This is a genomic window from Aliiroseovarius crassostreae, assembly GCF_049803815.1.
Lineage (GTDB): Bacteria > Pseudomonadota > Alphaproteobacteria > Rhodobacterales > Rhodobacteraceae > Aliiroseovarius > Aliiroseovarius crassostreae_A.
Genome location: NZ_JBNAGI010000006.1, coordinates 110292 through 195065, shown reverse-complemented (window position 1 = coordinate 195065; position 84774 = coordinate 110292). Strand labels below are relative to the sequence as shown.

General features: G+C 57.4%; 70 protein-coding genes, 1 tRNA gene and 1 pseudogene (1 of these 72 cut by a window edge). 31 read left to right on the top strand and 41 right to left on the bottom strand.

Features of this window, described 5'->3' with window-relative positions; translation table 11 throughout:
- The coding region (locus ACP15V_RS15250) for a LysR family transcriptional regulator (protein ID WP_424944575.1) at positions 1–419 on the bottom strand (419 nt) is incomplete at its 3' end.
- Positions 420–540: 121 nt separating this feature from the next.
- Here ACP15V_RS15250 and ACP15V_RS15245 point away from each other — a divergent pair.
- From ACP15V_RS15245 to ACP15V_RS15235, 3 genes are all read left to right on the top strand, one after another.
- Positions 541–1557, top strand: a complete 1017-nt coding sequence (locus ACP15V_RS15245) for a D-cysteine desulfhydrase (protein ID WP_424943835.1) — start codon at positions 541–543, stop codon at positions 1555–1557.
- A 79-nt stretch (positions 1558–1636) separates the two neighbouring features.
- Entirely contained in the window at positions 1637–2623 is a 987-nt protein-coding gene (locus ACP15V_RS15240) for a YeiH family protein (protein ID WP_424943836.1), read from the top strand.
- Between the two features lie 24 nt (positions 2624–2647).
- Positions 2648–2998 (top strand): RidA family protein, encoded by a 351-nt coding sequence (locus ACP15V_RS15235; protein WP_424944574.1) that lies wholly within the window; start codon positions 2648–2650, stop codon positions 2996–2998.
- A 472-nt stretch (positions 2999–3470) separates the two neighbouring features.
- Here ACP15V_RS15235 and ACP15V_RS15230 read toward each other — a convergent pair whose 3' ends face one another.
- From ACP15V_RS15230 to ACP15V_RS15200, 7 genes are read right to left on the bottom strand one after another with little or no spacing between them, the layout of a single operon-like run.
- Complete coding sequence (locus ACP15V_RS15230) at positions 3471–4886, bottom strand: AMP-binding protein (protein WP_424944573.1); 1416 nt, start codon at positions 4884–4886, stop codon at positions 3471–3473.
- A gap of 4 nt (positions 4887–4890) precedes the next feature.
- Positions 4891–5736 carry a hypothetical protein gene (locus ACP15V_RS15225; RefSeq protein WP_424944572.1) on the bottom strand — a complete coding sequence of 282 codons (846 nt, stop codon included), beginning with the start codon at positions 5734–5736 and terminating at the stop codon, positions 4891–4893.
- Positions 5733–7052 carry a diacylglycerol/polyprenol kinase family protein gene (locus tag ACP15V_RS15220; RefSeq protein ID WP_424944571.1) on the bottom strand — a complete coding sequence of 440 codons (1320 nt, stop codon included), beginning with the start codon at positions 7050–7052 and terminating at the stop codon, positions 5733–5735. The genes ACP15V_RS15225 and ACP15V_RS15220 overlap by 4 nt, the downstream gene beginning before the upstream one ends.
- The gene (locus tag ACP15V_RS15215) at positions 7049–8149 is read right to left on the bottom strand and encodes a DUF3419 family protein (protein WP_424944570.1); all 1101 of its coding nucleotides are present in this window, start codon (positions 8147–8149) and stop codon (positions 7049–7051) included. Before ACP15V_RS15215 ends, ACP15V_RS15220 begins: the two co-directional genes overlap by 4 nt.
- Positions 8136–10559 carry a PEP/pyruvate-binding domain-containing protein gene (locus ACP15V_RS15210; RefSeq protein ID WP_424944569.1) on the bottom strand — a complete coding sequence of 808 codons (2424 nt, stop codon included), beginning with the start codon at positions 10557–10559 and terminating at the stop codon, positions 8136–8138. The genes ACP15V_RS15215 and ACP15V_RS15210 overlap by 14 nt, the downstream gene beginning before the upstream one ends.
- On the bottom strand, positions 10559–11464 hold the full coding sequence (locus ACP15V_RS15205) for a UbiA family prenyltransferase (RefSeq protein ID WP_424944568.1): 906 nt from the start codon (positions 11462–11464) through the stop codon (positions 10559–10561). The genes ACP15V_RS15210 and ACP15V_RS15205 overlap by 1 nt, the downstream gene beginning before the upstream one ends.
- On the bottom strand, positions 11461–12726 hold the full coding sequence (locus ACP15V_RS15200; RefSeq protein ID WP_424944567.1) for a hydroxymethylglutaryl-CoA reductase: 1266 nt from the start codon (positions 12724–12726) through the stop codon (positions 11461–11463). Before ACP15V_RS15200 ends, ACP15V_RS15205 begins: the two co-directional genes overlap by 4 nt.
- A 77-nt stretch (positions 12727–12803) precedes the next feature.
- On the opposite strand from ACP15V_RS15200, the gene ACP15V_RS15195 reads away from it, so the two are divergent.
- Positions 12804–13922, top strand: coding sequence for a sulfotransferase family protein (locus ACP15V_RS15195; protein ID WP_424944566.1), 1119 nt, complete (start codon positions 12804–12806; stop codon positions 13920–13922).
- A complete protein-coding gene (locus ACP15V_RS15190) occupies positions 13919–15187 on the top strand; it encodes a cytochrome P450 (protein ID WP_424944565.1) in 1269 nt (422 codons plus the stop codon). Before ACP15V_RS15195 ends, ACP15V_RS15190 begins: the two co-directional genes overlap by 4 nt.
- A 251-nt stretch (positions 15188–15438) precedes the next feature.
- Here the strand turns inward: ACP15V_RS15190 and ACP15V_RS15185 are convergent, their stop codons facing one another.
- Both ACP15V_RS15185 and ACP15V_RS15180 read right to left on the bottom strand, forming a co-directional pair.
- Positions 15439–16143: an amidohydrolase family protein gene (locus ACP15V_RS15185; protein ID WP_424944582.1), complete on the bottom strand. Its 705-nt coding sequence runs from the start codon at positions 16141–16143 to the stop codon at positions 15439–15441.
- 136 nt (positions 16144–16279) lie between these two features.
- Positions 16280–16356: transfer RNA gene (locus ACP15V_RS15180), tRNA-Arg, on the bottom strand.
- Between the two features lie 316 nt (positions 16357–16672).
- Between ACP15V_RS15180 and ACP15V_RS15175 the strand changes: the two genes are divergently transcribed.
- The 4 genes from ACP15V_RS15175 (at position 16673) to ACP15V_RS15160 (ending at position 24394) form a co-directional block, all read left to right on the top strand.
- On the top strand, positions 16673–19372 hold the full coding sequence (locus ACP15V_RS15175) for an Ig-like domain-containing protein (protein WP_424944564.1): 2700 nt from the start codon (positions 16673–16675) through the stop codon (positions 19370–19372).
- Positions 19373–19521: 149 nt separating this feature from the next.
- Positions 19522–20775, top strand: coding sequence for a TolC family protein (locus ACP15V_RS15170; RefSeq protein ID WP_424944563.1), 1254 nt, complete (start codon positions 19522–19524; stop codon positions 20773–20775).
- The gene (locus ACP15V_RS15165) at positions 20772–23225 is read left to right on the top strand and encodes an ATP-binding cassette domain-containing protein (protein WP_424944562.1); all 2454 of its coding nucleotides are present in this window, start codon (positions 20772–20774) and stop codon (positions 23223–23225) included. Before ACP15V_RS15170 ends, ACP15V_RS15165 begins: the two co-directional genes overlap by 4 nt.
- Entirely contained in the window at positions 23225–24394 is a 1170-nt protein-coding gene (locus ACP15V_RS15160; RefSeq protein WP_424944561.1) for an HlyD family efflux transporter periplasmic adaptor subunit, read from the top strand. The genes ACP15V_RS15165 and ACP15V_RS15160 overlap by 1 nt, the downstream gene beginning before the upstream one ends.
- Positions 24395–24509: 115 nt before the next feature.
- Here the strand turns inward: ACP15V_RS15160 and ACP15V_RS15155 are convergent, their stop codons facing one another.
- Positions 24510–25598 (bottom strand): CaiB/BaiF CoA transferase family protein, encoded by a 1089-nt coding sequence (locus ACP15V_RS15155; RefSeq protein WP_424944560.1) that lies wholly within the window; start codon positions 25596–25598, stop codon positions 24510–24512.
- A gap of 351 nt (positions 25599–25949) precedes the next feature.
- Complete coding sequence (locus tag ACP15V_RS15150) at positions 25950–27107, bottom strand: acyl-CoA dehydrogenase family protein (RefSeq protein WP_424944559.1); 1158 nt, start codon at positions 27105–27107, stop codon at positions 25950–25952.
- A gap of 285 nt (positions 27108–27392) precedes the next feature.
- Between ACP15V_RS15150 and ACP15V_RS15145 the strand changes: the two genes are divergently transcribed.
- Entirely contained in the window at positions 27393–29447 is a 2055-nt protein-coding gene (locus ACP15V_RS15145; RefSeq protein ID WP_424944581.1) for a YjbH domain-containing protein, read from the top strand.
- Complete coding sequence (locus ACP15V_RS15140) at positions 29444–30184, top strand: YjbF family lipoprotein (protein WP_424944558.1); 741 nt, start codon at positions 29444–29446, stop codon at positions 30182–30184. The genes ACP15V_RS15145 and ACP15V_RS15140 overlap by 4 nt, the downstream gene beginning before the upstream one ends.
- Positions 30185–30376: 192 nt before the next feature.
- Here ACP15V_RS15140 and ACP15V_RS15135 read toward each other — a convergent pair whose 3' ends face one another.
- Together ACP15V_RS15135 and ACP15V_RS15130 are read right to left on the bottom strand one after the other, a co-directional pair.
- On the bottom strand, positions 30377–30595 hold the full coding sequence (locus ACP15V_RS15135; protein ID WP_424944557.1) for a hypothetical protein: 219 nt from the start codon (positions 30593–30595) through the stop codon (positions 30377–30379).
- Positions 30596–30768: 173 nt separating this feature from the next.
- Positions 30769–31380 (bottom strand): CAP domain-containing protein, encoded by a 612-nt coding sequence (locus ACP15V_RS15130; RefSeq protein WP_424944556.1) that lies wholly within the window; start codon positions 31378–31380, stop codon positions 30769–30771.
- Positions 31381–31542: 162 nt separating this feature from the next.
- Here ACP15V_RS15130 and ACP15V_RS15125 point away from each other — a divergent pair, with 162 nt between their 5' ends.
- Positions 31543–32871, top strand: coding sequence for a UDP-glucose dehydrogenase family protein (locus ACP15V_RS15125; protein ID WP_424944555.1), 1329 nt, complete (start codon positions 31543–31545; stop codon positions 32869–32871).
- Positions 32868–33572: a sugar transferase gene (locus ACP15V_RS15120; RefSeq protein ID WP_424944580.1), complete on the top strand. Its 705-nt coding sequence runs from the start codon at positions 32868–32870 to the stop codon at positions 33570–33572. Before ACP15V_RS15125 ends, ACP15V_RS15120 begins: the two co-directional genes overlap by 4 nt.
- A gap of 18 nt (positions 33573–33590) precedes the next feature.
- Here the strand turns inward: ACP15V_RS15120 and ACP15V_RS15115 are convergent, their stop codons facing one another.
- Positions 33591–37478 (bottom strand): hypothetical protein, encoded by a 3888-nt coding sequence (locus ACP15V_RS15115; RefSeq protein WP_424944554.1) that lies wholly within the window; start codon positions 37476–37478, stop codon positions 33591–33593.
- 232 nt (positions 37479–37710) lie between these two features.
- Between ACP15V_RS15115 and ACP15V_RS15110 the strand changes: the two genes are divergently transcribed.
- On the top strand, positions 37711–38772 hold the full coding sequence (locus tag ACP15V_RS15110) for a hypothetical protein (RefSeq protein ID WP_424944553.1): 1062 nt from the start codon (positions 37711–37713) through the stop codon (positions 38770–38772).
- 54 nt (positions 38773–38826) lie between these two features.
- On the opposite strand, the gene ACP15V_RS15105 is transcribed toward ACP15V_RS15110, so the two are convergent.
- Positions 38827–41835: a glycosyltransferase family 4 protein gene (locus tag ACP15V_RS15105; RefSeq protein ID WP_424944552.1), complete on the bottom strand. Its 3009-nt coding sequence runs from the start codon at positions 41833–41835 to the stop codon at positions 38827–38829.
- An 842-nt stretch (positions 41836–42677) separates the two neighbouring features.
- Positions 42678–43242: pseudogene (locus tag ACP15V_RS15100) on the bottom strand (IS30 family transposase); the annotation flags it as partial.
- 153 nt (positions 43243–43395) lie between these two features.
- Between ACP15V_RS15100 and ACP15V_RS15095 the strand changes: the two are divergent.
- From ACP15V_RS15095 to ACP15V_RS15075, 5 genes are all read left to right on the top strand, one after another.
- Positions 43396–44256, top strand: a complete 861-nt coding sequence (locus ACP15V_RS15095) for an alpha-2,3-sialyltransferase (protein ID WP_424944551.1) — start codon at positions 43396–43398, stop codon at positions 44254–44256.
- A 51-nt stretch (positions 44257–44307) separates the two neighbouring features.
- On the top strand, positions 44308–45000 hold the full coding sequence (locus ACP15V_RS15090) for a cytidylyltransferase domain-containing protein (RefSeq protein ID WP_424944550.1): 693 nt from the start codon (positions 44308–44310) through the stop codon (positions 44998–45000).
- Positions 45001–46029, top strand: coding sequence for an N-acetylneuraminate synthase family protein (locus ACP15V_RS15085; RefSeq protein ID WP_424944549.1), 1029 nt, complete (start codon positions 45001–45003; stop codon positions 46027–46029).
- A gap of 11 nt (positions 46030–46040) precedes the next feature.
- Positions 46041–47171: a UDP-N-acetylglucosamine 2-epimerase gene (gene neuC, locus ACP15V_RS15080; RefSeq protein WP_424944548.1), complete on the top strand. Its 1131-nt coding sequence runs from the start codon at positions 46041–46043 to the stop codon at positions 47169–47171.
- Between the two features lie 216 nt (positions 47172–47387).
- Positions 47388–48167 carry a glycosyltransferase family 2 protein gene (locus ACP15V_RS15075; protein ID WP_424944547.1) on the top strand — a complete coding sequence of 260 codons (780 nt, stop codon included), beginning with the start codon at positions 47388–47390 and terminating at the stop codon, positions 48165–48167.
- Positions 48168–48191: 24 nt separating this feature from the next.
- Here ACP15V_RS15075 and pncB read toward each other — a convergent pair whose 3' ends face one another.
- From pncB to ACP15V_RS15050, 5 genes are all read right to left on the bottom strand, one after another.
- Positions 48192–49484: a nicotinate phosphoribosyltransferase gene (pncB, locus tag ACP15V_RS15070; RefSeq protein WP_424944546.1), complete on the bottom strand. Its 1293-nt coding sequence runs from the start codon at positions 49482–49484 to the stop codon at positions 48192–48194.
- Positions 49485–49639: 155 nt separating this feature from the next.
- On the bottom strand, positions 49640–50248 hold the full coding sequence (gene pncA, locus ACP15V_RS15065; protein ID WP_424944545.1) for a bifunctional nicotinamidase/pyrazinamidase: 609 nt from the start codon (positions 50246–50248) through the stop codon (positions 49640–49642).
- A 56-nt stretch (positions 50249–50304) separates the two neighbouring features.
- Positions 50305–51411 (bottom strand): polysaccharide biosynthesis/export family protein, encoded by a 1107-nt coding sequence (locus tag ACP15V_RS15060; RefSeq protein ID WP_424944544.1) that lies wholly within the window; start codon positions 51409–51411, stop codon positions 50305–50307.
- A 128-nt stretch (positions 51412–51539) separates the two neighbouring features.
- Positions 51540–52193 carry an ABC transporter ATP-binding protein gene (locus ACP15V_RS15055; protein WP_424944543.1) on the bottom strand — a complete coding sequence of 218 codons (654 nt, stop codon included), beginning with the start codon at positions 52191–52193 and terminating at the stop codon, positions 51540–51542.
- A gap of 4 nt (positions 52194–52197) precedes the next feature.
- Positions 52198–53334, bottom strand: a complete 1137-nt coding sequence (locus ACP15V_RS15050; protein ID WP_424944542.1) for a sugar transporter — start codon at positions 53332–53334, stop codon at positions 52198–52200.
- Between the two features lie 142 nt (positions 53335–53476).
- On the opposite strand from ACP15V_RS15050, the gene ACP15V_RS15045 reads away from it, so the two are divergent.
- Positions 53477–54268 (top strand): ABC transporter permease, encoded by a 792-nt coding sequence (locus ACP15V_RS15045; protein ID WP_424944541.1) that lies wholly within the window; start codon positions 53477–53479, stop codon positions 54266–54268.
- Between the two features lie 27 nt (positions 54269–54295).
- On the opposite strand, the gene ACP15V_RS15040 is transcribed toward ACP15V_RS15045, so the two are convergent.
- The 8 genes from ACP15V_RS15040 to ACP15V_RS15005 all read right to left on the bottom strand — a co-directional run bounded on the left by ACP15V_RS15040 (position 54296) and on the right by ACP15V_RS15005 (position 61927).
- Positions 54296–55231: a phosphotransferase enzyme family protein gene (locus ACP15V_RS15040; RefSeq protein WP_424944540.1), complete on the bottom strand. Its 936-nt coding sequence runs from the start codon at positions 55229–55231 to the stop codon at positions 54296–54298.
- Positions 55228–56517 (bottom strand): aspartate aminotransferase family protein, encoded by a 1290-nt coding sequence (locus ACP15V_RS15035; protein WP_424944539.1) that lies wholly within the window; start codon positions 56515–56517, stop codon positions 55228–55230. The genes ACP15V_RS15040 and ACP15V_RS15035 overlap by 4 nt, the downstream gene beginning before the upstream one ends.
- Positions 56518–56937, bottom strand: a complete 420-nt coding sequence (gene arfB / locus ACP15V_RS15030) for an alternative ribosome rescue aminoacyl-tRNA hydrolase ArfB (protein WP_424944538.1) — start codon at positions 56935–56937, stop codon at positions 56518–56520.
- 448 nt (positions 56938–57385) lie between these two features.
- Entirely contained in the window at positions 57386–58006 is a 621-nt protein-coding gene (locus tag ACP15V_RS15025) for a queuosine precursor transporter (RefSeq protein ID WP_424944537.1), read from the bottom strand.
- Between the two features lie 101 nt (positions 58007–58107).
- Positions 58108–59043 (bottom strand): esterase-like activity of phytase family protein, encoded by a 936-nt coding sequence (locus tag ACP15V_RS15020; RefSeq protein WP_424944536.1) that lies wholly within the window; start codon positions 59041–59043, stop codon positions 58108–58110.
- Entirely contained in the window at positions 59016–59903 is an 888-nt protein-coding gene (gene mepA, locus ACP15V_RS15015; RefSeq protein ID WP_424944535.1) for a penicillin-insensitive murein endopeptidase, read from the bottom strand. The genes ACP15V_RS15020 and mepA overlap by 28 nt, the downstream gene beginning before the upstream one ends.
- Before the next feature lie 10 nt (positions 59904–59913).
- Entirely contained in the window at positions 59914–61278 is a 1365-nt protein-coding gene (locus ACP15V_RS15010) for an MFS transporter (protein WP_424944534.1), read from the bottom strand.
- A 34-nt stretch (positions 61279–61312) separates the two neighbouring features.
- The gene (locus ACP15V_RS15005) at positions 61313–61927 is read right to left on the bottom strand and encodes an acyl-CoA thioesterase (protein WP_424944533.1); all 615 of its coding nucleotides are present in this window, start codon (positions 61925–61927) and stop codon (positions 61313–61315) included.
- A 122-nt stretch (positions 61928–62049) separates the two neighbouring features.
- Between ACP15V_RS15005 and ACP15V_RS15000 the strand changes: the two genes are divergently transcribed.
- From ACP15V_RS15000 to yaaA, 3 genes are all read left to right on the top strand, one after another.
- The gene (locus ACP15V_RS15000) at positions 62050–62334 is read left to right on the top strand and encodes a YggT family protein (protein WP_424944532.1); all 285 of its coding nucleotides are present in this window, start codon (positions 62050–62052) and stop codon (positions 62332–62334) included.
- A 63-nt stretch (positions 62335–62397) separates the two neighbouring features.
- Positions 62398–64440, top strand: coding sequence for a DNA helicase RecQ (gene recQ, locus ACP15V_RS14995; protein ID WP_424944531.1), 2043 nt, complete (start codon positions 62398–62400; stop codon positions 64438–64440).
- Complete coding sequence (gene yaaA, locus ACP15V_RS14990; protein WP_424944530.1) at positions 64440–65204, top strand: peroxide stress protein YaaA; 765 nt, start codon at positions 64440–64442, stop codon at positions 65202–65204. The genes recQ and yaaA overlap by 1 nt, the downstream gene beginning before the upstream one ends.
- A 24-nt stretch (positions 65205–65228) precedes the next feature.
- Here the strand turns inward: yaaA and ACP15V_RS14985 are convergent, their stop codons facing one another.
- Complete coding sequence (locus ACP15V_RS14985; RefSeq protein WP_424944529.1) at positions 65229–67736, bottom strand: ATP-binding protein; 2508 nt, start codon at positions 67734–67736, stop codon at positions 65229–65231.
- 197 nt (positions 67737–67933) lie between these two features.
- Entirely contained in the window at positions 67934–68671 is a 738-nt protein-coding gene (locus ACP15V_RS14980) for a DUF1013 domain-containing protein (RefSeq protein WP_424944528.1), read from the bottom strand.
- A gap of 152 nt (positions 68672–68823) precedes the next feature.
- Between ACP15V_RS14980 and ACP15V_RS14975 the strand changes: the two genes are divergently transcribed.
- Positions 68824–69465, top strand: a complete 642-nt coding sequence (locus ACP15V_RS14975) for a ribonuclease T2 family protein (protein WP_424944527.1) — start codon at positions 68824–68826, stop codon at positions 69463–69465.
- 283 nt (positions 69466–69748) lie between these two features.
- Complete coding sequence (locus tag ACP15V_RS14970; RefSeq protein WP_424944526.1) at positions 69749–70600, top strand: DUF2189 domain-containing protein; 852 nt, start codon at positions 69749–69751, stop codon at positions 70598–70600.
- An 86-nt stretch (positions 70601–70686) separates the two neighbouring features.
- On the opposite strand, the gene ACP15V_RS14965 is transcribed toward ACP15V_RS14970, so the two are convergent.
- Together ACP15V_RS14965 and ACP15V_RS14960 are read right to left on the bottom strand one after the other, a co-directional pair.
- Positions 70687–71670 carry an NAD(P)H-quinone oxidoreductase gene (locus tag ACP15V_RS14965; RefSeq protein ID WP_424944525.1) on the bottom strand — a complete coding sequence of 328 codons (984 nt, stop codon included), beginning with the start codon at positions 71668–71670 and terminating at the stop codon, positions 70687–70689.
- Positions 71671–72366 (bottom strand): COQ9 family protein, encoded by a 696-nt coding sequence (locus tag ACP15V_RS14960; protein WP_424944524.1) that lies wholly within the window; start codon positions 72364–72366, stop codon positions 71671–71673.
- Between the two features lie 200 nt (positions 72367–72566).
- On the opposite strand from ACP15V_RS14960, the gene rpsU reads away from it, so the two are divergent.
- Positions 72567–72773: a 30S ribosomal protein S21 gene (rpsU, locus tag ACP15V_RS14955; protein WP_018302784.1), complete on the top strand. Its 207-nt coding sequence runs from the start codon at positions 72567–72569 to the stop codon at positions 72771–72773.
- A gap of 92 nt (positions 72774–72865) precedes the next feature.
- On the opposite strand, the gene ACP15V_RS14950 is transcribed toward rpsU, so the two are convergent.
- The 5 genes from ACP15V_RS14950 to ACP15V_RS14930 form a co-directional block, all read right to left on the bottom strand.
- Entirely contained in the window at positions 72866–74188 is a 1323-nt protein-coding gene (locus ACP15V_RS14950) for an MFS transporter (RefSeq protein ID WP_424944523.1), read from the bottom strand.
- A gap of 44 nt (positions 74189–74232) precedes the next feature.
- Entirely contained in the window at positions 74233–74502 is a 270-nt protein-coding gene (locus ACP15V_RS14945) for a metal-sensing transcriptional repressor (protein ID WP_424944522.1), read from the bottom strand.
- Positions 74503–74577: 75 nt separating this feature from the next.
- Positions 74578–75507, bottom strand: coding sequence for an alpha/beta fold hydrolase (locus tag ACP15V_RS14940; RefSeq protein WP_424944521.1), 930 nt, complete (start codon positions 75505–75507; stop codon positions 74578–74580).
- A 288-nt stretch (positions 75508–75795) separates the two neighbouring features.
- Positions 75796–76428: an HAD family hydrolase gene (locus tag ACP15V_RS14935; protein ID WP_424944520.1), complete on the bottom strand. Its 633-nt coding sequence runs from the start codon at positions 76426–76428 to the stop codon at positions 75796–75798.
- Between the two features lie 41 nt (positions 76429–76469).
- Positions 76470–76847, bottom strand: a complete 378-nt coding sequence (locus tag ACP15V_RS14930; RefSeq protein WP_424944519.1) for a response regulator — start codon at positions 76845–76847, stop codon at positions 76470–76472.
- Positions 76848–77054: 207 nt separating this feature from the next.
- Here ACP15V_RS14930 and ACP15V_RS14925 point away from each other — a divergent pair, with 207 nt between their 5' ends.
- Genes ACP15V_RS14925 through ACP15V_RS14905 form a run of 5 tightly spaced genes read left to right on the top strand, consistent with a single transcriptional unit; the run spans position 77055 to position 81029 of the window.
- Positions 77055–77426 carry a DUF1636 family protein gene (locus tag ACP15V_RS14925; protein ID WP_424944518.1) on the top strand — a complete coding sequence of 124 codons (372 nt, stop codon included), beginning with the start codon at positions 77055–77057 and terminating at the stop codon, positions 77424–77426.
- Between the two features lie 4 nt (positions 77427–77430).
- Complete coding sequence (locus ACP15V_RS14920) at positions 77431–78363, top strand: threonine-phosphate decarboxylase (RefSeq protein ID WP_424944517.1); 933 nt, start codon at positions 77431–77433, stop codon at positions 78361–78363.
- On the top strand, positions 78360–79262 hold the full coding sequence (cbiB, locus tag ACP15V_RS14915) for an adenosylcobinamide-phosphate synthase CbiB (protein ID WP_424944516.1): 903 nt from the start codon (positions 78360–78362) through the stop codon (positions 79260–79262). The genes ACP15V_RS14920 and cbiB overlap by 4 nt, the downstream gene beginning before the upstream one ends.
- 46 nt (positions 79263–79308) lie before the next feature.
- Positions 79309–80481 (top strand): lytic murein transglycosylase, encoded by a 1173-nt coding sequence (locus ACP15V_RS14910; RefSeq protein WP_424944515.1) that lies wholly within the window; start codon positions 79309–79311, stop codon positions 80479–80481.
- Positions 80478–81029, top strand: a complete 552-nt coding sequence (locus ACP15V_RS14905) for a hypothetical protein (protein WP_424944514.1) — start codon at positions 80478–80480, stop codon at positions 81027–81029. Before ACP15V_RS14910 ends, ACP15V_RS14905 begins: the two co-directional genes overlap by 4 nt.
- Positions 81030–81057: 28 nt before the next feature.
- Here the strand turns inward: ACP15V_RS14905 and ACP15V_RS14900 are convergent, their stop codons facing one another.
- Positions 81058–81528, bottom strand: a complete 471-nt coding sequence (locus ACP15V_RS14900; RefSeq protein WP_424944513.1) for a YbjN domain-containing protein — start codon at positions 81526–81528, stop codon at positions 81058–81060.
- A 70-nt stretch (positions 81529–81598) separates the two neighbouring features.
- A protein-coding gene (gene smc, locus ACP15V_RS14895; protein ID WP_424944512.1) for a chromosome segregation protein SMC crosses the window boundary here: on the bottom strand, positions 81599–84774 show its 3' portion. 280 nt of this gene lie beyond the right edge of the window; 3176 of the gene's 3456 nt are visible here — the last part of the coding sequence; its start codon lies beyond the right edge, outside the window; it ends in the stop codon at positions 81599–81601.

The window sequence follows — 84774 nt, the reverse complement described above, 5'->3', positions numbered from 1 at the left end:
GCCTCGCCGGACAAAAGCAGCATCAGGCAATTGTCCCGGTTACCGGATCGCACCCGCACGGAAATGTCTTGTGACTGGGTCAGTTGCCGCACCACCCATGGCGAGATTGTGGTGGTGATGGCGTGTTGGCACACAAAGGTCACATCCCGCTTCGAACCATCTGCAGCCGCCTTCAGGTCGTGTTGCAGGCGGCGCAGCCGCGCGCCAAGCTCTCGCAATTCAGGTTCCATGGCCTGCACGCCGGGCAGGATGGTGACCGGCTTGCAGGACCGGTCAAACAGGGGCACACCAATGCGCTCTTCGATCAACCGCACCCGCCGCGTGAACGCCGATTGGGTCACAAACCGCCGCTCTGCTGCCCGTGTCAGGGACCCCGTGTCGATCACCGCCAGGATGTCATCAATCCAATCCAACTGCATAATGTCACCATAGCGGCACACTGATATTATGCAAGATATGCATGTTATAGCGCATATTTCGAATTAGATTAGCGGGATTGACCTCCATAAGATGCGAGAAAACCAATTTAGGAGTTTTCTGATGCATCTCGCCCGTTACCCTCGCCGCTTCATCGCCCACCTGCCCACCCCGCTTGAACGTCTGGACCGTCTGACCGCAGAACTCGGCGGCCCGGAAATCTGGATCAAACGTGACGATTGCACCGGCCTGTCCACCGGCGGCAACAAGACCCGCAAGCTGGAATTCCTGATGGCCGAGGCCGAGTTGCAGGGCGCAGAGATGGTGATGACCCAGGGGGCAACCCAATCGAACCATGCCCGCCAAACGGCTGCTTTTGCGGCGAAACTGGGCATGGAATGCCACATCCTTCTGGAAGATCGCACCGGATCCGACAACCACAACTACAATTACAACGGCAACGTTCTGCTGGACCATCTGCATGGTGCCACCACCGAAAAGCGCCCCGGCGGTCTGGACATGAATGCCGAGATGGAAGCGGTCGCCGACAAGCTGCGCGCAGATGGCAAAAAAGTGTACACCATCCCCGGGGGCGGGTCGAACCCGACCGGCGCGCTTGGCTATGTGAACTGCGCGTTTGAGATGCTGGCGCAAGCCAATGATCGCGGGTTGAAGCTTGACCACATCGTTCACGCCACCGGCAGCGCTGGCACGCAGGCGGGGCTGATTGTGGGTCTGAAGGCGATGAACGCACAGATCCCTCTCTTGGGCATCGGCGTGCGGGCGCCCAAACCGAAACAGGAAGAAAACGTCTATAACCTCGCCTGTGCCACCGCCGAGAAGCTGGGCTGTGCCGGTGTCGTGCAGCGCGAAGATGTGGTGGCCAACACCGATTACGTCGGCGAAGGCTACGGCATTCCGACCGAAAGCGGCATCGAGGCGATCCAGATGTTTGCCGAGCTGGAATCGATCCTGCTCGACCCGGTCTATTCCGCCAAGGGGGCCGCAGGTTTCATTGATCTGATCCGCAAAGGTCACTTCAAGAAAGGCGAGCGTGTCGTCTTCCTGCACACTGGCGGTTCGGCTGCGCTCTTTGGCTATGACGCGGCCTTTGATCACAGCAAGCGCTGGGTCGGCTGACGTCAGACAGTATCAGGTGCGCGTGACCTGACGCAGGTTGCGCGCCCCAGTTTCACATTTCCGCAGTCAGGAGCGAACCATGGTGTCGCTGATCAGGTCCCGCTGGGACACCCACTTTGGTGGCATTCTTTTGGTGTGCGTCATCGCCGCCGCCGCGACCTTTCTGTCCGAACATTACGGCGCGCCTGCGATGCTGTTTGCTCTTCTGATCGGCATGGCGTTCCACTTCCTTTATGACGATCAGAAATTCACCCCGGGGCTGGAGTTTTCCGCCAAAACATTGCTGCGATTTGGGGTCGGCCTGTTGGGCCTGCGTCTGAGCATTGGGGATGTGGAAAGTGTCGGGCTGGGCGCGGTGGGTGCGGTTGTCGGCTTTGTCATGGCAACATTGGCCTGCGGGGCAATCCTCTCCTTTCTCTTCGGTCGCAAGCTGGCCTTTGGCCTGTTGGCGGGCGGGTCGGTGGCCATTTGCGGGGCCTCAGCCGCGCTTGCCATCACCTCGGTTCTGCCCGCGAAAGATGACCGCGAACAGGACACGCTGTTTGTTGTGATCGGCGTCACCGCCCTGTCGACCATCGCGATGATTGCCTATCCGATCCTGTTTGCGGCCCTGGGGATGAGCGATCTGGAAAGCGGATTTCTGATCGGGGCAACCATTCACGATGTGGCCCAGGTTGTTGGTGCCGGATATTCGATCAGTGACGAGGCAGGGGTGATTGCGACCTTCGTCAAGATGGTGCGCGTGGCCTTGCTGCCGGTGGTGATGATTGTGGTCATGGCGAGCTTTCGCGGCGCACAAGCCCAGAAGATCACCCTGCCGTGGTTCCTGGTCATGTTTGTCGCGCTGGCGATTTTGACAAACACCGGGCTGGTGCCGCAGGTGATCACCGATGCCATCGCCACCCTGTCCGGTTGGTGTCTGGTCATTGCGATTTCCGCCCTTGGGGTGAAAACCAGCCTTGCCACCATCCTGCGCGTCAAGCCCAGCTATGGGCTGATCCTTGTTGTCGAAACCCTCTTTCTTCTCGCCATTGCCGTGGCTTTTGTCATGGGCTTTGGTTTCTAAGCAACCGAACTGAAAGGACTTGATATGACCGGAATTAAACGTATGAAAAGCTCTGACCGGATGAGCCAGATCGTGACCTGTGGTGAGATGATTTATCTTGCCGGGCAGGTGGCCGCGCCGGGCAGCAGTGTGACTGACCAGACCACCCTTATCCTGGAACAGGTCGACAGCTTGCTGGCAGAGGCCGGGTCTGACAAAGAACACATCCTTCAGGCGATCATCTGGCTGTCTGACATGGGAGATTTTGCGGAAATGAATGCCGTTTGGGACAGCTGGGTTGCCCCCGGTCACGCGCCTGCACGTGCCTGCGGCGGCGCTGCTCTGGCTACGCCCGATTTTAAAGTCGAGATCATTATCACTGCCCGGAAAAAGTAATCCGGGCAGGACGGCCCGGTGTAACATTGGAGCTTCGGACGAAAGGAGTGTGGCTGTTTCGCGTGCGCCAAGCCGACCGGGATGCCCACTCCGCCAGTCTGCCGCGCTCTGTTCTGGCCTGACCGCCAATTATTTTTGACCTGTCGAGAAAAGCGGCCCTTGGTTGAATCTGCTGCGAAGGTGTCGAAAGACCCCGAAACCGCAACTGCAGGACAGCAGATTGGCGACCCGAAACACCGTCAAGCCGGTGTCTGATGCGTCCAGAGGTTTTATTGTGGGCTTGCGAACCGCCCCATTCGACCTCTCTGAAATCGGTCCTTTGCGTCACACAGTTCATATGAGGTGCATCAAGGCGTCTGTTTGCGTCATTTGTGCGTATCGCCCAAATGCATTCCTTATCAGCCCCACAGAATATCCACCACAAAACCCGGCATGTTTTTGAGATTGGAAACCATACTGGCGCAATTCGTGATTAAGACCTCATCATTTTTTTCAACGCGTTCCGATCTATTTTAGAGGCGTGGCGACTGTCCATTGGTATCTTCGATACGATCTGCACGTCGTGAATGCTCAACTGACCTGCCTTTTGACGCCATTCCCCAAGGTGGCGGTCATCCCCTTCGATAACCAGGCATATTGCATCATTCCTGGTCGTAAGGGCGCATTGCTTCACGCCCTGCCACCCACGCGCGGCGACCTCGATCGAGAACGGAAACATCCGCGCGCCATTCACACAGACCTCTGACCCCATACGCCCCAGCAGCCAAAGCCGGCCCTGGTCGTCAAAATACCCTGCATCACCCGTGCGGTGCCAAACCACTGCGCCGTCGTGAATTTTGTTCTCAGTGTCATGCTTTGGGTCCAGATATCCGCTGTTTACATGTGCCCCAGCAACCTGAATTTCGTCTTCGACGATCCGAACCAGAAGATCGTCAACCGGATGACCAACGAGCAGCCCGTTCCCCGATGTCATCTTTGCTTGATCCTCCAATTCGATCTCATCGGAATCGAGGTGCGCAATTGGCTCTGCTTCCGTCGAGCCATATACGCAGACGATCCGCAGATCAGGTTTCGCGGATTTCAACCGATTTAAAAGGTCGGGAAAAACGGGGCCGCCACCTGTAAAGACAGTGTGGAAGGGTGCAGGAGTTCTGATCGTCGTCAGTTTTTCACAAAGCGAGGGCGGCAGCAGCGCCCGAGAGGTGTTTTGGCGTGTCATCCACTGTTCGAGCTGTGCCGCTTGGAGTTTCGCCAAACGCGACATTTTCCAGTTTGGTAAAACAGAGGTCTGACCGCTTGCAATGTTGATAAGAACGAAAACCGGGAAGGTGACAAGATCGCGCTCGGGCACGTCACTGTATAAAAGCGGGGCGATTGCATGGTGCTGGGCGGTCAGAAACCCATGGCTGCGCGGGATCGCCTTTGGGGCACCTGTCGTGCCGGACGTGAAAGAAATCAGCGCAATGTCGGCTTCATTTGGTGGGGGAATGTCAAGTGGAGCACCGTCTGTGCCGTGGGGGCGCAGATGGCGCAGAGACCACAATTCTGGTAGAATATATTTCAGCAGGCCATAGGGGCCTGAACTGCAGAACGCGGACACATCCGTGACCTTTGCAGCATGACGCAGGCCCGCCAGGCCCATGGCAGGTTCCGGCAATACAACAGTGGCCCCAAGAGACCAGAGCGCTGCCAGGCTCGCATATAGGTCGGCATTCAAAGCCATGGCAAGCAACACCCGGTCGCCTTGCGCAACACCACGCGCCTGCCATGCCCGTGCAAAACCAACTGCGCGGGTTTTCAGTTCTTCGTAGGTGGTTTCCTTCCCGGATCCGTCAACAATCGCCACCCTTTCGGGATGACGCGCAACCGCATCGGCGAAATCTTTCAAGAGGCTAGTCATTCAGCTTCAGCCCAAACAACCCATAGCGCCGGAACACATCGGCCCCCTCGGACGCACTGCGTAGGGCGGACAGGTTGTCATCATGGATCAGCGCATGGATGGCTGTGTCAAATCCTGCCGAGGCCGCGGTCTTGTGAAACGTATAGGCCAGGTGTTGACCCGCCCCTTTCATCAGGCTTGCATAGGTCTTTAAAATGACACTGCCTGGTTTCGGCCCTTCGGCGTAATTTGGTGTGCCGAACAGAAACCCTGCCAGCGTTTGGTCTGGCCGTCTTGCAAAAAGAACCAACTCGCGCCGTAGCATTGGCACGATCGGCATATACATCGCAAGAAACGCCTCGCGCGTGATCGGTTTGTAAAATGCGTTTTTGGAAAATGCCTGGCTGGACAGCTCGAACACCTGACCAAAAAGTCGTTCGGGATCCGTACCATCCCATTGTTCAATCTTAAAATCTGCCGTGGCAGGTGGTGCGGTCCGGGCCGTTTGTTTCAGCGGGACACGGGCTGAGAAATAGCTGCTAATCTCGGAGAACCCGGCGTCTTTGAAGACCTCAAGTGCATCGGGCGTATTGCTGGGTTCGAGCAAGAACGGGGGGCTTTCATCCGTTTGTGTCACAAAACGATAGCTGTGCCAGGTATCTCCGTCCATCGGACCAATGACATGACCAATGCCATTGTCCCGGATGAAGCCAATGGCCTGTCGCAGCACATCTTTTCCGCCCTCCTTGGTCTTGCACACGAAAGCCCCAACGGTAGCAGTCGGTCTGCCGTCCCATTCCGGGCCATCAAGATAGGCTGTGATCTTTGCGCCATCCGCGCGGAAACATTGCTGCGTCATGTGAAAAAACCCGAATAGTCGATTGAAAACAGATAGGTGGCGAGCGGGATCGCAAGCGATAGACATGTCAGCTTTGTCACGCGCGCCTGTGCAAAGGCATGTGGCGCAAGCGATGGCACAATCGTCGACAAGGCAAGGCAGGTCACTGTGACGGACCACATCGGGCCATTCCAGTTCGCACTCTCAGAGTTCAGATGAATGACCATGTAGCGAACCGCACAACACGCCAGCACAATGATCGACAACAGGGCGACGCGGGTGGTAATTCTACGCCGCGTCAGGGCGAGAGCGCACAACCCGACCATCATGCCCATCGCAGTGATCCCGTAAAATGAAACGGCATTCCATCCGGTTGCGTTGCCCAGCGTCAACCATCCGAAACTCACCAAAGCCAGCGCTGCGACAATGTCGAGATCGGGAAATCTGCTTTTACAGGGGGCCGCGATGCGGCTCCATGCATGAGCGGCGAGGACAAGTATCGGGACCAGCGCATTTTGAACTGCTGTCACCGCCAGCAACAAAAACACCGTTGTCACATAAACATGTCCCGCGTGATTGGTCAGCCCGATTTTGGGTGAGATGGTTTTGAACGCAATAATGCTGGTTACGAATATGACAGCAAGCCCGGCCAATTCCTGCAGGGGGTTTGCCGCATGAACAGAAAGAAAAATCAGCAGGCCCAATGGCAAAAAGAAATTGTCAAAGCCGCGCCAGCTTGCCGCCTCGACCAACGTGCCAAACCCCGCAACCATGAAAGACAGCACGATGATGTTGGGCGGGGCGAAGGATGTCATGAGCATCAGGCAGAGTATCGATATCAACAGGGTGACGACGAAAAAAACAACGCTGCCTTCAATGCTCTTCTCACCATCTTCCACCCGAAAAAAGCGTGTGCCATAGGTGCTGCCCGCCAATGCAGCCGCCGCATCGGCGAGCGTGAGAACAGCAATCGGCAAGACGTAGAGATAGAGTTCATCGCCAGCCAAAAACAGGCACAACCCCACGGAAATCGCCAATAGAAGGTCGCCATAAGACTGCCGCTCGACCCCATGCAGCGTCCGGCCCAGTTTTGAATTCGGCAGACGCAGCACCATCATGACAATCAGGGTCACCACCACAAGCGCATAGACAGGCCAACGGTCCGGAAACAACCACGGCAAGGTGAGCGCATAAAGCCCGGTTCCGACATGCACGAGCTTGCGCTGAACCTCTGCACGGATCTGCCACATGTTGGAAACACGGCGCACGACCGCCATCATGCCGAGCAACAGGGCGACGGATCCAAGAGCCAACGCAATCTGCAAAACCGGGCTCATCCGATCACCTCTTCCACGACAAAATCTGAGTAGAAAAACGCCTTGTCGCGTGCTTTCAGGCGGTCTTCGACGTCGCTTAAGGTTTTGATACGAGACGAATAAGAAGGTGGCACACGGCGCGGCGCCATCATGTTCCAATAGACCAGGCGTGCATTGGGGGCAGAGGCGCTCAGGATGCTGCCATAGACCTGTGTGAAAATCTCGGGCGACATGTATTCGAAAATATCAGACAGGTTAAACCCATCGGCCTTTTCCCCGGTTGAGATGAAAGCCTCAAGCGATCCAGGCCGAATATCAATCCGGTCAAGCCGTGCTTTGATGATGTCGAAATGCTCTTCCCGCCAGGTCATTGGCAGGGCAGCGCCATGGGTGCCTTTCATGATCCAATGCAGGTAAGGGTTTTGTGCTGGATCACAGTCCACGGCGGCATGATGAATACGACGGGCGACATGTTGCGCGGGGCTGCCCGAGACATGATCAAAAAACGCCTTGTCCCGGCCCATCCGTCCCATAACGAACCGCGAGAAGAAGAGGTTCAACAGAAGGCGCCACCGCCAGGTATTAAAGCGCGTGTCGAGGAATGCCTGGCGTCCCGCCTTCGGTCTTGAGACGAAAACGGCGTCAATTGTCGTTTGCGAATGGACCAAGGGCAACAACCACTTGCGGAAGGTTCGGAAGTAGCGTTCAAATTTCCCGACGCCGCCAGCCCCATGTTGTTTGACATCTTCGGCGAGATTTTCCCAGAACGCCCGCGTTTCGCCATCCAAACCTGTCAGCGCTTTCGCCAGAAGCGATGTACGTTGCCGACTGGGGCGTGCCCCCATCAGCTCTAGAAATTCTGGGTGGTCGAGGTTGCGAAACGCCCCGATCCGAAGCTTCAGACACGCAATTTGCGCCGGAGACACGTCTACGACAACGACCTTCTTGGGATCCAGCGTCAACATCGCCAGTGCATTATCCCCGGCCGAGCAGATCGACACCAATGTTCCCCCCGCACAGTCGCCAAGGCCTTGGGTCAAGACATCTGCATCCTCCCACAATTGAGCGTATCGGATATGGTCAAATGCTGCCTTGGCTTCGATTTCAGAACTCTGCATCGCATCGCTCCACCTGTCCTGTGGCCCCGTCGACAGAAATCATTTCGCCATCCGAGATCCATTGCGTTGCGCCCTTCAGGCCAACGACACAGGGAATGCCTAACTCACGCGCGACAATGGCCGAGTGCGAAAGAAGGGATCCGCGTTCGACAACTATCGCAGAGGCGTTGGAGAACACCGCGATCCATCCCGGGTCCGTATGGCGCGCGACCAGAATATCGCCGGGGGCAAGTGTTTCGGTGCGCGGATCGCGAATAACACGGGCGCGGGCTTTTACCTGACCTGCAGAGCATCCGGTGGCCATGCGTTGTTTCGCGGTGTCCCTTTCGACTGGTGCGTCCTCCCAGACCGGGGCAATTGCCGGGCCCCGCAGTTCGATCCGTTCGGGCGGGTCAGGGCGTTTCGCGGCCACTGCGTTTTCGGCTTTGCGCAGCTCTACCAACGCTTTCAAGTCGGGCGACAACCCAAAGCCTTCTACCGCCCCAAGAACTTCGTCGGTCTTCAGAAAGAACACATCGCGCTCTGCGTCCAACACCCCGCGCGCTGCAAACTCTCGACCCAAGGCAAGGAACACGCGGCGGGTATAACCAAAGATGCGCGTGCGCTCAAATCGCAGGTTTTCACGATCCCGAACGCGGGCTTTGGTCCATGTGATGATCCATTTGGCGCAAAATCGTTTGATTGGGTTCTTCGGGAAAAGACCGGTCCAATCAGGGTCCTTCATTTCATGACCGGCAACACCGTTGCGCCACGCACTCGCCGCAATTGCCTGAAGCAGGCTGGATGGGTCATCGCCAAGCGGGATGCTTTCCAGCTTTAATTCTTCTGTGCAACGATCGCCAAATTTTTCAAGGTAGGATTGCACGTCACGCGCGATTTCAGGATGTGCGTCAAGCGCGCGTAATCCTTGTTCATTCAGCGCGTCGGCAAGTCCCGCTTTCCGGACCATTTGCCCCATCTTGGCAATGCGTTGCGCAGGTTCAGCGGAAATTATATCTCCCTGACCGATCATGACGTCATTGTGCAGCAGCAGCCCCTTGGGGCCGAGCCATCTCTCCAGCAAATTGCGCGATGCTCCGAAGGCAATCATGCACAGGAAATCATTCACGAGCGGCGCATCCCACCGGTCCAGGAGCGTGCTCTCGATCCTGCGGTATTCAGCGGCCAGTGCGGTGGGAGCTGCTGTTTCCGTTTCAAACCCACCGTTCAGCGCGGCATTGAGCCTGTCGTAAAACCGAGCCCTGGTCTGCGGCAGCCTAATCGCCTGCCAGACAAGAGAGGCACCAACTTTCACGAGTTTCAGATACTCCAGAACACGGGCGGCCCCTTGTGCTGGTGGTGGGCCGATTGCGTTGGTAACCTCTTCCGGCATCGGGGTGGCGACCCCCATCATGGTTTCCATATAGGCGCGGTTCAGCGAGAACCCCGGCAGCAACGCCAGCGCGCGATACCAATTCACCAGATTGTAATAAACACGCCCATCAACCCGCCCCAACATGTTGCTAAAAACGGCGGAGTTCGTTGCAATGGTTCGGTCTGACACGCCCAAAAGAGAGACGAACGCCTGATACACCCGCGCGTAAACATGGACCGCAAACGAATAGGTCAGCGGGCTGACCAACCCCGGGTAGCTTTCAACGATGTTAGAATTGTCAAAGATCGTCAGCGCCGTGTCGGGTTGCGGCTTAGGCAATAGCGCCGTGGTTATGGGTCGCGATTGCAGGATGTGCAGCCCGTCCGCGTCGAACGCCCATTCGATATCTTGCGGCGCGCCAAATGCGGCTTCGGCTTGACGGGCAAGATCGGCCACTTCTTGAGCTTGTTCTGTTGTCAGAACCATGGGAGTTGAAGGTCCGCTTACAGTTGCACCCACGCGCCAATCTTCGCCATCTTCTTCCCCTGAGACCAAGCGTTCGCCTAAGCCGTCGATGGCCGAGATGACAACTTGCCCGCGCCGGCCGGTGACGGGGTCGGCTGAAAATGCAACTCCGGCGGACAGGGCATCGATCATCCGCTGCACGATAACGGCGGGCCCCTCCGCAGGGCCACCGGATTTAACCGCGCGATATGTCGTGACGGTTTCAGAGAAGCCCGAATGCCAGACTTGTCTGGCCGCCTGCCAGACATCCTCAGCTGCCACATTCAAAACCGTGTCGAATTGGCCTGCATGGCTATGTTCTGCTCCGTCTTCTTGACGCGCTGAACTTCGGACCGCAAACGGCCCTTCGCCCAAACCGGCAAGAGCGTCCTTCAGGTCAGCGACCGCCTCTGTCGCCTCAAAGGCGTCGGCGCGGATAACAAAAAAGCGGGGCGGGTTGAACCCAAATCCTGACAGCCGCGACAAGGCAACCGCTTTCCCACCGACCTCCTGGACCTGCAGAGCTGCGTCTTGGGCAACGATATGGGACATCAAATAACCCTCATCAAAATGGGTAGGAACCCGGCAATCGCATAACACGCAAAGACCCACAGCCCTGCAATCATATCCATGCGCTTTTCGGCCTTGGTCGTTGGAGATCTGGCATAGCTGGCAGCGACCCCCAGACAAATGGCAACGCCAACTCCGCCCAAAGCCGCGCTGAGCCATACAACGCCAGTTGCCGCACCCACGCCAAGTAACAAAGCGAATGACAGCAGCACGCAGGCTCCCCAGATGCGCGCGGCTTTGCGCGCGCCCCAAAGCCCCGAATAGGTCTCCACGCCAGAAATCTCGTTCTCAGGCGACCAGAGTTTGCGACCAATCTCCAAGACGCATCCATTCACAAAAGACAACGCAAGGAATAGCGATAGTCCAGTTGCCGGACCACCGCCCGGCATCCATTCCAAACCGGTCAGCAACAAATCAATCAGCGGCATGATGGCCATGTGGCTCAGAAGGTAGAGCACAGGTCGCGCCTTGAGCCAGTCAGCGGCGCCAAATTCTGCTGTCATGGCCGCAAGCCAGACCCAAACCACAGCCAAAAGCCACAAGGCCGGGGGATGCCAAAGCCACGCAGCCAGTGCCGTGATGGGCAAAGACACGAATCCAAGTGAAATGATCAAGCGCAGCGAGACAAGCCCGCGCGGGATCGGACGGTCGGGCCGATAACGTCGATCATCCTCCAGGTCTTTGTATTCGTCGCAAACGCGCATCTGAAAGAACACCAGCATCGCGATCACGAAACCTGCCAGATATCCACCCAAACCGGGCAGGGGCCGTTCAGACAGTTCTGCGGACGCCGAAAGGCTCGCGGCCGAGAACACCGCCAGTAGCGGGGCCGTCTTTAGGAGCGGGAAGCGTTCTTTCTGATAAACCCAAAGTGCGGAAAAACTCATCTTTTGCGGGCCAGGTTTTCATGCGCGCGCGTGAAATGCCCCGCAGCAATCGCCGCGACAATTGAGATTTCACCGCATAGGCATGTCGCGGCTGCGACCTCGGCCAGGGCGGCACCATGTCCGGCGCCTTTCAACCCGAGAATATTCAAACCAGCGGATTGACTAGGCAGGGACGTGCCACCGCCAACGGACCCCACTAAAATATTGGGCATTGTGACCGAACAAAACAGATCGTCGCCACGAGCTTCCATGCGAGTAATGCCCATGGCACTTTCGGCGACGCATGCGGCGTCCTGGCCGGTTGCAATATAAAATGCGGCCAGTCCGTTTGCGAAATGTGCCTGGGCTCCAAGTTGACCAGAGAGGTGGGAGCCCAGATTGGCAACCTGACCGTAATCCAGCATCGCCTGCACGCTTGTGCCCAGTGTTTTCTCGACCACGTCTGCCGGCAAGGTGACAGACGCGCTGACTTTGCGACCACGTCCGGTCACCAAGCCAAGAAAGGACGCTTTCTTATCGCCCGAGAAGTTTCCTTCGATATACCAGGCCTTCATCGCAATTGGACAACGGGATGCGATATCCTCGCATAGGGCATTGGTGGCGATGGTGACCATGTTTTGGCCCGCCGCGTCGCCCGTCGTATAGCGGCAAACAAGAAAGACGACATTATTGTCTATCGTCGGTTCTACAGAGATCAGTTTGCCGTGACGTGTGGTCGCCTCGGCTACAGTCTTTAGCGCGTCAATCTCTCTGACCACCCATTCGACGAACATCCCCGCATCCAACAGGCCATCAAACACAAAGGCGGGCGTGCGGATGACGCCCTCGTATAATAACGCGGTGCTGATCCCCCCGGATTTCGTTGCAGAATAGGCCCCCCGCGCATATGACGCGACCAAGGCCGCCTCTGTCGTCGCCATGGGAACGTGAAAATCGCCATGTGCATTCAGCCCGTTGATCCGCAAGGGGCCGATGATGCCGACAGGCATTTTCACCGTACCGATGAAGTTTTCGATGTTCGCACTGAACTGATCTGGATCGGTCATCGTGATCGGGTCCGCAAGCGCGTCGTGATCGTCTTGTGTCGTTGTCGCGCCCAACCGTTTCCAGTAATTCGCAACCGAAGCCGTGCTGGCTTTGCGGACGGGGCGCAAGGTTGTGAACTCTGCATCGCTGGGCAGCAAACGCTCCTGCAAAGGTGCGATCTGGAACCGTTTGCGAATTTTTTTCAACATCTCAACAATATGCGAGGGAATGGTCATGAACCGGCTCCGGCTTTACTTTCAAAATAATGCCACGGCAATATGTCGTCATATCCCGAATTGGGCAAGGGAAACGGATGAGCAGAGAATTGAAGCATCGCTGGAGTATCAGCCATAATTACCTGACCGGCATCACCTTTGGAAAATGGTGCAGATTGCTGGCAGAGAACCACTTTCAGATTTCCCCGGCCTATCTGCACCGCGCGGTGGTGATTACCCTGGCCAGCCTGTCAAACTCGGCCTGCGCAGCTGTCGAGACATTGCGCTATGGTCGGGCTATTGAGCAGGCCGAGACGCCCAAAGCGCCTTTGTTCATTCTTGGTCATTGGCGCAGCGGCACAACCTTCCTGCACGAGCTTCTGGCGCGCGACACCGCACAGTTTCAGTTCCCCAACACCTATCAGGTCGTGAACCCATACACCTTTCTGACAACCGAGAATTTCACAACCCGGATGTTTCCCTGGCTGGTCCCTGAAAAGCGGCCAATGGATAATATGGCGCTGAGGTTTGCCTCGCCACAGGAAGATGAATTCGCGCCTTTGCTGATGACGTTGACATCCCTGTATCTGGGCACCAGCTTTCCCCGTCGAATGGCGCATTATGATCGTCATATGACATTTCGCGATGTAGATAGGCAGATTGTCGAGGCGTGGAAGGCGGCCTTTGTGCGGTTTTGCAAGAAACTGTCGCTTCACGATAAACGCACATTGCTGATCAAGTCCCCACCGCACACTGCGCGTATTCGCACGATCCTGGAGATGTTCCCCGACGCTCGGTTTGTGCATATCCACCGCCACCCTTACCGGGTGTTCCAATCGCAGCGGCATTTCTTCGATACAGCAGGTTGGTACACATATCTGCAAAAGCCGGATATCGCCGCGATTGACGAAGGTATCCTGCAACGCCACGAGGTCATGTATGACGCCTATTTCGAGGATCTGCCATTGATCGCCAAGGACCGTATCGTCGATATTCGTTTTGATGATCTCGAGGCGGATCCCGTCAATGAAATCGGTAAGATCTATGCGCATTTGGCATTGGATGGCTTCGCGACATTAAGGCCAAAATTGAGCAAATATGTTGATAGCCTCAAAGACTATCAGAAGAATGAATTTGGCGACCTCGATCCCGCCACCAAAGCGATTGTTGCTGATCGTTGGGCCCGCAGTTTTGATCATGGATCTTACCCCAAATGACACGAGCACCAGGCCCCAAGGGAAGTTTGGTCTGGGGATCGCTATCTGAATTCAAAGCAGATTCCCTGAGTTTTCTGTCCAACGCCGTTCGTGAACATGGTGACATCGTCCGTTTGCGCTTTGGGCCAGTGACTGCCCATTTGATCAACCATCCGGACCATGTCGAGCATATCTTGTCACGCAAGGCGGCCAACTACGACAAGGCCACACGCAGCGCAGACCGGATCGCTGCAACGACAGGTGACAGTTTGCTTTCGGCTGATCAACTGGCTTGGAAACGGCACCGACAGCTGATCCAGCCGGCGTTTCAACCATCTTGTTTCCAAGATATTGGGCCCGTCATCGATACGTTGATGGAGCCCATGCTAGACCGTTGGCAGCGCAACGAGACAATCGATATTGTTGATGAAATGATGCAGCTTGTCATCGCCGTCGCGATAAAAGTTCTGTTTTCATCCGACATTGATCCACAACAGATCAACACGGCGCTCGAAACGGTATTGGCGGACACTTGGCGCCGCATTGAAGCCCCGGTTGACGCGTCAATGATCTCGGCGCGGCTGCACCGGCCCGCATTTAAGCAAGCCATTGGTGCAATTGACCAAATTGTATTCGATCTGATCCAGACCAGACGCAAATGCCCCCAGCGTCCAAATGATGTGCTGTCGCGCTTACTGGCTGCACATGAGGCCGAGGGAGAGATACAGCTTAGCGACAAGGAGCTTCGTGACGCGACCGTAACGCTATTGCTGGCCGGGCATGAAACAACAGCAAATGCGCTGTCATGGGCGTTCATTCACGCCTCAAACGGGTTTGAGAAAGCCGATCCCGCACATATCTTTGCGGAAGCTATCCGGCTTTATCCGTCGATCTGGATCATTGAACGACGCGCCATCCGCGACGACACCATCAATGGGTATCATATTCCGCGTGGCAGTTCGGTTTTGATATCTCCGTACCTCTTACATCGGCACAAAGACTTTTGGCCTGAGCCAGAGCGTTTTGATCCCACCCGGTTTGCCGGGGATCAGCCGCGACTGTGCGACGCCTATCTGCCCTTTGGGCTTGGGCCACATCGCTGCGTGGGATTGTATCTGGCCAATAATATTGCGACCCATGTGATCAAACGGGTTTTTGCCCGGTTTAGGTTGAGGCTGTTGCCCAACCAGCTGATGGGAACGTCACCCGGCATCACTTTGCGTCACAAAGGCCCGGTGAAGATGCAGGTTGGGTCTCGTGGCGAGGGGTCGATTTTCCCATCTTGAACGAAGAGGCAGCTTTGGATTTCAAAGGCGTTCGATCAGGATGCACCTGTGGCAAAACATGGGCAGAATACGGGATATGTGTGGGGTGATGCATAGATTTGGCATTTGCGACACAAAGCTTTTACATCACATTCAAGCGGCGTGAGGAACGCTATTTCACTCGGCAGCAAAGAAAGCCCGGAAAGGGCACAAACTCACCAATGCTGCAGTCCGACGGAATGTACCTTTCTGGGTTTGGCTGTCGTAAAAATCTACCCCGACCGAGCAACACCACCGCTCGCCTCATCGCCACCAAACGTGATCGTCCCATCGCAGATGGTCAGCGCGATGGGCAAATTTCTCAGTTCGTTCGGTACGCAGGTTGCAATGTTTCCGTCGAGCATGACCAAATCTGCCGCGAGCCCGGTCCGGAGGCATCCGTGGTGATGTTCTTGGAATGCCATCCAGGCATTCACAGCGGTGTAGCTGTCTATGGTGTCCATCAGAGTTTGGCTCTGATCTGGCCAGTTTGCCCCCAGATCAATGGGGGCCACCGCAGATTGGATGTTGGTCATAACGTCCACGGGCACAACCGGCCAATCGGTCGAGAAGGCCAAAGGGATGCCCCGGTCGCGCAGTGTTTGCCATGCATAAGCGCGCGCATACTCGTCATCGTAAAGAACGGTGTTCGGCAAAGGCGCCTCGAAGAAACCTGCAAAAGCCGCGTGGCGGGGTTGCATCGAGGCGACGACATCCAGCGCCTTCATTCGGTCAATATCCGCCTCGGAAATGACCTCAATATGTTCGATCCGGTGACGCGCGTCGCGTTTGCCGTTGTGCTTGCGGGCATATTCATATCCGTCCAACACCCGGCTGACCGCCAGATCCCCCACGGCGTGCACGCTGATCTGCAACCCCATCGCGTCCGCGATACGACAAGCTTCGTTAAAGTGGTCGGGGTCAGCTGACCTGCAAATCAGCCCTGATTTTCCGAAAGGGAAGTCAGGTAAAGCGAAGCCAAAGGCGGTGCGAAGTGGTTTTCAGGGATGCAAAAAAGGAGAGGTTCTGTCGCAAATGGAAGAACTATGTGTCGCCTGACAACAATATGGAAAATGGCGCTCTGGGGAGGATTCGAACCCCCGACCCCTTGATTCGTAGTCAAGTACTCTATCCAGCTGAGCTACCAGAGCGCGGTGAGGGGGATTTACTGAGTCTCACCCAGGGGTGCAAGGGCGAAAATGAAAAATCTCGTTTTTTCCGTCTTTTTCGATGGCGTGGGGTAATTTCCTATCTGACGGGCATGCGGTGGGCGAGTGTCTGAAAGCGGGGGTAAATCGAAGGTTGCGGCGTTAGTGTTTTTTTACAACATTTGTGTGCGACATCGACATTTTGTGTTTAGTATCGGCATTGCGACTAGGAATTATGGCAAAATTGCGGTAATTCGGTTCACAGAGCAACTAACGGCCATAAAAAAATCAGGCCGACATATTGAGGTAGGCGGTAGCTATGCAGGCGATCAACTTTATCGTCCGTGACCATACTGGTTTTGTCCAGCATGGGTCACTTATTGAATCTGGAATCTCTGACACGCTCGTATTGGGCGATGATGGTGCGGTTTCGCTGAACCTGCGCCGGTCAGATGTACGTGAATATCTGCGCGCAGGCGAGAATCTCGAACTCTATCTGGCGGATGGCCGCAAGATTGTTCTGGAAGGATTTTTTGCCGAAAACGGCGTTCAGGAAAACCGCCTTTATCTGAACGAAGACGGGACGCTGATCGAAGCGTCGCCTGATGCTTATGGGCATGTCACATTCACCGAGGCGACCACCTGGGGAAAATGGAGCCATCTTGATGCTCTGGTCTTCCCGGAAAGCCCGATTGTGGCGGATGCGGCTGTGGCGGCCGAAGGCGAGGAAGTGACCCAGGCGCTGGGTCTTGGTCTGCTTGGGGCCGGTGGTGGCGCGGCCGCCGGGATCATCCCGGCAGCAGGTGCCGTGGCTGCGGGTGGCGCGCTGCTTGGTGGCGGCGGCGGTGATGACACCGCAACAGGCGGCGAAGGTGACGATGACGGTGGTGATGGCAATGGTGGCGGCACGGGCGGCACCAGCGGCGCAACCGTCGACAATCCTGACACGCCGGTATCGGTGGGTGGCCCTGATGACCAGTCGATCACAATCACCGGGACCGGGACACCCGGAGCGTCCGTGGAGGTCACCATCGGTGACAAGGTGCAGACCACCACGGTGGGCGATGATGGCACTTGGAAAGTGACCTTCGATGGGGACAACTTCCCGGGTGACGGCAATTATGAAGTTTCGGTCAGCGTGACCGATGAAGACGGCACCGTCCATACGCCGGATGCGCCCAGCGTGACCATCGACACCACACCGCCGGAAATCGACGTAACCGGTGGGGCGAAGTCAAACGGCGTGACCGTGAATGCATCAGATCACGCCGACGGGGTTGATATTTCTGGCACCGGCGAGCCGGGCGCTTCGATTGAGGTCGAGATCAACGGCCACACCCACAGCACCACCGTTGCCGGCAATGGCAGCTGGTCGGTGACCTTTGCCTCGGGCGAGATTGCAACCGGTGACTATGAAACCGCGATCAAGATCACCTCGAGTGACAGTTTCGGCAACAGCAGCACAATCACCGAAACGCTGGATGTGGATACGGTTGTCAATCTGAGCCTCAACGCCAATGCCAAGCTGGCGGACAATATGGCGACCTCGGTTGTCGATGATCATGTTCTGACCCATCAGGAACTGAGCGGCCCGGATGGCGGGCTGACCCTGACCGGGGTGTCCGAACCCGGATCGACCGTTTCGGTCAAGCTGGGCAATGTGACCCGGTCCGCCGTTGTGGACGGGGACGGAAACTGGAGCGTGGATTTCAGCGCCGCTCAGATCCCGAGCGGTCGCTATGAAACCACTATGACCATCACGTCGACCGATGTTCACGGCAATACGACCTCGATGGATCAGGCGATCCTGGTGGATACCTTTGTTGGTGATCTGGCGCTGGTGACCCCGGTGGCGGGCGATGATGTGATCAATGCGGCTGATATGGCGGGCAATGTGCTGATTTCCGGGCAGGTCGAAGCTGGCTCCACCGTGACCGTCGTCGTCGCGGGGGTGAGCAAAACCATCACCACCGATCCAGCTGGGGATGGCAGTTGGAGCGTGACCTACAACGCCGCAGACCTGCCCTCCGGCACCAGCAACCAAACCGTACAGGTCAGTGCAACCGACATGTATGGAAATACCCATTCCCTGCCGGCCCATGCCATCCGCATCGACACCGAAGTGACCGATATGGATGTCACCGGGGCTGAACTGACCGCGGGCGGCGACGCCGTGGCGCTGGGCGGTTCGGAAACCGTTAATGCGGCGGATATGTCTGGCGGCATGACCTTCACCGGCACCACCGAACGCGGGTCCACGGTCTGGGTGTCCCTGGATGCCACCAGCAACACAGACCCGGGCGCAACCTGGGTACAGGCCAGCGTTGATCCGGTCACCGGCGAATGGGAGGTCGATTTCGACCAGGCCCAGCTTCCGGCGGGTGAGGGCACTGCAACCATCACCGTGCGGGCGCAGGATCAGGTGGGCAATGTCGGCTATACCTCTGACAGTTTCGCCTATGACACCGTGGCCCCCGACGCCCCGGATGCCAATTTTGTGCAAAGCAATATCGACGGCACGTTCAGTGTGTTCCGTGATGATGCTGGCAATGTGGTAGAGATGCTGAATTCTGACGGATCCGTTGGCGATCTGCCCTCGGGCTTCAACCTTGATCAGTTCTATCTGGATGGCGGGCTGCCGGACGGATCGCGCCTCGTTGTGACCGAGGAAGATGCGGCGGGCAACGCCACATCGACCCTCTTCGTGACCGATACTGGCGGGGCCGCACTGGACCTGTCGGCATCAGGGTTGAGCGACTACAATATCGAAGCCATCGACCTTCTGTCCATTCTCGAAGACAACACCATCTCGATCTCCGAGGCCGAACTGCTGGCCCTGTCCGACAGCTCGAACGAGCTGACGATCCATGGTGGCGCCGGTGACACCGTGAACATTGATGGCACAGCCACCCCAGGCGCAACGGTGCAGATCGACGGCGAAGATTATACCACCTATGCGGTCGGCACCGATGGTGGCACGCTTTACATCCACGAAGACGTGCATGTGAACGTGATCTGATACGAGTGACATAAGTGACGCAAGGCCGCGGCACCAAACGACCGCGGCCTGCATATAACAAACAAAGACGAGGCAGAGCTTTGGTCTTAGGGCGGGACATAAAACGCATCCCCCTGCTGGTCGCATTGGTGGCTGGCCTGTCGGGCTGCATGAGCAATCTTGGTGGACCTCTCGGGAAATCCGACATGTCGGGTGGCGCGGATGTGACACGCGCCACGCCGCGCAACCTGTCGCTGGCACAAGGCGCGGATCCTTCAGAAATCATCACGCGGCTGCAAACACGCCAGACGGTTCTGGCACCGGGGTCGACTTATGACGCGGTGGCGGCATCGGTGCTGCGCGCCTCGGCCCGACCTGCGGAAAGTGAACTTCGCGCCGCGAAATTGCGCGCCCGTGCGGCTGACAAGAACTGGCTGCCCACGCTGGGCCCGCAGGTGTCGCTCTCCAGCATGGGGGAGCTGGTGGCCAGCCTTGTGGTGGATCAGGTGATCTTCGACAATGGCCGCAAAAAAGCCGAACGTGAATTTGCCCGCGCAGATGTGGAAGCGGCCGCCGTGAACCTGTCGATCGACATGAATGACCGGGTGTCCACCGCGCTGGAGCTGTATCTGAAAGCCCAGGAAGCGCAGGAAAAAGCCCATGCCGCTGACCGGGCGCTGGGCGCGATGCGCGAATTTGACCGGATCATGACCGCCCGTGTGCAGGGGGGGGTGTCGGATATTTCCGATCAAAACGTGATCCGCGCGAAATTGTCGGAACTGCAATCGACCTATGAAAGCGAAGTGCTGAACGCCCAGACCGCGATGGCGGAACTGAAGGCCATGTCGGCAGATGACATTTCATCGCTGTCCGGAACCCCCTCTTTGGCGGCGAGTCCGGACGGGCTGAAACCGCTGACCGTGCTGCTGGCCGAAGCCGAGCTGGACCGCGATGTGGCGCAGGCCAAGATCGACCGCGCCGGGCTGTTGCCCGGGCTTGGCGCCACGGCCAACATTGGCAAAGACAGCAGCGCCGGGCTGGTCATGACCTCGGATCAGGGCTTTGGCTTTGGCACGATGGACAATCTGGCCGCCGTAAAAGCCGCCCGCGAAGGGGCCGAACGGCGTATCCTGCAGGCGCAGGAAGACAGCAATCGCCGCCAGGCCGCGCTGGAACAAAAGCTTCTGTCACAACGCGCCCGCGCCACGCAGGCCGCCGATATTGCCGGGCAGGCCCGTGCCAATACCGATCTTTTCAAACGGCAGTTCAAGGCCGGTCGCCGCACCGTGATGGATGTGGTCGGTGTGGTCGAAAACCTTGCCCGGCTTGAGGCCGAAAACGTCGCGATCCGCTATGACATCGCGCGCACCGAAGTGGAAATTGCCCGCGAATACGGCGCTTTGATCGACGGGAACGCGATATGAGCGACGACGGGCAGACGCCAAACGCGTCCAGCACAAAAGCGATGCCCACCACCATCGCAGGGCCAAAGGCGCGCCGCGTGATCCAACCCTCTGCGAATGAAAACCCGCAGCCGACCTTAGGGCGCCACGGGCCCAAACCGCGCCGCAAGGTGATGCAGGTGGCGACGCCAAAGCCACAGGCAAAACTTTCACCCACACTCAATGCGCCCACAGGCAAAGGCCCGAAAGCGCGGGTCAGGATCGGCAAGCCCGCAAAACCTGATCGAGCCAAACCGGCGGCGGCGCCCGTGCTGCAATCTGTGACACCCGCCGCACCTGCGACGGAAATCCCGTCGCCGGAAAAACGCATGAAAGCGCGCGCGGATCTGGCTTCGGTCTATGCCGGGCTTTTGGGCCGCGACGCGGTTGCCCATGACCTGACGGATACAATGCAATCCGCGCTGGCGGGCGGGGCGGAAGATGCCAGCCTGCCGATGTTGTCGGTGGCGCTCTCCTCGCTTGGGTTGGAAACCGAAGAGGTAACGGGCCAACCCTGCGCGCCTTCGTCCTGGCCCGCGCTCGCGCTGATGAAAAACGGGCAGGTGGTGTTGGTCCTGTCACAAGACGGGGCGCATCTGCGCGTCTATGAATCCGGGGCCAATGGGGCGAGCATCGAGGTGGACCAGGCCGAGTTCGCGCCAGTTTTCACTGGAACCGTGCTGCGCGCCGAGGTGCCGATTGACGATCTGGCCACCCGCCATGCGCCCGCCCGGCTGAAAGACCACTGGTTCTGGGGCGAGTTGCCGAAGTTCAAACGCTACTTTGCCGATGTGGCCTTGGGATCCTTCGTGGCGAATATGCTGGCCGTCGCGGTCGCACTGTTTTCCTTGCAGGTCTACGACCGGGTGATCCCGCACCAATCCACCGCCACGCTTTGGGTGCTGGCGGCGGGCGCGTTTGTCGCCATCGGGCTGGAGGCTGCTATCAAGGCGGCACGCGCACGTTTGATGGACGGGGCAGGGCGCGCAATTGAGATGAACGTGCAGCGCCTGTTGATGGATCGCATCCTTGGAATGCGCTCTGACAAACGGCCCAATTCGCCGTCAGGCCTGTTTGCCGCCATGCGTGATTTTGGATCGGTGCGCGAGTTTTTCACCGCGTCATCCGTGGGCACTCTGACCGACATTCCCTTTATTTTCCTGTTCCTCGCGTTGGTTGCGTCGATCGCAGGCAACGTGGTCTGGGTGTTGATCGCGGGCGGGATCCTGATGGTGCTGCCCGGCTTTTTCCTGCAAAAACGGATGATTGCGATCTCGCAGGAAACGCAGGGTGCGTCGGTCAAAGCCTCGCGCCTGTTGCATGAAGCGATTTACGAACAGGACACGATCAAGACCCAGCGCGGTGAAGACCGGGTGCGCCGTCTGTGGACCGAGTTGAACATGCTGTCTGCGGTGAAGAACAGCGAGCAGCGCAAACTCTCGGCATGGCTGACCTTCTGGTCGCAAGGCTTGCAGCAAATAACCTATGTTTCCGCCGTAATTCTAGGGACTTACATGGTGTTCGCGGGCGAGTTCACCGTGGGCTCGATCATCGCCGTTGGCATCCTGTCAGGCCGCACCCTCGCACCGCTGACACAATTGTCCGGCACGCTGGCGCGCTGGTCCAATGTGAAATCTTCGCTCGATGCGCTGGATGCGATTGCCGGATCTGAACAGGATGACGCGGAGGGGCGCACCTATCTGCGTCGCGACCAGTTCAACGGCGCGTTTGAAATCCGCGAACTGCGCTTTGCCTATGACGAACACACGCCGGGCATTGACGTGCCCGGGCTGGCGATTGAGCCGGGGCAGAAAGTGGCCGTGTTGGGCGCCAACGGGTCGGGCAAATCCACCTTCCTCAAGGTGCTCGCAGGGCTATACGCCCCCACCGCCGGGCGGTTGATGATTGATGGCGTCGACATGGCACAGATCGCGCCCAAAGACCTGCGTCGCTCCATCGGCTATCTGGGGCAGGATGTGCGCCTGTTTGCGGGCACTCTGCGCGACAACCTCAACCTGTCGATGTTGGAACGCGAGGATGAGCGCCTGTTGCAAGCCCTTGATTTTGCGGGGCTTGGACCGTTCGTGCGCGGCCATGCCAAGGGGCTGGATCTAGAGATTCGCGACATGGGCGAAGGGCTGTCCATCGGGCAACGCCAGTCGATCGGCTGGGCACGGATCTGGTTGCAGGATCCCAAAGTGGTGCTGCTGGATGAACCCACGGCTGCGCTGGATCAGACCCTGGAACGCACTTTGGTCAGCCGGTTGGAAAGCTGGCTTGAGGGGCGCACGGCGATCATCGCCACGCACCGGATGCCGATCATGGCGCTGACCGGCCGGACGCTGATCTTCCAAAACGGTCGTCTGACCGTCGATGGTCCGCGCGATCAGGTCCTGGCGCATCTGAAATCTGCGGCACAGGAGTCTGCGTGATGGCGTCACTTGAAGCCCAGTTTGAACAGGATCTGAAAGGCCCGTCCTTAGTGATCTGGCTGTCGGCGGCGGCGGTTCTGGCCTTTGTTTTTTGGGCCGCCTTTGCTTGGGTGGACGAGATTGTGCGCGGTCAGGGCACGGTCATTTCATCCTCGCGTCCGCAGATCATTCAGAACCTCGAAGGCGGTATCCTCGCGGAATTGCTGGTAAAAGAAGGGGACGTGGTTGAGCCGGGAGACGTGTTGGCGCGGCTTTACGGAACGGAGTTTCAGACCTCGGTTGATGATCTGCTGGACCAGATCGCCGCTTTGGAAATCCGGCGTTTGCGCTTGGAAGCAGAGCTTGCCGGGCAGTTTGACGTGACCATCCCCGAGGCGTTGGCGCGCCGCACGCCAGAGATCGTGGCCTCGGAACGCTCCCTGCTGTCGGCCCGTCAAAGTGATTATGTCAGTCGCCGGGAAGGGGCGGGCAAAGTGCTGGAGGAAGCGAACCGGGAACTGAAGGTCATGGAAGACCTCTATCGCGATAATATCGTTGCCCTGATTGAAGTTACCAAGGTTCGTAAAGCGCAAAGCGACGCCGAAAATCGCTATAACGAAGTGTTGACCCAGACCGAATTGGACCGTGCGCAAGAGTATTCGGATACCCTCAAGGAACTGGCCACACTGAAACAAAACCTGAAGCTTTCACAAGACCAGCTGGATCGCACCGTGCTGACCAGCCCGATGCGTGGCATTGTGAACAATATGGGCGTGACCACCATTGGCGGCGTGGTGCGCCCGGGTGAAGAGATTTTCCAGATCATCCCGCTGGATGAAGACGTGTTTGTCGAGGCACATATCAAGCCCGAAGACATCGCCAATGTGAAGCGCGGGCAAGAGGCGACCGTCAAGCTATCTGCTTATGATTACACGATTTATGGCAGTTTGAAGGGGCAGGTCGATTTCATTTCCGCCGACACGTTCCAGGATGAACGCGACCCCAATGCGCAGCCGCATTACCGGGTGTCGGTGCGGCTGGATATGTCGGAGCTGACAGATCGGCAAAAGCATATCGAGATGCGTCCGGGGATGCTCGGCCAGGTCGAACTGCACACCGGCGAAAAGACCATCCTGCAATATCTGATGAAGCCGCTTTACAAATCGCGCGAAGCGTTCCGCGAGCCGTAGCGCGGGACGGCCCACGGCAAAACTTTAAAGAATTTAACGCTCCCAAAAGGCAAAGGTTAAACTTTTGCACGGGCGCAGACCCAAAACTTTAAAGTTTTCAAACCGCGTTTGCGGGTTAGCCCTGCCAGCGCGCAAGCACATCTTGCACCAACTGAGGGACCTTCTCCTCGCCCGCCGTAGCCCCCCCGGGCGTACCGGTCAGCTGGGGCGCGGAACCCGGTTGAACCACGTCTGAAATCTGAGTAAACGCCCCGCGCGCCTGATTGTGCGGATGGTCAGCAGCCTCTGCCATCGACAGGACGGGCGCGGCACAGGCATCGGTGCCGTCCAAAAGCGCGGCCCAGTCATCGCGGGTCTTTTCCAGGAATTTGGCCGCAAATGCTGCGCGTAATTTTGGCCAACCGGACACGTCCATTTGTGCCGGCAGATCGGCATCCGCCAATCCGATCCGCTCCAGCAATTCGGCATAAAACTTTGCTTCCAACGCACCGACCGAGATATGCCCGCCACAGGCGCATTCATACACCGTGTAAAATGGCGCGCCGCCATCCAGAAGGTTCTGTTCGCGCGCATCCACCCACAATCCGGACCCGTATAACGAATAGGTCATCGCCATCAGATGCGCTGTGCCATCGGTGATTGCACAATCCACGACCTGTCCCTTGCCGGTTGCCTTCGCTGCATGAAGCGCGGCCAGCATGCCCGCCACCAGATACATCGCCCCGCCGCCGAAATCGCCCAACAGGTTCAGGGGCGGCACCGGATGATCGCCACCGATTGCGTGCAGCGCGCCGGTGATCGAGATGTAGTTGATGTCATGCCCCGCCGCATGGGCCAGCGGGCCCGTCTGCCCCCAACCGGTCATGCGCCCATAGACCAGCGCGGGATTTTCGGGGAAATCCTCGGGCCCCAGCCCCAACCGCTCCATCACCCCGGGGCGCATCCCTTCGATCAACATGTCGGCCGCGCGGATCAGGGCCCGCGCCTGCTCGCGATCTTTGTCATTCTTCAAATCCAGCGCGACAAAGCCGCGCCCGCGATTGAGCACATCCACTTTCTGCGGGATCAACGGTTTCAGGTTGGGCCGCTCAATGCGCACCACGTCCGCCCCCATATCCGCCAGCCACATGGCGGCGAAAGGCGTGGGGCCAAGCCCCTGAATTTCCACCACCTTCACGCCTGCCAAAGGCCCTGTACCCGCCATGATCCCATCCCTCGTGTTGTTTCGGGGCAGGGGCGTTGCCCCTCTGTGCCTTCGGCCCATTCACCCCAGGATATTTCCCGACCAAAGATAGCGCGAAATTGGCGTATGTGGGGCGCGATCAAAGCAACCGACGCTACGTCACGTCAGTCTTTCGAAGGTGTGTCCCTGCCATCTTTGGTCCGTAAGTATCCCGGGGTGAGCCTCAAAGAGGCGAGGGGCAGAGCCCCTTACCCGCGACGCGCAGCGGCGCAAACTGACCCGCGGCGCGCAGCGGCGCAAACTGAAAAGTCTCACAAGGTGAGCCGGGCCCAAGTCCGGCGACCGAAGGGAGCAAGGACGCGGGAGCACCGCCTACACGTCAAGCGAGCGGGCGATCAGTTCCTTCATGATCTCGTTGGTGCCACCATAGATCATCTGCACGCGCGCGTCGGCATAGAGCCGAGCAATGGGGTATTCCATCATATAGCCATACCCGCCAAACAGCTGCAGACATTCATGCATCACCTCGTTCTGCACTTCACTGCCCCAGTATTTCGCCATCGACGCCGTGGGGGCGTCCAATGTGCCGTCGATCAGGCGGCCCACGCAATCATTTACAAATGACCGGAGCACCTCGGCCTTGGTTTTGCATTCCGCCAATTTGAAGCGGGTGTTCTGGAAATCCATCACGCGCTGGCCAAAGGCCTTGCGCTCTTGTGTGTAGGCCACGGTCTGTTCAATGGCGTAATCAATTGCACCCAGCGCCTGGATGGCAATCAGAAGCCGTTCCCAGGGCAGTTGTTTCATCAGCTGATAGAAGCCTTGCCCCTCTTCGGCGCCCAGCAGGTTGGTCAGCGGCACCTTCACGTCTTCGTAAAACAGTTCCGACGTATCATTGCCCTTCATGCCCAGCTTCTTCAGGTTCTTGCCGCGCGAAAACCCGTCGCATTTGTCCGGTTCCACCACGATCAGCGACACGCCTTTCGATCCGGCGTTGGGGTCGGTTTTGGCAACCGTGATGATCAGGTCGGCGGCCTGGCCGTTGGTGATGAAGATCTTGGAACCGTTGATTTTATACTGGTTTCCGTCTTTCTCGGCGCGGGTTTTCACCGCCTGCAGGTCCGATCCGGTGCCGGGTTCGGTCATGGCAATCGCACCGACAATCTCGCCCGAAGCCAGCCCGGGCAGCCAGCGCTGTTTCTGTTCTTCGGTGCCATAGGCCGTGATGTAATGCACCACGATCGACTGGATGCCATACCCCCAGCCGCAATCGCCGGTGCGGGTCTGTTCATAGATGGTGATGCTTTCAAATCCCATGTCGCCGCCCGCGCCGCCATATTCTTCGGGGATGGCACCCCCCATGATGCCAGCGGCACCTGCGGTATTCCAGAAGGCGCGCTCGACAATGCCCTGATCCACCCAGCGGTCGATATTGGGGGCCAGTTCATCGGCAAAGAAACGGTTGGCCATGTCGGCATACATGCGGTGTTCATCGCTGGCCCAGGCGGTTGTTGGGGTGATGAGGGACATTTTGTTCTCCGGCGTCGTTGTCCCACCAGCCTAGCGTAGGCGTGTCACGAAGGGCTTTGATAACGTGGCGTTACAATTCATGGGTGGACGCGAGGGAAAGCCACCACCGCAACATGTGCAATTGGGCGACATTTGGCAGAGAATTCGCATTTTCAACGCTTTGGGGGTGCGCAACTGCCCCTGATCCGGTAAGGAGGGGGAAGAAAAAAATGGATATGGATTGGGTGTATGCGGGGGCGTATTTCAACTTCCTTGGCAATCGGCGCGGTCAGCGCCTGTCTGCCTTTGACGGCTGCAGCTGAAATTTCAACTGTTACAACGTCTTACAACATCTCGGGCATGCCCGGTCTGGTGGATATGCCCACTGCAGAAGTGGCGCCGGACAGCGAGTTTGTGCTGAGCTATGGACACTATGGGGCGCACGCCCGTGGTGCGTTGACCTTTCAGGCGACACCAAGGATCACCGCAAGCTTCCGGTACACAAAGATCGCTGATTTTGGTGGTCCGGTTGGGGCTTATGATTATTTTGACCGCAGTTTTGACGTGCGGTTCCGTTTGCTGAACGAAAGCAAATATCTGCCAGCGGTTTCTGTTGGGTTGAACGATTTTATCGGTACGGGTGTTTATTCTTCGGAATATGTGGTGGCGACGAAGTCCTTTCTCGACAACCGCCTACGGGTGACCGGTGGTCTTGGTTGGGGGCGTTTGGGGCGCCGGGATCCGGTCGCTTCGCTGTTTGGGGACCGTCCGAGCCTGGATTTCGGTCGTGGCGGTACGCTTAGCTCGGGGCAGTGGTTCAAAGGTGATTTTGCGCCTTTCGGTGGGATTTCCTATCAGGTGAACGACAAGCTGTTGTTCAAGGCTGAGTATTCTTCGGATACCTATACGCGGGAAAACCGGCTTGGGGTGATCAATGAGAAGTCCCCGTTCAATTTCATGGTGGATTACAAGATTTCACCGATCTTCAACCTGGGTCTGTTCTATCTGCATGGGGACACCTTTGGTGCGCAGGTGAACATTCAGGTTAACCCGCGTCGCCCCTCGGCCCGATCTGGCAACGAAGCTGCGCCTCTGCCGGTGCGTCCGCGCGGGGCAAGCGGCTGGTCAGATGAATGGATCAGTGATCCCAGCAACAAAACCGACCTTCAGGCCATTTTGGCCAAGCACCTGAGGAAAGACGGGCAGGAGCTTCAGGCCATGTCTCTGACCAGCCGTGAGGTTGAGTTGCGCCTGATCAACAACCGGTATTCCTCTGAAGCGCAGGCGGTGGGCCGTGCCGCCCGTTTGCTGACACGCGTCATGCCGGCATCGGTGGAAAACTTCCGTATCACACTGGTAGAAAATGGGATTCCCCTGTCAACCGTGGCGATAAAGAGATCTGACGTTGAACGTCTGGAACATGCCCCTGCACCCGAGATTTTTGCGCGTGCAGACATCGAAGACAGTCGTCGCGGAGATGCCAATATGGTGACAACTCCCGATGTCTATCCCCGATTCACCTGGGCGTTGGCGCCTTATGTCGAGCTGAGCCTGTTTGATCCTGACTCCCCCGTTCGCGCCGCCGGAGGTTTGAGGTTGTCAGGCCGGTATGAAATCACGCCAAATCTGATCCTGTCAGGGGCTTTGACCAAAAGGCTGTTGGGCGGCCTTGGCGATCCGGATGCGAAATTGTCAGAGGGCAATGAAAGCCTGGCACCGGTGCGCACCAATGCGCCGTTTTATTCGCGAGAGGGGGATCCGGCGATCCGTAACCTGACGGCCGCTTGGTATACTCGGCCCGCCCCAAACCTTTATGGGCGCGTGACGGCGGGCTATCTGGAACGGATGTTCGGCGGTGTTTCGGGGGAACTTCTGTGGAAACCCGTGGATAGCCGCCTGGCGTTGGGGGCCGAGGTGAACTGGGTCAAACAACGTGATTTCAACCAGCTGTTTGGTTTTCAGGACTACAGCACCGTCACAGGCCATGTGTCCGCCTATTATGAATGGGATTACGGGTTCACCACCCGGGTTCATGCCGGGAAGTATCTGGCTGGCGACTGGGGCGCAACGTTTGAGATCGACCGTGAGTTTGAAAACGGCTGGAGTGTCGGAGCCTATGCCACGGTGACAAATGTGTCAGCCGACGAATTTGGCGAGGGGTCATTTGACAAGGGCATCCGTTTCAACATTCCGTTGGAATGGGCCTTGGGCACCCCGACGAAAAACGAAACCTTTACCAAGATCCGCTCGCTTGCGCGTGACGGTGGGGTGCGTCTTGATGTGGACGGACGCCTGTATGACTGGGTGGAAGAAGGCCACGGCCACGCGTTGGCAGGCCAATGGGGCAAGTTCTGGCGATGACCTATAAACGTGAACGGGCATTTCGCGGTGGTTTCGTCGCGGCAGCGATCTGCGCAGGATTGGTTCTGTCTGGCTGCGGCAATGATAAAAGCGAAACAGAACTTCCCAAGCTTTGGGGCAGTCTCATTAAGGATATCGGATCTGGTGTGGCCGAGAAAGTTGGGGCGCGCAAGGGCGGCAAATCTGGCTCTGCCACTGGTGCCCCGGCGGATCCCAACGCCGCTGTGACCGCGTCTCTTGCTGCAACTTCGGGGCCGATTGCTCTGATCGTGAATGAAAAGACCAAGGGCGTCTCTGCGATGACCCCTATCCAAACCAATGGTGATTATGTCACCTGGCAGGCCGCGAACAAACAATCCCTGGTGCTGCGCAAAGGCGTGCTGACCTCAACGCGCGGGCTGGGTGAGGATCTGATGGCCTCAAAGCCGGGTCGGGCAACATCGGCCATTCTGGGCAAGCAGAAGGCCGCGTATCGGCGCAGCTATTTTCATCTGAGCGGTTTGGCGGAAACAACCGAGTTGGTGGTGGATTGTAAGGTGAAGCCGCTGCAGGAAGACACTGTTTCCGTTGGCGAGATTAACGAGGTGGCGACGGTGATGTCAGAAACCTGTCGCCATTCCGGGTCGTCCCTGAGGATCAAAAACCTTTATTGGGTCGGGAAAGGTGGTCGCATCCTGAAGTCACGCCAATGGGTAAATAGTCCCGTTGGATATTTGGTGGTGCAGCCGCTGCGTTGACCACCCCGCCTTCAGAGGGCAAAAAGATTGTATCTTTGATCAAAGAAAGGCCGCCCAACGGGCGGTTTTTTTGTGCCAATCCCTCGGCTTCTGCTTGGCAGAGACGCATGGCCGGAAACGCAATAAAAAACGGCAAGCCCGAAGGCCTGCCGTTTTAAACGTTCTGAGTTCCTGAAATCAGGAAGGATCAGATCAATCTTCCGGGGTCGTGGTGGTGTCGTCTGCGATGATGGCGATCAGGCCACCCAGCAGTGCAACGCCCAGCAGAGCGCCGGTGGTGCCGTTCAGCGACGAAGCTGCTTCTTCAACAACAACCAGCTCGGGCTCAACGATCGGGGTTTCCAGGGTGCCAGCAACCAGAGGGGTGGCGGCGATCAGGCCAGCTGCGGCCAGAGCGATCACTTTTTTCATGTGTTTTACTCCATAAGTTAAATTAAGGGCCGCGCCTGCAGGACGAGCCTTCGAAGTGTTTTTCGCACAATGGGTCGATTTTTGAAAGTCTGATTTTTGGATTCTGCACCCGCGAACCAGAAGAATCGCGCCCTGTGGCAGTAAAGCCATAATCATGTGCGTTTGTCATGGGATTAACCCGCAAAAAGCTGTGTCATATAGATTTTTCCACAGCGTGCAGCCCTCAAATCGATTCCCGATCCGTTGCCAACCATGTTGATTTTGCGCAACAGTAGGTTTTTTCGGTGCTTGGAAGAGGACATGAAATAGCCGACCGCCATCTTGGCAATCGAGGCATAGCTGTGCCGCGGAACCGGGGATCCGTCCATATAAACGATTCGGCAATTGCGGATATCCACGTCACGCGTCATCACCCCGTCAACGCGATAAACGTGGAATACGCCGATGTTTTCTGCCCCCGTGCGAAACCGCACGCCAGAGCCTTTCAGGCGTCCTGTCAGTGTGGTGCGACCGCGATGGGTCAGCTTGCGGGCCTTGGCCATCCATTTGCTATGCGCGTCTGCCTGTTTTGTCATTCCACTGGTGGATTGCAGCGCGCTGCGCCCGTGTTTGCAACGCGCGTAATTGACCTCTGCCAAGACCGCGGCATTCAGAAGGGATCGGTTGATATTCTTGGCGGGGAGCGGGGCATTGACCCCGGCAACCGATTGCAGTCGGCACCCGGCCTCGGCGGCCGCTCCGGATCCAAGCGCAAGAGCCGCTGCAAGAAAAGTGGCTTTCAGCATGACGCACCTATTTCCTAATTTTTCATCCCGATCAAGCAAACATGCAAATCGGGCGATCCTATGGCGGAAACTTGCGGAAAACCCGCTTTTCATTGACAGTTGGCAACGGATGACGCATCCACGCTGACATAATAATATAGACCTCAGAAGAGGGCAGTGCTTATGAAAATTGCTATGATCGGAACGGGTTATGTGGGCCTGGTTTCGGGTGTTTGTTTTTCGGATTTTGGGCATGAGGTGGTCTGCGTCGACAAGGATCCGGGTAAGATCGAGATGTTGAACCGGGGGGAGGTGCCGATTTACGAGCCTGGCCTGGACGAACTGATGGCCAAGAATGTTGCCGCTGGCCGGCTGAGCTTCTCGTTGGATCTGGCAGATGCGGTGCGAAATTCCGATGCAGTGTTTATCGCTGTCGGTACGCCCACGCGGCGTGGGGACGGCCACGCGGATCTGACCTATGTCTTTGACGCGGCAGAAGAAATCGCCGCCGCGATTGAGGGTTACACAGTGGTGGTCACCAAATCCACCGTGCCACTGGGCACCAATCGCAAAGTGAAACAGATCATTCACAAAGCGCGGCCAGATCTGGAATTTGACGTGGCCTCGAACCCCGAGTTTTTGCGCGAAGGGGCCGCGATTGACGATTTCATGCGCCCTGATCGCGTGGTGGTCGGTGTGCAGACCGAGGCCGCCAGTGAGGTGATGGATGAAATCTATCGTCCGCTCTTCCTGCGTGATTTCCCGATTGTCACCACCGATCTGGAAAGCGCCGAGATGATCAAATACGCGGCCAACGCGTTCCTTGCCACCAAGATCACCTTTGTAAACGAGATCGCCGCCCTGTGTGAACGGGTGGGGGCCGATGTGAAACAGGTGTCTAAGGGGATCGGGCTGGATGGTCGGATCGGCAATAAGTTCCTGCATGCGGGCCCCGGCTATGGCGGTAGCTGTTTTCCAAAGGATACCAAAGCTTTGGCGCGGATCGGGCAAGAACATGGCCTGCCGATGCAGATCACCGAGACCGTGATTTCGGTGAACGAGGAAATGAAGCGCCGGATGATCGACAAGATCATGGATATCTGCGGTGGCAGCGTGAATGGAAAAACGGTGGCGGTGTTTGGTGTGACCTTCAAACCCAACACCGATGACATGCGCGACGCCCCTGCCTTGACCATCGTGCCTGCGCTGGTGGGCGGCGGGGCCAAAGTGCGTGTGGTGGATCCGCAAGGTCGCCATGAGGGCGAGGCGCTGTTGCCGGGGGCGCATTGGGCCGAAGACGCTTATAAGGCGGCGCAGAACGCCGATGCGATTGTGATCCTGACCGAATGGAACGAATTTCGCGCGCTGGACCTGAAACGTCTGGCAAAGCGCATGTCTACCCCTCGACTGGCGGATTTGCGCAATATATACGCTGCTAAAGATGCAAAACGGGCGGGATTCGAGGCGTATACTTCGGTCGGCCGAACTGGATTTGGGTTTGACGGGGCCTGAGAGCCCTGAGCCCGCGAGGGATTAGGAGCGGACAGCTGACCGCGAAACGCATATTTGACCTGGCTTTGGCCTGTGCCCTGTCTGTGGTGGTCGCTCCGCTGCTGGTGGGTCTATATGCCGTGGTCATCTATAAAGATGGACATCCGTTCCTGTATCGCTCGATCCGTATGAAATCGGTGCGGCGCAAATTTCGCCTGCTGAAAATCCGCACCATGACGGTTGTGCATGAGCGCGACAACAAAGGGGTGACCGGCGGGCATAAATCGTCACGGATCACTTCGATGGGGCGGTTTTTGCGCAAGACCCGCTTGGATGAGATGCCACAGATCATTAATGTCTTGCGTGGCGATATCAGTTTTGTCGGCCCACGCCCGCCCGAGCCGCGGTATGTGCGCAATTGCAGGGACATCTACGAGCAGGTTTTGAAGGATACCCCTGGCATCACCGGCCTGGCTTCTGTGGTGTTTCACCGGCACGAGGAATGGATATTGGCCCAATGCCATAGCCCGGAAGAAACCGAGGCCGCCTATATCCGCCGATCCGTGCCCCGCAAGGCACGCATCGATCTGATCTATCATAAGCATAAATCCCTGCGCATGGATTTGTATGTGTTTTACCTGACAGCTGCGATGTTCATGCCCTTACCCGGCCGCCGTGCACAGAGGATTTACCGGCGGATGCGCGGTCAGCTGTTGAAGTAGCATGTGGTTCTACACAAGTTAAATAATAGTGATGCTATGCATAAGCAGGGTTGGATCTGCTACATCTTCGATAGATAGAGTGTGGCCATTGCTGAAGTTAATCAAAGTACTCCCGCCTACAACGTTTGCCAATGCCATGACATCTGCAGAGGTTTTACTTGGACCGAGCAGCAAGTTGGCATCAATTATCAATTCATCGGTTGTGGGATCGAAGTCCGAGATCACATCCGCGCCGGAGTTAAATACAAAATCATCCGCGCCTTCACCTCCCGACAAGAGGTCATTTCCGTTTCCTCCGTTGAGTATATCATCCCCGGCTTCGCCATAGAGTCTGTCGTTACTGGACCCACCATAGATGTAATCATTGCCATCACCGCCGAACAGTCGGTCTGTACCACCGTGGCCTTTGATCGTATCTGCACCCGCCTCGCCATAGATGTAATTCATGCCGTCGTGCCCATCCACGCGGTCATCAAAGGCACTGCCCCTTGCATGTTCGATGCTCTTGAAACTGTCGCCTGCAGCGGCCTGAGAGGCCGTGTTCCGAAGCAGAGACACGTTCACAGCGCCGGTTTCCTCGGAGTAATCCACCAAGTCATAACCAGATCCGCCGCTGAAGTAATCGCCATGTGCTCCGCCCATCAGTGTATCATTGCCGCCGCCGCCGAACAGCCGGTCATACCCCTCATCGCCATACAAAAGGTCATTGCCGCTGTCGCCGTACAATATGTCATTGCCGATCTCGCCATAGATCTTGTCGTTGCTGGACCCGCCATGAAGGGAGTCATGTCCGTTGCCGCCGAACAGCCGATCGGTACCACCATGGCCCATGATCTTATCATTTCCGTCCCGACCGAAAATGTAATTCATCCCGTTGTGGCCTTCGATCTTGTCGCCGTGGCCAGTGCCTTTGGCATTTTCGATGCTGTAGAAACGATCACCTGCAGCGGCTTGGGAAGAGCTGTTTTTAAGCAGCGATAGAGTCACCGCGCTTTGCTCAACAGAGTAATCCACCATGTCATAGCCGGTCCCGCCATACAAATAATCGCTATGTTTCCCACCGACTAAAGTGTCATTGCCGCCGTCACCGTAAATCTTGTCGTTGCTGGACCCGCCATGAATATAATCGTTGCCGTTGCCGCCGAACAGGCGATCAGTGCCACCATGCCCCTTGATCCTGTCATTTCCATCGCGGCCATAGATGTAGTTCATGCCATCATGGCCATCTATCCTGTCATCAAAACCCGTGCCTTTGATGTTTTCGATGCTGCTGAAACTGTCACCGATCGCGTTCTGAGAAGTTGAATTCCTGAGCAGGGACAATGTCACTGACCCGGTTTCTTCGGAATAGTCCACTAAGTCATAGCCGGACCCACCACTGAGATAGTCGCCATGAGCTCCGCCGACCAAAGTGTCGTTCCCGGTTCCGCCAAACAGGCGGTCATAACCGTAGTCGCCAAAGAGCAGGTCATTGCCACTATCGGCATAAAGCTTGTCATTGCCGACCTCGCCATAGAGCTTGTCGTTGCTGGACCCGCCATAAATGGAATCGTGGCCGTTGCCGCCGAACAGGCGATCAGTGCCACCATGCCCCTTGATCCTGTCATTTCCATCGCGGCCATAGATGTAGTTCATGCCATCATGGCCATCTATCCTGTCATCAAAACCCGTGCCTTTGATGTTTTCGATGCTAAAATAGCTGTCGCCAGCTGCAGCTTGTGCAGAATGGTTGATCAGAAGTGAAAGTGTCACGGCTCCGAGTTCGCCGGTATAGTCCACCAGATCGTATCCGGTGCCGCCATTCAGGATATCCTCTCCACCCAGACCGATAAGTGTATCATTCCCTGCCGCCCCCCGAAGGTGGTTGGCCTTCGCATTGCCTTCAAGTCTGTCGCCTTGGTTGCTGCCCTGCAAATCTTCGATACTGATTAACACATCCGCGGCTGCAGCCCCGGCTAGCGTACCAGTTAGTAGGGAGATGGATACGGAATGCACCTCCTCTAAATAACTAGCCATATCTGACCCAGTACCTCCATCCAAAGTATCGGCTCCAGATCCCCCCTGTAGCGTATCGTTGCCAGCCTCGCCTTGTAAATAATTTGCAGCACTGTTCCCAACGAAGCTGTCGTTATCGGCAGTACCGATAATGTGTTCGATGGAATTCAACTCGTCTCCTTTGGCGCTTCCGTTAGTAGTACCGTTTGATAGGTCGACATAGGCGGCGCCAATCATTCCGACGTAAGAGGCCGTATCCATGCCCTCCCCGCCATTCAAAACATCTGCTCCGGCAGAGCCGTATAATGTGTCATTCCCTCCATATCCGTTCAGCGTGTCGTCTCCAAACCCGCCGGAAAGCAGTTCTGAAGCGCTGGAGCCATTGATGGTTTGAGGGATGTATTCCAGGCTTAGGGGCGGACGGGTAATTGCGATGACTTTGTGGGTTGGGAAATGTGAGGCATTTAGTGGGTTTCCGTTGTGGGAATAAACGTCGATCTGTTCGTCCCGAAAGTGCAACGTTGCACCGAAAGATGTCGAATTGATTGTGATCTGTGCTGTGCTGTACAACATGCGAAATTGCGACAGATCCAAGCGATCTTCATTGGGGTTGAAATCGCGGATGATATCTCTGGTCCCATCCGCAACCAGGATGAATGTATCTTGTCCGCTGCCTCCGCGCAGATTGTCTAATCCTTCGCCATCTTGCAAAATGTCGTTGCCGCCTTGACCGTTCAGCCAGTCGTTTCCAGCACCACCGGTCATGACATCACCCCGGCCGTCATGACCAGTAAGGACGTCGGCCCCGCTGCCCCCTGAGATAGCGCCGTTTAAAGTGCCAGGGGTGACTGTAAGATGGGTGATGCCGGGTTCAGTTGCGCTGGTGGCGAAGACATGGATCTTGTCCCCCACATATTCGGCGCTCAGGCTTGAGATGTTGCGCAGAGTGGTTTGGTGACTGTCGGCAATCACGCTGTGGTGCAACAGTTTTCCATCCGGCATCAACTGCAAGAGGGAAATACCTCCATCCGCACCGGCCGCAGCGACAAAAACTCGGTCGTCTACGGTGACAGCCGCAAGTTCCGATACTTTGTGAAACCGTGTTGTGAGGTCGTCCAGCACGTGATCTATGATTTGCAAAGAGCCATCTGACTGCACTTGGAAAACGGTCAGTGAAGAGTTCCCAGCAGCGGCAACGATAGCATAGGTTTTGCCAGCAATACTTACCAACTCGAATTGGGTTGGGTTGGACAGGGGGATGAAATGGTTGGCGCTTAGATCTCCAACCTGTTCAGGTTTGCCGCTTGCATCCAAAACAAAGGTTTTGATGGCATGTTCCTGGTGCGAGATCGTGACTAGAACGTCGTTACCACCTATCTTGGCAGACTTGATTTCAACCACATCGGATTGGTTTGGAATGGTGGCTGTGCTGAGACTGTTTTGTAATGAGATGTTTTGCAATGATTGGGCGTTGAAGTGATCAAAGCCTGTTTCCCCGGCTGCGGCGCCGTAGAGATGGGTGCTGGACCCAATCTGCAAGCTGCATAGGGCACTAAGCTTTCCGTCGACTGTCAAATTGTTTGGTCCGGACAGTGTGCCGAATTGTGAGAATTCGTATCCCTTGACGGACGGGGCCCACTGCCCAAACGGTACCAGGTATTTCTGCGATCCCATGCAGATCAGTTGTAGCTTAGCTTCCCCCCCTGGGAAATCGCCGGGTTGAAAGCTGCGCTCATTGACTAGGGTCAACGCGTTTGAATTGACTCGAAAGACCGAAAGACCACCATCTGCACTGGTGGTGCTGATCAGATAGGCAGTAGAATTCTGCCACACAACTTGTGTGTCCATGATCCCAGCAACGTGATTGTACCCACCGCCGCTGAGTTTCCCTACTACGGAAAACCCCAACATGGTTCACCCCAATTTCCCAAATACCCACGCAATTTCTTGCCAGATCAGGATTGGGGGAGAGTGTTAAATGTGGCTTGCCCAAATGTGACAAAAGCTGGGCACTGGCAACGCATTTTACGAGATTTCGAACAGAGTGTTGCTGCTGATGACGTTCGCCATAGAGTTCTGTCAAGATCACTGTGGTGCTGCCAGCATTTGTCTGCAATATAGGCGTGGCCAGAAATATTGAGGTTTGAGCTTGCTGGAATTCGAAACAGATGGGGTGGTTGTCAACTGCAATCAGGGGGCTGGGTATTTCAGCATTATCAAGCTGGGGCATGACATTCATATTTTTGGCCGCCGTGCAAAAAATTACAGCAATACAAACCATTTAATCGGGGCTTTCGATAAAGGCTTTGAGGTCAAGGCGTCGGTTCTGGCGAATAGCAGCGCCTGCCACAATTTTTCGGCATTCACCAGTAATGAGGGAACCCCATTTGCTTTGGGGGGACAAAACACGGTGGCGGATCGACCTCATTCCGCTGGGCTGTATCTTTTTCGAACCAGTGACGCCAGTACCTTTGATCGTGGCCAACTGGTTGTGGATGGCAATCATCCGGGAATTGTCAACGCCCGCGAGATTTGGGGTATGTTGGGCGACATAGACGGACCACCATCTTGCTTTTATTGTAGTGGCAACCAGCAGTATTATGTTTTTCTAAGAGCAAACCCAAAGCGAGGAGAGCGCCGAATACAGTTTGCAGCGGGGCGGAACCTTAAAAAGTTGGGTGGGTTTCAGATGCTGGATGAAAGATATATCCGTCTTGAGGAAGACGACTTCTTTTATGGGCCGTGCTTTCAATACATCGATGGTGTGTTTCTGGGATTGCTGCCCGTGGTTAACCCCCGCTATACCGCGTTGCGCTTGGTTGCGTCGTATAACGGACGGGATTGGGTGCCTTGTCAGGACTTCTTCCCTAAGAAGCCGTGGTTCAATGAAGCTGGGGATCCAAAACCTTGTGATTTTCCTGCCCAGGGTTTCTTGGTTGAAGAGGATGTTGTCCGATTTGGCATTCATCACAATTTTCTGAGGGGGGAGAGTGATGGGCCAACCTACTTGTCCTTTAAAACTCTAAGCCGAGAGAAATTGATCAACCTTTGCAAAGAAAAATTGCAAGCTTATCGCTGGCGCATATTGCGCCGAGCTATCGGACGCAATATCGCGGATGTCTTTTGGCTTAGGATGCCGGAAGTGTTCAGGTTGTGGCACCCCAAATCTTCCGAGGGACTAATAAAGCGAAGCCGCCAAGGTTAAGCGGCTTCCTGACCGTCACAGAACTTGCCGATAGATGGTCGATGGCTGAGGGCACTAAAACAAGGACTTTGCCAGTGGTGAGGGGGGGAAAACCGTGAGGTCTTCCACATGTTCTACCAGACGAAAGATGCCTTCCTCCACCGCGCGCTCCACGTTTTCCCAACCGGGCACTGGCAAGACATAAACCGATTTCCCAAAATAGGCTGCTTCGTAAAGTGTCGTAGAATAGCCACCAACTACGATATTGGACGAAAGTGTCGCATTGGTGGATGAACCATGCAGAACGCGTATGTTTTTGTATGTGGCGAAGTCCTTGTCCCGGATTTCTTGAGAAAGATCTTCATCCGGGTGGAGGCAATAGGCAATTTTCTTATCTGGATAACGATTTGCCAACTCAACAGCAAAACGTTTGATCGGATTTTTTACCCGTGGCTGTGACAGAATGCAGAAATCAAAGGCTTCATCCATCGGCTTGGCGTCTGCAAATTTCCGCTTGCGAACAAGGACTTCACCGTATTTTGGGACGTCTTCTTTCCAGTAATCGCTCCAAGCATAAAATGTATCTGCCGTGTAGGCAGCCTTGGCCGAGAACGTATTAGTGGGATGCAGTTTTCCCTCTAGTGCATACTGCACATCAGTGATTTTTACATTGTTTTTCTTAGCAGCACTACAGATCCCTGCTGACCAATAGGCGCTGGGAATGACGGCTTCTTTGACTTGTCGTTTCGCGAAATATGCATCCCAGAAGTTAAGTTCCCGGCGGAATTTCAGAATTCGGGCATTGATCATACCTTTGAAATCAATGTCCAATTTGAACGTATCGCGGAAAATATCTTCGAAAAAATCACCCTTGTATTTGTGAGCGTGGCGCAGGCCGCGCATTTTTTGAGCCGCCTTGTTGAAGTCGTCGATGGGATAGACTGGGCCGTCAGTGTAGCTGCCCACAGTGTACCCGAAAGTCTGGGGGTATTCGACGATGACGCAGTCGCCCTGACGCAGATGCCTGGTGCGCGGATCTATATCACCGCTTTTTCGGGTGAACTCGAACAGCAATCGTTCAGAAGAGGGGGCTTCGCGCAACCGTTTTGTACCGTGATAACGGGTGTCGGGTTTGTGGCTGCCTGAGAAATGCTCGTCCCACATGCCGAAGGCCATCATCAACTGTTCGATCACGGGTGCTCGGATCAATTCCCACACGTGAACATCAGCCACAGTGTAGTTCAAGAAGTCATGCTCTTGTTCAAGTTCAATCAGCTTTTCGAAAATTGACTTATATGTCCACCCCGGGTTTGTGTAGGTGGTTTTCTTGCCCGAGTTAAAAACCAAATGCATTTCTGCAAATGTGCCATGAAAATGGAAATGGGGGGCCGTGGTGCCGTTTCGGGTCAGCTGCTTGGTGACGTAGCGGATCGGGCGCCCATTTTCGTCTGTCAGTGACCTGATCGGTTCGTAGGACGGGTAAGGAATGTAGGGGCCAGAAGTGTTCGAGAACACGTCCGCTTTGGTCAAGCAGGTTTGATCATGCAGCTCAGGTGCATACCGGCTATATTCGCGGACCTCTTCAACGTCACCTTTTACTGTGGTGTTCAGTATATAGGAGAACCCATCCCCAATCCGCCCGGCCAGCAAGAAGTTACGTGACATTAGCTTGCCTCGGTTAGTGACACGTTTCAGAAAAACCTTGGCGCGTCCCTTTAGTGAAGAATGGGCGACATTCAGACCATTATGAGCTGTACAGAACCGGGCAATGTTGTAGCTCCCCGCATCTGAGACTTCTGTGAAGCGATAGAGACTGGCAACGAGCTTCCGAAAAATCCGATAGTTTTTCTGTTCAACGGTGCCTTGTTGAGCAATGATTTTGCCATCTCGGAGAAAATGCTGAGCTACAGCGTCGCCGCGAGTGGCGACCGTATCAGGGAACTGTTGTTGATACCGGACAAGAATAGATTGAGGTGAAAACTTCTCATCAAAGGTTTGTCGAGCTGCATGGCCCAGTTTGTTGCGTAACGCGTCATCGTTGCGCAATTGTGCAATTCGCTCCGCTAGCTGATCAATATCATACATAGGTACGATATACCCATTCTGCTCGTCTTCGATGACCTCGTCAGCACCATAATCATAATCGTAGGCCACGCAGGGAATACTATGCGTGGCGGCCTCAACGAGCGTATAGCCAAATCCTTCGTTTCTTGATGTCAGAATGACCAAATCAGTAGCTTCGTATAGTTGACGCTCATCACCCAACCCACAAAAATTCACTCTGTTTTCAATTCCGGAATTTTGAACATACAGTTTTAGAAATTTTCCATAAGCATTATTTGCGCCACCCCAGATATTAAGGTGAATGCTGTTGTCATCTAATAGTTGAATTGCTTTGACAGCGTCGATTTGGTTTTTGCGGTCCTGTAATGACCCGATAATGGCAACGTTGAAGGTTTCGTGCTTCTTGCGTTCAATTTTGACGGGGAAATGCACATTGGGAATGAACAGGATGTCTTCGTCCTTGAAACCCGTAATGGATTTAATGTCGGAACGCATACTTTCTGAGACAATCTGCAACTTGTTGACTCGCGACAGCCCTTCCAGCAACAGCTCTCGGTTGTGGTCTTCTGCACCCTCTGTAAAGTTTCCATGGATCTGAAGTATGGTCGTGCAGGAAATTTCCTGATCACCTAGGGCGAGGTGAAATAGCACGGCTTGCAATGGGTGAGTGAAGATGATGATATCTTCCTCACCAATCATTTCGTTGAAACTGCGTAGCGCTCGGAGATCATGATTGGTGAAACTCGCCCGTAACAGGGGTTGCACCAGCGTATATGCGATCTTGAACTTCTCATGCAAATGCTTGCCACCATCCGGCGCCCACGCCTGCAAAGAATGGATGTAGACACGGGGATCAACCGGCATCTTGGGTTCAATAAATTTGAAGCCCCCTTCGGCGCCCACACAGTTTACGATGTGGGTGTCGTACCCCGCCTGAGCGAACAAAGATGCCGTATTGAGCGAGGACTTGTCCAACCCTGACACACCTGCGATCAAATTGGTAAATACGAAAATCGACATCTGTTTTCACTCCTGAAAAAGCGCAAATACTGCGCATTGGTGAATAGGAGCGGGCGGTGGATTTGTCCACCCTTTGGAGCAGAATGCGTGGATCTGGGACGCACATCGCTCAATACTCTGTCCAACATCGAAAGATATGCGATGGTTTAGGGTCCGTGGACATCAGAAATCCCATTTGTTCTGATTTCTGATTCAAACTGCCAAAATGGAGGTCTGAGTGATCTAGCAACCGTTTGTGGTGTCGGATGTTTTGTGGGCGCGGCTTGAGCCGTACTTACCCGGCACGTCTGGCGACAGCGGCGTGTCCGGTTAAAGGCAAAAGGTTGTTTCTTGATTGTCCATCGCCATACAAGTCGCCATACAAAATGGGACATCAGAGCGGCTTGAGCATCGGGGGTTTTGGCTCATTTGTGTGACTGATTGTGCGGCTTGTTTTTGATATTGAAAGCGGCGGTGTATGATTGTCTGTCTCTTGATCCCTTTCCTTTGTCTGAAAATGACCTTGTCGCGCCCGAAGTGGACGGCGGTAGGTGTGACGTTGTTCAGGCTCTTATAGTAACACTGGTTGTTATAATAATCGACAAACGCCCCGAACTGGCGTTCGAGATTGCCGGGACACGCTGGAAGCTTGGCAGGAGGACAACAACACTGATTTGCCGCATTCGTAGGCGTTCGGGAACCTGGCGCCCAGAGAATTTGCTGAGAAAAGAACAATGGACAAACAGGCCGCGCAACGCCATCAAACCAAACCCAAGGACTCTCCGCACGGTGGAAGAAACTTGGGGCTCAGGTCAGGCCAAAGTGTTTCGCTGATGGCTCAAGGGGCGTTGCGACGTTTTCCGCTATCTCAGTTTCATCTTCTCGTCATTGAATGCCTCGGCTGGAGGGCATTCGAGGCATTTTCTGGGTGTTCCGTTCAGGCGGTTGCAAATCGCCTTCATATGGCGATTTGAAAACGCCGCGGGCAGGGCGTCGCGGGGCGGGTATTAACGGCAAGTTTGTTCAGCTTCTCGACCGATCCCTTTGCCACGGCGCTTGCGGATCTCAAAAACCGGATTCCCGTGCTAATGCCAGATGTCAACTCTCGACATGCACGGAGCGCAAAGCCTCGGTCGAAGGCGATCAAGCGCCGCGCGGATTGGGGCAGCGGCCCATCACACCCATCTGCTTGTTCCTCAGATGCGCCGAGCTCCGATCGTTGCTGCGGAACAGGACGGCGAAGCGGGTTTGCCTTTCGAGCAGAGAGGCCATGTTTATCATGCCTTGGACACGCACGAAGATCATCAGAGCGCCTTCACTGCCTCCGAAGATCTCACGGGGCGTCGCATGCTCCGGACGTTGATGGATGTAACGATCCTGCGGGGAAACCTGGCTTCTGGGGCACCTCTCATGGCGCGGCCCGCGCTGCGTGCTTTTCAAAAAGATAGAGGATCTGTCGCGCCCCAGTTTGAGATGTGCCCGGGTCTGCCTAGATTTACGCATAAAACGTTTAAAGGTTGCTGTTTCAGGGTATCTATGTAATTCCGGCTTTAAGTGTATTGAAAGGCCTCTGGACGCAAGATGTTCGACGTCCCGAGGCTCGAAAGATTGGGCGGAATGCAAAGGGTATTCGAAGGCAATTCGGTGGTTGTAGCTGGGAATGGCCCATCCTTGTGTTCGGTAGAGCCTGGGCGGGTTCTGGCCACTGATGTAATGGTGCGTATTAACTCGTTTTTCTTTGAGCCTGAATACTACTTAGGTCAGCGAGTAGATCTAGCATTCGTGTCTGGTGACCCGCGCGTGGTTCCCTTCTTGCTGGCAACTCTGAAAGCCGAACTTTCCAAGGAGAAATATAAACTAGGTGCTTGGGTGGCCACCCATCCAAAATCCCGAAAGGTTGCAGCGCGCAAACTTGGTCAGTGGCCCGAACTGAAGGTGCCATCCTTGGCGCAAGGCCTGCAACGCGGCATAGATGAACTCATGGCTAAGTATCAAGCCAAACCGACGTCAGGTATACAAGCCATTTTGGTCGCCCACGCGATGGGTGCCCATGATATCATCTTAACAGGGGTCGATCTATATCAAGGTGATACGAGATATGTCTTCACCAGCGGTGTCCATCAGGAGAAGCTGTTAGGCGATGCAGTTCACAAACCGGACTACGACCGGAAACTGCATTCAAGAGATCTTGACTGCTCCATTTTGGAGCTTTTGCAGAAATGTGATGTATCTTTGGCCTGCGCGTCCTCAGATATGGTGTTGACCAGCATCTTGGATGTGGCTCCTGTAAGGGATGGAGAGGCGGTGAAGGTGCGGCCTCATCCTGACGCTCCGCAGGATTGGAATAGCTGGTCGGGCATCTACCCTATACAACTACTGATGTTGCTTCGCAAAATGCGACGCCTTCAAAGTGACTGGTTGTTGAACCGGAATGGCCGTTGACGTGGTGCAATTGGGAGAGTGAGATTGGAAGAAGGTAAGAAGGCGGTGACCATGGAAGATACCGTGGCGATCATCCCAATGCGAGCAGGGTCGAAAGGATTGCCGCAGAAAAATATCAAACCTCTCGCAGGAAAGCCACTCTATCGCTATGCAGTTGATGAAGCTCTTGAAGCGGGCATTGGTAGAGTTCTGATTTCCACGGATATCCCTGAGTTGCCTGAAATGGTGGCATCTTCGCGGGTTGAAACGTTGCCGAGACCCGCCGCTCTTGCGGGTGATGCAGTGCCGATGGCCGATGTAATGATGCACGTCCTTGAGGCCGAAGTGGATCCCGAACAAATTGTGGTGTTGCTGCAGCCCACTTCACCCTTAAGAGATGCTACGCATATTGCGTCCGCATTAGAGGTGTTTCGCACTAGCGATTCTCCGTTATTGATGTCGGTTAGCGAGAAAGAGCGATCAATTCTTAAATATGGTTTTGTCGAAGGGGACCGTTATATTCCACTGGGCCAAGCGGAGTGGGTGTTTTCCAATCGTCAAGCGCTTCCACCGGTCTTTGGGCCGAATGGCGCAATCTACATCTTTGAGGCAGGTTGGTTTCTGAAGAATGGTGGATTTGCGTCACCGGATGTCGCTGTCTTTGAAATGGACCAAACGACATCTTTGGATATTGATTGTCAGGCTGATTTCATGCTTTGTGAAGCCGCTATTAACTCACGCAACAATCAGAAAGCGGACGTATAGATGGAAATTTCAGGTCGCAAAATCGGCTTTGAGCATCCCCCCTTGGTAATTGCGGAAATCGGTATCAATCACGGTGGTAAACTTGAGGTCGCAAAACAGATGGCCTACGCGGCCTTTCAGTCGGGATGTGAGGCTGTAAAACACCAAACGCATATTGTCGAAGATGAAATGACCGACGAGGCCAAGAACATCTTCCCGCCTAACGCTGATATGTCGATCTGGGATGTGATGATCCAGAATTCGCTGTCATTGGAAGAAGAGACAGCGTTCAAGGAGTATGTTGAACGCTTAGGGATGATCTACATCTCGACCCCGTTTTCCCGGGCAGCGGCGGATTTTCTGGAAAGCATTGACGTGCCGGCCTATAAGATTGGGTCGGGAGAATGCGATAACATCCCGCTGATTGAACATATTGCCGCTTTTGGCAAGCCGATCATCATGAGTACGGGGATGCAGTCGATTGACACGCTGCGCAGGTCCGTTGAGGTTCTCGAAAAATCAGGCACCGAATATGCGCTGCTCGAGTGCACCAACCTTTACCCCTCGCCTCCTGAAATCGTCTCTCTGGCCGGTGTGACAGAGCTGCGCAAAGCTTTCCCGGGTGTGCCAATAGGGTTTTCTGATCACAGCATAGGGCCGCATATGGCTCTGGCATCAGTCGCACTGGGGGCTTGCATCCTGGAGCGTCACTATACAGATACCCGCTATCGCAAGGGGCCGGACATCTCGTGCTCAATGGATCCCGCAGAACTGAAATTCTTGATTGATCGCAGTCGTGAAATTCATATAGCAGCAAACAACCCGAAACAGCGCAGCACAGCTGAAGAGGATGTCTACCGCTTCGCCCGCAGTTCAGTTGTGGCGGAACGGGATCTGCCTTCCGGCACGGTTCTGACTAAGGATGATATTTGGGCCCGCCGCCCGGGTTCGGGAGAAATCTCAGGCTATGAGTTTTATAATGTCATCGGCAAGACGCTGAACGTTGACCTGAAGCGCAACCAACAGCTGCGCTGGGACGATTTGAGTTAGGACACAGTTAAATGGGCAAGAAGAAGGTACTTTTTGTTACCGGTACGCGCGCAGATTTCGGCAAGATTGAACCGCTGGCCCGGGTGGCCGCCGATGATGGGCATTCGGTGGTGTTCTTCATCACTGGTATGCATATGTTGGAACGCTTCGGGCTGACGGCGCTTGAAGTGCGTCGTTTCGAAGGAGCCACATGCCACGAGTTCATAAACCATAGGCATGGCGACCCTCAGGACATCATCCTCTCTAAAACCGTGCTCGGATTTTCGGATTGGGTGAATGAAGAGAAGCCGGATTTGGTGATTGTGCACGGCGACCGGGTTGAGGCGCTTGCTGCAGCACTGGTCTGCTCTATCAATTACATTCCCTGCGCACATATTGAAGGTGGTGAAGTATCTGGAACCATCGATGAGATCTATCGGCATTGTAATTCCAAGCTCTGCAAGTACCATTTCGTCAGCTCAGAAACCGCCCGCAAGCGTTTGCTCTCGCTTGGTGAGGCGCCTGAACAGGTGTATGTGATCGGATCGCCGGAGATGGATGTGCACAAGGCAGCACAGTCCGTAGGCATTGATGAAGTTCTAGACCATTACGACATCCCATTCTCGGATTATTCCGTCATCCTTTTCCATCCGGTGACATCGGAACAAGATTCGATGAAGCAGCAGGCGCTTGAGCTCTTCCGTAACCTGCGGGAATCCGGTCGTCATTTCGTGGTCATCAAGCCAAATAATGATCCAGGAAGTGATGACATTATGGAGGCGATCAACGGGCTGCCGTCTGATCGGTTCCGCATCATTCCCTCGATGCGGTTCTCCTATTTTTCAACTTTAATGAAACACGCCGGATCGATAATCGGCAACAGCAGCTTAGGTGTGCGCGAAGCACCCTTCCTTGGTATTCCAAGCCTGAACATAGGCACGCGGCAAACCAATCGCGCGGTGGCACCATCTGTGATTCACGCCGCAGCGGACGAGGACGCAAAGATTACCGAATTCTTGAAATCGAATTGGGGTAAGCGATATGACCCGCATACAGAATATGGTGATGGGAATTCTGCACAGCGTTTCCTGAGCATCTTGAATGACGAGGCGTTCTGGAATGTCCCACATCAAAAGGTCTTTTACGATGGCAACGCTGGCTGATCGGAGGCTTGCAAAGCTCGATTGACGAGGACACCCCCCCCTCATGCAAGGGGCATGTCGGCTGCACTGTTGGAGGGTGCGGAAATGGAAGTCCCCCTTTTACCCTCTGACGGATGCATCTTCGTGGCAGCCAGAGACGGGATTTCCTCAAACAGGTCCTTGCACGTGAATAGAGGATCAAAAGGATACCGAGCCCTATTTTGACGGAGAAGGCACGTGCCCGAGATAAAACACCTCCCGATCGTCACTGTGGCGATTTCATCAATGGGGAAAAGCTATCGTGATATTCAACTACCGCCGCCAGCAAAGGGGATTCAATACCTCATCTTGGTGCAAAAACCGCCTGGTGAATTCGATAGCCCATTCGGGAATAGGGAGGACGTAGAGATCCATGCTTTGCAGGGGATCGGTCTGTCACGCAGCAGAAACGCGGCCTTGGATAATTGCCAGACACGCTACCTTCTTGTGTCCGATGATGACGTACTTGTTTATCCTTCGGGAATCTCTGCTTTGCGTGATATCCTCATGCAGCGAGAGAATGTCCACTTTGCCACCGGCTGGCGCCTAGAACGCCTGCCGACATCCGGTAAGCACGCACAAGAATACAAACTAACACCTTTCAATTCTGGACGTATTTGTGCGCCGGAGTTCTTGATCGATGTTGACGCCTTCCGAGATAAGAAAATCCGTTTTGATATCGAGTTTGGCCTCGGCGCTGAGTATGGTGTGGGGGAGGAGTATGTCTTCTTAACAGACGCGATGAAGGCGGGATTGGAAGGTATTTCTTGCCCCATCGCTACGGGATCTCACCCAGACGACAGCACCGGAAATATCTGGCAAGACACCGACCTTCTGAGAGCGCGGGCGATGCTATTGAAGCGTGTCTTCGGGGGGTGGAGCACCATCATTCGTATTGCCTATTTGCTGCGCCACTGGCGCAAATTTCCATCTCGCCGGGCGATCATTCAATTCGCAATGGGCCATTATCGCGCGTAAAAAGTTCCTGCTTAGGGGTTGGCTTCAAACTTCAACAGCAAACGCCTTCTGATCCCCCACGCCAAACACCTTTTTATAGCGGGCGATCTCTTCTTTCGGACCCATGGCCTTGTTGGGATTGTCCGACAGTTTCACCGTGGGACGCCCATTGGCCGACACGGCTTTGCACACCAGTGAAAACGGCGCCAATGCGTCATCGGGGACCAGCCCTCTGAAATCATTGGTCAGAAGTGTACCCCAGCCGAAGCTTGTCCTGACCCGGCCCTGAAACTGTTTGTGCAGTTCGATGATCTTGTCTGTGTCCAGCCCGTCCGAGAAGATCACCATCTTCTTTCGCGGGTCTTCGCCGCGTGCTTCCCACCACTTGATCGCCGTTTCGGCCCCTTTTGCCGGGTCCCCGCTGTCGATGCGGATACCGGTCCAGCCGGCCAGCCAGTCGGGCGCATCTTTCAAAAACCCATCCGTTCCATAGGTGTCCGGCAGGATGATGCGCAGGTTGCCCTCGTGTTCCTCGTGCCAATCTGCCAGAACCTCATACGGAGCTTGGCGTAGGGCGGCATCATTTTCGGCCAGGGCGGCATAGACCATCGGCAGTTCATGGGCATTGGTGCCAATCGCTTCGATGTCACGCTTCATCGCAATTCGGCAGTTTGACGTGCCGACAAAACTGTCCCCCAGCCCTTCGATCATCGCCTGCACGCACCAATCTTGCCACAGGAAGGAATGGCGTCGGCGGGTGCCAAAATCGGCAAGTTTCAATCCATCAAGCTGTCTTAGCCGTTCAATCTTTTCCCAAATCCGTGTCATGGCCCGCGCATAGAGCACCTGCAGTTCAAACTGCCCCATACCACGCAACACAGCCCGCCCGCGCAGTTCCATCAGCACGGCGAGCGCGGGAATTTCCCATAACATCACCTCGGGCCAAGACCCTTCAAAGGTTAGCTCGTACTGATCCCCGACGCGTTCCAAGTGATACGGGGGCAATTGAAGGCTCTCGAACCACTCCATGAAATCCGGGCGGAACATCTGCCGCTTGCCGTAAAAGGTGTTGCCGCGCAGCCAGGTGCTTTCGCCCCGCGACAGGCTGAGAGAGCGGATATGATCCAACTGTTCACGCAGCTCACCTTCGTCGATGAGACGGGCCAAGGGCACATGCTGGGACCGGTTGATCAGGCTGAACGTGACTTGCGTGTCGCGTTTGTTGCGAAACACCGATTGGCACATCAAAAGTTTGTAGAAATCCGTATCAATCAACGACCGCACAATCGGGTCGACCTTGAAACTGTGATTGTAGACACGGGTTGCAATATCGACCATGACACCATCCATCTTGCCGGAGTTTCGTTAGATCACCTATTGGCCGCGTTGTATAGGTTTGGCGGCGCATCCGTGTCAGGCACATTCCCAACCGCCGTGAAAGACAGGGCGGTTTGAACGAGGGCACGATGATTTTCAGTGGCTGCGGATCCGGCTTACAGGATGGTGACGCCGGCCTTCTTCATCTGGTCCAGTGCATTGGCAAGCGACTGTTCCATGTCAATTGCACGGCACAATGCGGTGTCCACCGTCACATCAAACCCCAACCGCGCGCCATCCAAAGCCGAATAGGCCACGCAGAAATCAGTGGCCAATCCAACCAGCAGAAGCTTCTCCACCCCGCGGGTGCGCAGATACCCCTCAAGCCCGGTGGGGGTGGTGCGGTCGTTTTCGAAAAAGGCAGAATAGCTGTCAACCTCGGGGCGGAACCCTTTGCGGATAATCAGATCAGCCGAATCGCTGTCGAGTTCTGGATGAAATTCAGCACCAGCCTGTCCCTGTACACAGTGATCCGGCCACAAAACCTGTGGACCGTAAGACATCTCTGCGGTCTCAAATGGGGCTTTCCCAGAATGAGAGGAAGCAAAAGAGCCGTGGCCCATAGGGTGCCAGTCCTGGGTTAGGATTTTGATGGAATGCTGCTGCAATAAGTCATTGACACCTGAGACGATCTCGTCCCCACCGGGTACAGGCAAAGCCCCACCAGGACAGAAATCGTTTTGTACGTCAATAACGACCAAGGCAGTGTCGGATAGCCCCGTCAATTCCTGTCCTCCGCCTTTGGAAACTACAGGTCGCGCCTAAAGCGCGACCTGTACGATTATCTCAATGCGTTGAGATCTTCTGCGGCGCCGGTTAGGCGCAGCAACACGCCCAGTGTGTAGTTTGCAGAGTTCAGACTACTTTCGGTGACCAAAACTGTATCCTTTGACTGGATATTGAATTCACCCGCACTGAACATTCCATCGGCAGATGTAATATCAAAGACAAAGACCGCACGATCATTGGCAGGGCCTGTCCCATCGTCCCGAACCTGAGTTGGCTTGTATTGCCTTAGGACCATGATGCCTTTTGGATCTGCACTTCTAGCGTCCAGGCCACCGATCATAGACATTGCATCGAGAGCTGTAATTTGTGGGCGATCAAACGGGATTATGGCCTCTTTCGCTGCAGCACCAAGCGAGCGGAAATAACGCCGATCAGATTCGATTGAAAGCTTGTCACCGCCGCGCAGGACCGTGTCCTGATCCGCATCCTCCAACAGGGTTGCCAGACTTTCGGTATAAACCTTTCCACCCCGAACCAGCCGCAGTTGCGGGTTTGAGATACGTGCATTCGGTCCACCTGCGGCGGCCAATGCATTCAGGACAGTAAAATGCCCGTCATTGATTGGGTAACTGCCAGGTTTGGAAACACCTGCAACGATGGATACAGACGCGTTTGTCCCTTTTGAAGCGGATAGCTGAACCTGTGCTGATGGGACCACTTCGGACATTTTGCGCTGGATTATGTTACGTGCGCCATTTTCAGACAGACCCGCAACGCGAACAGTTCCAGCAAAAGGGAGGAAAATTGTTCCAGAGGATGAGACCTTCAAGTCTTTCATGACTGTTGATGTGCTTGCACCGTTGGACAGAAGCGACGTTTCCTCGCTGTCCCAGATGACAATATTTAGTGAATCACCAGGTGTGATGGCGGTATCGGGGCCCTGGTGTTTATGCTTAAGCCACCCATAGCCATCACTTTCATTTGTGCTGGGCCACGAGCGGTACTTCGCCAACGTGCTCCGGTCAACGTGATATAAAGCTATATCAGGAGCTTTGGCATTAGCTTCTGCAAGAATTTCAGATTGTATTGCCCCACCCCTGGGAGCGTTGCATGCTGTCAAGAGTATTGAAACACTGACTGCAAGTCCAAGACGCAACATCCAGCGCCTCCCCTTTTTAAGAAATTTCTGGCGCCAATCTAGGGGGAAAAGGAGTGTGGCTCAACACAAGGATTGTAAGGATTTTGGATATGGGCATATTTTTGACACATTCCCCTTGCCCCTGGCATTTAGAGCATCAATTCCTTATGCAGGGAAATCGCCTCGTCGACATCTTTGAAATACATCATCTGGCCTTTTTCGAGAACTGCCGCATGATCACAAATGCTTTTAATCAACCCCAGGTCGTGGGACACAATAACTGCGCCGCTGGTGCGCATCCGATCAACAAACACATCTCTGCTTTTGCGTCGAAATGCGGCATCACCGACTGAAGTAACCTCATCCACCAGATAAGTATCGAACCTGATTCCCATTGAAATTCCGAAAGCCAGCCGTGATCGCATACCCGAAGAATAACTTCTCACTGGTAGATAGAAATGTTGTCCTAATTCGGCAAAATCCTGTACGTACTCACACAGTTCATTTGTATCCACACCGTAAACGCGGGCGATGAAGTTGGTGTTCTGGGCTCCGCTCAGATCCGCGTGGAAAGACCCGGCAAACCCGACAGGCCAGGACATAGTGCCTTTGATTTCGATATCACCGCTGGACGGAAGCATGGTGCCGGCGATCATTCGCAACAGGCTAGATTTTCCCGCGCCATTGCGTCCCAAAAGGGCGATGGTTTTTTTTGATGGGAATACAGCGTTGATGTTGTCCGCGACTAATGTCTTTGAGCGTTGTAAGTAGTAGTACTTTGTGAGGTTCTTAATCGTTATCATTGTACTACCTACGATCTCGCAGAGAATAATACACCATGACACCAATCGCCCAGCTTGTAATCAGGAAGCCAAATAGGGTGACCAAAATTGTAAAGCGTTTCGGATGGTTCGGCGTTTCGGCAAGCGTGGGTTCAACATACGCTGCCAGATATCGTGATTTTCGGGAGCTTTCGGATACAGCGATATCCAGGGCACTAAGTGCTGAGATATAAGCGCGCTCAGCAAATTGCTGGTTCACGGCCAAACGTTCATATTCCCCGACCAGCGTCGCATAGGCGCCGGATGAATTCCCTTCATCCGAACTGAAACGTTCGCGTTCGCTCGCCAGTCGTTCCTTGATGACTTCGACTCGTCGTTCGACTTGTTTTACTCGTGGGTCGCCAGCCCCGGCAGTTTGATGCAGAAGGTCAAGATCAATCTGTGCTGTTGCCAGTTGCTCCTGAAGGGAATTCAGAACACCCATGCGCCCTAGGATGTCGGCCTGGGGATCCACGATCTGAGTGCGCAGCCTGAATTGTTGTATCGCTTCACGCGCGTCCTTCAGGCGATCCTTCGCCAATTGCAGTTCGTCACGGGCATAGCGGGTGGCATCTTCACGCGCGGCTGTTGACAACTGGTTGATCATAGCGACGCTTTCGTCATAGATTGCTATGCCTATATTTTGAGCGTCTTCAGGGCGATAGGCTGTCACGCGCACTTCAATCAGTCCGGTCGAATTACTGTAATAGACTTTTACGATTCTTGACCAGAACTGCACCAGGTCCTCTATCGACGCGTCAGAACGAAGTGAGAAAAATGGATCTGACGGCATGTGGTAGAGTGCGCGCAGATCATGCTTTTCATCTATCGCACGAACGAGGCGCTGGCTCGACATGAACTCGAAGAGGATATCGGTATCGGAACCGACGCCTCCGGATAGCTGGGTGATGCCGCCGAGAATATCTACGGGAGAGGTCATTTCCTGAGAGCGAACTGCGAACCCCATGGTTGATGAGTATTGGTCTTTTGCAAAACCATATAGATAGATGCCGACGGAAATGGTCGGAAGGACAACCAGAATATACAAAGCAATGATGATGCGGCGGTGCCGGGGGCGCATACGCGCTGCAGTGGCCGGCTTTACCGTGTTGAAGTCGCTCATGGATTGACTGTCTTTCATTTTCTACTGCTCTGGGATAAGACCCAATATACAAATGATGCCCTGGATAACGCAGAAAAAGCGAACATGGGTAGATTTCAACGTTATGTGCCACCTGCAAACCAGATTCAACTCGTAAATCAAGATGACCAAAACCCAACCTGCCGCCGCACAAAGCCACCTGACGCTTCGAACCATCTCGGCTTTAATGCTTCGCGAGATGAGTTCGACCTATGGCCGATCAGTTGCTGGGTATTTCTGGGCGCTCGCTGAACCAGTAGGCGGCGTGATTCTGCTGACCGTCGTTTTCTCGCTGGCTTTGCGGGCCCCGGCATTGGGGGACAGTTTCGCGCTCTACTACGCCTCAGGTTTCCTACCGTTTTCAGCGTTTACAGAGCTGTCACGCAGGGTTTCAGCGTCAATCAACTTCTCGAAGTCCTTGCTACATTACCCAAGGGTGACCTACGTGGACGCCATCCTGGCGCGGGTAATTTTGAACGGGTTAACGCAAGTCATGATCGGAGCCATCATTCTTGCGGTGCTGATTCCGTTTAGCCGGTCCCATATTTTCCTCGACGTGCCAGTTGTATTTCTCTCCTATCTCATGGCGATTGCGCTTGCTGTCGGTATTGGAACACTAAATTGCTACCTGTTTTGGAGATTCCCAGCGTGGGAGCGTGTCTGGAATGTAATCACTCGGCCACTTTTCATTGGATCGGCCATCTTTTACAATTTTGAGAGCGTGCCGGAAAGCGTGAAATGGTTGTTGTGGTACAATCCGCTGGTTCACGTGGTTGGACAGGCGCGTAAGGGAATATATGAGCTTTATGAGCCGACCTACATTTCCCTAGTGTTTGTCTTTGGGCTTTCTATAGGTTTACTTGTCGTTGGGCTGTTTCTTCTTTGGTTGAACAATAAAGAAATCGTGAACGGTTAAGGTATGTGCGTCATAGCATCGGTTTCTTTAGAGGAACTCCCGCGCAGCCTGTACCGCCTTCTGGGCGTAGCTGCGGCTCGCGTCGCTGCCCAGGGTGTAGCGCGGGACGGCCCAGCCCATTGAGGCGAAGCGGCGGAGCATGGTGAACATGGGCAACAGGTCTTCGGCTTCGGCAGAGAAGTCGCGCAGCTCGCGATAGCCGGCGATGGCGGCGTCGCGGATCTGGTCGGCGGCGGGTTCGTCTTCGTTTTGGGTCATCATCACGGCGAGTTCGTAGAGCCGGAAGCCGAACCCTGCGTCGTCAAAGTCGATCAGTGTCAATTCGCCATCCTTGATGAACACGTTTTCGCGCAGGGCATCGGCGTGGATCAGGCCGAAATCCGCGCCATTTTCCAGATAGGCCTGCGCGCGGTCATGGGCCACGGCGCGGGCGCGGTTGATCAGGTGGCGTTCCTCTTCGGTCAATTCCGGGCTTTCCCAAAACCGGCCCCAAAAGGGATTTTCCCCCAACAGCCCGTCCAGATCCCAGCGGTGGCGGGTAAAGCCATCGGGCAGGGTGAGCGTATCGGTGATATTGTGCAGCCGCGCCAATTCCCGCCCCAGCTTGTGGTAGAGCGCGACCTGCTCTTCGACCGGCATATCCAGCGGCACACCGCCTTCGCCGATCGGGTGGCCGTCGACCCAGCTGACCATCGTGGCCAGACGCCCGGTGGACAGGGGGACCACGGTTTGCCCATCCGGCGTCTTGACGGGGGCGGGCACCTCCATCCCGGCGCTGGACAGCGCCGCCATCCAGTCGATTTCCGAGCGAATCGCAGGTGCGGACATATAGCCGGGACGGTGCAGGCGCAGGGCGGCGCGGGTGCGGCCGATGCGCACCTCATGCACCTGGTTTTCACGATCCTTGATCATGCGCACATGCTGCGCGCCCCAGGCTTTCAACGCTTCTTTCAGCTCGCTCATGCGGGCAAATCCTTTAGGCAGGCGGCAAGGGTGTCGACGAGGAGATCGGCCTGTTCGCGGTTGAAACACATGGGCGGGCGGATCTTGATTGCGTGATACTCGCGGCCCATCGAGTGCAAGAGCACACCGCGATTGCGCATGTCTTCCACCAGCCGTTTGGTGAAATCAGCGGCGGGGGTCAGGGCTGCGTCGGTGACAAACTCCATGCCAAGGAACATGCCAGATCCGCGCACATCGGCGATCATCGGGTGGTCGATCTGACGCATCAGGCCAAGGGTGTAATCGCCCGTATCGCGTGCATTTTCGACCAGGTTTTCCTGCTCCAACACATCCAGCACCGCATTGGCCGCGGCGGCAGAAACCGGGTTGCCGCCGAAGGTGTTGAAATAGCCAAAGGCGTTGCGGAATTCGGCGAGGATCTCGGGCCGGGCCACCACGCCCGCCACCGGGTGGCCATTGCCCATGGGTTTGCCCATGGTGACGATGTCTGGCACCAAGCCGATGCGTTCATGGCCCCAGAAGTCATACCCAGTGCGGCCGAACCCCGGCTGGACCTCGTCCGCGATGATCACGCCGCCCGCGCGTTTCACCACGGCGACGGCGGGATCCAGAAACCCTTTGGGCAGGGTGGGACAGCCTTCATTGGCGAAAAACGGGTCAAGGATCAGGGCGGAAAAGCCGTGGCCCGAGGCGTTCAACTCGTCGATTGCGGTCTGAATACCATCGGCAAAGGCCTGCGCGTGAGTGTCTTGCGACCCGCCCAGCGGGCGCAGGCTGTCGGGTGCTGGGACGCGCTTGATCCACTCAAGATGCCCGCCAATCGGTGTTTTCTTGGCCGAGAGGTTCGACACCAGATCGGTGTTGCCGTGATAGGTGTTGTCGGTGCCGATGATGCCGGTTTTGCCGGTCACCGCGCGGGCCATTCTGAGGGCGATGTCATTGGCTTCGCTCCCGGTGCAGACCATGATCATCGCGCTCAGGTCATGGCGCATGGTGGCGGTCAGACGCTCGGCGTAATCCAGAATGCCTTCGTGCAGATACCTTGTGTGGGTGTTCAGCGTGAGCGCCTGTTTGGTGATTGCTTCGACCACTTTCGGGTGGGCGTGACCCACATGCGGCACGTTATTGTAGCAATCCAGCAGGCGGTTGCCGTCGGCGTCCCACACCCAGGCCCCTTCGCCGCGCACCAGATGCACGGGGTTTTGGTAAAAGGTGGTCATGTTGGGGCCAAGAAGCCGTTCGCGGCGGGCCAGAAGGGTGTCGATATCTTGTTGGTTTCTGGGCATTTAATCCTCCTGTACGCGGCCGCGCAGGGCCTTGACCTGACCGCGCTTCGTCTTGGCATCAAGACGACGTTTCTTTGATCCCAGGGTGGGGCGGGTGGCGATGCGACGCTTGGGGGCGACCAGCGCCTTGCGGATCATTTCAGCCAGGCGTTCGGCGGCGATTTCACGGTTGCGGGCCTGTGATCGGGTGTCTTCGACACGGATGACCAGCGCGCCGTCCTGGGTCCATTTGCGCCCTGCGATGCGTTTGAGCCGGGTTTTGACCGCCTGGGTCAGGGCGGGGCTGCGCGCGGCTTCGAATCGCAATTCGACCGCGGTCGACACTTTGTTCACGTTCTGCCCCCCGGGACCGGAGGAGCGCGAAAAGCTCTCGGTATATTCCCAGTCTTGCAGGGTGATATCGTCGGTCACGTGGATCATGGGCGCACCCTAGCGGATTGGATCCAATTTGGAAGGGGCAAATTAGGGAAAAAGGATTGACCCCGGCGCATCCGCGCGCATTTCGAAGAAAACTAGAAAACTAGAAAACTAGAAAACTAGAAAACTAGAAAACTAGAAAACTAGAAAACTAGAAAACTAGTTTTCTGGTTTTGTGAGTGGATTGTGAAGGAAGGGATACGCCATAGAAAAAGGGCCGTCCGCCTGTGGGACGACCCTTCGAGATTTCAGAGGTGGGGCCGGTTAGTCGGGCCTGCTCTTGGTCTGCCCGCCAACTTTGGCCCACGTGTCCTTCTGAGGCTGCTCAGAAGGCGCGTGACCTAAACTGTCCCGGCACCTCGCTCCATTGCATCTCTCGACATGGACACCTCCTTTCTCAATGTTTTCGATACTTGGATGGTGCCACATATTTGGTATTTGTCAAAACTTTTTACGCAACACTTGGTGAAAGTTTTGTGACCAGAACCCGGAACGGGATCAGGGCGACCAAGGCGAGAGAAAGTTTGACCATCCAATCGGCCACGGCCAGCGACACCCAGAGCGGTGCCATAAAGCCCACGCCCAAGAGCGGAAGAACCTCGCCCGCCCAGCTGACATCATTGGCCGGTTCCAGGAAGGTCAGCGCGCCGGAAAAGGCGATGGTGAAGAACAGCGCGGTGTCGACCGTGCTGCCAACCAGCGTGGAGACGACAGGCGCGCGCCACCAGCGGCCCGCGCGCAGGCGGTCAAAAATGGCGACGTCCAAAAGCTGCGCCACCAAAAAGGCGGTGCCAGATCCAATGGCGATGCGCAGGGTCACAAGTGGGCCGAATTCGCCCATGATCTGCGTGCCGATGAAGGAACAGATCACGCCCACGACAAAGCCTGCAAACACCACTTTGCGGGCAGGGCCGGCGCCATAGACGCGGTTCATCACGTCGGTGACGAGGAAGGCGATCGGATAGGTGAAGGCACCCCAGGTGAGCCAGCTGCCCAACAGGAATTGCACGAGGATGTTCGAGGCCACCACAACGGCGGCCATGGCGATCACGCCAGGAAGGATATTTTTCATGTCTTTGATCCGTTTTATCAAGGTAGCGGCGACTTGGCCTCAAACCCTTTTCAGGCAGAAGCGGGCCGGGAATAGCGCCGGATCGCGCGCAAATCAAGCCCTCATTGCGTGGGCGACGCCGTGACGGCCGCAGCCGGCAGCGTGTCGGGCACTACGTATTCGACCAGTTCGGTGACCTGGAAGAACTGGAAATTGTCATCCGATACCATGGTCAGGCGGATCAGGCCCTGGGCGTCTTGCCAGACCGCGATGCCTTCCAGGTTGTCATGCACCCCAAGACCAGATCGCAGCAGCTCGACCTCGCCTGTGGGACCATTCGGTCCCAGATCAAACCGGCGCACCCGGCTGGTGAAGCCAAGGATCCCTGCAAGGTGACGTTCCAGCAGGTACAGCTTGCCATCCGGTCCGATATCCGCCCCAACTGGCAAATAGGGCGAACGGCGGGGAATGGTCCAGTTGCTCTCCCAGGTCTGGGTCTTGGGGTCTAACTGATACACTGGGAAATGGGTGTTGTTGCCGCTGCGTTCCGGGATCAGGTACAGCCGCCCCTGCGCATCAACCGCCATCGCCTCCAGCGAGGAATTGTTCTGCATCCGGGCAAAATCGTCATGTTTGGGCAGATTGCGCGAGCGCTTGCCCAGCTCGTCATAAGACTGCACCCGGTGTTTGGCTTCGAAGCTGACAAAATGCTGCCCGTCTGCGGAAATTGCCAAGCCTTCGCTGTCATTGAAGAAGCGCGGCAGAGGTTTGCCCTTATCCGTGCGCAGGGTTTTCGGGGGCGTATGGGTGACCTCGGTGATCTGGCCGGTTTCATCGCGGGTGATTTCGCCGGTCACGAAAAACCCCTTGTCGGTGATCGCCGTGAACGCGCGCCCTTTGGGGCCAACTTCCAACCCGGAAAAGCCACCAAAATTGGCCTCGCCCCCGCGCCAGCGGAACGATTGCCGATATTCAGCCAGCGTTGCGGTCTGGGCTTCGACCAAGGCAGTCACAAAGCCCAGCGCCGCCGCTATCGTGAGGACAGAACCGAGACGCATTGACCGGGCAAATCCGACAGGGTGATGGGGCCGCGAGGTTTCACGGGTTTGGTGGGTTTCGGGGCCGGTTTGGGCTTCGGCGGGTTCAGGATGTCACGCACCCATTTTTCGGCGTCTTTGCAGCCATCCCCCTTGGGCGGCGGGGCTTGGTTCACACAGCCGCGCGCGCCTTTTGGGCAGCTCAGCCGCACATGGAAATGGTAATGATGTCCCCACCAGGGGCGGATCTTGCGCAGCCACGCGCGGTTGCCTTTCTCGTCCTTGCACATCTGCACTTTTGCGCCCGGAAAGACAAAGATCCGCGCCACACGCGGGTCTTTGGCAGCGGCTTTCAGAATGTTGTGATGTTGGCGGGTCCATTTGCCATTCACATAGGCCCCTTTGGCACGGCGCATCGAAATCGACGAGATATGCTCGCGGTCGTTCACGCTGAGCGCCAGGGTTTTGGGCGGGCGCATCCAGATATCTACGTCCAGCCCGATCTGGTGGGACCGGTGGCCTGACAGCATCGGCCCGCCCCGCGGCTGGCTCATGTCGCCCACATAAAGCCCTTTCCAACCCTTCTGGCGGGCGGCTTTGCGCGACAGGTCCTGCACAAAATCCACCAGTTCCGGGTGGCCCCAGTTGCGATTGCGCGACAGGCGCATTGCCTGCCAGGTCGGCCCATTGGGGGGCAGCTGCACGGCCCCTGCGACACAGCCTTTGGAATAGGACCCGAAGGAGGCCGCCTTTTGCGCCGATCCTTGCCGCGCCGCACCAAACAGGGTCTTGGCGGCAGGTTCTGCCTGCGCTGGATTGCCGATCCCCAAAAGCAAGGCCGTGACCAATGCTCCGACGTGGTGGAGTTTTCTGAATTTCATCTGCGCCCCCTCAATGCTCCCCTTCAGGTTTAACCCAGATCAGCAGGATTAGTCCCAAGGCAAAAAGCCCTATCAGCGGAGAAACGCCCAGACGGGCGCTGCCGGTCAGGGTGGTGACCAGGCCAATCAGCATTGGCGCCATAAAGGCAGTGGCGCGACCGGACAGGCCATAAAGGCCAAAGCTTTCGGCGGGCGCGTCGGGGTTGGCGTGGCGCACCATCATGCTGCGACTGGCGGATTGCAGGGTGCCCCCCATGCCGCCGATCAGGATTCCGCAGATGAAAAAGATGATGTCAGGGACGTTTGACCCTTCGGCCAATTTAAACCCAAAGACGGCTTCGCGCGTCATGTTCACCACCACAAGGCAGACAAACATCAGGACAATGATGGAACCGATGATCACCGGTTTGGGGCCACGTTTGCTGTCGATCCCGCCGCCAAGCCAGCTAAAGAACGCCGCTGCGATGCCCGAGATGATGCCAAAGACGCCGATCAGCACGATGGGCCAGTTCAGCACCAGACCCGCATAGACACCGCCAAACCCGTACAGGCCGTTCAGGGCGTCGCGATAGAACATCGAGCTGCCGAGATAAGACGCCAGGCTTCGTTTGTGGCGCAGCCCTTTGATGGACCGCCCCAGGATGGACAAGGCACCAGAGAAGCTGTGTTTGGCGCCGGTTTTCGGGCCGTCTTTGACCCAAAGCGCATAGGGGATCATGAAGATCGCAAACCAGACAGCCACGAAGGGACCAACGAAACGCGTGCCTTCACGCGCCTCGGCATCCAAAAGGCCAAACCCGGGGGCAAGCCCGACCAGCGTCTTGCCGTTTGGTTGCTCCACAAACAGCGCCAACATGATCGCCAGCGCAACCAACCCGCCGACATAACCAAAGGCAAATCCCGACCCCGAGATCTGCCCCACCTCATCTTTGTCGGCAAGGGTTGGCAGCTGCGAGTTGGTGAAGACCAAAGCAAACTCTGCGCCAATGAAGCCGATGCCAAACGCCAAGAGCATTTGCCAGATGTTGGACCCGTCCGGAACCGTCCACCACAGGGCAAATGCCCCCAGAAAGCACAGAACGCCAAAACCTGCGACCCACGGGCGCACGCGCCCCGCCGTGTCCGCCAGTGCCCCCATGATCGGAGCACCAAACCCCACGATCAACCCGGCCACGCCCAATCCCCATGACCACAGGCTTTGCGCGCGCGCATCTGCGGCCAGCTCATCCAATCCGGTGGACATGAAATGGGTGGTCGCTACGGACGCAAAATAGGGTCCGAAAATAAAGGTCAGCAGCAATGTGTGATATGGCTGGCTGGCCCAGTCGAACCAGTACCAGCCCCAAATGCGCTTACGCGCAGAAATTCCCGACATTGATCTGCCCCTGTTCGCCCCTTGGTTGGGGTGATCAAACAGGGTTTGCGCCCCGGGGGCAAGGCGGATCATGCGGTTCGGTTGCGTCTGCCTGCGTGTTTTGCACGGTGATGGTTGACGGTTTTTCTGGCGGCCAGGGGCGCTGGGCGTCTGCCTCGATCCAGGCGGCGACCCAGTTCGGCAATGTGGGGGCGGGGCCATCATGCCCCAAGGCCGCGCGCACCTTATCCGTTGCCACAATACCATTTCGGTCCGTCACGGCAGAGCGATAGACGATCTGATTGGCACAGTCCTCGCCTTTCCACATGCTTTGTTCCACATAGAAAAACCGGTCGTCCCAACCGACCAGACGCGATTGCATTTCGATCCGTTCAAACATTTTGATCCGTTTGCGATAGCGCACGCTGGCCCCGGCCATGGTCAGCCCCCAGCGATTTTTAAACAGCATGCGGGTCAGCCCGGTGCGGCTTGCCAATGGGATGCGCCCAAGATCATAAAGGGTCAGGGTGCGACCGTTGTTCAGTTCACGCCACAGATCCAGATCCCAGGGCCAACAGCGGTGGTGGCTGACATGCACACCGGTCATCGGCAAGGGGGTGGCCCGGGTGGTCTTCAACAGCTCTTTTGCCATGCGGATAAAGGGATACATCGCGCGCTCCTTTCTTTCGGCTCTGCCCCGGCTTGCCGCGCGCGTCAACCAAGACCGCGCGTCACCCTTGCCCTTTTGTCCGTGTGACCCTAGATGGAATGAAGGCCACGAAAGGAGCACCCATGCAGTCGCTTTTGCAGATTCTGTTCATGATTACGTCGATTGTCTGGTGGATTGTGATTGTCCACATCATCATGTCGTGGCTGATCAATTTCCAAGTGCTCAACCTGCGCCAACACCTGGTTGCCCAGATCTGGTATGGGCTGGAGCGCCTTCTGGCGCCGATCTACAACCGGATCCGGTCGTTCCTGCCGCCGATGGGCGGGCTGGACCTTGCCCCCCTTGTGCTGTTGGTCGGCCTGATGGCGGTGCGTATTGTTCTGGCCAATAATGGCGGCGCCTACTAACCGCTTGTCCCGACGCCCGGGGTATGAGAGTCTGTTCGGTATAAGAAACGAGCAGCTGCCAACATGCCCCGCGATCTGGACCTTTTGAAATCCGTCTTCGGATTTGATGGCTTTCGGCCCGGTCAGGCCGAGATCGTGGATGCCGTGGTGGCAGGCGAAAACACCCTTGCCATCATGCCAACGGGCGGCGGAAAATCCCTTTGCTTTCAATTGCCTGCCTTGGTGCGAGACGGCGTCACCGTGGTGATTTCGCCACTGATTGCCCTGATGCGCGATCAGGTGCGGGGGCTTCAGGCGGCAGGGGTTGAGGCAGGTGCGCTGACCTCTGCCAATACCGACGAAGAAAACGACGCAGTGTTTTCGGCACTCTCGGAGGGGCGGTTAAAACTCCTCTATATGGCACCCGAACGGCTGGCCTCTGGTGGCACGCTGAACCTGTTGAAACGTGCAAACACCACACTCATTGCGGTGGACGAGGCCCATTGCGTCAGCCAGTGGGGCCATGACTTCCGCCCAGATTATCTGCGCATAGGCGATCTGAAACGCGCGTTGGGCGTGCCACTTGCCGCCTTCACCGCCACGGCGGATGAAGAAACCCGCGACGAGATTGTGGCGAAACTTTTTGACGGTCAGGCCCCGCGCGCCTTTCTGCGCGGTTTTGACCGGCCCAATATCCACCTGGCCTTCGCGGTCAAGGACAGCCCACGCAAACAGATCCTTGATTTTGCCGATGCGCGGCGCGGGCAATCCGGCATTATCTATGCCGCCACCCGCGCGCGCACCGAAACCTTGGCCAAGGCCCTGCGCGATGAACGCCACGAGGCGATCCATTACCACGGTGGGATGGACGCGGACGACCGGCGCGAGGTGGAGCGCCGGTTTCAGCAGGAAGACGGGTTGATTGTGGTGGCCACCATCGCTTTTGGCATGGGGATCGACAAGCCGGATATCCGCTGGGTCGCGCACGCGGATTTGCCGAAATCCATCGAAGCCTATTATCAGGAAATCGGCCGCGCGGGGCGCGATGGGGCCCCTGCCGAAACGCTCACGCTGTTTGGCCCGGATGACATCCGTCTGCGCCGCTCGCAGATCGACGAAGGGCTGGCCCCGGCCGAGCGGCGGGGCGCGGATCATGGGCGGCTGAACGCGCTTCTTGGTCTCGCTGAAGCACATGGTTGTCGGCGCAAACAGTTGCTGGGCTATTTCGGTGAGACGTCCGAGCCGTGCGGCAATTGCGATCTTTGCGACCGTCCGCCGGACTTGTTCGATGGGACTGTGGATGTGATGAAGGCCCTCTCGGCGGCGCTGCGCACGGATGAAAGCTATGGCTCCGGGCATCTGATTGACATTTTGCGCGGCAATATGACCGACCGCGTGCGGGACCGTGGCCATGACAACCTGCCCACGTTCGGGGTGGGGCGCGAGCATGACAAACGCATGTGGCAGGCCATATTTCGGCAGATGCTGGGCCTGGATCTGGTGCGTCCGGATCCGGCCCGCCACGGCGCGCTGCGGATCACGCAAAAGGCGCATCCGGTGCTGCGCGGTGAAGAGCAGGTCGAGCTGCGACGCGATACGTTGAAGGCCACCCGCCGCCCCGCCGCCAAGATGATGGTGGCGGAGGAAGACGCGCCGCTTTTGTCCGCGCTGAAGGCCAAACGCCGCGCGTTGGCCGAAGCGGCGCGCGTGCCCGCCTATGTGGTTTTCACGGATCGGACCCTGATTGAAATGGCCGAAAAACGCCCGGTGACCTTGGACGAGATGGCCCGGATTGGCGGGGTCGGGGCCAAGAAGCTCGACACGTATGGCGATGCGTTTTTATCGGTGATCGCCGGGGATACGCCCGACTTGCACCCGACCCGGCGAAAATTGGCGGGCCGCGCGGCAGGGGGGCTTTACGACCGGCTGCAAGAGGCCGCAACCCGGCTGTTGCGCGGCGAAGACGGCACCGGGAAATACATGACCCTGACCCCTGGCACCCTGCGCCAAATCGCGGAACGCAAGCCGATGTCAATCGGCGATCTGGCGCGGTTGCAGGGGATGAATGATGCCAAAGCAGAACGTTTTGGCCCGATGTTTTTTGAGATTTTGACGGAGGATGCGTGATGTTGGTTGTTGTCTCGCCTGCCAAGCGATTGGATGAAACGCCGCCCAAGGCAGAGGGGGGCAGCACGCCGATCTATCTGGATCACGCGGGGGAGCTTGCGACCACCGCGGGCAAGCTGACCGGGCCGGAGCTTGAGAAGCTCATGCATATCTCACCCAAACTGGGGGCGTTGAACGCTGATCGCTTTGCTGCGTTTGGCTCGGGCGCGGGGGAAAAGCAGGCGTTGGAGATGTTTGCGGGGGATACTTATGCGGGCCTGGATGCGGGCAGTCTGGACGCAGATGCGCGGCGCTATGCGCAGGATCACCTGTGCATCCTGTCGGGACTTTATGGGCTGTTGCGCCCCGAGGACAAGATCGCGCCGCATCGGCTTGAGATGGGGTCGAAGCTGGTCAATGCGCGCGGCAAGAACCTGTATCAATTCTGGGGCGACCGGATTGCCGAGGCCTTGAATGCGCGCGCTGAGGAGACCGGGGCGAAGGTTTTGGTGAACTGCGCGTCGGTTGAGTATTTCTCAGCCGCCGATCGCGATGCGCTGCGCCTTCGGGTGATCACGCCGAGTTTTTACGAGATGAAGAGCGGCGCCCCTAAGATTGTGTCCTTCTTTGCCAAAAAGGCACGCGGGTCGATGGCACGCTATGTGATGGAAAATCGGCTGACCAGCCCGGAGGACCTGAAAGGGTTTGATCTCGGGGGATACAGGTATCGCCCCGAGATGAGTGAAGGTGACAAGATCGCCTTTTTGCGCGACGAGGCGGATTAACCACGGGCCGTCGCCTTCGGACGATTACTCCTGAACCAGAGGCGGGCGGGCGTCGGAGGGGCAATTGGCTTCGATCTCGCCCAGGATCAACGGCTTTTTCAACGGTTTGGTCAGGTGCTTGTCCAACCCGTATGACAGGATTTCCTCAGCGTCGCCGGTCATGGCATGGGCGGTGAGGGCCACGATCTTGGTGCGTTCCAGCCCCTGCTCGGCTTCGAGCGCGCGGATGCATTGGGTGGCTTCCTTGCCGTCCATCTCTGGCATGGAAATATCCATAAAGATCAGGTCGGGCTCGAAGTCCTGAAAAAGCTCCAGCGCTTCTCGACCGTTGTTTGCAAATTTCAGATCAATATCCAGTGCCTTGACCAGTTTGGAGAAGACCAGTTGGTTGGTGCGGTTGTCCTCGGCGGCCAGGACGCGCATGGTGCGTGGCTCATCCTCGGCCAAGGGGGCGAAAGGCGGCGTGGCGACGTCGGAAGGACCGCCGTTGCCGGTGTCAGCTGGATCAGGCATTTCAACCTTATCAATGGGCGCTGGGTCGATTGCGGGAGCGCGGTCGCTTGGCAGGAAGACGATTTCGTCTGCATCCCGGGCGCTGGCAAAGTTGATGGGCGCCGGGGTGCGTGCATCCTCGGGCAGGTGTGCCGGTGTCTGGGCGTCCACCGCTGGTTCGGCGCTGGAGGTTTGCGCGTCCAAATCTGCGGGATTTGGGGCGTAAAGGAGCGCGTTGATGGCGGCGGCGGTCTCGTCTTGCGGGGTGTCTGAGGGGCTTATGTCCGACGCCGGCTCAGCGGTTGCATGTGCCGGTTCCTGGGGCTTTGCCAATTGTTCCAGAGTTTGAAACAGATTGCGGCGCAGGATCGGCATCATCAGGGTGGTATCCACACGCGATTGGAGCTTGTGTGCCAAGCCACCGATCGCATTGGGGGAGGTCAGAAGTATGGTGTAGGGGGTATTCTTTGCGGCGTGCAATTCGTTCAGGGCGGATTGGCAAAACTCCTCGGGCAGGTTTTCCTGCAGAAAGACAAGCTCCTGGCGATCCATGTCGGCGGGGAGCGCATTGCAATGGGGGTGCGTCGTCACGTTCAGGCCAAGTGCCAGGAGGCTTTTTTCCAGGATCTCGGAATGCAACCCGTCTTCCATCAAAAGCAGGGCGTGGTTTTGGGCAAGAGGCAACTTGGGGATCTTGACGTCTTCGACAACGGGGGCGGTGAAATGTAGACCGAAGCAGGAACCAATTCCCTCTTCGCTTTCAACCCAAATTTCGCCCCCCATCAGGTCTACCAGCTGGCGGGTGATGGCCAGGCCCAGACCGGTGCCGTCGAACCGGCGGTTGCGTTCATCTTCAACCTGATTGAATTCACCAAAGATGTGATCTTGCATTTCAACCGGAATGCCGATGCCGCTGTCTTCGACGGTGATATGGATTTTCTGCGTGGCCCCATCGGCGACCGGCAGGCCCAGCACGCGGATCAGCACGTGACCTTTGGACGTGAACTTTACCGCATTGCCGATCAGGTTGGTCAGGATCTGGCCGATCCGCACCGGGTCGGCCTTGATCTTGGTCGGCATGAAAATGTCGAAGTCGATCGAGATTTGCAGCCCTTTTTCCTGCACGGAAGGCTGCAAAAGCGTGACCACGTCATGCAGCTTGGCTTCCAGATCGAATTCTTCCGGATGCAGGGTCAGCTTGGCGGCTTCGATTTTGGAATAGTCCAGCACATCATTGATGATGGTCAGCAACGCTTCGCCGGACTTCCGGATCGTTTCGATATAAAGCCGCTGTTCTTCGTCCAGATCGCCATCGGCCATCAGTTCCGCGATGGCCATGACCCCGTTCATCGGCGTTCTGATTTCGTGGCTCATATTGGCGAGGAAGGCAGACTTGGCGCGGTTCGCCGCTTCGGCCTTGAAGCGGGCGTCTTTCAGCTTGGCCTCGTAATTGATCGTGTCGGTGATATCGAGCCCAAGCGAAACCGTGTCGCCATCGCTAGAGCGACGATCCACCAGTTTGATATAGGTGCCATCCCAAAGGCGCAGCGTATGGGGTTCAATATTGGGTGCGCGCCAGCGATCCAGCATCATGTCGCGCCATGCAAGTGGCCGCATTCCTTCGATGTCGATCACCCCTTCGTCCAGCGCGGCTTGCAGCATCTCGACATAGGTGATCCCGGGCGCGATGCATTCCAGCCCGTCAAACGGTTTCAGATAGGCGGAATTTGCGGCGATCATGCATTCATCCTGATCAAACACCGCAAATCCGTCTTCGATGGTTTCCAGACTGTCCCACAGGCGCCGCTTGGCAATCACCACCTCTTTGGTGGCACGTTCCAGATCGGCCTTGACCAATGTGTTCTCGGTCAGGGTTTCTTCCATCTCTTCGCGGGTTTCCACGATCTCTTCAGACAGGTTGCGGGCATGCAGCGAAAGCTGTTTGTTGGCGTTGGATAGCTCGGCCTGTTTTTGGGCCAGCAAACGTTCAGCGGCCATTCTGGCGCGCCGTTCCTGAGCCAGGATATCATCGATTTTCATACCCGCATCTCCGCATTCTGCGTTCCTGTCATGCAGGCAGAATGGCGCGAAGAGGGTGAACAGGGGCTTAACGGATTGCAGAAAAACGTCTGAAAAATGCGATCAATTGTGCAAGCTGCCGTTAATGCCTTATGCACAAAAGAAAAACCCCGACGCGACGCCGGGGTTTCCTCAAAACTTGCACTATCGGGCGACGCTTATTTGTCGTCGTCTTCCGCATCATCGCCAGAGGGCAGGTTAAAGAAGCTGTCTGCGTCCAGCACTTCCTCTTCCTTTTCTTCCTTTGGCTCTGCCGAGAGCGAGAAGGTTTCCAGCCCTTCGATGGCGGTCGGCATCTTCGGCTCGGCATCCATGGTCAGGCTCTGCTCGGTCGACACCAGCTTGCGGCGTTCGTCATCGGACATGGCGTCTTTGGACTTCGCGGCTTTTTGCACAGCCAGATCCAGTTCCGATTGCTTACACAGGCCCAGGGCCACCGGGTCGATGGGTTCCATGTTCTGGATGTTCCAGTGGGTGCGTTCGCGGATCGACTGGATGGTCGGCTTGGTCGTGCCCACCAGTTTGGCGATCTGGCCGTCGCTGAGTTCGGGGTGGAATTTCACCAGCCACAGGATCGAGTTCGGGCGGTCCTGGCGTTTCGACAGGGGGGTATAGCGCGGGCCGCGACGTTTTTCTTCGCCCACGGCGGCGGCGTAGAATTTCAGTTTCAGCTTGTGCAGCGGGTTGGCCTCGGCCTTGTCAATCTCGGACTGCTCCAACTGGTTGTTGGCGACCGGGTCAAAGCCCTTTACGCCGGTGGCCACATCGCCATCGGCAATGCCCTGCACTTCCAGCTCGTGCAGGCCGCAGAAATCGGCGATCTGTTTGAAGCTGATCGTCGTGTTGTCCACCAGCCAAACGGCGGTGGCTTTTGCCATGATCGGTTTGTTCGACATCGGAACTCTCCTTTGAAAACCTTGGGCCCGGATACAACTTTCCCGCGCCCTGGCTGGGCTGTCTGGGCTCACGGGGAGTTTTCCAGACCGGTTCTCGTTGTCGGGGAACTTGCGGTCTATATAAGGGGGAATGGCCAAAGAGGGAAGAGAAAATGCGCAAAGCGGTTTTGGCGAGTGTGATCTGGGGCATGTCTGCGCTGGGCCTGTGGGCGGAGGGTGAGGCAACCGGCGAATTTGATTACTACGTGCTGGCGCTGAGCTGGTCACCCAATTGGTGTGCGGTTGAGGGCGATGCGCGGGGATCGGAGCAATGTGATCCATCGCGGGATTTAGGCTGGGTGGTGCATGGGCTGTGGCCGCAATACGAACAGGGCTGGCCGTCCTATTGTCGCCATTCCTTCCGCGCCCCGTCGCGGGGGATGACCCGCGCGCAGGCCGATATTTTCGGGGATGGCGGCGCGGCCTGGTATCAGTGGAAGAAGCACGGCACCTGTGCGGGTCTGGAGCCTGCGGAGTATTACGACACCGTGCGTCGCGCCTATGAGGCGGTGGAGCGGCCGGAGGTGCTGCGCAAGCTGGAAAACCCGGTGCGTTTGCCCGCGAAAGTCATTGAAGAGGCATTTCTGCAGGCCAACCCGAATTGGCGCGCTGACATGCTGACCATCACCTGCAAGGGTGATCGCATTCAGGAAGCCCGGCTGTGCCTGACCAAAGACCTTGAGCCGCGAGAATGTGGCCGGGATGTGAGGCGCGATTGCAGCCAGACCCGTGCGTTGCTGGACCCGATCCGCTGATCTGGCAGGGGGGCTCCCGCCCCGTGTTGACCCTGCGGGGTGCCACGGGTTGGGGGTGGCCTCGCTGCGCTCGGGAGGGGCTTTGCCCCTCGGACTTCGTCCTCACCCCAGGATATTTCTGTCCAGAAAATAAGGAGATGACAGAGGGTGTGGGATCTTCACCCCCTTGTGTGCGGGGCGTGTGGGGCGTTTGTGGTATAATGTGGCAAACGGCCGGGGTCCGGTCATGCCTAACCGACATCTGCGAACCCGGCCGAAGTTGATCACTTCGGGAGGATGTCAGATGGTCAAGACAATCGGTAATCCGCTGTCCTGGGCGGCCCAGCAAGTTGTGGGCGCAGGCAATCATGTCTCGCATTCCGTGGAGCATATGAGCGGGGCGGAAGCGCCACCGAAGCTCCGCCGATTGAATTACACGGACCTGAATGTGGCCCTGCGCAAGGGGTATGAAGATTTCTGTGCGGCGCGGACAGAGGTGATGATGCTGGTGATCTTCTACCCGGTTGTGGGGCTGATCCTGATTGGCATGGCGCTGAACATGGCGCTGGTGCCGCTGCTGTTTCCGTTGGTGATGGGGTTTGCCTTTCTGGGGCCGGTGGCTGCGGTTGGGTTATACGAGATATCAAAGCGGCGTGAAGCGGGTGATGAGGTGAACTTCTCCATGGCGCTGGGGGCGCTGGGCGCGCCGAGTTTTGGCGGCATTGTGGTGATTGCGCTGTATCTTCTCGGGCTTTTCCTGACCTGGATGGTGGTAGCCTGGGGGATCTACCTGGCCACGCTGGGGCCTGCGGTGCCTGAAAGCCTGATGAGCTTTGCGCAGGACACGCTGACCACGCCTGCCGGTTGGGCGATGATCGCCATTGGTGGCGCGCTTGGCTTTGTCTTTGCGGTGATCACGCTGGCCACAACGGTGATCAGTGTGCCGATGCTGTTGGACCGACAGGTGGGTGTCGCGGTGGCGGTGGGCTGTTCGATCCAATTGATGCGCGACAATCCCGGTGTGATGCTGCGCTGGGGTGCAATTGTGTTGGGGAGCCTTGTGCTCGGTGCGATCCCGCTCTTGTTGGGATTGGTTGTGGCGCTGCCCATTCTGGGGCACGCGACATGGCATCTCTATCGTAGGGCGGTGCGGTGAAAACGGTGTGGAGCGCTGCGATGTGAGAATACCAATTGGTAGAAGAACGTTATGGCGCCTTTCGGGGCGCCATATTCTTTTGAGGTTTACGCCACCTTCAAACAAATCTTCCCGATGTGCTGACTGGTTTCCATGCGTGCGTGCGCCTGTGCCGCGTCTTCCAGTGCGAAGACCTGATCCAGCACGGGTTTCACCGTGCCCTTGTCCAGAAGCGGCCAGACTTTTGCGGCCAGTTCCTCGGCGATCTTGGCTTTCGCAAGGTCCGATTGCGGGCGCAGGGTTGATCCGGTCACGGTCAGGCGTTTGGCCATGATCTGCGCGAAATTGATCTCGGCCTTGGGACCGGACAGGAAGGCGATATGGACCATGCGGCCCTCGGTCGCCAAGCAGCGGATGTTGCGGGCGATATAGTCGCCGCCAACCATGTCGAGGATCAGGTTCGCGCCCCCTTCGGGTTTCAGGACCTCGACAAAATCTTCGTCGCGGTAATTGATCGCCCGTTCCGCGCCGAGGTCGGTGCAGACGGCGCATTTTTCGGCCGATCCAGCGGTGGTGAAGACGCGGGCCCCAAAATGGCTGGCGAGCTGGATCGCCGTGGTGCCGATGCCGGAAGACCCTCCATGCACGAGAAACCGTTCGCCCGCCTGCAGTCCGCCGCGCATAAAGACGTTTGACCATACGGTGAAATATGTTTCGGGCAGGCAGGCCGCGTCGCGCATCCTCATCCCATCCGGCACGCGCAGGGCGTGTGCGGCTGGGGTGGTGACATATTCGGCGTACCCTCCGCCGGGCAACAGGGCACAGACCTTATCGCCGATATCCCATTGGGTTACACCTTCGCCCACCGCGGCCACTTCGCCCGAGGCTTCCAGCCCGGGCAGGGGCGAGGCGTTCGGGGGCGGGGCATAATTGCCGGCGCGCTGAATGGCATCTGGGCGGTTCACGCCAGCATAGGCCACCTTGATCAGGATCTCACCGTACGCAGGCGTAGGGATCGGGGCGTCGATGAGTTTCAACACCTCGGGCCCACCGGGGGTCGAGATTTCCACCGCGCGCATCATGTCGGTCATTCACGTGTCTCCGTTTGGGGAAGTGGGCGCCCAGCGGCCCGGATAGTTGGGGTTCATGTCTCGGGCACCGGGGGCCTTGATCAGGTCAAGGCATTTGCCTGGCCCGGCCATAAAGGATTTGAACAGCGGGTTCTTGCGCGCCTGTGCCTTCACCTTTTCAAACTGCATCACATTGTCGATGCGCCGGTCGAGAAAGGCCCAGGTGGCGGCATGCCCGTCGCTGTCGTCGCCCAGCCAGTACAGCACGGTGGAGGTGTAGACCGCCGATAATGTCGCGCGTTTCGTGTACCAGTTCACGTCCTGCGAGCTGTCGCCCAGCGTGTTCCAAATCGCGTCACATGTGCCCCACAGCGCGGCGGATCCGTCGGCGGCGTTTTGTGGCAGGGCAAAGAAGGCCATGCCTTTGCGCACCATTTCCTTGTCAGCAAGTTTCAGCCGGATTTTTACCCCGGCGGCGATCCGGTCGCGAAAGCGCATCTCGTCCAGATTGGCGGCCTTCAACTGCGCCACCATCTCGGCGTCGCCTGCCTTGTGATAAGCCAGCGCCAGATCCAGCGCCCCGCGGGGAAACAACGCCTGCACCTCGGCCTCGGATGCGTCCAACTCGTCCCGCGTTGCTTGCATCGTTGCCTCGGACCAGCCGTCAAAGGGGACGTGGTTCAGGGCGGCATCAAGGAAAGTGTCTTTGGTCAGCATGGGGCAGGTCCGGTCAGCGAATTGATCCCTTCTTTATACATGTTCCATATCGGGGGGGTAGCACCCAGATTGACGCGTTTTGGCAGGAAATGGGGGATGAAAAGCGGTTGGGGAAGAACTGGACACGACTCGCTTTCCCTGCTAAAGGGGCCGTTCCTGCAATTCTGCAAACTCTAACTTAGAAAGGTGGTGACAACCACATGCAGGTTTCGGTTCGCGATAACAACGTAGACCAGGCGCTTCGTGCGCTGAAGAAGAAACTTCAGCGTGAAGGTGTCTTCCGCGAGATGAAGCTTCGGCAGCATTTCGAGAAGCCCTCCGAGAAGAAAGCCCGTGAGAAAGCGGAAGCTATTCGCCGTCAGCGCAAGCTGGCTCGGAAAAAAGCGCAACGTGAGGGTCTTCTTTAAGATCTGAACGCATAGGTGGGGGAGTTGTCAATTCCCCGCCACGACGACCCCCGCAGCCCAGCTTCGGGGGTTTGTTGTTTTTGGAGGGGCTTTTACCCGCGCGTGGTTGGGAAATGCGGGTGCAGATCGTCGATGATGATCGCGTGGGCATGGGGCCCGGGGCCGGTCAGATGTGGGTGATCCGGTGGCAGATCGTCATGGCTGTGTTCCCTTACATCTGAACTGTGGCGAGGCCAAAGGGCCAGCGCCGCGCCCGCGCCGACGCTGGCGAGGGCGGCGAGGATCAAGGCCGTTGGCCCCGCCCCAACGGTGATCATCAGCCACCCTGACAGCGGATAAGCCACCAGCCAGCAGCCGTGCGACAGGGTGAAATGGGCGGCAAAAATCGCCGGGCGGTCGGCGCTGTGGGCCGAGCGTGACAGGACGCGGCCCGACGGGGTGAGGGTGGCGGAAAATCCCACGCCAATCCCGGCCCAGGTGATCAAGAGCAGTGGTAGGTCCAAGGGTGTCGTCATGAGCGCCACGGCAAAACCGCCGAGGCTGATCAGGCTGATCGCAGCCCCCGTTACCATCACGCTGCGGTCTTCTGACTGTTTGATCAGGCGGGGCAGGGTGAAGGCGGCCAGCATGGAACCCAGACCAAACGCGCCGAGAGTCAGCGCCACCGACCGATCCCCCAGCGCGAGGTCCGATTTCACCAGGTTCACCGTGTTCACAAACACCATCGCCCCGGTGGTGGAACTGGCCCAGCACAGGGCGAGCAACCCGCGCAGGCGTGGTGTTTTCAGGTAAAGGCGAATGCCCCGGGTGGTGCGTTCCCAGATCGGGCGGGGTTTGGTTGGGCGCGGGCTGGGCAGGGCCACCGAGACCACCAGACAGGCCGAGGCGATGAACCCGAACGCGGTGCCCCAAAAGAGTGTGGCAAACCCCGTAAGGGTCAGAAGAGCGGCGGCCAGAAGCGGAGAGAGCAGGCTTTCCAGATCCATCGCGAGGCGGGACAGGGACAGCGCCTTGGTGTAGTCGTCCTCGTTGGGCAGCACCTCGGGGATCGTGGCCTGAAAGCTCGGGGTGAACCCGGCGGATGCCGATTGCAGCAGGAAGATCAGCACGTAGATCTGCCAGATTTCGGTGACGAAGGGCAGGCACAGGGCCACGGCAGCGCGAATGAGGTCGAGGAAAACCAGAACGCGACGTCGGTCGATCCGTTCCGCCAATGCAGCGGCCACCGGGGCGACCAGAACATATGCCACCATCTTGATTGTCAGCGCCGTGCCCAGCACCAGTGCTGCTTCGCCGCCCGCCAGATCAAAGGCCAAAAGCCCCAGCGCCACCGTCGCCAACCCGGTGCCGGTCAGCGCCACGATTTGCGCGAAAAAGAGGTGGCGGTAGGTACGGTTTTTCAGGATCTGGATCATGGCGTGACCTTGGAAAAAGGGCTGTGTCCGGTCGCGGTGGCGGGTCAGAGATACTTGGTGATCTCGCGAAAATCCGCCATGTCGACACCTGCCTGCGATTGGGTGTCTGGGTCGAGGCAATGATCGATGTGATCGTGGATCAGCACCTTCTTCGCATTGGTGATCGCCTTTTCAACCGCATGTAATTGTTGGGCAATGTCGGTACAGCTGGCTTCGTCTTCCAGCATGGCAATGACCTTGGCCAGATGGCCGTGGGCGCGTTTCAGGCGGGCGGTGATTTGCGGGTGCGAATGGTGTGGATGTGCGTTTGTCATGCAAAAACCCTATCCCCCGGTAGGGGATAAAGTCAAATGCAAAGCCCGCCTTGTTGAGTGCAGGTAAAGGAGAGGTCAAACTTCGCGCAAATGTTCACGCAGGGCGTCGATCACTTCGTCGGGATGCGTGTATCCCAACCCGTGCCCCGCGCCCTTGATCTCGTATTTATAACATTTCCGGTTCCATTCGGTCAGCTTGCCCATCGCAGATAGCAGGATTGGAATGTCCTTTTCCGCCCAGACCGAGATCACCGCGATATGGGTCTTGGCGATGGCGCGGTGTTCGGCCTCTTGCGTGGTCGAAAGCATGTGCCGTTCTGACGACAGGATGGCCCGCAGATATCCGCGCGTGCCGGTTTCGTCGCGCACCCGTTCGGCAAGGTTCGGGATCTGCGCGGTCTCCGCCTCTCGCACTGCCACGCGGCGCAGTTCCCACCCGCCAAGGCAATCCCAGATCCAATCGCCGACTTTCCCCCAGGCCGCGCAGCGTTTCAGGAGCGCACCGGTGTGATAAATCATGCCGGCCGGGGCCAGCAGCATCAGCCGGTCCACCCGGTCTTTGTGGCGCGCGGCATAGGCCGTGGCGATGGCACCGCCCATGGAATACCCGAAGAGTGACAGCTCTTCGTCGATCTCCAGCGCCTGCAGCAAATCCTCCAGCTGGGTCAGGAAAAACGCCGCATCCTGTGCGCCCTCGGGCCGGTCGGAATACCCCCGTCCGTACAGATCATAGGTGAGGATGCGAAATCCCATGGCGGTGAGGCCGGGGATCAGGGCGGCAAACACCCAACTGGGGGTGGTCAGCCCGTGGATCATCACGACCAGTGGCCCTTTGCCCCGCCCGTGCCATTCGTAATGGGTGATGCCTTGCGACAGTTTCACAAACCCGCCGGGGGCGTCATGGCGCAGGGCGCTGTTCATCTCGGCCCGCGCCCGTTCGATCACCCAAGGGGCAATCAACAGATTGGCCAGCAGCCAAAGCCCGATCAGCGCCAGCCAGCCCATCAGGCGGTGCCCATGCGGTCGAAAGCTACAGGCAACCCGTGGTCTGGTGTCGCATTGGTCCGGCGGGTTTGTGTGCCCGGGAGCGGTCCTCGACCGTCATGCCGAGCGGGGGGCATCTGAACCTGTGCGATCGTGACCATCTTCCGTTCCTATCCTGTTACCCCATTGGCGCAGCGCTGTGCGCCACTGTTGTTTTTGTAGAGTGTGAATGTGACCCGTGCACGTGAAAATCCACGCGCCGCCGCGTTCTGCCCCCGATGATCGGGGCAACCTGCCGGACAGTGCGGGTCACAGGTCGCTCTCTTCGATCAGGCCCCTCGTGATCAGGTGATCCGCCCAGTCACGCGCATCCGTGAACAGATGGGTTTGCCAGCCGCGCGCCTTGGCGGTGGCGATATTGGCGGGCAGATCATCGGTGAACAGCAGACGGTCCGGGGCGATGCCGCAATCTTGTTCCAGCACCTCATAGATCCTGTGATCAGGTTTTGCCGTTTTCAGCTGGCCCGAAATGAAAAGCCGATCAAATTCGCCGAAAAAATCATAGTCCAGCGCGGATAGGGCAAAAGAGGTCACGCCGAAATTTGACAGGGCAAAGACCGGCACGCCGCGCCGTTTCAAAGCGCGCAATGTGGCGACCGACAGGTCAATCGCCGGGGTGGCCAGTTCACGCCAGCGGTCAAACCACCACAGGATTTCACGACGATAATCCGGGTGCCGGATGGCGGCCTCTTCCACCAAGGTGCGGAAATCTTCCCCGGCATCCATGCGGTGATTGATCTGGTGCGGATCCACGGTGGCAAAAAACGCATGACGCCGGTCCGTACCGATCCAATGGTCATAATGGGTTTCGGGTTGCCAGCGGATCAACACGTTTCCGATATCGAAAACAACGGCATCCGGGCGCGGGTGGGGTGTGGTCATAAGGTGACCCTAATCCCCCATGTGTCGTTTGCAAATATGGATTATTCCGCTGGGCTGGCGGCGTGACGCCCGTGATACTCCACCAGCGCTGCCAGATCCTCTGCCGGGGTCTGGTCGGGGATGCAGGCATGGGCATTGGACGCGTGTTCAAAAATCGACCCGTCGGAAAAGAAGGTGGAGTTGGTGACGAAGATCACCCGCGCATTTGGCCGGCGAAAGGCGGCGTAATCGGACACGTTCAGCGCATTGCCGCGGCCCAGGCGTATATTCATCACGATCACGTCAAACGGGGTTTGCCCGATGGCGGTAATGGCACTGTCTTCGCCATCTGCACAGGCCACGTCGACCCCCTGCCGCGACAGCGAGCGGGCCCAGACCTGCGCCAGGTCGGTATTCGATTCGACGATCAGTACTTGCATGTAGGCTCCCTAAGGTGTTTTCCCACAAAACGCCGGGTGATGCCATGACAACCGGGTAAACAGTCTGTCACATTGTTTGTGATCCCGCGACAATCAAAGGATATATGATCGTCGGGATTGTGTTTGGGGGAATTTTCCGCTTCAAGGCTCAGATAACGGCAGCCGGGGCAAGTGAGGGCCCCGCGATTTACCAAGGGGGAAACGCGCATGACAAGCTGGATCACCATCTGTGACACCTGCAAACGCGACGGTTGGGACGAGGCGCAGTCGGGCGGCAAAACCGATGGCGAGGCTTTGGCCGAACTGGTCGAAGGGGCCGCGCGTGGCACCGATCTGCGTGTGCGCCGCGTATCCTGCCTGATGGGCTGCGACAACAGCTGTAACGTGTCGATCCAGGCCCATGGCAAGCTGGCCTATACGATGGGGCGGTTTGACCCGACACAGGATGCCGCCGACGGGATCGTCGCCTACGCGCAGGGCCATGCTGCCAGCGCCAATGGCACCGTGCCTTACCGCGAATGGCCACAGGCGGTGAAGGGGCATTTCGTGACCCGCCACCACCCGATCCCCGAAGAGTGAGCGGATGACCAAGACACGTGATCATGGCGGCGGGCTGGATGCGGCGATCGCCCAATATGGTGGCAAGCGCGCCGATTGGATCGACCTGTCCACCGGTATCAACCCGCACCCCTATCCGCTGGGCGAGTTCGACGCCGAGGCCTGGACAGCCCTGCCCGACAAAGGCGCTTTTGCGCGTCTGGAAACCGCCGCGCGTGCGTTTTGGAAGGTGCCAGAGGGCGCTGACATCCTTGCCGCCCCCGGCGCCTCGGCCCTGATCGCGCGCATTCCCACCTTGCTGCCCACCGGCACGGCCGAGATCCCCACGCCCACCTACAACGAACACGCCGCGGCCTTTGCGGCAAACGGCTGGGAAACCGGGGATGGCGGGCAGGCGCAGGTTCTGGTGCACCCCAACAACCCCGATGGGCGGTTCTGGCTGGACCCGGATTGGGCGCGCGCCTTGACCGTGATTGACGAGAGCTTCTGTGACGTCACCCCCGACATGACCCATATCGCGCGGGCCACGGAACCGGGCACGCTGATCCTGAAAAGCTTTGGCAAGTTCTGGGGCCTGGCCGGGCTGCGGCTGGGCTTTGCCATCGGGGATCCCGCCTTGATTGCCAAGCTGCGCGAGGCGGTTGGGCCATGGCAGGTCTCGGGCCCCGCGCTCGCCATCGGTGCCCGTGCGCTGGAAGATCTGGATTGGGTGGCAACTACCCGTCAGCGGCTTGCGGTCGACACCGCGCGGATGGACGGGACGATGATGTATCATGGCGCGAAGCTGATCGGCGGCACCACGCTCTTTCGGCTTTACGAGGTCGACGATGCCGCCGCGTGGCAGGATAGGTTGGCGCGCGGTCATGTCTGGAGCCGCATCTTCCCCTATTCGAAAACCTGGCTGCGTCTGGGCCTGCCGCCCGCCGGCACCTGGGCCCAATTGGAGGCCGCGCTGTGACACTTGTCTGGGCCATGTTGATCGATGCTTTCCTGGGCGAGCCGGACTGGGCGTGGAAACGCGTGCCGCATCCGGCGGTGATCATGGGCCGCGTGATTGGTTGGGCAGATCAGACGTTCAACCACGGTGACGCGAAGATCCTGAAAGGCACATTTGTGATCCTCGTGCTGGCCGCTTTTGCCGGTGCGCTGGGCGCGGCGATCCCGCACCTGCCGCTGGGGGGGCTGTGGGAGGTGCTGCTGGCCGCCATTCTGATTGCCCAGAAATCACTTTCCGCCCATGTGCAGGCGGTGGCGGACGGGTTGCGCAAATCGCTGTTCCACGGGCGTCAGGCGGTGTCGATGATCGTCGGGCGCGACACGTCTGACATGGAGCCGCCCGCCGTGGCGCGAGGCGCGATTGAAAGTGCGGCGGAAAACTTCTCGGACGGGGTGGTGGCACCGATATTCTGGTTTGTCGTGGCGGGGCTGCCGGGGTTGATGGTCTATAAACTCGTCAATACCGCTGACAGCATGATTGGCTATCGCACCGAAAAGCACGAGGAGTTTGGCAAGTTTGCCGCGCGTCTGGATGATGTGCTGAACTGGATCCCGGCACGGCTCTCGGCCCTTGTCTTCATGGTGGCCCGCCGCAAATGGGATGCCTGGGACGTGATCCGCCGCGATGCCCCTTTACACCGGTCGCCCAATGCGGGCTGGCCCGAGGCAGCGATGGCAGCGGCGCTGAATGTGGCGCTGTCGGGTCCACGATCCTATGACGGCGCGCTGCGTGACTACCCTTGGGTCAACGAAGAGGGCGCGCAGGAGATCGGTGCAAAAGAGGTGGATCAGGCGGTCGACATGCTCTGGTCGGCATGGTTGGTGCTCTTTGTGGGCGCGCTTTTGCTGGCGCTTGTCTAACCGCGCATTTTCGCTAGGCTGCCCGAAAACCAAATCGGGAGTTCCCATGCGTTTGTTGATTACTGCCGGGCTTGTGGCCCTGACCCTGAGCAACCCGGCCTCGGCCATGGTGAAATGTGGCGGATCGTTTTCGGGCTTTGTGACCGCGATGAAGAAAGAGGCGGTGGCGAAAGGCCATGCGCAATCCACCGTCGACAGTTTCTTTGCCGGGGTGAAACAGGACGGGGCGACGCTCAAGGCGGATCGTGCGCAAGGGATTTTTCAGAAATCCTTCATTGATTTCTCCCGTGCGCTGATCAGCCAGAACCGGATGCAGGTGGGGCAATCGAAGCTGAAAAAACACGCCAAGACCTTTGACCGGATGGAGCGGGACTATGGCGTGAGCCGCGGTGTGCTGACCGCGTTCTGGGCCTTTGAAACCGATTACGGCGCGTTTCAGGGCAATTTCAACACGCTGAATTCACTGGTCACCCTGTCCCATGATTGCCGCCGGCCTGAGCTGTTCCAGCCACAAGTCTTTGCAGCGCTTGAGCTTTTTGAGCGTGGGGATTTCAACCCGCGCACGTCAACCGGGGCCTGGGCGGGTGAAATTGGCATGGTGCAGATGCTGCCCGGTGATATTATCGAAGCGGGCGTGGATGGCGATGGGGACGGCGTGGTGGACCTGCGCAACTCGCCCACGGATGCGCTTTTGTCCGGGGCCAATATGCTGCGTGGTCTGGGCTGGCGCGCAGGGGAACCCTGGGTGCAGGAAGTGACCCTGCCCAAGGATTTTGACTGGTCGAAGACTGGTCTGGGCACTGAAATGACAGCCAGCCAATGGGCCAAGCTGGGCGTGACGCCGCGCACAGGCAACCTTGCGAACCTTCCCGCCTCGATCCTGCTGCCGCAGGGGCGCAAAGGCCCGGCCTTCATCGCTTATCCCAATTTTCGTGTTTATTTCGAATGGAACAAAAGCTTCACTTATGTGATGACCGCTGCTTATTTCGCGACCCGGCTGGAGGGCGCGCCGATCTACAAGGCGGGCAATCCTGACCCGGCCTTGTCGGGTGGGCAGATGAAAGCGCTGCAAAAGAAACTGGCCGCGCGCGGGCATGATGTGGGCAAGGTGGATGGCATCCTTGGGGCCAAGACGCGGGTGGCGGTTCAGAAAGAACAGATCCGTTTGGGCCTACCCGCAGATGCATGGCCGACAGCTGGGCTTCTGTCGAAGCTATGACCAAACAGGCCCGTCTTGATGATCTGATGGCGGCCATTCCGCATGTGTTGGCCGCCCCGAAAACCGATGCGCCGATTGACATGCTGTGCTGGCGGCCAGGATTTGGCGAGCGTAGATTTGTCGATGATCTGGCCCTGACTGTTGATGGCGGAATTCCCGGAGATCGCGGACAATCCCACCCGTGGCTGACCTTGCCAGACGGGTCGCCCGACCCGCGCGCGCAGGTTTCTGTTCTGTCCAAACGCGTGGTGGATGCGGTCTGGCTTGACCGTGACAACGTGGTGCATCCGGGCGACCCGATTGTCGCCGATATTGACACATCGTTTGAAAACCTGCCCGCAGGCACACGCCTTCGCGCGGGCAGTGCGGTGCTTGAGGTGTCGGATGTGCCCAATGATGGCTGCGTGAAGTGGAAGCTGCGTTACGGGCAGGACGCCAAGGATTGGCTGGTCCTGCCGGAAACCTTACCGCACCGGCTGCGCGGGGTGTTGTGCCGCGTTGTGCAGGATGGGGTTGTGACGCGCGCCGATCACCTGATCAAGCTTTGAACGCACGCCACGCCCGGCCGTTTGTGGATTACCAGTCGATGTGCTTTTCGAACTTGCCCAGAAGGTTGGTCCAGATTTCGAACATTTCGGAAAAGTCTTCTGCCGTAATCCCATCGGCCCCGGTGTAGATGTCATATTCCACCCGCGCTGCCCCTTCGTCGGTCAGATACGCGCGACCAAAGCGTTGTTCAGTATTCCATTTGTTGATCTTGGCAATGGCCACTTCCCCCTTGGTGGCGTAGCCCGAGAAGAACTGAATTGCGTCACAGGATTTACCGTCATCACAGCCATAGAAATAGACCGAAAACTCGGTGCTGTAATATTTCATGTCGATCTTGGGATCGCCGACGTTGTCTTCGGTCATTTTCGCGGTGGCGTTTTCCGACGCAAAGAAATCCATCAGGCTTTGTGGATTGGCGGCCGTGATGTTTTCAGCAGCCGCAGGCAGGGCGAGTGCCGTGGTCAGGCAAATGGCTGAAAAGATGGATTTAAAAGTCATCATAGTTCTCCCTCGATCTGTTGTCGCCAGCCTATGCAGATGCCAGTTTGCTGGCAATCCTCAATTGGGGTTACGCCACCAGTTCTTCGGCCTTTTTCAGGTCAACACTGACCAGCTGGCTGACGCCCTGTTCACCCATTGTCACGCCAAACAGCCGGTCCATGCGGCTCATCGTGACCGCATGGTGGGTGATGGTCAGGAACCGCGTGTCGGTGCGGCGTGTCATTTCGTCCAGCAGGTCACAAAACCGCGTCACGTTGGCATCATCCAGCGGCGCGTCCACCTCGTCCAGCACACAGATCGGCGCGGGGTTTGCCAAGAACACCGCAAAGATCAGCGCAATCGCGGTCAGGGTCTGTTCGCCCCCCGACAACAGGCTGAGGGTCGAGAGCTTCTTGCCCGGTGGTTGGCACATGATTTCCAGACCCGCATCCAGCGGATCGTCGCTTTCCACCAGCACCAGTTTCGCTTCGCCCCCGCCAAAAAGATGGGTGAACAGGGTCGAGAAGCTGCCGTTCACCTCTTCGAACGCCGTCAAAAGCCGTTCGCGCCCTTCCTTGTTCAGGCTGGCGATCCCGGTGCGCAGCTTCTTGATCGCCTCTTCCAGATCGGTCTTCTCGCGCTTCAGATTGTCATGCTCTTCCTGCACCTCACGCGCGTCTTCTTCGGCGCGCAGGTTCACGGCGCCAAGCGCATCTCGCTGGCGTTTCAGCCGGTTCACGTCATGTTCAATCTGCTCGGACGAGGGCATTTTCTCCGGGTCTGCATCAAGGCTTTCCAAAAGCGCTTGCGGCGTGGTTTCCATGTCGTCTTCGATGCGTTCGGCGGCCTGGGTCACGGTTTCACGCGCCGCTTGGGCACGCGCTTCTGCGGCGGCGCGATGTTCGCGGGCCTCACCAGCCAGCCGCTCGGCGTCACGTTCCGTATGGGTCGCCGTGCGTTCCTTGGTCTCGGCTTCGGCGAGCTTGTCAGCGGCCCCCTTGCGGCGTTCCTCCGCGCCCTCGATCTGCTCGGTCAGTTCTTCGCGCTGAATGGCGAGCTCTTCTGGCGCGGCCTGCGCCTCTTCCAGCTCTTCCTCGCTCATCACTTTGCGTTCTTCCAGTTCGGCAATGCGCCGTTCAGCGGTATCCAGACGGTGCCGCCAGCCGGAAATCTCCTTGGTAATCTCCTGACCGCGCTTCAGACGGGCCTCGCCTTCGCGGCGCAACTCATCATGCTGCGAGCGTTTTGCCATCATGGTCATGCGCGCGGCCTCGACGGCCATCTTGACCTCTTCGACGCCCGCGCGGGCCGCGTCCAGATCACCCAGCTCCGCCACGGCGGCTTCGGCCTCTTTCAGGCGGGTGCGTGCGCCAAGGGCCTCTTCCTCGTGACGGCGCACGGCCAACCCCATGTTTTCCAGCTTGCCTTCCGCGATGTTGCGATCGGCCTCGGCGCGCGACAGCGCGCGGCCTGCGTCGGACATGGCGCGATCCGCATCGCGGCGGGCCTCGCGGGCGCGTTTGTCGGCCTCAGCGGCATCCGCCAGCATGGTTTTCAACGTGTCGTGGGCGGCGCGTGCCCCTTCTGCGCGGGCATTGGCCTCTTCCAGATCCTGTTTCAGCTGTTGCAGGCGGTTGAGCTGCTCCAGACGCAGCGCGGCAGTTGATGGCTGGTCCTCGGCCCCCGCCCGGAACCCGTCCCAACGCCACAAATCGCCTTCCAAAGACACCAGCCGCTGGCCGGGTTTCAGCGCCTCTTGCAGGCGGGGCGCGTCTTCGGGTTCACAAATGCCAATCTGCCCAATGCGCCGCGCAAGGACCGGCGGCACGGTCACGTAGTTCGACAGGGCGTTCACCCCATCCGGCAGCGGTTGCGCCTGCGCATAGGCGGGCAGGGTGGCCCAGCCCGAGGGCGCATCATGGCCCACTTCCGGCGCGCGCAGATCATCGGCCAGCGCGGCGCCAAGCGCCTTTTCATATCCCGACTGCACGCGCAGTTGATCCAGCACCTGATCGCCCTCAGTGGCGTCGCGTTCCACCAATCGCGCCAGCGCGGTGACCTCGGCATGAAGCGCGTTCACCTCGCCATCAGCTGATGAGCGCGCAGCGCGGGCATCTGCTTCACGCGATTGCGCCTCATTGCGGGCTTCATCCGCAGCGGCAAGGGCCGCTTCGGCCTCTTCTGCGGCTTCGCTAGCGGCTTCGGCGGCGGCTTCGGCCAGTTCGAAATCTTCTGCCGCTTGCGTCACGGCCTCTTGCGCCTGGGTCACAGCCTCCTGCGCGCGTGCCGCTTCTGCTTCGCTTTTTTCCAGCGTTTTCTGGTTGTCATCAAGCAACCGGTGCGCGGATTGGTGGCGGGCCGCCAGGCGCGCCACGTCTTCGGTCAGCTGCGCCAGATCACCTTCGCGTTCTTGCAGGATCGCGGCACTTTCACGGGCCTGATCGCTGGCCTCGCTGAGCGCATCTTCATGCCCGTCCGAGGCTTTGCGCAGCTGGTCTTGTTCCCATTCCAGCCGTTCGATTGTCTCGCCGGCGTCGCGGTTCAGCCCGGCCTCGCGGTCGATGTCTTTGCCCAACTGGTCGATGCGCCCGGTCAAAACCTGAATGCGTTCCAGCGCCTGCGCCACCTGATCCGAGAGCTGATCGCGGCTGACGGTCAGGCGTTGCAAAATTGCGGCGGCCACGGCCTCTTCTTCGCGGAGCGCTGGCAGCGCGGCCTCAGCTTCTTCGCGGTCCTTGGCGGCTTTGCGGGCCAAAAGTTCGGCCTGCCCCGCCTGTTTCACCCGTTCGGTCAGGATCTCTTCCGCCTCATGGCGGGCCAGATCGGCCTCTTTCCAGCGACGATACAAAAGCAGCCCCTCGGCACGGCGCAGATCATCGCCAATGGTGCGATAGCGTTGCGCCTGACGGGCCTGCCGGGCGAGTTGCGCCAGTTGCGTGGCGAGTTGTTCCAGCACATCGTCCACCCGCGCCAGATTGGTTTCCGTGCCTTTCAGTTTCAGCTCTGCCTCATGGCGGCGCTGATACAAGCCCGAGATGCCCGCGGCCTCTTCCAGGATCCGCCGGCGCGCCTTGGGTTTGGCGTTGATCAGTTCGGAAATCTGACCCTGCCGCACAAGCGCCGGGGAATGTGCGCCGGTGGACGCGTCCGCAAAGAGCATCTGCACATCGCGCGCGCGCACATCCTTGGCATTGACCTTATAGGCCGAGCCCGCGTCTCGGGTGATCCGGCGGACAATTTCCAGGTTGTCACTGTCGTTGAAGC

Bases quoted from the DNA above. Each gene is read 5' to 3' on its own strand.
- ACP15V_RS15040 (WP_424944540.1), bottom strand. From the start codon at position 55,231: ATGAGCGAGCTGAAAGAAGCGTTGAAAGCCTGGGGCGCGCAGCATGTG.
- ACP15V_RS15225 (WP_424944572.1), bottom strand. From the start codon at position 5,736: ATGACGCAGCAATGTTTCCGCGCGGATGGCGCAAAGATCACAGCCTAT.
- ACP15V_RS14970 (WP_424944526.1), top strand. From the start codon at position 69,749: ATGGTCAAGACAATCGGTAATCCGCTGTCCTGGGCGGCCCAGCAAGTT.
- arfB (WP_424944538.1), bottom strand. From the start codon at position 56,937: ATGATCCACGTGACCGACGATATCACCCTGCAAGACTGGGAATATACC.
- ACP15V_RS14950 (WP_424944523.1), bottom strand. From the start codon at position 74,188: ATGATCCAGATCCTGAAAAACCGTACCTACCGCCACCTCTTTTTCGCG.
- ACP15V_RS15005 (WP_424944533.1), bottom strand. From the start codon at position 61,927: ATGTATCCCTTTATCCGCATGGCAAAAGAGCTGTTGAAGACCACCCGG.
- ACP15V_RS15240 (WP_424943836.1), top strand. From the start codon at position 1,637: ATGGTGTCGCTGATCAGGTCCCGCTGGGACACCCACTTTGGTGGCATT.
- ACP15V_RS14980 (WP_424944528.1), bottom strand. From the start codon at position 68,671: ATGTCGAACAAACCGATCATGGCAAAAGCCACCGCCGTTTGGCTGGTG.
- ACP15V_RS14960 (WP_424944524.1), bottom strand. From the start codon at position 72,366: ATGCTGACCAAAGACACTTTCCTTGATGCCGCCCTGAACCACGTCCCC.
- ACP15V_RS15135 (WP_424944557.1), bottom strand. From the start codon at position 30,595: ATGAAAAAAGTGATCGCTCTGGCCGCAGCTGGCCTGATCGCCGCCACC.
- ACP15V_RS15050 (WP_424944542.1), bottom strand. From the start codon at position 53,334: ATGAGCGACTTCAACACGGTAAAGCCGGCCACTGCAGCGCGTATGCGC.
- mepA (WP_424944535.1), bottom strand. From the start codon at position 59,903: ATGAAATTCAGAAAACTCCACCACGTCGGAGCATTGGTCACGGCCTTG.
- ACP15V_RS15130 (WP_424944556.1), bottom strand. From the start codon at position 31,380: ATGCTGAAAGCCACTTTTCTTGCAGCGGCTCTTGCGCTTGGATCCGGA.
- neuC (WP_424944548.1), top strand. From the start codon at position 46,041: ATGGGCAAGAAGAAGGTACTTTTTGTTACCGGTACGCGCGCAGATTTC.
- ACP15V_RS14935 (WP_424944520.1), bottom strand. From the start codon at position 76,428: ATGACCACACCCCACCCGCGCCCGGATGCCGTTGTTTTCGATATCGGA.
- ACP15V_RS14940 (WP_424944521.1), bottom strand. From the start codon at position 75,507: ATGGGCTGGCTGGCGCTGATCGGGCTTTGGCTGCTGGCCAATCTGTTG.
- ACP15V_RS15175 (WP_424944564.1), top strand. From the start codon at position 16,673: ATGCAGGCGATCAACTTTATCGTCCGTGACCATACTGGTTTTGTCCAG.
- ACP15V_RS15200 (WP_424944567.1), bottom strand. From the start codon at position 12,726: ATGACCATTCCCTCGCATATTGTTGAGATGTTGAAAAAAATTCGCAAA.
- ACP15V_RS15010 (WP_424944534.1), bottom strand. From the start codon at position 61,278: ATGTCGGGAATTTCTGCGCGTAAGCGCATTTGGGGCTGGTACTGGTTC.
- ACP15V_RS15035 (WP_424944539.1), bottom strand. From the start codon at position 56,517: ATGCCCAGAAACCAACAAGATATCGACACCCTTCTGGCCCGCCGCGAA.
- ACP15V_RS14910 (WP_424944515.1), top strand. From the start codon at position 79,309: ATGCGTTTGTTGATTACTGCCGGGCTTGTGGCCCTGACCCTGAGCAAC.
- ACP15V_RS15165 (WP_424944562.1), top strand. From the start codon at position 20,772: ATGAGCGACGACGGGCAGACGCCAAACGCGTCCAGCACAAAAGCGATG.
- ACP15V_RS14900 (WP_424944513.1), bottom strand. From the start codon at position 81,528: ATGACTTTTAAATCCATCTTTTCAGCCATTTGCCTGACCACGGCACTC.
- ACP15V_RS14930 (WP_424944519.1), bottom strand. From the start codon at position 76,847: ATGCAAGTACTGATCGTCGAATCGAATACCGACCTGGCGCAGGTCTGG.
- ACP15V_RS15095 (WP_424944551.1), top strand. From the start codon at position 43,396: ATGTTCGACGTCCCGAGGCTCGAAAGATTGGGCGGAATGCAAAGGGTA.
- recQ (WP_424944531.1), top strand. From the start codon at position 62,398: ATGCCCCGCGATCTGGACCTTTTGAAATCCGTCTTCGGATTTGATGGC.
- ACP15V_RS15060 (WP_424944544.1), bottom strand. From the start codon at position 51,411: ATGTTGCGTCTTGGACTTGCAGTCAGTGTTTCAATACTCTTGACAGCA.
- rpsU (WP_018302784.1), top strand. From the start codon at position 72,567: ATGCAGGTTTCGGTTCGCGATAACAACGTAGACCAGGCGCTTCGTGCG.
- ACP15V_RS15085 (WP_424944549.1), top strand. From the start codon at position 45,001: ATGGAAATTTCAGGTCGCAAAATCGGCTTTGAGCATCCCCCCTTGGTA.
- ACP15V_RS15020 (WP_424944536.1), bottom strand. From the start codon at position 59,043: ATGCGTCTCGGTTCTGTCCTCACGATAGCGGCGGCGCTGGGCTTTGTG.
- ACP15V_RS15105 (WP_424944552.1), bottom strand. From the start codon at position 41,835: ATGTCGATTTTCGTATTTACCAATTTGATCGCAGGTGTGTCAGGGTTG.
- ACP15V_RS15245 (WP_424943835.1), top strand. From the start codon at position 541: ATGCATCTCGCCCGTTACCCTCGCCGCTTCATCGCCCACCTGCCCACC.
- ACP15V_RS15000 (WP_424944532.1), top strand. From the start codon at position 62,050: ATGCAGTCGCTTTTGCAGATTCTGTTCATGATTACGTCGATTGTCTGG.
- yaaA (WP_424944530.1), top strand. From the start codon at position 64,440: ATGTTGGTTGTTGTCTCGCCTGCCAAGCGATTGGATGAAACGCCGCCC.
- ACP15V_RS15045 (WP_424944541.1), top strand. From the start codon at position 53,477: ATGACCAAAACCCAACCTGCCGCCGCACAAAGCCACCTGACGCTTCGA.
- ACP15V_RS15215 (WP_424944570.1), bottom strand. From the start codon at position 8,149: ATGCAGAGTTCTGAAATCGAAGCCAAGGCAGCATTTGACCATATCCGA.
- ACP15V_RS15125 (WP_424944555.1), top strand. From the start codon at position 31,543: ATGAAAATTGCTATGATCGGAACGGGTTATGTGGGCCTGGTTTCGGGT.
- ACP15V_RS15160 (WP_424944561.1), top strand. From the start codon at position 23,225: ATGGCGTCACTTGAAGCCCAGTTTGAACAGGATCTGAAAGGCCCGTCC.
- ACP15V_RS15235 (WP_424944574.1), top strand. From the start codon at position 2,648: ATGACCGGAATTAAACGTATGAAAAGCTCTGACCGGATGAGCCAGATC.
- ACP15V_RS15195 (WP_424944566.1), top strand. From the start codon at position 12,804: ATGAGCAGAGAATTGAAGCATCGCTGGAGTATCAGCCATAATTACCTG.
- ACP15V_RS15115 (WP_424944554.1), bottom strand. From the start codon at position 37,478: ATGTTGGGGTTTTCCGTAGTAGGGAAACTCAGCGGCGGTGGGTACAAT.
- ACP15V_RS15055 (WP_424944543.1), bottom strand. From the start codon at position 52,193: ATGATAACGATTAAGAACCTCACAAAGTACTACTACTTACAACGCTCA.
- pncB (WP_424944546.1), bottom strand. From the start codon at position 49,484: ATGGTCGATATTGCAACCCGTGTCTACAATCACAGTTTCAAGGTCGAC.
- ACP15V_RS15155 (WP_424944560.1), bottom strand. From the start codon at position 25,598: ATGGCGGGTACAGGGCCTTTGGCAGGCGTGAAGGTGGTGGAAATTCAG.
- ACP15V_RS15150 (WP_424944559.1), bottom strand. From the start codon at position 27,107: ATGTCCCTCATCACCCCAACAACCGCCTGGGCCAGCGATGAACACCGC.
- ACP15V_RS15025 (WP_424944537.1), bottom strand. From the start codon at position 58,006: ATGAAAAATATCCTTCCTGGCGTGATCGCCATGGCCGCCGTTGTGGTG.
- ACP15V_RS15210 (WP_424944569.1), bottom strand. From the start codon at position 10,559: ATGTCCCATATCGTTGCCCAAGACGCAGCTCTGCAGGTCCAGGAGGTC.
- ACP15V_RS14975 (WP_424944527.1), top strand. From the start codon at position 68,824: ATGCGCAAAGCGGTTTTGGCGAGTGTGATCTGGGGCATGTCTGCGCTG.
- ACP15V_RS15205 (WP_424944568.1), bottom strand. From the start codon at position 11,464: ATGAGTTTTTCCGCACTTTGGGTTTATCAGAAAGAACGCTTCCCGCTC.
- ACP15V_RS15170 (WP_424944563.1), top strand. From the start codon at position 19,522: ATGAGCAATCTTGGTGGACCTCTCGGGAAATCCGACATGTCGGGTGGC.
- ACP15V_RS15090 (WP_424944550.1), top strand. From the start codon at position 44,308: ATGGAAGATACCGTGGCGATCATCCCAATGCGAGCAGGGTCGAAAGGA.
- ACP15V_RS15220 (WP_424944571.1), bottom strand. From the start codon at position 7,052: ATGAGCCCGGTTTTGCAGATTGCGTTGGCTCTTGGATCCGTCGCCCTG.
- ACP15V_RS14965 (WP_424944525.1), bottom strand. From the start codon at position 71,670: ATGACCGACATGATGCGCGCGGTGGAAATCTCGACCCCCGGTGGGCCC.
- ACP15V_RS15140 (WP_424944558.1), top strand. From the start codon at position 29,444: ATGACCTATAAACGTGAACGGGCATTTCGCGGTGGTTTCGTCGCGGCA.
- ACP15V_RS14925 (WP_424944518.1), top strand. From the start codon at position 77,055: ATGACAAGCTGGATCACCATCTGTGACACCTGCAAACGCGACGGTTGG.
- ACP15V_RS14945 (WP_424944522.1), bottom strand. From the start codon at position 74,502: ATGACAAACGCACATCCACACCATTCGCACCCGCAAATCACCGCCCGC.
- ACP15V_RS14920 (WP_424944517.1), top strand. From the start codon at position 77,431: ATGACCAAGACACGTGATCATGGCGGCGGGCTGGATGCGGCGATCGCC.
- ACP15V_RS14985 (WP_424944529.1), bottom strand. From the start codon at position 67,736: ATGAAAATCGATGATATCCTGGCTCAGGAACGGCGCGCCAGAATGGCC.
- ACP15V_RS15190 (WP_424944565.1), top strand. From the start codon at position 13,919: ATGACACGAGCACCAGGCCCCAAGGGAAGTTTGGTCTGGGGATCGCTA.
- ACP15V_RS14905 (WP_424944514.1), top strand. From the start codon at position 80,478: ATGACCAAACAGGCCCGTCTTGATGATCTGATGGCGGCCATTCCGCAT.